Below are 85,903 nucleotides of genomic sequence, written 5' to 3' on the forward strand. Positions count from 1 at the left end.
CCCAGTGCGTTCTCCGGCTCCGCGCTGACCGCCTCCGGGGAATGGAACTTCGTCAGCTCGAGCCGGCCGTGGCCGTCCGGGGTCCGCATCATCGCGATGTCGACCCGGACGCCGTCGAGCCCGTTGACGCGGTCCACCCAACGTCCCTCGATCGGCGCCTCGCCCTCCAGCTCCATGCCGAGCTCCAGGAAGAACGCCTTGGCGGCCGCGAGGTCGTCGACGACGACGCTGACGTGGTCCATCCGCTGAATCGTCATGGTGGCTCTCCTTCTTACTCGCGCGACCCGTCGTGGCCACTCATATCCAGAGCGGAGCCGGCGCCGCACTTTCGACATCCCGTACCCCTCGACCGCGCTTCCGCGGAAGCGTTGCGGACGTCGTTGGGCGCGCCGGCGCGCTGCGGACCCTCGAGCCGTCGTCAGGCGCGGATCTCCAGCGTGCAGCACTTGACACTGCCGCCGGCCTTGAGCAGCTCGCTGAGGTCGACGCCGATGGGTTCGTAGCCGCGCTCGCGCAGCTGCTCCATCAGCCCGACCGCGGCCGACGGCAGCACGACGTGCCGGCCGTCGGACACCGCGTTCAGACCGAGCACGACGGCGTCCGCCTCGCTGGCCAGGACGGCGTCAGGGAAGAGGCGCTGCAGGACCCCGCGGCTGCCCGGGCTGAAGGCCTCCGGGTAGTAGGCGACGGTCCGGTCGTCGAGCACCGCGAGCGCGGTGTCGAGGTGGTAGAACCGCGGGTCGACGAGCTGCAGCGAGATCACCGGGATCCCGAACAGCTCCTGCACCTCGGTGTGGGCGCCGGGGTCGGTGCGGAATCCCGTGCCGGCGAGGACCAGCTCCCCGACGACGAGGAAGTCGCCCTCGCCCTCGTTGACGTGGACCGGCTCGGTCACGTCCTCGAGCCCGGCCGCGGCGAGCTAGGCGAGGTACGCCGGGCCCTCAGCGCGCCGCTCTGCGTGGGTGAACCGGGCGCCCAGGGCGCGGCCCTCGACCACGAGGCCGCCGTTGGCAGCGAAGACCATGTCCGGCAGGCCCGGCACCGCAGGGATGACCTCCACCTCGTGCCCCAGGTCGAGGTAGGTCTGGCGGAGGGTGTCCCACTGCCGCAGCGCGAGGTCCCGGTCCACGCCGAGGGCGACGTCCATCCACGGGTTGATCGCGTAGCTGACCTCGAAGTGCTCCGGCCGGCACATCAGGTAGCGGCGCGGGCTGGGGACGCGCTCAAGCGGGGAGGCCGTGCGCGGCCGGGGAAGGACTGCGGTCACCGGGAACTCCTGGGGAAGAGGGCGCCGACGGCGCCGGTCGGCTGAACGCTATGGCCCGGGTGATTCACAAACAATCGCGTTCCTTTGCGTCTTCTGAGCCCGTATGTTGCATGTACGCCGGGTGAACGTCGATTTGTTGCGCGGGGGGCCCATGGACGGCGTCGACAGCAAGGTGATCGGGTGTCTGCTGCGCAACGCCCGGGCGACACTCGCCGAGATCGGCGCCGAGGTGGGCCTGTCCGCACCGGCGGTCAAGCGCCGCATCGACCGGCTGGTGACCAGCGGCGCGATCCGCGGCTTCACCGCCCAGATCGACCCCGACGTCCTCGGCTGGCAGACCGAGGCGTACGTGGAGCTCTACTGCAAGGGCACCGTGGCCCCGGAGGACCTCCGGCGCAATCTCGAGCAGGTGCCCGAGGTCGTCGGCGCCGCGACGGTGTCCGGGCAGGCCGACGCCCTGGTCCACATGCTGGCCTCGGACGTGAAGCAGCTGGAGCGGGCGCTCGAGCGGATCCGCGACGAACCGAACGTCGACCACACGCGCAGCGTCATCGTGCTCTCCCGGCTGATCGACCGTCCGCGCGCCTGACCCGGCAGGATGCGGCCTGTGGCCGAGACGTTCTTCCAGGGGTTCGTGGAGGCACGGATCGACGTCGGAAACGGCGTCGAGCTGCGGGTCCGCACCGGTGGCGACGGCCCACCCGTGGTGCTGCTGCACGGGCACCCGCGCACCCACACCACCTGGCACCGCGTCGCGCCGCAGCTGGTCGCCGCGGGCCACACCGTCGTCTGCCCCGACCTGCGCGGGTACGGCCGCTCCTCCAAGCCGGAGACCACCGACGACCACGCCCCGTACTCGAAACGGGCGATGGCGGCGGACGTCGTCCGTCTGATGGCGGGGCTGGGGCACGAGCGGTTCGCCGTCGTCGGGCACGACCGGGGCAGCTACGTGGCGATGCGGACGGCGATGGATGCACCTGACGCCGTCACGCACCTCGCCGTCCTCGACTGCCTCCCGATCGTCGAGCACCTCGAGCGGGCCGATGCCCGGTTCGCCGCCGCCTGGTGGCACTGGTTCTTCTTCGCCCAGCCCGACAAGCCGGAGCGAGCCATCAACGCCGACCCCGCGGCCTGGTACGGGGCGCACACGCCGGGGAAGGTCGAGGCGCTCGGCGCGGAGAACCACGCCGACCACCTGGCGGCGATCTCCGACCCCGCGACCGTGCGGGCGATGCTGGAGGACTACCGGGCGGGTCTCACCGTCGACCGGGGGATCGAGGAGGCCGACCGCGCCGCGGGTCGGAAGGTGACCTGCCCGACCCTGGTGCTGTGGTCCAGCCGCGACGACCTCGAGGAGCTGCACGGCGACCCGAGGGCGGTCTGGGCCGACTGGACGACGGACCTCCGCGGTGGCGGCCCCATCGACAGCGGCCACCACATGGCCGAGGAGGCGCCCGACGAGCTGGTCGCGGCGCTCCTGCCGTTCCTGCGGATGTGATCATCGCGTCCCTGTCGGGTAAGGGCTGGTCCAGGACCCGAGAGGAGAGGTCATGCCGAAGACCACGAAGAGCGGCAGCGCGAAGCTGTCGGAACTGCCCAGCACGCTGAAGCGCTCGCCCAAGAAGGCGCAGCGGACCTTCGCGAAGGCCCACGACTCCGCGGCCTCCGAGTACGGCGACGAGAGGCGCGCCAACCAGGTGGCGTGGGCGGCGGTCAAGCACAGCTTCGAGAAGGTCGGCGACCACTGGGAGAAGAAGGCCGGCGGCAGGAAGGGCCCCTCCGACGCCCAGGCCGCGGGTGGGAAGAACACGAACCGCACGACCAAGGGCGGCGTGGACGCCAACGCGACCAAGGACCACCTGCTCACGCTGGCGAAGAAGCTCGGCGTGAAGGGACGGTCGAAGATGAAGAAGAAGGAACTCGTCGACGCCGTCCAGAAGGCGAACGACAAGAAGACGGCCGACGCCCGCAAGAAGTGATCCGACCGGGCGAGATCGTCAGCCGGGGATGAGGATCAGCTCGGTCTGGCGGCCGTCGAGGTACTCGACGCCGTCCTGGGTCAGGGCGATGCCCTGCTCGAGCGCCATCCGTACGCACTGCCCGTCCCACTCCGGCACCGGCCGGCGCACCGCGAGCTCCAGCGCGTAGGCGGTGTCGGGGTGGACGGGGTAGTCGCCTGCCCCGCGGACGCCGTCCTGCTGGTCCCACTGGCCGATCGCCGGACCGGCTCCGTGCCCGTGGACGCCCACGGGGTGGGAGTAGACGTCGGCGTCGATGCCCTCCTCCGCCGCGGCGGCCCGGGCGGCGGCGAGCACCTCGTTCCCGGTCCGTCCGGCGGTGAGCTCCGCGGTCGTCAGGTCCTGCATGCGGTTACCTGTGCGCAGCGCCGCGCGGAGGCCCTCCGGCGGTCCCTTCTCCTCGGGACGCAGCACGTAGCCGTTGCGCTGGGTGTCGGTCTTCAGCCCGAGGCTGGCCAGCCCGACGTCGCAGTGGACGAGGTCGCCGGGCTCGATCACCGCGTCGTAGGGGACGGCGGGCAGCAGCGTGCCCCGCTCCTCGACCAGCGGCACCCCGGCGCGCTGCAGGCCCACCGTCGGCTGGAACCACGGTTCGACGCCGAGGTCGTGCAGGCGCTGCCGGATCCACCAGGCGACGTCCAGCGCCGTCGTCGTACCCACCTGGATCACCGCGGGGGAGTAGGCCTCGTCGATGACCTCGTGGACGAGCCGGTTGAGGGCGTGCAGCGCCCGGATCTCCTCCGGCAGGCGGGTCTCCAGCCAGCCGACCGCCAGCTCCTCGGCCGACACCAGTCGCTCGGCGTACGGGCCGAGCGCCTCGACGAGCAGGCCGTGCTCGGTGTGCGACAGCCCGTCGGCCAGCGCGAAGGTCCCGGAGACGTCGATGCCGATGCGCCGAGGGTCGGCCTGCTCGACGAAGCGGCGGACGGCCGCCCACTGCGACTCCTCCGCCGGCAGGGTCGGCGCCTCGTCGGGCGACCAGGCAGGCAGGAACTGGCCGACCGGGTAGCGGGAGACGGCCACGGCCGTGACGCCGTCGTCACTGCGGTGCAGGGCCAGCATCGTGCGGCGGCGGGCCGACAGCCAGGTGGCGGGAAGCAGCGTGGCCAGGACCGGGTCCTCGTTGTACTCGCGGCCAACGACCAGCCAGAGCTCGATGCCGGTCCGGTCCATCAGGCCGGGCAGCAGGTCGAGGAGGCGCTGGGTGAGCCAGCGGTCCCGGACGTCGGCCTGCTCTCGCAGCGGCAGGGGAACCGCCCGCGTCGGGTCGGGCGCGCCCAGCGTCATGTGCCCTAGGGAAGCAGAAGACCGGACGGTCCACCGCTCGAGCGGACAAGCGCTAGGCCACGTCGCTGGCCGGAGCCTCGGGCACGGCCCGGTTCTCCCCGGGCAACGGCGACCGGGCCCGCGGCACCCACATCGACGCCACCCGGTCGCGCCCCTGCTGCTTCGCCTCGTACATGGCCGCGTCGGCGCGGTCGACCAGCCGCCACAGGGCGTCGGTCGCGTCCTCGCCGTCCACGGGCCGGGTCAGGGCGATCCCGATCGAGGCCGTGACGGCGTGCCCGTCGTCGGTGCGGCTGGCGGACACGGCGCTCCGGAGGCGCTCGGCGAGCCGTGCCGCCTCGTCCGGGTCGCCGACCAGGCCGAGGACGACGAGCTCCTCACCGCCGGTGCGGGCCAGCACGTCGGCGGGGCGCACGGTCGCGGTCAGCGACCCGGCGACAGCGCGGAGGACGGCGTCGCCGGCGGCGTGCCCATGGGCGTCGTTGAGCCGCTTGAAGTGGTCGAGGTCGAGCACCATCGCGGCCACCCGCGTCCCGTCGCGGCGCGCCTGCCGCCACAGCCGGGGCGCCTGCTCGACGAGGTACCGGCGGTTGTGGAGCCCGGTCAGCGGATCGAGGTGGGACAGCGTCTGCGTCGCCATGAGCAGCCGCTGGATGCGCACGCGGAGGATGAAGATCCCCAGCGCGCCGGCGTTCAGCATGCCCGCGCTCACCCCGACCTGGACCCCGAGGGCGACGGCGCTGTCGTAGCTCGGCCACAGGGCGACGAGGCAGACCACCGTCGTGACGACCATGTTGACGAGGAGCTCCCAGACGCCCAGGAACCAGGCGGCCACGAAGGCCGGGAACAGCAGCATCAGGGGTGTCGCGTACCGGACCGGGTCCTCGATGCAGAAGACGATGACGAGGTAGATCAGGTCGCCGAGCAGGACCAGCCCGAAGGTGTGCCACCGGCTGGCGCGCCTGCGCACGGCCAGGGGGACGGCGGCGACGATGCAGAGACCCATCGTGGCGGCGTAGAGCCACCGGGGTGCGCCGTCACGCAGCACCCCGTTCACGAAGAGGTTGATCGTGCCCATCGCGGCGCCGACGACGAGCAGCGCGGCCAGGGTGAGCGCCGCGACGCGGTGCTCGGGTCCGCGGCTCTTGGACGCATCGGGCACGTCGATGCCACCGAAGGGGCCGGGCTGCCACCGTCCGATCACCGGAGAAGGATGCCGCACAACCGGTCTGAAATGGGAACTTCGTCCCATCGTTACCGAGCCGGTACGCGCACCAGTGACGAGTCTCTCGCCCGCGCGCGGCAGGGTGCCGGTGGATCGGGCCGGCTGCCAGGGTGGCCCGCATGTCGCATGTGGACCCCGCGCTGGTCGACGTCCGGACCGCGGCCGACCACCCGCTCGTCTCCAACGGGCGGACCAGCAAGCTGCGCATGGTCGCCCCCGGCTCGGTGACCGCGGGGCGCTACGGCCTCCTCGAGTACCACGTCGCTCCGAACAGCCCCGGTGCGGCGCCGCACTTCCACCAGACCTTCTCGGAGTCCTTCTACGTGCTGACCGGGCAGCTCACCGTCTACCACGCAGGGTCGTGGGACCCGTTCGGACCGGGGGACTACGCGCTCGTGCACGAAGGGGGCGCCCACGGTTTCCGCAACGACGGCGACGAGTGGACGTCCTTCCTCATCCTCTTCGCCCCCGGGATCGCCCGCGAGAACTTCTTCCTGGAGATGGCCGAGCTCCGCCGGAGCGGCCGCACACCCACGCCCGAGGAGATGACGGCGTTCTACGCGCGCCACGACCAGGTGATGGTCGACCCCTGAGCATCAGTCCCGCGTCGGTGACAGGCTGGGCCTCGACCGCTCCGACTCCCCGAGGAGGCTGCTCATGGCCGGAGGGCCCTGGTTCTTCTGTCTCAAGCACCACACCGTCGAACCGCGCGACGGCTGCGCCGAGCGCCACCGGCTGGGCCCGTACGAGACCCGGGAAGAGGCGGAGCGCGCCCTGCAATCGGTGCGGGAGCGCGAGGAGCAGCTCACCGCGGAGGACCGCAAGTGGGAGGACGACTGACCGACGTCGTCCCCTCGTCACCGTCCCGTCGGCCGGTCCGTGCATGATCGGTCGGAGGGCTCCGGGCGTTCCGGGGCCGGCGGAGGGGGCGGGATGACCGACGGACGTGCGGTGGAGGACCTGGTCGTCGGGGTGCTGGGCGGCACCGGGCCACAGGGACGCGGGCTGGCCGTGCGACTGGCCGCCGCCGGCCAGCGGATCCTCCTCGGCTCCCGCGACGCGGACCGTGCCGCCGAGGTCGCCGCCGAGGTCGCCTCCCGGGCCGCCACCGCCGCCGGGGGGGTCGAGGTGTCGGTGCAGGGCGGCTCGAACGTCGACGTGGCCGGCGCCGCCGACCTGGTGATCGTCGCCGTCCCGTTCGCCGGGCATGCCGCCACGCTGGCGGAGCTGGCGACCCCGCTGGCCGGGAAGATCGTCGTCGACTGCGTCGTCCCCATGGGCTTCGACGAACTCGGCGCCTACGTCCTGGACGTCGAGGAGGGCAGCGTCGCCCAGCAGGCCGCGGCGCTGCTGCCCGACAGCCACGTCGTGGGCGCGTTCCACCACCTGTCCGCCGTCCTCCTCGAGGACCTCTCCCGGCCCACGATGGACGGCGACGTGATGGTCGTCGGCGACGACCGGGCGTCGATGGACACCGTGCAGGCGCTCGCCGGCCGGCTTCCCGGCATGCGGGGGATCTACGCCGGGCGGCTGCGCAACGCCCGGCAGGTCGAGGCGCTGACGGTCAACCTCGTCTCGGTGAACCGGCGGTACAAGGTGCACGCCGGGGTCCGTGTCACCGACGTCTGAAACAGGCCCCGTCCTCCCCAGCCTTCGCACGCTCAGGCCGGGACCCGGGACGGGGCCGAGAGGACCGAACCGGTGACTTCGTCCGATGACCAGGGCCAGGCGTTCGCCGGGGCTCCACCGCGGCGGGTCGTCTCCCTCGTCCCCTCGCTGACGGAGGCGATCGCCGCGACGGCCCCGGAGTTGCTCGTCGGCGCGACCGACTGGTGCACGCACCCCGCCGGGCTGGACGTCGCCCGGGTCGGCGGCACGAAGTGGCCGGACGTCGAGAAGGTGCTCACCCTCCGGCCGGACCTCGTAGTCGGGAACGCCGAGGAGAACCGGGACGAGGACGTCGCCGCGCTGCGGGCGGCGGGCGTCCCGGTGTGGATGACCGCTCCGGCGACGGTCGACCAGGCGCTGGACTCCCTGGACCGCCTCTGCGCGGTGCTCGGGACGCCCGGCCCGGCGTGGCTGTGCGAGGCCCGGGCGGTCTGGACGGACCCGCCGCAGGTGGCACCGGCGACCGCCGTCGTCCCCATCTGGCGGCGGCCCTGGATGGTGCTCGGGCGGGACACCTTCGCCGGCGACGTCCTCGCCCGGCTCGGCGTCCACAACGTCTTCGCGGGATCGCCGGACCGGTACCCACGGCTGGCGAAGGACGACCCGGCGGCCGTGCAGGCCAAACTGGTCGTCTTCCCCGACGAGCCCTACGCGTTCACCGCGGACGACGGCCCGGAGGCGTGGCCGCAGGCACGGCCGGTGTTCGTCAGCGGCCGGCACCTCACCTGGTACGGCCCGTCGCTGGTCGAGGCGCCCGGGGTGCTGATCGCCCGGCTCGGCGGCTGAGCGGGCCAGACTGGAACCGTGCTGCTCGCTGCCGGGGTCGCCGTCCTGCACGCGGCTGCGGTCCTGTTCATGCTCACCGGGTCGCTGCTCGCGCTGCGGTGGCCCCGGGTGCTGTGGCTGCACGTGCCGGTCAGCCTGGCGATCCTCGCGCTGTACCTGACCGACTCGGACTGCCCGCTCACCACCTGGGAGCTGCAGCTGCGGGAACGCTCGGGGGAGCCCGGCTACGACGGCGGGTTCATCGGGCACTACATCACCGCGCCGATGGGGTTCCCGATCGAGGCGACGTCCACCCAGGTCGGCATCTACGTCGTGGCGTTCCTGCCGAACCTCATCGGCTACGGCCTGCTGCTGGCCCGGGCCCTCCGCGCGAGGGACGCCGTCCGCTCGCCGGTGTGATCAGCGGGCCAGCGCGGCGAGCGGCTCGACCAGCTCGGCCGGCGCAGGCATGCCGGCGATCTCGTCGGCCACGTCGCGGGACGCCTGCTTCAGTGCTGGATCGCCGACCAGACGACGGAGATCGGCGGGGGTGATCTGCTCGGTGGGGATCGCCAGGCCGACGCCGCGGGCAGCGACGAGCTCGGCGTTCACCGCCCGGTCGCCGGCCCCCGGGGTGACCAGTTGCGGGATGCCGGCGGCCAGCGCCGTCAGGATCGTGCCGGCACCGCCGTGGTGCACGGTGGCTGCGGCCGCCGGGAAGACCGCCGGGAACGGGAGCCACTCGGTGGTCCGGACGTTGGCCGGCAGCGGTCCGCGGCTGACGTGCTTGTCCGGCCGGGCGAGGACGATCTCGACGTCCATCCCGGCTGCCGCCTCTACCACCCGGCTCATCAGCCGATCGGGACGCGGATCGGCCACCGTGCTGCGGCTGACGATGATCCGCGGCCGGGCGCCGGGGCGGGTGAGGTCCGCCGGCGCCGCACCGTCCCCGGGAACGGGGACGAACCGCATCGGCCGGCCACGCCGGGAGCCGACGAGGCTGGGCGGTGCCGTGCCCAGCACCTCGGCGGGTTCGGGCAGGTGCACGAGGCCGTGCCGGCGGGCCACCCCGCCCAGCCGTGCGGCCGTGACCGCGAACAGCCGCTCCGCGTCGAAGAACGTCATGTTGACGACGACCAACGGCACCCCACGACGGACGGCGGCGAGGGCTCCGACCGCGGCCAGCGCCTCCTGGACGACGATGTCCGGCCGCCATTCGTCGGCGAGCCGGACGACTCCATCGGCCATCCGGGCACCGAGCGCCGAGAACAGGACGCCGACGAAGGAGGGTTCCCGCTCCTCACCCGCGGCGGCGCGGCGTGCCTGCAGGGGGTGCGCCAGCGCCTGGCCCATGAACACCGGCATGACCCGGAGCCCGGGCGCGACGTCCCGGACGTCCAGCCCGCTCGATCTCCCCGCCGCCAGTCCCTCGGGCCCGGTCGCGAGGACGACGTCGTGTCCGGCGTCGCGCAGCGCGATGGCGAGGGGGAGCAGCGGCTGGACGTGGCCGACCATCGGTGAGGCGACGAAGAGCGCCCGCATGCGGTCAGACTGGCCGCACGCCCGTTGCGGCACAAGGGAGTTCGGACCGCTGTGCGGGCGGCGGACGGGCTACTCGAACGAATGCTCGGGGCCGGGGAAGGTCCCGCCACGGACGTCGTCGGCGTACTCCTTGGCCGCGCGCAGCAGTTGGGCCCGCAGGTCGGCGTACTTCTTCACGAACTTCGGGACCCGCCCGCCCGTGTAGCCGGCCATGTCCGGCCAGACCAGCACCTGGGCGTCGCAGTCCACACCGGCACCGATGCCGATCGTCGGGATGGCCAGCTCCTTGGTGACCTGCCCGGCGATCTCGGCGGGCACCATCTCCATCACGACGGCGAACGCCCCGGCCTCCTGGACCGCGAGCGCGTCCTCCATCAGCTTCTCGGCGCCGGCCCCGCGGCCCTGCACGCGGAACCCCCCGAGGGCGTGCTCGCTCTGCGGCGTGAAGCCGATGTGGGCCATGACCGGGATGCCGGACTCCACGATCTTCCTGATCTGCGGCGCGACCCGGACGCCGCCCTCGAGCTTGACCGCCTGCGCACCGCCCTCCTTCAGGAACCGGAAGGCAGTGGCCAGCGCCTGGTCGGGGCCGGCCTCGTAGCTGCCGAACGGCATGTCCGCGACGACCATGGTCCGCTGCGTCGAGCGGGTCACCGCCTTGGTCAGCAGCAGGATGTCGTCGACGGTCACCGGCACCGTGCTGGTCAGCCCGAGGACGACGTTGCCCGCGGAGTCGCCCACGAGCAGGACGGGGATGCCGGCCTCCTCGAACACCGAGGCGCTCACGGTGTCGTAGGCGGTGAGCATCGCCCACTTCTCGCCGCGCTCCTTCGCCTGCTGGAGGTGGTGCACACGCACCCGCGCGGCGGTGCCCCCGCCGTAGACCACGGACTCGCTCATGAGTGGGCTGCTCCTTCGCGCACGCTCGGCAGGGACTCGCGCCAGCGGTTGGTGATGGGCAGGCGCCGGTCCCGGCCGAACGCCTTCAAGCTGATCTTCGTTCCCGGCGCCGACTGGCGGCGCTTGAACTCGGCCGCGTCCACCAGCCGCAGCACGCGGGCCACCGTCTCGGCGTCGTGCCCTCGCTCGAGGAGCTGGGCCATGCCGAGGTCGCCGTCGACGTAGTCGGCGATGATCGCGTCGAGCTCGTCGTAGGCGGGGAGGGAGTCGCTGTCGACCTGGCCCGGGGCCAGCTCCGCCGACGGCGGCTTGTCGATGCAGTGCTGGGGGATGGGCTCCACCTCGCCGCGCGTGCGGGCCTGGCGGTTGCGCCAGCGGGCCAGCTCCCACACCAGGGTCTTGGGCACGTCCTTGATCGGGCCGAAACCGCCCGCCGAGTCGCCGTACAGCGTCGAGTACCCGACGGCGACCTCGCTCTTGTTGCCGGTCGTCAGCAGCAGGTGCCCGTGCTGGTTGGACAGCCCCATGAGGAGGGTGCCGCGCACCCGCGCCTGCAGGTTCTCGGCCGCGACCCCGGTGAGCTCCACCGAGCCGTGGTACGCGTCGACCATCGGCGCGATCGGCACGACCGAGTAGTGCAGTCCCACGCGGTCGGCCAGCTCCTGGGCGTCGCTGAGCGAGTGCGCGCTGGAGTGGACCGACGGCATTCCGACGCCGTGCACCCGGTCCGCGCCGAGCGCGTCGGCCGCGACCACGGCCACGACCGCGGAGTCGATCCCGCCGGAGAGGCCGAGCACGACCGAGGGCATGCCGTTCTTCTCGATGAAGTCGCGCAGGCCCAGCACCAGGGCGCGCCAGACCTCCTCGCAGTCGGTCAGCGGCTCGGCGACCGAGCCCGGCCGCGCCTCGAACGCCTGCACCGGCTCCTCCGAGAGGACGTGCCGGGTGACCGTCATCGGCCCGATCCGGCCGTCACGGCGTTCGGGGACGGCCGACGGATCGATCGCGAGGTCGACGGTCAGCAGGTGCTCGACGAACTGCGGCGCGCGGGCCAGCAGGTCACCGGTGGGGGAGACGGCCAGCGAGTCGCCGTCGAAGACGAGCTCGTCCTGGCCGCCGACCTGGTTGCAGTAGACGACCGTCGCCCGCGCCTCTGCCGCCCGGCGGCGGACCAGCGGCAGCCGCAGGTCGTCCTTGGCGCGCTCGTACGGCGACGCGTTGGGGGAGACGACGAGGTCGACCCCGGCCTGGCCGGCGACGCCGCACGGTCCGCCCTCCACCCAGAGGTCCTCGCAGATGGTGAGCGCCACGTCGATCCCGCGGAAGCGCACGACCGGCAGCTCGGTGCCCGGCACGAAGTAGCGCGCCTCGTCGAAGACGCCGTAGTTGGGCAGGTGCCGTTTGTAGTAGCGGACGACGACCTCGCCGCCGTGCAGCAGCGCGGCGGCGTTGCGCGGGGCACCGCGGCGCGGGTTGGCGTCGCCGGGGGAGTCGAGGTCGTCGGTCGGTGTGTGGTCGACCGGGGCCGGCCCCGCGCCTTCGGTGTGCGCCAGGTATCCCACGACCACGGCGACCTCCCCGAACCCGTCCTCGGCGAGGCGGGTCGCGAGGTCGACGAGGGCGTGCTCGCTGGCGGAGGCGAAGGACTCACGCAGCACCAGGTCCTCGGCGGGGTAGCCGGTCAGGGTCATCTCGGGGAAGACGACGAGGTGCGCGCCCTCCCCGGCGGCCTTCGCCGTCCACGTGCGGACCAGGTCGGAGTTGCCCGCCAGGTCGCCGACGCGGGTGTCGATCTGGGCCAGCCCCACCCGCAACTGCACCTGCTGCCGATCGCTCACGGGCACATCCTCGTCTCGCCGCCCGGTGGGGGGCCAGACGAGGGGGGGGGGGACCGGCGTCACGCCGACGGCTCAGCGCCCGTTGGCCCCGCGCGCCGCCGGGCCGGGCACGGCCGCCCGTGGCTCCGGAACCTCGGCGGTGGACGGCGTCGTCCCGGCGTCGGGGGTGGCCCGCTCCAGGAAGCGGAGCAGCTCGACCGGGAACGGCAGGACCAGCGTCGAGTTCTTCTCGGCCGCGACCTCGACGACGGTCTGGAGCAGGCGGAGCTGCAGCGCCGCCGGGTGCGCGGCCATCACCTCGGCGGCCTGCGCCAGCTTCTCCGACGCCTGCAGCTCGCCCTCCGCGGTGATGACCCGCGACCGCCGTTCCCGCTCGGCCTCCGCCTGGCGGGACATCGACCGCTTCATGGACTCCGGCAGTGCGACGTCCTTGATGTCGACCCGGTCGATGTGGATGCCCCAGTCGACGGCGGGACTGTCCAGCATCAGCTCGAGGCCCTGGTTGAGCCGCTCGCGGTTGGACAGCAGGTCGTCGAGCTCGCTCTTGCCGATGATCGACCGCAGCGACGCCTGGGCGACCTGGGCGATCGCCGCCTCGTAGCTCTGCACGCCCACGACGACCCGCACCGGGTCGAACACCTTGAAGTAGACGACGGCGTCGACCTTCACGGTGACGTTGTCGCGCGTGATGCCCTCCTGTGCGGGCACCGGCATGGTGATGACCTGCATGTTCACCTTGTGCAGCCGGTCGGCGACCGGGGCGATGAAGGTCAGGCCCGGTTCGCGGACCTCGCCCCGCAACCGGCCGAAGCGGAGCAGCACACCCTTCTCGAACTGGGTGACGACCCGGACGCTGGCGCCCAGCAGCACCAGCACCACGAGGGCCAGGATCGCGAGAACTGCGAGAACGACGTCCATGTCGGCCTCCATCGGCGCCGACGTCCGACGGGTCTGGAGGTGGCCGGCGGCCTCGACGTCCTGAGTGCGCCCAGCGTAGATCCGTTCCGCGTCCTCCGGTGCCCTGTACGGCCTGCTGTGGGAGGACGCTCGTCCCCGTCAGGAGTTCTTCGCCCTCACCGGCTCGGGAGGCTGACCGCCATGCCTGTTCAGGAACCGTTCGTCATCGTCGGCGGGGGGCTGGCCGGCGCCAAGGCCGCCGAGACCCTCCGGTCCGAGGGTTTCGACGGCCCACTGGTCCTCGTGGCGGAGGAGCCCGAGCTGCCCTACGAGCGGCCGCCGTTGTCCAAGGGCTACCTGCTCGGGAAGTCCCCGCGCGCCAGCGCGCAGGTCCACGACGCCGGGTGGTACGGGACGCACGACGTCGACCTGCGGGCCGGAGTCGGCGCGACGTCCCTGGACCCGGGCGCGCACCGCCTGACGCTCGACACGGGGGAGGAGCTCGGCTACGCGAAGCTGCTGCTGGCCACCGGCTCGTCCGCACGGCGGTTGCCCGTCCCGGGCGCCGACCTGGACGGCGTCCGGTACCTGCGCACCCTCGCCGACTCCGACCGCCTCGTCGCCGACCTCTCCGGTGGCGGCCGCACCGTCCTGGTCGTGGGCGCCGGATGGATCGGCCTCGAGGTCGCCGCGGCCGCACGCCAGCACGGCAACGCGGTGACGGTCGTCGAGCCGCAGCCCACCCCGCTGCACGCCGTCCTCGGCCCGGAGATGGGGAAGGTGTTCGCCCGACTGCACCGCGGCCACGGCGTCGACCTGTTCACCGACACCACCGTCCGCGAGTTCCGCGGAACCGGTGGGCGGGTGGAGGCCGTCGTCACCGACGGCCACGCCGGGCTGCCCGCCGACGTCGTCGTCGTCGGGATCGGTGCGGTGCCGAACACCGGCCTCGCCGCGGCGGCCGGGTTGGACGTCGACAACGGCATCGTCACCGACCACTCCCTCCGCACGTCGGCGCCCGACGTCTTCGCGGCAGGGGACGTCGCGTCGGCGTTCTCACCGCTCTACGGCCGGTACGTGCGCGTGGAGCACTGGGCGAACGCGCTGAACCAGGGTCCGGCAGCGGCCCGGTCGATGCTCGGTCAGGAGGTCACCTACGACCGGGTGCCGTACTTCTACACCGACCAGTACGACCTGGGCATGGAGTACTCGGGGCTGGCCGGCCCCGGGGCCACGGTGGTCTGCCGGGGCGCCCCGGAGAGCGGGGAGTTCATCGCGTTCTGGATGGAGGAGGGGCGGGTCACCGCCGGCATGAACGTCAACGTCTGGGACGTCACCGGCCCCATCCAGCAGCTGATCCGGATGCGCCGGCAGGTGCCCGTCGCCTCGCTCACCGACCCGGGGACGCCGCTGGAGCGGCTGGCCTCCTGACCGCGACACGCACCTCGTCGGCCGCCCGCCCGTGTGCGGAACGCCGCGACGAGGCAGGCTGGGGCCGAATCAAGACGCCGTCACACCCCGGAAACGAGCGGACGCGATCATGGCGAGCATGGACCGACAGCAGGAGTTCGTCCTGCGCACCCTGGAAGAGCGTGACATCCGGTTCGTCCGGCTGTGGTTCACCGACGTCTCCGGCTACCTGAAGGCCGTCGCCGTGGCACCGGCCGAGATCGAGGCGGCCTTCGCCGAGGGCATCGGCTTCGACGGCTCGGCGATCGAGGGCTTCGCCCGCGTCTACGAGTCGGACATGCTCGCCAAGCCCGACCCCGGCACGTTCCAGGTCATGCCCTCGGCCAAGGGGCAGCCCAGCGACACCGCGCGGATGTTCTGCGACATCACGCTGCCCGACGGGTCACCCGCCTGGGCCGACCCGCGGCACGTGCTGCGCCGGGCGCTGGCCAAGGCCGCCGACATGGGTTTCACCTTCTACACCCACCCCGAGATCGAGTTCTTCCTCCTGAAGGACCTGCCGACCGACGGCAGCCCGCCGCAGCCGGCCGACACCGGGGGCTACTTCGACCTGTCCACGCACAACGTGGCGCACGACTTCCGCCGGGAGGCGGTCTTCGCGCTGGAGGCCATGGGCATCTCGGTGGAGTTCAGCCACCACGAGGTCGCGCCCGGCCAGCAGGAGATCGACCTGCGCTACGCCGATGCGCTGTCCATGGCCGACAACATCATGACGCTGCGGCACGTCGTCCGTGAGGTCGCGCTGGCGCAGGGCGTGCACGCCACCTTCATGCCCAAGCCGTTCACCGACCTGGCCGGCTCGGCGATGCACACCCACCTCTCGCTCTTCGAGGGCGACCGCAATGCCTTCCACGACGCCGCCGACCCGATGCGGCTGTCGGCGACCGGCAAGCAGTTCATCGCCGGCCTGCTCACCCACGCCCGCGAGTACACGGCCGTCACGAACCAGACGGTCAACTCCTACCGGCGCCTGCTCGCCGGCACCGAGGCGCCGACCGCCGCCACCTGGGGCCGCGCGAACCGGTCGGCGCTCGTCCGGCTGCCCTCGTACAAGCCGAGCAAGGCGCAGTCCGCCCGCGTCGAGGTGCGCTCGCCGGACTCCGCCTGCAACCCGTACCTGACCTTCGCCGTCCTCCTCGCCGCGGGACTGCGCGGGATCGAGAAGGGCTACGAGCTCCCGCCGGAGGCCGAGGACGACGTCTGGTCGCTCACCGACACCGAGCGGCGCGCGGCCGGCTACGAGGACCTGCCCGTCTCCCTGGGCGAGGCCCTCACCGCCATGCAGGGCAGCGAGCTGGTCGCCGAGACCCTCGGGGAGCACGTCTTCGAGTTCTTCCTCCGCAACAAGTGGGAGGAGTTCAACTCCTACCGGCAGAACGTCACGCCGTTCGAGCTGCGCCGCTACCTGCCCGGCCTGTAACCGGGGTCAGGACGACGGCGCGACGTCACCGACCACCCCGGAGTCGATGCAGACGCCGAGACCCACGGTGTCGGAGCGCACCGTCAGCTGACCACCGCCCCCGGACAGGCGGAGGAACACGGTGTGCAGGCCCTTCTCCACGGGCACCCGGACGGGGTCGCCGGAGTCCAGCGCGACGGTCATGACGCCGTCGCGACCTGCGAGGTAGTTCAGCTGCACGGTCCAGGGCAGGGGGATGAGCGGTCCGCTCAGTCCGACGGCAGTCGTCTCTCCCGACTGCACTCCCCACCCACAGCCGGTGAGCGGGCCGGGCTCGACGGTCCTCAGGGGGGTCACGGCGGCCGGCCGGAGGTTCCCGGCCTCGTCGAACACCTGCAGACGGTCCGTCACCTGGCCGAACTGCGGTCGGTCGGTGTACGGGCGGAAGAGCACGGCGGTGGTGTTGTAGGGCACCCCGAGGCCCCACATGATGTCCTGCGGAACGGCCTGGTCCAGCAGTGGCGAGTCGCCCGCGGCGGCGAGCTCGGACCGGGCGGTCGTGAAGTAGTCCCGGGCGGGGTCGACCTCCCATGCCTCGACGTGACCGACGGTGGAGATCGTCGCGCCCGCGAGGTAGACGACGGTGAGCGCGGGAACGAGCAGTCGGCCGACCCAGCGGCCCGGCATGCTGCTGCGCACGCGTGCGCCCGCCTCGGCCGCCGCCTCCTGGAGCAGCGCCCGGATCCGGCCCGCGGCCGGCGCCGGGGCACGGGCCGGCAGAGCGAACAGCAGCGCGACGACGATCGCCAGGAGCACCGGCTCGGCCGGGTAGTAGCGGTAGGAGAGGGGCAGGAACTCGGCGAACCCGAACGCCGAGCGCCCGAGGCCGACCAGCACCACGTTGATCGTCACGTAGCCGGTGGCGATCAACCACAGCACCGGAGCGCCGCGGCGTCGACACGAGGTCCACACCACCAGCGCCAGCAGCGCCACGACGCTCACGGTGAACAGCCCAGGAGGTACCGCGGCCATCGGGGTACCGCCCGGCTGCTCCGTCCAGGCCCAGGGACCACCGACGAGGCCGGGGACGAGGTTCGAGCCGAAGTGGCGGACCGTGTCGACCAGCTGGGCGACGGTCACCGCGCTGTACTCCTCGTTCGGCACCGCGGCGAGGAAGGCAGCGGTCCAGCCGGCCAGGACCAGCAGGATGCCCAGCCACAGCGCGCGGGTACGGCGCCAGACCTCGCGCAGCGGCGTGGCCACACCCTCGACGTGCAGCAGGAGAGCGAGCACCGCGAGCGCAAGGAGCGGGATGGTCACCGCGCGCTCGGAGAACAACAGGGTGACGGCGAGGCCCAGTGGCGCGGTCACCGCGTAGCGGGTGCGCCCCGTGCGGAGGTAGAGAACGGAGTCGGCCACCACCCACGCGACCCCTGCCTGGAGCGGGACCGTCTGCATGGTCGCCGACCACCAGGTGAAGCCGCCGAGGTTGAGGGCGGAGAAGAGGTACGCGGCGAGGGGGACGAGCATCGCGGGGCGGTCGCCCATGAACACCCGGATCAGTCGCCAGACGGCCAGGGAGGCCAGGGCGCTCAGGACGACGGACGCAGCGAGAAGAGGCCACCACTCCATCGGGTCCAGACGGATGAGCGCGCCGCTGAGGACCAGCGCACCCGGTACGAGGTGGCCTCCGCGCCCCTCGAACAGGAACTCCGAGGAGAACAGGCTCATCGCCATCGACTGGCTGGCGAGCGAGAGGTCGTCACCGAAGAGCCACCGGTCGTCGAGGACCCAGGCCCGCGAGGCGACCTGGACGAGCACGAGCACACCGGCGCAGAGCAGCACCACCCGCTGGGATGTCCACCCCTGCCGGAAGCCGGCCCGCCGGGGACCGGCGGTCTCGTTTCCGGATCCCTCGGCGGGGTCGGAGAGCGACAGCTCTGTCGCTGTGATCAATGCGCCTCCTCGATCGGCCCGGCGAGTTTAGAGGCTGATCGGGCTCGTTCCACGCCCGCAGCCGGAATCCCACCCGTTGTGTGGGGCCGGGGAACGCCTGGCCGGACGCGACTAACCTCGCGGCGTGGCCCGCTTGCTCGTCGTCGTCGTCCATGAGACGGATCCGCCCGCCCGCCTGGGCGACTGGCTTCGCGCGGCGGGCGCCGAGCTCGACGAACGCCGGGTGCACGAGGGTGACCCGCTCCCGCAGACGCTCGAGGAGCACGACGGCCTGGTCGTCCTGGGCGGCCCGCAGTCGGCCCTGGACGACGAGCAGACCAGTCCCGAACTCGTCGGTGTCCGCGAACTGCTCCGGCAGGCGCTGGCGGCGGACTTCCCGACCCTGGCCGTCTGCCTGGGTGCCCAGCTGCTCGCGCAGGTGGGCGGGGGGAACGTGCGCGCGGGCATCGACGGCCCCGAGGTGGGTGCCCTGCTTGTCGCCAAGCGCGACGCCGCCGACGCCGATCCGGTGTTCGGCCCGCTGCCGCTGTCGCCCGACGTCATGCAGTTCCACCACGACGAGATCTCCGAGCTGCCGTCCGGGGCCACGCTGCTGGCCAGCAGCCCGATGTACGTCAACCAGGCCTTCCGGGTCGGCCGGCACGTGTACGGCCTGCAGTTCCACATCGAGACGACGCCGGAGATCATCCACGAGTGGGCCGAGCGGGACGTCGTCGGCGTGGCCGCCAGCCCGTACGACCGCGAGACCATCTGCCTCCTCTCCGACGAGGCGCACCCGCACATCGAAGAGGTGTGGGCCCCGTTCGCCGCCCGCTTCGCCGATCTGGTGCGGGCCTGCGCGCGCCAGGCCGCCTGACCGGCTCGACGGGATCGCCGTGACGCTGGCAGACGAGGAGATCCCGCGCCCCGCCGTGGTGCGCCTGGTCCGGTTCGGGTTCGAGGACGGCGCCCGGGCCGCCCGGCTGCTGTCCGACCCCGCGCTCGGCCTCTGGGACCTCGAGCGGAACGAGCCGGCCGATCCGGAGGCGGGTCCGGTGATCGCGGCGCTGGCGCGGGCCGGCGACCCCGATCTCGCCGTCCGCTCCCTGCACCGGCTGGTCGAGGCCCTCGACGGCTCCGACACCTCGGGTGCGGCCGCCGCGGCGCTGCTCGCGGGCCTGCGTGGCTCGGGTCTGCTGCGCAGCCGGCTGCTGTCGGTGCTGGGAGCGAGCTCCGGGCTGGCCGACCACCTCGCCGCGCACCCGGACGACTGGACGGTCCTGGACGACGACGCCGACGGCATCCCCCGTGGCTCCGACCGGCCCGGGGCGGAGGACCTGCGACGGGACATGCTGGCCGCCGTCGGCGCCGACCCCGACGACCCGCCGTGGGGCGTGAAGCTGGGGAAGGGCGCCCCGGACGCCTCGCCCCCGCGGGTCGCGGCGCTGCGGTCGGCCTACCGGCGGGCGATCCTCTCCCTCGCCGGGCGCGATCTCGGTGACGGGCTGCCCGCCGAGGAGGCGGCCGCCGAGCTGGCCGACATCGCCGGTGCGGTCCTCACCGCGGGGCTGGCGCTCGCCGTCGCCGAGCAGCCGGCGTCCGCCGCGCCGTGCCGGCTGGCCGTCATCGCCCTCGGCAAGACCGGCGGGCGCGAGCTCAACTACGTCAGCGACGTCGACGTCGTGTTCGTGGCCGAGCCCGTCGACCCGTCGGACTCCGAGAGCGCGGCCCTGAGCAGCGCCACCAAGGTCGCGGCGGCCCTGATGCGGATCTGCCACCAGGCGGCCTGGGAGGTCGACGCCGCCCTCCGTCCCGAGGGCAAGGCCGGCGCGCTGGTCCGCACCGTTGCCGGCTTCGAGTCCTACTACCGGCAGTGGGCCAGCACCTGGGAGTTCCAGGCCCTGCTGAAGATGCGCCCCGTGGCCGGCGATCCGGATCTCGGCCGGGCCTGGGTCGACACCCTCTGGCCGCTGGTCTGGACTGCCGGCGACCGCCCGGGGTTCGTGGCCGAGGTGCAGGCGATGCGCCGCCGGGTGGAGGCCAACATCCCGCCCGCGCAGGCCGAACGGGAGCTCAAGCTCGGCCGCGGCGGTCTGCGCGACGTCGAGTTCGCCGTCCAGCTGCTGCAGATGGTGCACGGGCGGGCTGATCCGACGCTGCGGCTGGGCGGCACGCTGCCGGCGCTGCAGGCGCTGTCCGCGGGCGGGTACGTCGGGCGGGACGACGCGGCGACGCTCATCGCGTCCTACCGGTTCCTCCGCACCGTCGAGCACCGCCTGCAGCTGCTGCGGCTGCGGCGCACCCACCTGCTGCCGACCGACGAGCAGCAGCTGCGCTGGCTGGCCCGGTCCCTGGGCTACAAGCCCGACGCCCGCGGCAGCGCCGTCGCCGTCCTCGAGGCGGAGCTGGCCCTGCACACCCGCGAGGTCCGGCGGCTGCACGAGAAGCTCTTCTACCGGCCGCTGCTGTCGGCGGTGGCCCGCGTCCCTGGCGAGCACCTGCAGCTCGGCTCGAAGGCGGCGGGGGACTGGCTCCGGGCGCTGGGCTTCGCCGACCCCGAGGGAGCCCTTCGGCACCTCGGGGCGCTCACCAGCGGCGTCTCCCGGTCGGCGTCCATGCAGAAGTACCTGTTGCCGGTGCTGCTGCAGACGTTCGCGTCCTGCCCGAACCCGGACGCCGGCGTCCTGGCCTACCGCCAGGTGAGCGAGGCGCTCGGGGGCAACCAGTGGTTCCTCCGGCTGCTCCGCGACGAGGGGCAGGTGGCCGAGCGGCTGGCCCAGCTCCTCGGCTCCAGCCAGTACATCGCCTCGCTGCTGACCAGGACCCCGGAGGCGCTGCGCCTGCTGGCCGCCGACGCCGAACTGGAGCCGCGGAGCGCGAGCACGCTGGCCGGCGCCTGGCGGCAGGCCGCCGGCCGGGCCGTCGACCCGAAGTCCGGCATCCAGGTGCTCCGCGGCCTGCGCCGCCAGGAGCTGCTGCGGATCGCCTCGGCCGACCTGCTCGGGCGGCTCGACGTCGTGCGGCTGGGGCACGCGCTCACCGACGTCGCCGTCGCCACCCTGCAGGTGGGGCTGGACGTCGCCGAGCGCGCCTACGCGCTCGAGGCGGGCATCGACGTGGCCGACATGCCGATGGATCTCGCGGTCATCGGCATGGGCCGGCTCGGGGGCGCGGAGATGGGGTTCGGCTCCGATGCCGACGTCCTGTTCGTGCACCGGGCGCGCCCGGGCGCCGACGAGGGCAGGGCCTCCGCCGCGGCCAACGCGGTCGCCCACGCGCTGCGGCGGCTGCTGAGCGAGCCGGCGCCCGACCCGGCGTTCGAGGTCGACGCCGACCTGCGGCCGGAGGGTCGCCAGGGGGCGCTGGTCCGCAGCATCGACGCGTTCCGCGAGTACTACGAGCGCTGGGTCTCCGTCTGGGAGGTGCAGGCGCTGCTGCGCGCCGTGCCGGTCGCCGGGGACGAGGAGCTGGGCGCGGCCTTCGTCGCCCTGATCGACCCGATCCGGTACCCCGCCGGCGGGCTCACCGACGAGCAGGTCGCCGAGATCCGCCGCATCAAGGCACGGGTGGAGCGCGAGCGGCTGCCGCGGGGTGCCGATCCGGCGACGCACACCAAGCTCGGCCGCGGTGGGCTGTCCGACGTCGAGTGGACCGTCCAGCTGCTCCAGCTGCAGCACGGAGCCGAGAGGCCGGCGCTGCGCGCGCCGTCCACCGTCGACGGGCTGCATGCGCTGGGGGACGCGCACCTGCTCGATGCCGCCCAGCTGGACGCCCTGCGCTCGGCCTGGGAGCTGGCGACGCGTGCCCGGAACGCGATTTTCCTGGTGCGCGGTCGGCCGAGCGACCAGCTGCCGCGGCCCGGCCTCGAGCTGGTCGGCGTCGCGCGGGCCTGCGGCTACGGGCCCGACCTGGATCCCGGCCAGTTCCTCGACGACTACCGGCGGGTCACCCGGCACGCGCGGTCGGTCGTCGACGACGTCTTCTACGGCCGGCCGGCGACGGGGTAGCTGCCGTCGGCACGGCCTCCGGCGGCGTCGGACACGCGCGAGCACCGGCCCGGCCCGACCCGAGCGGGTCACCCGGGCGGGGGCCCGTCCGGCGGGATGCGTGTGCGGGCAGGAGGAGCGGGGCAGAGTGGACGTGTGTCACGACCGCTGCCCACCGAGCCGGACCGCCCCGACGAGGGGCAGGACCCGGACATCGAGGCCCTGCTGGCGTCGCCGGCGGCCGCCCAGGGGGACGGCGCGACTATCACTCCCTACCGTGACGGCCCGCTGATCGTGCGAGGGGACTTCCGGCTCGTCGACCCCGACGGCGCCGTGATCGATCCGGGCCGCAAGACCATCGCACTGTGCCGGTGCGGCAAGTCGGGCATCAAGCCGTTCTGCGACGGCGCGCACAAGCGGTCGGGCTTCTCCGCCCCTAGCGCCCCCAGCCGGCCGCGGCCCGCGGCCCGGATCGTGCGCGAGGCCGGCGAGGACTGAGACCGTTCACCCTCGCGTGTGCCGCACCTGCGGGATCGCTGTGGCATGGGCCACGATGCACGGGACGTCCCGCCGGGCGGCCACCCCGGCCCCCGGCGCCTGATCGGAGGGCCGCATGGGTTCCGCGCTCACCACCGTCCTGCTCCCGCTGGCCCTCGCCCTGGTCATGTTCGGGCTGGGGCTGTCCCTGACGGTCGGCGACTTCGCCCGCGTCGGGCGTCAGCCCAGGGCCGTGGTCATCGCGTTGGTCCTGCAACTCCTCGTCCTGCCGGCGATCTGCTTCGGCCTGGTCCTGGCGTTCGACCTGCCGCCGCTGCTCGCCGTGGGCCTCCTGCTGCTCGCGGCCTCCCCGGGCGGCACGACCGCGAACCTGTTCAGCCACCTCTACCGCGGTGACGTGGCCCTCAACATCACGCTGACCGCGGTCAACTCGCTGATCGCCGTGGTCACCCTGCCGGTCGTCACCAACCTGGCGATCGCGTACTTCGACCCCGCGGACGGCGGCAGCCTCGGGTTGCAGTTCGGCAAGACGCTCCAGGTCTTCGCGGTCGTCCTCGTCCCGGTCCTCCTGGGCATGCTGGTCCGGCAGCGGGCAACGGCGTTCGCCGAGCGGATGGACAAGCCCGTGCGCATCGCCTCGGCGGTGGTCCTGGCGCTGGTGATCCTGGGCACGATCATCGCCGAACGGGAGAACGTCACCGGCTACATCGCCGACGTCGGCCTGCCCGCGCTGTTGTTCTGCCTCATCAGCCTCACGCTCGGGTTCGTCGTCCCGCGGGCCCTGGGCGTCGTCCGGCGGCGGGCGATCGCCAGCGCCTTCGAGATCGGGGTGCACAACGGCACGCTGGCCATCGCGATCGCGATCAGCGTGCTGGACAGCGTCGAGCTCGCCGTCCCCGCTGCGGTCTACAGCTTGATCATGTTCCCGGCGGCCGCGGTGTTCGGCTGGGCGATCACCCGCTCGACCGGCCGCACGGCCGACGAGGAGACGACCGTCGCGGCCTGACCCCCGTCAGGCGGCGAGCGGGCGCTCCCGCCGGAGCCCGGAGCGGCCGGACTCCCATGCACCGAGCAGGTGGTGGGCGGCGACGGCGTCCATGGCGAGGGAGCAGGCGGCGCCGAACAGGACGTCGGCGGCCAGCTCCGGCTCCTCGGCGACCAGCGACCCGCACATGTCGACCGAGGCGATCTGCTCGTGCACGGCGTCGGCCTCCACGTGCTCGTCGTAGAAGACGGTGACCCGCTCGTCGAAGCCGAGACGGCGGAGGCCGGCCGAGTAGCGCCGGCTCGGCTCCGACGACGTCATCTCGACCGCGGCCAGGTGTCCGAGCGCGGCGCCCCGCCAGCGGCGGTGCAGCCCGAAGAGGCTCATCGTGTTGACCGAGGCGAAGGCCGCGGCGGGCGCCTCGTCCCACAGCGCGCCGTAGGTGGCGTCGAGGTCCAGCGAGCGCATCATCCCGGCGAACAGCGTGCTGTGCATGCGCTCGGCGGTGCCGCCGCCGTACTCGTCGGCCTGGATCTCCACCATCGACGACTTGGTCCGGCCGGAGAGCCGCGGGATCGCGAAGCTGTGCGGGTCGCCCTCCTTGAGGTGGTACACCGAGCGGAGCGCCAGGTACTCGCGCCACTGCTCGAGCGTGCCGTTCTTGGCCATGAAGGACGACAGGGACGGCCCGTCGTCGGCGGCGATGAGCGCGGTGAGCTGGCGGTCGATGGGCTCGTCGGTCACCGCGAGGGGGCCGACGAGGTCGCGCAGCGCCGCGAGGTGCCGCTTCTCAAGGGCCGCGCGCAGCCGCAGCAGTGCCGGATCCCACTCCCAGGCGTCGGAGACCTCGTCGAACCCGCGGTAGTGCAGCTCGTAGCAGACCGCCAGGCTGAGCTGCAGGTCCTCGTCGGTCAGCGCCGGTGCCCGGTCGGCCGCCAGCCGGTCGCCGCGCACGATGCTCGTGGCGGACAACGAGGTGCCGGAGGCCAGATCGGAGAACAGGGCCTCGGTCAGGGGGCCGCGCGGTTCGGGCAGGTGCATGCCCCGATTCTGCCCAGCGCAGGCAGTTCGATGCGTCCAGGCATGTGATGTCCCCCGTGGGTAGGACACCCGCATGCCCGATCTGAGCAACCGCGTCGTCCTCGTCACCGGCGGCAGCGCCGGCATCGGCCGGGCGACGGTCGCCGCGCTCGCCGCCGCCGGCGCCCGGGTCGTCACCTGTGCGCGGGACGGGGAGCGCCTCGAGGAGGCGGTGGCGGAACTCCCCCGCGTGGCCGCGGTGGTCGCCGACGTGGCCGGCGCGGGGGACCGGGCGGTGCTCATCGACCGGGTGCTGGCCGAGCACGGTCGCCTGGACGCCGTCGTCCTCAACGCGGGCCTCGGCTGGGCCGGCCTCGTGGAGGACATGCCCGGGGAGGCCGTGGAGGGGATCGTCGCCCTCAACCTCACCGGCGCCGTCGAGCTGACCCGGCTGGCACTGCCGCACCTGCTGGCCTCGGCGGGGGAGCGGGGCCGGGCGGACGTGGTCGCGGTGTCGTCGATCGCCGCCTGGGCGCAGGTCCCGCCGCTCACCGTCTACTCCGCGACCAAGGCGGGGCTCGACGGGTTCGTGAAGGGACTGCGCCGGGAGGTCACGGCCCGGCGCGTGCAGGTGCACTCGGTCAACCCGTTCTTCGTCCGGACCGAGTGGTTGGCCCGGGGGCACGGCGCGCCGCCGCGCTCCGACGCCGACGCGCGAGGGCGCCTCTCCCGCGGCATCGCGCCCGAGCGGGTGGCGGCGCAGATCAGCGGGTGCCTGACGGCTCCCCGTTCGCGCACGGTCGCCGTCCCCCGGTGGGCCGGGCTGGCCCGGCTCGGCGAGGTCACCCCGGTCAACCGGCTCCTGGACGCCGTCCTCTCGCGGCAGACCGAGCGGATCCGGACCCTCGCCGCCCGATCGGTGCAGCGGCGGGTGAGCTGACCGGGCTTGATCACCGGTCCGGTAACAGAGGTCGTGGCGCCCTTGCCACACCAGGCCCGGGACGGTTGTCTCCCAGGAAGACTTCCGGCGAGCCAGCGAGGGACACCGATGGACTTCCTGCAACCGACGTCGTGGGCCGACGCCCTCGCCGTCCGTGCCGAGCGCCTCGACGCCGTCCCGATCGCCGGCGGCACCGACGTGATGGTCGACGTCAACTTCGACCGGAGCCGTCCGGGGGCGCTGCTCGACCTCGGCCGGGTGCCCGAGCTGCGGGAGTGGACCCCCGAGGACGGCTGGATCCGGCTCGGCGCGGGAGTGCCCTACTCGCGGATCATCGACGACCTCCGTGCGCAGCTGCCGGGCCTGGCCATGGCGTCGCGGACCGTGGGCTCCCCGCAGATCCGCATCCGCGGCACCGTCGGGGGGAACCTCGGCTCGGCGTCCCCGGCCGGCGACGCTCACCCGCCGCTGCTGGCGGCCGGCGCGGTCGTCGAGGTGGCGTCGGCGGCGCGCGGCGCGCGGCGGATCCCCGCGGCGGACTTCTACCTCGGCGTGAAGCGCAACGCTCTCGAGCCGGACGAGCTGATCTCCGCCGTCCTGGTCCCGCCGGCGGCGGGGCCGCAGCAGTTCTGCAAGGTCGGCACCCGGAACGCCATGGTCATCGCCGTCTCGGCGTTCGCGTGCGCGCTGCACCCCGACCGCAAGGGGGTCGGCACCGGCATCGGTTCGGCGGCCCCGACGCCGCGCCGTGCGGTGGACGCGGAGATCTTCCTCGCGGGAGAGCTCGAGGACGCCGGCCTGTGGGAGTCCCGCGGTCAGCTGCCCGAGGCGCTGGCCCGCGCCTTCGGGGAGCGGGTCGCCGAGGCGGCGTCCCCCATCGACGACGTCCGGGGGAGCGCGGCCTACCGCCGCCACTCGCTGTCGGTGATGGCGCGGCGGGCCGCCACCTGGGCATGGGCCGAATACCAGCGCGATCTGCGGAAGGCGGCCTGACATGCGCATCACCACCACCGTCAACGGCACCGAGCACGAGGTGGACGACGTCTGGGCCGGTGAGAGCCTGCTCTACATGCTGCGCGAGCGCATGGGCCTGCCCGGCTCGAAGAACGCCTGCGAACAGGGCGAGTGCGGCTCCTGCACCGTCTACCTCGACGGCGAACCGGTCTGCTCGTGCCTCGTCGCGGCGGGACAGGCCGCCGGGCGGCAGGTGATCACGGTCGAGGGTCTCGCCACCGACGACGGGCTCCATCCGGTGCAGGAGGCGTTCGTCGAGTGCGGGGCCGTGCAGTGCGGCTTCTGCACGCCGGGCCTGCTGGTCGCCGCCCACGACCTGCTGGCCCGGGTGCCGGACCCCTCCGACCTGGAGATCCGCGAGGCGCTGGCCGGCAACCTCTGCCGGTGCACCGGGTACGAGAAGATCCTGGACGCGGTCCGGCTCGCCGCGGAGCGGCAGGCGCAGGCATGAGCACCGACGCCGGCACGCGGACGACGACGACCACCACGACGCCCGGCCGCATCGGCGACAGCCCGCTCCGGCCCGACGGCACCCTCAAGGTCACCGGTGAGTTCGCCTACGCCAGCGACCTCTGGCACGACGACATGGTGTGGGGCGTGACTCTGCGCAGCCCGCACCCGCACGCGCGGATCCGGCGGATCGACATCACCGAGGCGCTCACGGTGCCGGGCGTGACCGCGGTGCTCACAGCCGACGACGTCCCGGGAGAGAACGCCTTCGGCCTCGAGCACGCCGACCAGCCGGTTCTCGCCTCCGAGTTCGTGCGCTACGAGGGAGAGCCGGTCGCGCTGGTCGCGGCCGACCACCCGGAGACCGCCCGCCGGGCGGCCGCCCGCATCCGGGTCGAGTACGAGGTCCTGCCCGCGGTCACCGACCCGCGGCGGGCCATGGACGACGACGCCCCGGCGGTGCACCGTCCCGGCAACCTGGTGCGCCACCTGAAGCTGCGGCGGGGTGACGCCGAGGCGACCGCGCCGGTCGTGGTGTCGCTCGACTTCGAGGTCGGCATGCAGGACCAGGCATTCCTCGGCCCGGAGTCCGGGCTCGCCGTCCCGGCGGAGGACGGCGGGGTCGACCTGTACGTGGCGACGCAGTGGCTGCACGTCGACCAGAGGCAGATCTGCCTGGCGCTGGGCATGTCGAGCGACAAGGTGCGCCTGCACCTGGCCGGCGTCGGCGGCGCGTTCGGCGGTCGCGAGGACCTGTCCGTGCACGTGCACGCCTGCCTCCTGGCGCTGCGCACCAACCGTCCGGTCAAGATGTCCTACAGCCGGGAGGAGTCCTTCTTCGGCCACGTGCACCGGCACCCGGCGACGCTGTCGTACGAGTTCGGCGCCCAGCGCGACGGCACCCTGGTCTACGCCCGGGCTCGCGTCCTCCTCGACGGCGGCGCCTACGCCTCCTCGACCGCCGCGGTCGTCGGCAACGCGGGCACGCTCGGGCTGGGCCCCTACCGGATCCCCAACGTGTCGGTCGACGCCTACGGCGTCTTCACCAACAACCCGCCGTGCGGGGCCATGCGCGGGTTCGGCTGCGTGCAGGCGGCGTTCGCCCACGAGGCGCTGATGGACGAGCTCGCCGACGCCGTCGGGCTGGACCGGGTGGAGATCCGCCAGCTCAACGGCATGCGCGAGGGCGATCTCAACATCACCGGCCAGGTCATCGACTCCGCCGCTCCGGTGGCCGAGCTGCTGCAGATCGTGCGGGACATGCCGCTGCCGCCCGAGCTCGGCGAGGACCCCGACCTCCGCTCGCTGCCCGGTTCGGTGGGCAACGCCACCCACGGCGAGGGAGTCGTGCGTGGCGTCGGCTACGCGGTCACGTACAAGAACGTCGGCTTCTCCGAGGGGTTCGACGACTACTCGACCGCCCGGGTGCGGCTGGAGATGACCGGCGGCGAGGCCGTGGCCACGGTGCACACGGCGGCTGCCGAGGTCGGCCAGGGGCTGATCACCGTCGAGCAGCAGATCTGCCGGACCGAGCTCGGCGTCGAACGCGTCGTCGTCCATCCGAAGAACACCGCCGTCGGGTCCGGCGGCTCGACGTCGGCGTCCCGGCAGACCTACGTGACCGGTGGTGCGGTGCAGGCGGCCTGCGAGGCGGTGCGGACGGCGGTCCTCGAGCGGGCCGCCCTCGCGCTCGGCCGCCCGGCCGGCGACCTGCGGCTGGACGGCGAGAAGATCGTCGGCACCGCCGGCGACGTCCTCATCAGCCTCGGCGACGTGCTCGGTGAGGACGCCGTCGAGGAGACCGTCGAGTGGCGGCACCGCCCGACCCACGCCATCGACCCGGAGACCGGGCAGGGCGACGCGCACGTGCAGTTCGCGTTCTCCGCGCACCGGGCGGTCGTCGACGTGGACGTGGAGCTCGGGCTGGTGAAGGTCATCGCCCTCGACACCGCGCAGGACGTGGGCAAGGCGATCAACCCCGACGCCGTCCTGGGCCAGATCCACGGCGGGTCGGCGCAGGGGATGGGCCTGGCCCTGATGGAGGAGATCGTGGTGACCGACGGCCACGTGCGGAACCCGTCGTTCACCGACTACCTCATCCCGACGATCCTCGACATGCCGCCGATGAAGGTCGAGGTGCTCGAGTACGCCGACCCGCACGCGCCGTACGGCGTCCGTGGGGTGGGGGAGCCGCCGACGATCTCCTCGGGGCCGGCCGTCGCAGCCGCCGTCCGCGCCGCTACCGGGAAGCCGCTGCGCCGGGTGCCGATCCGCCCGGAGCACATCACGGGCACCTGACACGCCTGAGTTGATCATCGTCAGGTGGCTGCCACCGTCGGCGTGGCGGACAGCCACCTGGCGATGATCGACTGCGGATCCCTCCCTCAGGTGAGGGCGTCGCAGATGGCCGTGTCGATCGCAGTGGGGTCGGAGTAGGCGTCGTGCACGCCTCCGCTCGAGGCGACCACCTCGAAGTCGGCGCCGGGAGCGAAGGTCACCCGCCCGGTGTCCTGCAGCACCAGCCGGCCGCCACCCGGAGCGTGCGCCAGGTAGATGGCCCCGACCTCGGTGAGGGTGCGTGAGATCGGGTCGCCGGGGACGGCATACACGTAGTGGCGGTTGAAGTGACCGGAGATCGTCAGGCTCGGGCCGTCGCCGGTGGGCGACAGCGAGAACACGTCGCCGGGGTAGTCGAGGTGGACGACGGTCTTCGTCGCGCGACCGTCGGCGGTGTGCCACCTGGTCATCCGCTCGCGGGCGGTACCGAGAGGTAGACCTCCTGCCCGTCGCACTCCAGTCCGATGGGCACTCCTGAGTAGGAATCGGCGTAGCTGCCCTGGCAGGTGATGCCGCTGCCGGCTTCCCAGCAGCTCCAGGGCGCGAAGTCGGGGTTCAGCGTCGGCACCATGAGCGCCGGGTCCACCTGCGTCGGAGGCTTCGCCTCGGCGACGGTGGCCGGCAGGAGTGCGGCGACGGCCAGCACGCCGAGGGCCAGTCGGCGGGTCCGGCGCAGGCGGGACGAGCGGGTTGCGGGCACGGGAACTCCTCAGGGATGTCCGGTCGGGTGCCGAGAGTCCGGGGGCGGTGTCACGTCCTCGGATCGATGTCCTCGGTATGGGGACGACGCTAGGAATCCCGTGGCCGGCGGTCGTCCGGGGCAGCTCGGCCATCCCCGCGACGAGCACTGCGGCTGGCCCCAGTGTGCTGGACGTCGCGACCTGCCAGCATCGGGCGATGAGCCCGACGGTGCTGGTCGTCGACGACCACGCATCCTTCCGTGCCGCGGCCTCTGCGCTGCTGGAGGCCGAGGGCTTCACGGTCGTCGGCGGGGCCGGTGACGGGGAGGAGGCGCTCGCCCAGGTCGGGATGCTGCGCCCCGACGTGGTGCTCCTCGACGTCCAGCTCCCGGGGATCGACGGCTTCGAGGTCGCCCGTCGGCTGGCGGCCCTGGCCTTCCCCCCGGCGGTGCTGCTCATCTCCAGCCGGGCGGAGGCGGAGTACGGCGACCAGGTGGCCCGGTCCCCGGCGCGCGGCTTCCTCGACAAGTGGGCGCTGTCCGGCGCGGAGCTCGCCCGGCTGCTGCCGTGAGGCGGCTCGAGGTCCTCGGCTGGTGCACCGCCATGGGAGCCGGCCTCGCCATCGACCTGGTCGTCTACGGGCCGGGGAACCCGGTCGGCTGGCTCCCTGACGTCGCGGTGGGGTGGGGCCTTCCTGGGCGGGGCCCTGCTGCTGCGCACGCGCGCCCCCGCGGAGCCGATGGGGGTGCTCATCGGCGGGGTGGGTCTCACCTGGTTCCTCGGCACGCTGGTACCGGCCCTGGTGTTCGTGCACCGGGGCGTCCTGGTCCACGTGCTGTTCGCCTTTCCGACAGGGCGGCTGTCCGGGATCGGGCGGGTGGCAGTCCCGGTCGCGTACGGAGTGGCCGTCAGCCAGGGGACCTGGGGCAACGAATGGACGACGATCGGGCTCACCGTGGCGCTGCTGGCGGTTGTCGCGGTCCACCGAGGGAGGGCCGTCGGGCCCGTCCGCCGGGCTCGCCACCAGGCCACCGTGGCCGCAGCCGCCCTCGGGTTGCTGTTGATCGCTTCCGCGCTGGCGCGGCTGGCGTTCCCGCTGGGCGACGCCGACGGGGTCACCCTCCTCGGCTACATGGTGGCGCTGCTCGGGGTGGCCGTCGCCGTCACATCGGGCGCTGACCGGGCGCGCTGGCGCACGGCTCCGGTCACCGATCTGGTGGTGCAGCTGGGCGGCGAACGATCGGGTGCCGTGCGCGACGCGCTCGCCCGGGCGCTGGGTGACCCCAGCCTCGAGGTCGGGTACCGGGACGGCGGAGGTTTCGTCGACGCGGCCGGGCGACCGGTGGTGGTGCCCGCCGGCGACGCCGGACGGGCGTCCACCTTGGTGCAGCAACTCGGCGAGCCGGTCGCGGTGCTGGTGCACGACCCCGTGGTCCTCGCCGATGCCCAGTTGCTCGACGCGGTCGCCGCCGCCGCGCGACTGGTGGCGCGCAACGACCAGCTGCGAGCCGACGTGGAGGCGCGGGTGGCCGACCTCGAGGATTCCCGGCGGCGGCTGGTCGCCGCTGCGGACGGGGAGCGCGGTCGACTCGCGGATCGGCTCGCCGAGGGCGCGGAGCACAAGCTGGCCGCCCTGGCCGAAGGTCTGGCAGGGGTGACGTCGGACGACGACGGCGTCGACCGGGTGCGGGCGGAGCTCGATCGCACCCGCGCCGACCTGCGCCGCTTGGCCGCCGGGTTGGACCCGGTCGGTGCCGGGGGTATCGAGACGGCGCTGCGCGACCTGGCCGCACGCTGCCCGGTCCCGGTGGACGTGGACGTGGACGCGATGGCGCGACCGCTCGCGGCGCAGGTGGCCCAGGCGATGTGGTTCGTCGGTGCCGAGGCCGTGGCGAACGCGGTGAAGCACGCCGGTGCCACACGGATCGGCATCGTGCTGGCGGCGGACGACGACGCGGTCGTGCTGACCGTCACCGACGACGGCGCCGGCGGTGCGGACCCGGGGACCGGTTCCGGACTCCGTGCCCTCGTCGATCGTGTCGACGCGCTGGGCGGATGGCTCGGGGTGCAGAGCCGCCGGGGCGGGGGGACGACGGTGCTGGCCGCCGTCCCCGCGTTTCCCGTCAGCTGATCCGCCGCCACGGCAGGCCCCAGTAGGTCTCGTTGAAGAGGATGGACGGCTGGATGGCGGTGAACCTGATGCCGTCGGCCGTCGGCTCCCACCTGCCCATGAAGACGAGCTCCTCGACGGGGCACAGAGGCGGACCGGTGATGAAGGCGATCCGCGACCCTCGCACCTCGTACGTGCCGCCGCAGTCGGTCGGGTCGGCCCGGCCGTCCACGTGGTGCACCCAGGTGCCGTCCTCCACGGTGAAGGTCGACAGCCCTCCGTTGTAGAAGGCGTCCCTGGGGTCGACGCCCGCGGCGATCAGCTGGTCCTCGGTCATCTCCCAGCGGTACACACCCTCCGGGAGCGGCCGCGCCGCCTGGATCTCCTCGATCTTGCGCCACGGCACACTGTGCAGCAGTTCGCGGACCAGTTGGTCGGCCGGATCGTTCGTGACGCGACTCCGGACATCGGTCCAGCTGATCTCCGCTCCGTCGAGAGCCGGACGGGCCTCCCACCTTCCGCCGCACTGCGGCTCCTCGACGAACTGCAGCACGCCGTCGTCGAGACTGTAGGTGCCCTCGCACACCTGTTCTCCACGTCGGGACCGCCACTCCCACCGGGACGACCCGCCGTCCAGGGTGACCGTCTGGACGCCGAGCTCCTCGGCTGCCTCCGTCTCCGACAGGCCGGCGTCCAGGCCGTCCTGGTAGGTGACCTCGTAACGCCACACCCCGTCGTACCTGCCGAGGTCATCCGGCGAGCTGGCCACCGGGGTCGCGTCCGCGCAGGTGGTGCCCGCAGAGGGCGGTTCCGAGGACGCGACGATCTCGGTGATCCGGGCCAGGAGCGGGCCGGTCGACTCGTCGGCGGCCAGGCGATCCCGCACCGGCTGGGTGGCCGCCGCCATCGCGGCCTGCTGCTCCGCCGTGGCGACCACCACCTCGAGGCCTTCGGCGCACACCGCAGCCAGCTCGTCGGCATCGGAGGGACGGGTCTCGATGCTGTGTTCCAGCGTGTCGTCGGCCGCCGTGAGGAGCAGCTCCCGCTGCTCGTCGGTCAGCGCCTCGAGCGCCTCGGTGTTCGCGACCAGCACGTTGGCCTTGGCGTAGGGGGTGAGGTTGCCCGTCAGCACGCCGCGCCACGGCAGGGACGACACGTAGGCCGCGCTCGTCTCCGCGCCACCCAGGCGTCCCTCCCGGAACAGCGTCTGCATCTCCTCGCCGCCGATGTCCAGTGGCGTCGCGCCGAGAGCCTGCAGGGTCTCCCACGACAGGTCCGACAACGGCGTCCGGATGCCGACACCGGCGAAGTCGGCGGGTTCCAGCAGCGGCTCCGCGAAGCTCGCCGGGTGACGTAGGCCCTCGGGGAACAGGCCGAGCCCGCTCACTCCCAACTCGTCCAGGCCGGACAACATCTCCTCGGCGACCGGATCGCTCACGACGGCGTCCAGCGCCGAGTCGCTGGTCACCAGGAACGGCGCCTGCAGAGCCTGCAACGTCGTGACGCCGAGGGTGTCCCACGACCGGGCCGGGATGAACCCGAGGTCGGAGGTCCCCTCGATGACCTGCTGAGCGGCGACCTGGTCCCAGGACGCTCCCCCGTCGCCGACGCCCCATTCGACGTCGACCCGCACCCGGCCCTCGGAGCCCGACGACACCTGTTCGGCGAAGTACTCGACGTCCCGGCTGCCAGGACGGCCGGGTTGCTCGGGCGAGGCGAGGCTCAGCGTGAGCACGCCCCCCGAGCCACCGCCCTTGTCCACCTCCCCGGCGGAGCAGCCGGCCACCACCACGCCGACCAGGAGAACCGACGCGGACGTCCTCGGGACCTTCATGGGCGTGCCCTTCTGGGAGTTGGAGCTTCCGAGGCTCGTCGCCCACGCCCGTGCTTCCATCGGAGCCACCCGGGGATCCGGGGATCCGCGACCTGTGGCTGACCACAGTCGAAACGGCACGGTTCGGTGCCACACTCGCCAGCATGGCAGCGGCGGCACCGGTTGCGGGGGGCTCGCGACCTCTGCCCGACGTGGCCGGGGTCCTCGCCCTGGCCGTCGCGCTCGGGGCGGGCGTCCTGGCGTCCACCGGTCTCCCGTCGAGCGAATCCCTCGTCACGAGCTATGCCATGGCGTCCGCGACCGGCCGCACGCTGGGTCTGCTCGCCGGTGGTTGCCTGCTGACCGCAGGGGCGCTCGCCGTCTGGTTCGGCCGGTCATCCCCCGTGGGCGTGCTGCTCGTCGCTTCCGGGGTCCTCTGGTTCGCACCGGACTGGGCCGGTTGGGAGGGCGGTCCGGGAGTGGTGCGCGGGTTGGCCACGCTGGTCACCCCGCTGCTGCCGGTGGCGCTGCTCGGCCTGCTGGCAACGCTGTCCGGCGCCCGCCGCCGCGGACCGGTAGCGGCTGCGGCCGTGGTCGGCGCGCTGAGCGTCGGGTTCGCGGTCGTCGACGACCCGTTCCTGGATCCGGTGTGCTGGCCGACCTGCTCGGACAACACGCTCCTGATCTCCAGCCAGCCAGCCCTCGCGGATCTGCTGGGCGTGGCCTTGTCGCTGGCCTCGATCGGGGTCGCCGGTCTGGCCGGGTTCGGTGCAGGGAGAGGTCTGCTCGCAGCGTCGTCGGTGGCCCGTCGCTGGAACGGTGCGCTCCTCGGTGCGCTCGTGGCGGTCGCAGCCGTCGAGGTGGCGTACGGCCTCGCCGCGCTCCTCGGGACGGAGACTGCCGATGACCCTCTCTTCGTGAGGATCCACGTCGCGCGGGCGGTCGCCTGGTCGTTGCTGGCGCTCGCGGCGGCGTGGACGACGCATCGGCACCTCGCCCGCCGCCGATCGCTGGCCGGCCTGGCCGCCGAGCTGGAGACGACCGGCGGCCCGCTCCCGCTGGCGAGCACGCTGCGGTCGGTCACCGGCGATCTCGACCTGGACGTGCGGTACCCGGTCGGCCACGACGAGCGGCAGGTCGGTGCCGACGGCCGGACCGCGCCGACGCAGCCGGGACCGGGGCGGACAGCGACGCCCCTCCGACGGGGGGAGCGGACCGTCGCCGTCCTCGTGCACGACCCGGTCGTGCTGCCGGTCGACGCGCTCGACGCGGTGCTCGGCCCGGCCGCGCGGCTGGCGCTGGACAACGAGCGGCTCTCGGCGGAACGGCTGGCCCGGGCCTACGACGTCCAGGAGTCCCAGCGCCGCATCGTGCGTACCGGCGACGAGGCGCGCCGGAGGCTGGAGCGCGACCTCCACGACGGCGCCCAGCAGAGTCTGCTGGCGCTGTCCTACCTGCTGCGACTGACGCGCACCACGGCCGAGCGGGCGGGGGAGTGGAGGGCGGTCGCCGAGCTGGACCGCGGGCTGTCGCTGGCGCAGGGAGCGCTGGACGACCTGCGCCGGCTCGCGCACGGCATCCACCCGGCGGTGCTCTCCCAGTCCGGCCTGGCCGTCGCCCTGCGTGCGCTCGCGGAGGAGACCCTGGTGCCGCTCGAGCTCGAGAAAGTTCCGGACGAGAGGTTCGACGCGAGCATCGAGCTGGCCGCCTGGGTCGTGGTGCGCGACGCCGCCGACCGCGCAGGACGGGACCCGTCGGCCGCGCTCGTGGTCCGCGCGGGCAGGGACGGCGACCGGCTGGTCGTCGAGGTGGACGGCGCCGGTGACCGGCTGCCGACGGTGACCGCCGACCGGGTCGGCGCGCTCGGGGGGCACCTCCTGGAAACGGCGACCGGGTTACGGGTGGAGCTGCCGTGCGCGTCGTGATCGCCGACGACACGATGCTCACCCGGCAGGGCATCGCCGGTGTCCTCGCCGACTGCGGGATCGACGTGGTGGCGGCCGTTGGCGACCCGGAGTCGCTGATCCGGGAGGTCGACCGGACGAGGCCGGACGCCGCCGTCGTCGACATCAGGATGCCCCCGATGCACACCGACGAGGGCATCCGGGCGACCGCGCGGCTGCGGGGAGCCCACCCCGCCCTCGGGGTGCTTCTCCTGTCGGCCTACGTCGAACCCGAGTACGCCGTCCGGCTCCTCGAGGACCACCCCGGCGGCATCGGGTACCTCCTCAAGGACCGGGTGTCGGACGGCGTGCTGCTGGTCGACGCGCTGCGCCGGTTGTGTGACGGGGAGACCGTGGTCGACCCCACGATCGTGTCGCGGGTGTTCGAGCGGCGGCGGCGGGTCGATCCGCTCGCCCAGCTCTCCGACCGCGAACGCGAGGTGCTCGGGCTGCTCACCGAAGGTCTCTCCAATCGCGCCCTCGCCGCCCGGCTGTACGTGACCGAGCGGACCGTGGAAGCGCACATCACCTCGATCTTCGGCAAGCTCGGCCTGGTCGACGGGCCGGGGGTGCACCGTCGCGTGCTCGCCGTCCTCACCTACCTGCGGGCCTGAGACCGGCGTGACGATCGGGCGACCTCATCGCCGGACCGATGAGTTCCCGGGACGCTGCCGGTTCCACTCCTCATCAACCGACAGCGAGCGAAGGAGCAGGTCATGGACTGGAAGCTGGAAGTCGTCATCGTCCCGGTGACGGACGTGGACCGCGCCAAGGAGTTCTACGGCGAGAAGCTGGGTTTCCCGGTGGATGTGGATCACCGGGCCGATGAACACTTCCGCGTCGTGCAGGTCACCCCGCCCGGGTCGGCCTGCTCGATCGTCTTCGGCAAGGGCATGGGCAGCGACGTGAAGCCCGGGTCGCTCAAGGGCAACCAGCTGGTGGTCAGCGACATCGAGGCGGCGCACTCCCACCTGGAGGCCAACGGCATCGCAAACGGCGGCATCGTCCACTTCGAGGCCGGTCGCATGGCGCCCGGCCCGGACCCGGCGCGCCAGAAGTTCGGTTCGTTCATCTACTTCGACGACCCCGACGGCAACACGTGGGCGGTGCAGGAGGGTGAGCGGGATGGCAGCTGAGGCGGCGACGCTGTCCGAGGCCGACCTCGATGCCGCCGCCACGAGCCACCGGCGCGAGCTGCACGTGCACTGCTACCGGATGCTCGCCTCCTTCGACGACGCCGAGGACGCCGTCCAGGAGACGTTCCTGCGGGCGTGGCGGAGCCGGGCGACGTTCGACGGGCTGCACCTGCGGGCCTGGCTGTACCGCATCGCCACGAACGTCTGCATCGATCTCATCCAGGCGCGCAAGCGGCACGTGCCGGAGCTGACCTCCTACGCCGAGATCGGGTGGCTGACGCCCTATCCCGACCGGCTGCTCGACCAGATCCCGTCCACCGACGACCAGCCGGACGCCGTGGCGGTGGCGAGGGAGACGATCGAGCTGGCGTTCCTGGCGGCGCTGCAGGTGTTGCCGCCGCGCCAGCGGGCGGCCCTCCTCGCGCGGGAGGTGCTCGGCCTTCCGGCGGCCGAGACGGCGGCGCTCCTGGACACCAGCGTCGCCGCGGCGAACAGCGCCCTGCAGCGGGCGCGGGCCACGATGCAGGAGCACCTGCCCTCGCACCGTTCCGACTGGACGGCCGCTGCGCCCAACGCGGCCGAGCGGGAACTGCTCGACCGGTTCATCGACGCCCACCAGCGCTGCGACGCGGCCGCCGCCGTCTCGATCGCGGCGACCGACCTGCGGGTGACCATGCCGCCGGCGCCGATGGTCTTCGACGGGCTGGCGGGGTTCCAGCCACTGCTGGAACGGGCATTCGGCCCGGGCCGCGACGGCGACTGGCGGCTCCTGCCCACGTCGGCGAACCGGATGCCGGCAGCGGCCAGCTACCTGCGCCGGCCCGGGGACACCGAGTTCCGTGCCTTCAAGCTCGACGTGCTGCGCGTGGAGGGCTCGGAGATCGCCGAGATCACGACCTTCGGCTACTCGATGTTCGAGCTCTTCGGCCTCCCGTCGGTCCTGCCGCGCTCCTGAGCTCGTCGGCTGGTCAGGCTCGTGTGCTGCGCGAAGGCCTCGCGCACGGTTCTCGCGTCGCGGTGCATGCCAGGAGCCCGGCGAGCAGCACGCACCCCTGGCACGGACGCAGCAGCCTGCTCGGGACGGCGCAGGCGGCCAGGTCGGCCCCGGCGTCCTGGGCGGTCGCGCCGCCGCGCGGTTGGCGATCGTGCCACCGGTCGCCAGCACGCTCACCACCGGCACCGGTCCACCTGGTCCTCCGTCAGGTGGCGGGCCCGTACCTCCGCGTGTCGGGAAGCCGCCCCCGCGCAGGTCGACGCAGAGTGAGCGGGTGCCGTTCGAACCCGGAACTCTCGTCGTCCGCAGGGTCGGCCCCAACACGTGGGCGCTCGTGGAGGAGCTCGTCTACCGGGGGCGCCGGCAGCGGTTCGTCGTCCCGGCCGGCTTCCGCACCGACTTCGCCTCCGTGCCCCGGGTCGTCACCTGGCTCGTGCCGCGGTTCGGGGCGTACACCCTGGCGGCGATCCTGCACGACTGGCTGTGCGGCGAGGGCATCCGCTCGGGTGCGGTCAGCCCTCCCGAGGCCGACGGCATCTTCCGGCGGGTCATGCGCGAGAGCGGGGTGCCGGTGCTGCTCCGCTGGATGATGTGGGCCGGCGTGCGCTGGGGTGCGTTGACCGATGAGGAGCGGCGGCCGGGCTGGCTCGTCAGCGCGCCGGCGGTGCTGACCATCTCGGTGCTGGCGGCCCCGCTGGTCGTGCCGCCGGTGGTCGCCATCGCGCCAGGGCTGGTGGTGTACGCCGTCGCGGAGTGGCTCGTGTCGCTCGTGGCGCCGACCCGCAGGGCCGAGCTGGTTCTCACCACGTGAGCGAAGGCTGCGGGCCCGGCGCGTCTGCACCAAGCTCAGGGTCATGACAGACAGCTCCGGACCGCCGTTCCGCGCCGACCACGTCGGCAGCCTCCTGCGCCCGAAGAACCTGCTCGACGCCCGTGCCCGGCACGCCGCGGGGGAGATCGACGACGCCGAACTGCGGGGCATCGAGGACGAGGCGATCGCCGACGTCGTGCGCGTGCAGGCAGACGTCGGCCTGCGGACGGCGACGGACGGGGAATTCCGCCGCGCCTCGTGGCACATGGACTTCATCTACGCGATCGACGGCATCACGAAGGTGACCGACCAGAACATCGTCGTCCACTTCAAGAACAGCGACGGGTCGCTCGACTACACGCCGGCGGGCCTCCACGTGGACGCGCCGCTCCGCATCGACGAGCCGATCTTCGCCGCCGACTTCGCCTACCTGCAGTCGGTCGCGGGGGAGGGGCAGACGCCGAAGCTGACGATCCCGTCGCCGTCGATGGTCCACTACCGCGGCGGGGCGGCGGCGATCGATCCGGCGGTCTATCCCGACGAGGACGCCTTCTGGCACGACCTGTCGGCCGCCTACAACCAGCAGGTCCAGGGCATCGCCGCGCAGGGCTGCACCTACCTGCAGTTCGACGACACGAGTCTGGCCTACCTCAACGACCCCCAGCAGCGCGCCGAGCTGGCCGCCCAGGGCCGCGACGCCGAGCACCTGCACGAGCGGTACATCCGCCAGATCAACGCCGCCCTCGCCGGGCGGCCCGAGTCGCTCACGGTCACGACCCACCTGTGCCGCGGCAACTTCCGCTCCTCGTGGGTCGCCGAGGGAGGGTATGACTTCGTCGCCGAGGCGCTGTTCGGCGGGCTCGAGGTCGACGGCTTCTTCCTGGAGTACGACGACGACCGGTCCGGCGGCTTCGAGCCGCTGCGGTTCGTCCCGCCGGGCAAGCGGGTCGTGCTCGGCCTGGTCACGACGAAGCGTCCCGAGCTCGAGCGCAAGGACGACCTCAAGCGCCGCATCGAGGAGGCATCGGCCTTCGTGCCCCTGGAGCAGCTCGCGCTGTCGGGGCAGTGCGGCTTCTCCTCGACCGTCGAGGGCAACTCGCTCACCCGTGACGAGCAGATCGCCAAGCTGGCGCTGATCGTGGAGACCGCCGAGGAGGTGTGGGGCTGACGATCAGCCGGCCGAGGTCTCCTGGTCGACGCACAGGATGTTGCCCTCGCTGTCCTTGAACCAGGCGGCGCGGCCCATGCCCTGCATCGACGCGATCTCGCCGTCCCACTGCACGCCCGGCATGTCGTAGACCTCGAACGTGACGCCCTTCGCCTTCAGGTCGTGGACCTCCGCCTCGATGTCGTCGACGTGCCACTGGGCGATGGTGTGCCCGGCCTGTCCCGCGTAGTCGGTCCGGTAGACCTGGAACGCGGTGCCGCCGGCGGTCCGGTACATCAGGACCTCGCCGCCGAGTTCCCGGGTCGGGGTGAGGCCCAGCTTCTCCGCGTAGAAGGTGCGGGCGCGCTGGAGGTCGCTCGCCGGAATGTTGGCCTCGACCCTGCTGGCACTCAGCATCGGTGTGCTCCTGACTGGCGATCGGAGTCCCCCGCGATGACGAGGCCGGAAGCTAGTCCTGTCCGGAGCTCGCGCCAACAGAGACCACCGCGTCCGGCGAGCGGAGGGTGCCCGGTGGGCGGGCGGCCTAGGATCGGCGCCCGTGCGGCCCTTCCTCCTGCTCTCCTCGCGTGCCGAGGACGTGGCCGCCGACGGCGAGTACGAGGCGTTCCTCCGGTTCACCGGTCTGGCCCCGCACGAGCTGCGGCGCGTCCGGATGGAGGCGGCCCCGCTGCCCGAGCTGGACCTCGACGACTACTCGGGCGTGCTCGTCGGCGGAGGACCGTTCAACTCCAGCGATCCGCCGGCGGAGAAGTCCGCCGTCCAGCACCGCGTGGAGCGTGAGCTCGCGGTGCTGCTGGACGAGATCGTCGCGCGTGATTTCCCGTTCTTCGGTGCCTGCTACGGGGTCGGCACGCTCGGCGTGCACCAGGGCGGCGTCATCGACCGCACCTACGCCGAGCCGATCTCAGCGGTCCGGATCCAGCTCAGCGAGGCCGGCATCGCCGACCCCGTGCTGGCCGGCATGGCGCCGGAGTTCGACGCGTTCGTGGGGCACAAGGAGGCGTGCAGCGTCCTGCCGCCGAACGCCGTGCTGCTGGCGTCCTCGGCCGCCTGCCCGGTGCAGATGTTCCGGGTGAAGCAGAACCTGTACGCGACGCAGTTCCACCCCGAGCTGGACGTGCCGGGGATCGTCACGCGGGTCCACGTCTACCAGCACGCCGGCTACTTCCCGCCCGACGAGATGGACGACCTGATCGCCCGGATCACGCCGTCGGTGGTCACCGAGCCCGGGCGGATGCTGACGAACTTCGTCGCACAGTACGCCTGACAGCGGTGCTCAGACCGTCGGGTCGGCGTCCGGGCGGAACGGCGGCACCGGGTTGAACACGTCCAGCGTGTAGCGGTCGAACCGCTCCAGCGAGCTCCTGGTGAACTGGCCGACCCGGCCCAGACGCGTGGTCGCCTGCCCCGGACGGCGGTTGCTCTGGTCGCGGGTCGGGGCGCGCCGTCCGGTCGGTCGCGGGGCCGCGGGCATCCGCACGTGGCGGCTCTCCGTTCCGTGCGGGAACGTGCGGGAGGTGTCAGCGGGGACGGCGCCGGGGAACTGGTCCCCGTGGTCGTCATAGGTCCTGATCGATGACGTCATGGTCGGTTCTCCGTCTCGGGTCCGGCGACCGGGTCGCCGCGGGTGGGGCGAGACAGCTGTGTCTGCGCAGATCCAGGGAAGCCGCATCGCTGCGGGCCGGCGTCACTGCCGGGAATCGGGCCTCGCGCGCCTCCCGCTCTGCGGTGCGCCTCGATGGGCCGGTCGGCTCCAGTCTAGGAGCCCGGCGTTGCCGCCCGGTGTCCTCGGCGGGAAGCCGCGGTGACGTCCATCGCGCCGGTCGGCCGCCGACGGCGCCCATCCCTGCGACGATGAACCGGTGACCTCACCGGCGGGCCGACCGCCCCGGTGGGCCACCGTCGCGCTGCCGATCGCGCTCGCCGGGCTCGTCGTCGTCGTGGTCGGCGCCTACCTGGTCGTCGGCGGACGGCGGGATGCCGGCCCTCGGCCGGGCACCTCGTTCCCGGCCGGCACGCAAGCGCCGTCGTCCGAGCTGGAGGGGGAGTGGTCCGGCGAGGGGGCGCTGACCCGCTGCGCCGGGTACGAGGACGACGGCTGCCCCCGCACGCTCTCGATCACGCTCGCGATCGACTGCTCCGGCGACCCCTGCACGGTGACGCCCTTCGAGCCCGCCTACGGCGAGCCGCCGCTGCGGTTCGAGGACGGCCGGTACCGCGCGGCCGGCCCCGTTCCACCGGAGCTCGCGCCGACCTGCGGTGGGGTGCCCACCCGCAGCGCGCTGTGGCGACTCGAGCTCACCGTCGTCGGTGGACGCCTGGGCGGGACCTACGAGGAGTCCACGCTGCAGGGCTTCAACTGCGGTGCCACCGGGGTGGAATGGGACGTCGCCCTCGACCGCACCTGACCGGACGTCGTCACGATTGGGCATCGACGCTGGTCGGCGGCCAGATCACCGGCCTACCGTCCGGACCATGAGGTCCTCCCTCAGCACGGTGGTCGCGGCGCTGGGCCTGGCGCTGCTCGTCGGCTGTTCCGGCCCGGGCACGGTCTCCGGCGGCGCGGACAGCGGCTCCGCCGGGGGTGCGAGCGTCCCCGAGCCTGCCGGTCCGGGGAAGCCCGAGAGCGCACCGGAGGGACCGGCTGCCAGTGATGCCGACCGGCAGGTGGTCACGACCGCCTCGGTCTCCCTCGCCGTCGAGGACCCGGCCGATGGCGCGCAGCGGGTCAGCGAGCTGGTGGAGGCCGCCGGGGGCCGGGTCGACGAGCGCAGCGAGCAGGCCGCGTCCGGGGAGGACGGGGTCGAGGGCGCCGTCGCCGACCTCGTGGTGCGGGTGCCGGCGGACGCACTGACCGACGTCCTCGCCGATCTGAAGGACCTCGGCGACGTGGAGAGCGTGTCGGTGTCCCGCTCCGACGTGACCACCACGGCGGTCGACCTGGACGCACGGATCTCGGCGCTGCAGAGCTCGGTGACGCGACTGCAGACCTTGATGGACGCCGCGACCTCCACCGAGGCCCTGCTGGCGGCCGAGTCGGCGCTCTCCGAACGGCAGGAGCAGCTGGAGTCGCTGCAGTCCCAGCGCGCGCTCCTGGCCGACCAGGTGGAGCTCTCGACGCTCCGGGTGCACCTGAGGCCGTTCGGCGTGGCGCCGGCCGGGGGGCCGGACGGCTTCACCGACGGGCTCGGCACCGGCTGGCGGGCCCTGACCGCCGCCCTGGGCGCCACCGTCGTCGTCCTCGGCATCCTGCTGCCCTGGCTGGGGGTGGCCGTCGTGATCGCCGCGGTGGTGCTGGTGCCGCTCCGCCTCGCGCGGCGGCGGGCCGCGGTCGAGCCGCCGGCGCCGGTGCCGCCCCCGGCGTAGGCCGACCGCGCTCTGCCCGGACAGCACCGCGGCCCCCGACCTGGCGAGGAGGTCGGGGGCCGCGGCGTCGGTACGACGACTCAGATGTCGTAGTACATGGCGAACTCGTGCGGGTGCGGGCGGAGGCGGATCGGGTCGATCTCGAACTCCCGCTTGTACTCGATCCACGTCTCGATGAGGTCGGGGGTGAAGACGCCACCCTCGATCAGGTAGTCGTGGTCGACCTCGAGCCGGTCGAGGACGGCGTCCAGCGACGCGGGCACCTTGTCGATACCCAGAGCCTCCTCGGGCGGCAGCTCGTAGAGGTCCTTGTCCACCGGGGCCGGCGGCTCGATCTTGTTCTTCACGCCGTCGAGGCCGGCCATCAGCATCGCCGAGAAGGCGAGGTACGGGTTGGCCGACGGGTCGGGCACGCGGAACTCGATGCGCTTGGCCTTCGGGCTGTCGCCGGAGATCGGGATGCGGCAGCAGGCCGAGCGGTTGCGCGCGGAGTAGACGAGGTTGATCGGCGCCTCGTAGCCCGGCACCAGGCGGTGGTAGCTGTTGACCGTCGGGTTGGTGAAGGCCAGCAGGGACGGCGCGTGCGCCAGCAGGCCGCCGATGTAGTGGCGGGCGGTGTCGGACAGGCCCGCGTAGCCGGTCTCGGCGTGGAAGAGCGGCTCGCCGTCCTTCCAGAGGCTCTGGTGGCAGTGCATGCCGGAGCCGTTGTCGCCGAACAGCGGCTTGGGCATGAACGTCGCCGTCTTGCCGTAGGCCCAGGCGGTGTTCTTGATGATGTACTTGAACAGCATCAGGCTGTCGGCCGAACGCAGCAGCGTGTCGAACTTGTAGTTGATCTCCGCCTGGCCGCCGGTGCCGACCTCGTGGTGACCGCGCTCGAGCTCGAGGCCCGCGTTGGTCAGGTTGGTCATCATCGTCGACCGCAGGTCGCTGTAGTGGTCGTAGGGCTCGACCGGGAAGTAGCCGCCCTTGGCCCGGGTCTTGTAACCCAGGTTGGGGCCGCCGTTCTCGCCGGTCAGGGCGCCGGAGTTCCACGAGCCCTCGACCGAGTCGATGTGGTAGTAGCCCTCGTTGATGCCGGTCGAGTGCCGGATCGAGTCGAAGATGTAGAACTCGGCCTCGGGACCGAAGTACGCGGTGTCGGCGATGCCGCTGCTGGACAGGTAGGCCTCGGCCTTCTTCGCCACGTTGCGCGGGTCGCGGCTGTAGGCCTCCCGCGTGATCGGGTCGTGGATGAAGAAGTTGACGTTCAGCGTCTTGTGCCGGCGGAACGGGTCGAGGAAGGCGCTGTTCGCGTCGGGCAGCAGGAGCATGTCCGACTCGTTGATCGCCTGGAACCCGCGGATCGAGGAGCCGTCGAAGCCCAGCCCCTCGGAGAACGTGTCCTCGCCGAACGTCGACGCCGGGATGGTGAAGTGCTGCATGACGCCGGGAAGGTCGCAGAAGCGGACGTCGACGTATTCGACGTCGTTGTCGCGGATGTAGGCGGCGACCTCGTCGGGACTGTTGAACATCGATCCTCCGGGATTGGGCGGACTGCCGACCCGCAAGTTACGAGCGCGGAGTTGCCCCTGGGTGTCCCGAGTGTTTCGGAGCGGTAACACCGCCCCCGGCGTGTCGCCGGGTGGGCAATCTCCTGGTCGCACAGGAGCCGTTCGAGCAGGTCCTACGCTGGCGGACATGGTCAGGGACGTGGAACCACCTTCTCAGGAGCGCGTCCGCGGCGCCTCTCTGGGCCTGCCGGCCGACGGGCCGGGGTCACTGGCGAGCTTCGGCACGCGCGTCACGGCCTTCCTGATCGACGCGCTGGCCTCGGCCCTCGTCGCCGGGCTGTTCACCGCGCCCCGCCTGCCGGGCAACTGGGCGCTGGTCGCCTTCGCCGCGGTCACGGTCGTCACCCTCGTCGCGGTGGGCCAGACGCCGGGCATGCACCTGATGGGGCTGCGGCTGGCGCACCCGCGGGCGGGCGAGCGGCTGGCGCTGTGGCGGGCCGTCGTCCGTACGGGGCTGCTCTGCCTGCTCGTCCCGGCGCTGATCGTCGACGCCGACGGGCGCGGCATGCACGACCGGCTCACCGACACCGCCGTCGTCCGCGAGCGATGAAGGACCACCGTGCCCCCCGCCCTGCACGATGGCCGTGAGGCCGGAGCGGGCGGCCGACCACGCCGCGGTCCGGGCCCTGCAGACGCCGCCTTCGGCGGGCCGACGGAGGGCCGGTTGACCGACGGGCTCCGCGCGGACGCCGGCTTCCTGCCGCACCTCTCGACCAGCCGCTCCCCGCCCGCCTCCGCGACGGCGACCAGCGAGTGCACCAGCGCCGTCCCTCGTCGCCGAGGACGGCGGCCGCATCGTGGGCCACGTCATCGCCACGCGGGGCCGCGCTGCTGGGCGATCCGGCGTACTACGGGCGCTTCGGCTTCGTGCGCGCCACCGAGCTGGGCGTCGAGCCACCCGATCCCGCCTGGGGAGCGCACTTCCGGGCGCGCCTCTGGCGGGGCCGCCCGTCAGGGGCACGTTCCGCTACGTCGCCCCGTTCGACCGCCTCTTTCTCAGCGGCGGCGGACCTGCCGCTGGCTCACCGACATCTGCTTGCCGCCGGGCAGCGGGCCACCGGGCACCGGCATGCGCGCACCGCCGAGGGCGCTGATCCGTCGGCCGAGGGAGTTGACCTCCGCGCCCGTCAGGTTCCGGGGCAGCTTCATCACGTGCGAGCTGAGCTTGCGCAACGGGACCTGGCCCTCGTCGTCGCCGACGATGATGTCGTAGATCGGCGTCTCGCCGACGACGCGCGCGACCTTCTTCTTCTCCTGGGCCAGCAGCCCCCGGACCCGGCTCGGCACGCCCTCGGCGACCAGGATGATCCCCGGCCGGCCGAGCACCCGGTGGACGGCGTCGAGCTGCTGCGTACCGGCCACGCCGGAGGTCACCCGCCAGTCGCCGCGCATGCCCTCGAGCACCCAGGCAGCGGCTCCGGGCTGGCCCTCGACCTGCCGGTAGGCCGATCCCTGGGCCCGGCGGCCGAAGATGACCATCGCGGCGAGGACACCGGTGATGATGGCCAGCGGCAGGACGATGAACGGCGCGCCGAACAGGATGCCGGCCAGCTCGACCAGTCCCGCGACCACCACGAAGGCGATCAGCATCAGCCACGGGAGCTTCGGGTCGTTCCTGGCGGTCAGCGAGTAGGCCTGCTTGATCATCCGGAGCTGGCCGCCGACCTTCTTCAGGCGGCCCACCTTCGGCTGGCCCTTCTTGTCCAGCTTGGGCGCCTTGCCGGAGGCGGCGGACGAGCCGGAGGAACGGCCGCGCCCACCGTCCGTCGGACCGCGTCCCGCCTTGCCGCTGGGACCGGTCGCGTCTGTGGGCTTGCTGCGTGCCATGCCCCCAGGATAGGGCGCGGTCACCGGTGGACCCGGCGACCTGCCGCCGGTCAGGCGGGGCGGGAGATCTCGCGCGCCTCGATCGCCTGCTGGTAGAGGCGCCCGGCGCGGTAGGAGCTGCGCACGAGCGGGCCGGCCAGCACCCCGGGGAACCCGATGCGCTCGGCCTCGGCCTGGAAGCCGACGAACTCGTCGGGCTTCACCCAGCGGACGACGGGGTGGTGCCGCGGGGAGGGCCGCAGGTACTGGGTGATCGTGAGCAGGTCGCAGCCGGCGTCGTGCAGCGCCTGCATGGTCTCGACGACCTCGTCCGGCTCCTCGCCCATGCCGAGGATGAGGTTGGACTTGGTGACCAGACCCGCCTCGCGGGCGGCGGTGATGACCGCGAGCGAGCGGTCGAAGCGGAAGCCGGGGCGGATGCGCTTGAAGATCCGCGGCACCGTCTCGACGTTGTGCGCCAGGACCTCCGGGCGGGACGAGAACACCTCGGCCAGCTGGTCGGGGTCGGCGTTGAAGTCGGGGATGAGCAGCTCGACGCCGCAGCCCGGCAGCTGCGCGTGGATCTGACGCACCGTCTCGGCGTACAGCCAGGCCCCGCCGTCGGGGAGGTCGTCGCGGGCGACACCGGTGACGGTGGCGTACTTCAGTCCCATCGTCGCGACGCTCTCGGCGACCCGGCGGGGCTCGTCCGCGTCGAAGTCCGCGGGCTTGCCGGTGTCGATCTGGCAGAAGTCGCAGCGCCGGGTGCACTGGTCGCCGCCGATGAGGAAGGTGGCCTCGCGGTCCTCCCAGCACTCGTAGATGTTGGGGCAGCCGGCCTCTTCGCAGACCGTGTGCAGCCCCTCGCGGCGGACCAGCGACTTCAGCTCGGTGTACTCCGGGCCCGTCTTCAGGCGGGTCTTGATCCACTCGGGCTTGCGCTCGATCGGGACCTGGCTGTTGCGGACCTCGAGGCGGAGGAGTCTGCGGCCGGCCGGCTCGAGCGGGGAACCCGTCGCGGGCGTCGGGACGACCGGCTCACTCATGATCTCCACGGTACCCGCAGACGCGCCGTGCCCCTGACGAACGCCGCCCCCGTCGCGACGAGGCGACGGGGGCGGCGGTGGTGCAGGGGTGCGGTCAGACCTGCTTGTCGTCCGGGCCTGCGGTCGGGCCGGCGCCCTGTGCCCCGCCGCCGGAGCTGAAGGGCTCCGGCCTGGTCTCCTCGGGCGGCGTCACGTCGTCGGGGCCGTCGCCCTTGACGAGCTGGGCATCCCGCATGCCCATGTCGGACTCCGGCGGCGCAGAGTCGCTGGGGGTCTCCATGGCGGTGGAGACGGTCTTGCCGGACTCGCTCGGGGAACTGGGCACGGGGTCCTCTCGGTAGCTGGGCACCGGTCCGTCGCCGGCCGGTGCGGGCGTCCACGCGTCGTCCTTCTTGCGGCGCAGGAGGACGAACACCGCCGTACCCACCGCGAAGAAGACGAACACCCACGGCCAGCGCCGGGGCTCCTTCTCCACGCCGACCGTGCGCTTGACGGTCTTCGCCGTCGCGAGCGCGGCCTTCTCGAAGTCCTTGTGCTTCCTGCCGGCCTTCTTGCGGGCCTTCTTCGCGGCCTTGCGGGCCTTGCGGGTGGACTTCTCAGCCGCGGCGACGAACTCGGCGCGGCGGGCGTCGAGCTCGCTGCGTGCGCTGTCCACGCCGGCGGCCAGCGTCTCCCGGGCGCTCTCCAGCGCCGGCGTCACGGCCTCGCGGGCGGCGGTCACGCGAGGCGTCGCGTAGGCCAGCGCTGCGGTCTCGGCCGCCACGAGACGCGGGACCACGTCGTCCTTGATCGCCTTCTGCGCCGCCTTCTGGGCCGCCTCGACCCGGGGGGCGAGGTCGGCGGCGGCCTTGGCCGCGGCGGCCTGGGCCGCCTCGACCCGGGGCGCCAGGGCGTCGCGAGCAGCGTCCACCCGAGGGACGACGGCATCCCGCGCCGAGGCGACAGCCGGTGCGGCTACCGCCACAGCGGCAGCGACCTTGGGCGCGACGGCCTTCTGCGCCGCGTCGAGCGCCGGGCCGGCCGCCTCTCGGGCGGCGGCGACCCGGGGGCCGAGTTGCTCGGCCGCGAGGCGCCCGGCCTCGGTGGCCGCCGCCCCGATGTGGGCGAAACCCTCCTGGAGCTCGGTGCCGATGACCTGACCACGCGTCTTCTTGCGGAACACGAGCTGCACCTCCGAGTTGATCGTCTCGGCGGCCATCCTGCCCGGTCCGGGCGGCGAGCACACCCCGGGGCCTCGCGCCGGGCGGCGGGTCACCGTTCGGGTGGCTAGCGTCGGGGCGTGCTGTTGCGGATCTTCACCGAGCCCCAGATGGGCGCCACCTACGACGACCTGCTCGCCGTGGCGCGCCGCACGGAGGAGACCGGCTTCGACGCGTTCTTCCGGTCCGACCACTACCTGACGATGGGTGGGAACGGCCTGCCCGGTCCGACCGACGCGTGGGTCACCCTCGCCGGACTGGCCCGCGAGACCAGCCGCATCCGCCTCGGCACGCTCGTCACGGCGGGCACCTTCCGGCTGCCCGGACCGCTGGCCATCTCCGTCGCCCAGGTCGACCAGATGAGCGGCGGCCGCGTGGAGCTGGGCCTCGGTGCCGGCTGGTTCGAGGCCGAGCACACCGCGTACGGCATCCCGTTCCCGCCGCTGGGGGAGCGGTTCGACCGGTACGAGGAGCAGCTCGCCGTCCTCACCGGGCTGTGGAGCACCCCCGTCGGGGAGACGTTCGACCACGACGGGCGGTACTACCAGCTTTCCGGGTCGCCGGCGCTGCCGAAGCCCCTGCAGGACGGGGGGGTACCCATCATCGTCGGCGGACGGGGCAAGCGGCGGACCCCGCGGCTGGCGGCCCGCTACGCCGGTGAGTTCAACGTGCCGTTCGCCCCGGCCGAGGAGAACGCCGCTCAGTTCGCCGCCGTGCGGTCGGCCTGCGCGGAGGCCGGCCGCGACCCGGCGTCCATGGTCTACAGCTCGGCGCTCGTGCTGTGCGTGGGCCGGGACGAGGCCGAGTTCGTGCGACGGGCCGAGGCGATCGGCCGCGAGCCCGGCGAGCTGCGGGCGCACGGCGTCGCCGGAACGCCGTCGGAGGCGGTCGACGTCATCGGCCGGTACGCCGAGGCCGGCGCGGAGCGGGTCTACCTGCAGGTGCTCGACCTCGCCGACCTCGATCACCTGGACCTCGTCGCGAGCGAGGTGGCGCCCCAGCTCGGCTGAGGCGCCACCGACACCTACGGACGACGTCCGTACGTGACGGCGTGCATCGGCGTGAGCTGGACCGAGCCGATGTCGGTGAACCCGTGCCGCGCCAGCAGGTCGTCGTAGGCGGCCCGAGGGAGCAGCTGGTCGTCGATCTGCGCCTCGAAGAACTGGATGCCGGTCATGATCCGGCCGGGCACGGTGCGCAGCCCCTCGTCGGTGTCCGGGAACGGGAAGTCGGAGATCACGAACCAGCCGCCCGGCTCGAGCGCCGCCTTCACGTTCTCGGTCACCCGGTCGATGTCGCGGCACTCGTGCATCGAGATGTTGTTGATGACGACGCGGGCAGGGACGTCGAGCTCCATGTCCTCCAGTGCGCTGCAGACGAGCTCCACGTGGTCGGCCAGGCCGGCCTCGGTGAGGCGGGTCCGCGCCCGGTCGATCGAGTGCTGGTCGCCGTCGACGCCGACGACGGTGCATCCGGGGTAGGTCGTGGCCAGTCGGACCAGGCCGATGCCGGCGCCGCAGGCGGTGTCGACGACGCGACAGCACGCCGCGAGCGCCTCGGCGACGCCGGGCACGCGGTCCAGCCCGCCGGGCACCAGCCGGGTGTAGAACGGCGTGCCGGTGCCGGACACCGCCTGGATCCACTCGGGGCTGGTGTCGTCCCACCACATCCGCTCGCCGGACGCGAAGGCCTCCTCGAACCGGCCGAAGATCTCCGGTGCCTCCAGGACGCCGAAGACGCCGCCGACGAAGGCCGGCGAGGTGCTGTCGAGCAGCAGCGTGGCCACATGGTCGGCGAGCCGGTGACCGTCGCCGTCGCGGTCGACCACGCCGGCCGCGACCGCTGCGCGGCACCAGACCGAGACGTAGAAGGCGTCCAGGCCGCACGCCTCGGCGAGGTCGTCTGCGGTGCTGCCCGGGCGGTCGGCGAGCGTGCGGAGCAGCCCCGTGCGCAGGCCGAGGGAGACCGTGCGGTGGCCGACGTACCCGGCGAGGAGGGACAGCACCTTCGGTGCGGTGTCGGCGAGGGTCGGGGCGGCCCCGGTCTGGGCGGGGATGCTGGTGGTCGCGGTCATCGGGAACTCCGGTTCGCAGGTGTCGGTCGGGACGCCGTCCACGGTCCTGCCGACGCGACCCCCGGCTCCAGTACGCCGTCTGTACCTGACCGGTACAACATCTGTACTTCCCCTTCCGCTCCGTCGCCCCTACCGTCCGGGTCGGATGCACGCCGGCGGAAGAGGTCGCGATGCCCTCGCACTACGGACAGTTCTGCCCGGTCGCCAAGGCCATGGAGCTCCTGGACGAGCGGTGGACGCTGCTGGTGGTCCGCGAGCTCATGATGGGCAGCCGGCACTTCAACGCGCTGCGCCGCGGGGTGCCGAAGATGTCGCCCGCGCTGCTGTCGAAGCGGCTGCAGACCCTGGTGCGGGCCGGCGTGGTCGAGCGGTGGGAGGACGGCAACCGGGTCAGCTACCGGCTGACGGAGTCCGGGCGCGAACTCGAGCCGATCGTCGAAGCCCTGGGTCGGTGGGGCATGAGATGGATCTCGGAGCTCGGTGACGAGGACCTCGACCCGCACCTGCTGCTCTGGGACATGCACCGGGGCATCGACATGGAGGCGGTGCCCGACGGCCGGACCGTCATCGGGTTCGTCTTCCCGGAGATGCCCTCCACCTGCCGGCGCTGGTGGATCGTCATCACGGCGGACGGCGTGGACGCCTGCGACTTCGATCCCGGTCACCCCGTGCGGGTGACCGTGGAGACGAGCCTGCGCACGATGACCCGCATCTGGCGGGGCGACCTGCCGTGGTCCGCGGCGCTCCGCTCCGGGGACCTGGTCCTGCACGGGGAGCCCCAGGCCCGGCGGGCGCTGCCGCGCTGGCTCAAGCTGTCGAGCCTGGCGCCCACACCGCGGCCGCCGCTGGCCGACGCCGTCCTGACCCGCTGACCGGCGTCAGTGCCGGCGGGCGCTCTCCGACACACCCATGTGGCGGACCGGCCGCTCCAGCCAGTCCAGGAAGTCCTCCACCGGCATCGGGCGCGCGATCGCGTAGCCCTGGGCGATGTCGCAGCCGAGGTCGCGCAGGACGAGCCCGGTGGCGTCGTCCTCGACCCCCTCGGCGACGAGGGAGATCCCCAGGTCGTGCGCCAGCGCGACCGTGTGCTTGACGATGACGGCCGCCCGCGGGTCCACGCCCACGTCGTGGGTGAGGCTGCGGTCGAGCTTGAGCTCGTCCGCCGGCAGGTTCCGCAGGTAGGCCAGGGAGCTGTAGCCGGTGCCGTAGTCGTCGATGGACGTGCGGACCCCGAGCCGGCGGAGCTCCCCGAGCACCGTCCGGCCACGCTCCGGGTCGCTCATGAGGGTGTCCTCGACCAGCTCGAGGGTGAGCGCCCGGGCCGGCAGGCCGTGGCGCACCAGCGCCTGCGCGACCTTGCCCGGCAGGTCGAGGTCGGTGACGTTGGCGGCGGAGAGGTTGACCGACACCGGCACCGGCCGCTCCTCCCACCAGCGCGCCACCGCGGCGAGGGACAGCTCGAGCACCGCATCGGCCAGCGGGCGCAGCAGCCCGGCCTGCTCGGCAGCGGGGAGCAGCTCAGCCGGTGAGAGCAGCCCCCGGGTGGGGTGCCGCCAGCGCACGAGCGCCTCCGTGCCCACCACCCGGCCGTCCGCGAGGTCGACCTGCGGCTGGAGGAACACCTCGAGCTGGTCGTCGCACTCCAGCGCCGTCCGCAGCTCCTCCATGGTGCGCAGCCGGTCGCCGGTCCCGCTGCGGGGGTCGGGGACGTAGACGTGCACGCCGGTGCGGCCGGCCTTCGCCGCGTACATCGCGACGTCCGCGCAGCGGAGCAGCTCCTCGACGGTGGCCGCCGGCACCGGCGCGCTGGCGACGCCGATGCTCACGCCCACGTGCAGGCGGATGCCCTCGACGGTGATCGGCTTGAGGATCAGCTCGCGCAGCCGGGCCGCGAGCAGTTCCGCCTCGTCGAGGCCGGCGTCGGGCAGCAGGACGGCGAACTCGTCGCCCCCGAGCCGGGCGAGCAGGTCGCGGCTGCGCAGCGCGGGCCGCAGCCGCGGGCCCACCTGGCGCAGGAGATGGTCGCCGGCGTGGTGACCGAGGCTGTCGTTGACCTCCTTGAAGCCGTCGAGGTCGAGCAGCAGGAAGGCGGCCGGTCGCTGGGCCGACGCCGTGGCGAGGACGGCGCGCACCTCCTCGAACAGGGCCCTGCGGTTGGGGAGCCCGGTCAGCTCGTCGGTGCGGGCCTGCTCCTTGACCTCGTTGAAGGCCCGCACCTCGCGGAAGGTGATGGCGGTGCGGCACAGCGCGGTGAGCACGCAGCCGACGGCGAGCCAGGCGGCGGCCGGGTTGAGCTCGTCGCCGTATCCCGCGCCGAGCACGAGGAGGCTGGCGATGTTGCAGGCCAGGGGGAGCGCGATGACCCGCCAGCCGACCCGGGCCGACGGGAGGGGCACCGGTCCGGAGGGGCCGGGCCTGCCCATGTGCGCGGCGAGCGCCATCAGCGCCACCCCGCCCAGCCAGGTGAGGTCGAGCGCCCCGCCCTCGACGTAGACGTCCTGCGTCGCGAGGTCGAGGAAGACGATGTCGCCGACGAGGTTGGCGACGATGCCCGCGGCCAGGAGGAGCAGGGTGCGGTCGCGTCGCACACCCAGGATCGCGCCGACGGCGACGAGCAGCGCGAGCAGGACGACGTCCGCAATCGGGTAGGCCAGGCTGGTCGCGACGACGGCCGGCTCGCCCTCGGTCATCTCCAGTGCGGGCCCCAGCAGGACGGCCACCGAGACGGCTCCGGCGCCCAGCGCACCGACGACGCCGTCCAGCCACATGCTGGCGTGGAAGCGGGTGACCCGCGTCCTGATCAGCGAGATGAGCGCGACGTAGAGCGGCAGGTAGTAGGCCAGGTAGAAGACGTCGGCGACCGACGGGAACGGCTCGTCCGGCATCCGGGCGACGACCAGCGTGTAGATCACGTTGCCGATCACGTTCAGCGTCATCGCGAGGGCGAGCGACCACCACGCCAGCCGGTCGGCCCGGGCGCCGAGCGCTGAGGCGACGCACACGATCGCCCCGAACGCGTAGACGGCGTTGTAGAGAACGAGGTCGTAGCCGGTGGCCCACAGGTCGCCGTCCGGACGCGGACCGATCCCGGTGGCGAACAGCACCAGGCTGCCCAGGGTCAGCAGCAGCGGCAGGCGGGACGCCGGCGCGCGTTCACGCGGCGCCGCGGACCGTCCGTCGTGTTGCACACAATCTGCATCGGCCGCGACGGCCGGGACTGCAGCCGGCGGGGGGATGACTTGTCCCATGGCACGGTCCCCGCCCGGCGACCGCCGCCGCGCCCGGGGTCGGGCGCGGTAGGCTCGGGCCCGTGACCAGGCGGCTCCTCCTTGCGCGGCCGTGCTGACCTGACCCGATCAGACAGCACGGCGACCCCTCCTGCGTGAGGGGTTTTTTGATGTCCGCCGCCGGTTCGAAACCTTGGGAGCACCCGTCATGAGCCAGACCGCCGACCAGGCCAGCGTGGAGCAGGCGTCGGGGGACGTCCCGCCGCACCGGTACACCCCTGCGCTCGCCCAGAAGATCGAGCTGGCCTGGCAGGACCGGTGGGAGGCCGAGGGCACGTTCCACACGCCGAACCCGACCGGACGGCTCAGCGACGGGTTCGAGCGGGTCGCCGACCGGCCCAAGTACTTCCTGATGGACATGTTCCCGTACCCGTCGGGCGCCGGCCTGCACGTCGGCCACCCGCTGGGCTACCTGGGCACCGACGTCACCAGCAGGTTCCGGCGCATGGACGGCTTCAACGTCCTGCACCCGATGGGCTACGACGCCTTCGGCCTGCCCGCCGAACAGTTCGCGGTCCAGACCGGCCAGCACCCGCGCGTGACGACCGAGGCCAACATCGAGGCCATCCGCGCGCAGCTGCGCCGCCTGGGCGTCGACCACGACGAGCGCCGGTCGTTCGCGACGATCGACCCCGGCTACTACAAGTGGACCCAGTGGATCTTCCTGCAGATCTTCGGCTCCTGGTTCGACGAGAGCGCCGGCAAGGCCCGCCCGATCGAGGAGCTGGTGGCCGAGCTGGACGCCGGCACCCGGCAGCCCGCTCCCGGCACCAACCCGTCGGGCCGCCCGTGGGCCGAGCTGGACGACGTCACCCGGCGGAAGGTCGTCGACGCCCACCGGCTGGCGTACCTCCACCAGGCGCCGGTGAACTGGTGTCCCGGCCTGGGGACGGTCCTCTCCAACGAGGAGGTCACCGCCGACGGCCGCTCGGAGCGCGGCAACTTCCCGGTGTTCCGCCGTCCGCTGACCCAGTGGATGATGCGCATCACCGCCTACGCCGACCGCCTGCTGGCCGACCTCGACCGGATGGACTGGCCCGAGTCGCTCAAGCTGATGCAGCGCAACTGGATCGGCCGCTCGACGGGTGCCCGCATCGGGTTCAGCTGCGGGAACGAGACGATCGAGGTCTTCACGACGCGGCCGGACACGCTGTTCGGCGCGACCTACATGGTGCTGGCGCCCGAGCACCCGCTGGTCCCGTCGCTGACCGCCGACGCCTGGCCCGACGGCGCGGACCCGCGCTGGACCGGGGGAGCGGCGACGCCCCGTGAGGCCGTCGAGGCCTACCAGAAGCAGGCGTCGCGGCGCTCCGAGCTGGACCGTCAGGACGCCGGCCGCGAGAAGACCGGGGTCTGGCTGGGCGTCACGGCCACCAACCCGGTCAACGGCCAGCAGCTGCCGGTCTTCATCGCCGACTACGTGCTCACCGGCTACGGCACCGGCGCGATCATGGCGGTACCCGGTGAGGACACCCGCGACTGGGAGTTCGCCGACAGCTTCGGGCTGCCCGTCGTCCGGACCGTCCAGCCGCCGGAGGGGTGGGACGGCGGCGCGTACACCGGCGCCGGCCCCATGATCAACTCGTCGAACGACGAGATCTCGCTGGACGGCCTGGACAAGGCCGAGGCGATCGCCGCGATCACCGGCTGGCTGGTCGAGCACGGCCACGGCGAGGCGACCACCACGTACAAGCTGCGCGACTGGCTGTTCAGCCGGCAGCGCTACTGGGGTGAGCCGTTCCCGATCCTGTACGACGAGGACGACCTGCCGGTGGCCGTGCCGCAGTCGATGCTGCCCGTGCTCCTGCCCGAGGTCGACGACTACTCGCCGAAGACCTTCGCCGACGACGACGCCGACTCCGCCCCCGAGCCGCCGCTGTCCCGGGCGACGGAGTGGACGACGGTCGAGCTGGACCTGGGCGACGGCCCCCGCCGGTACCGTCGCGAGACCAACACGATGCCCAACTGGGCGGGATCGTGCTGGTACTACCTGCGCTACCTGGACCCCGACGACGACGAGCGCATGGTCGACCCGGAGCTGGAGCGGTACTGGCTGGGGCCGCGGGAGCCCGGCGACGTCGGGGGCGTGGACCTGTACGTGGGCGGGGTCGAGCACGCCGTCCTGCACCTGCTGTACGCGCGCTTCTGGCACAAGGTGCTGCACGACCTGGGCCACGTCTCCAGCGAGGAGCCGTTCCGCCGGCTGGTCAACCAGGGCTACATCTCCGCCTACGCCTACACCGACGAGCGCGGCTTCTACGTGCCCGCCGCCGACGTCGTGGAGCAGGACGGCCAGTTCCTGTACGAGGGCAAGCCGGTCAACCGTGAGTACGGGAAGATCGGCAAGAGCCTGAAGAACATGGTCACCCCGGACGAGATGATCCGCGCCTACGGCGCCGACACCTTCCGGGTGTACGAGATGTCGACCGGGCCGCTGGACCAGTCGCGACCGTGGGAGACGAAGGCGGTCGTCGGCTCCCAGCGGCTGCTGCAGCGGATCTGGCGGGTCGTCGTCGACGAGCAGACGGGTGCGGTGCGGGCCGCCGACGACGTCCAGCCGGACGAGGACACGCTGCGGGTCCTGCACCGCACGATCGCCGGCGTGCGCGACGGCGTGACCACGCTGCGGTTCAACATCGCGATCGCGCGCATCACCGAGCTCACCAACCACCTGACGGCCGCGTTCGGCGCCTCCTCGCCGGTGCCGCGGTCGGTCGTCGAGCCGCTGGTGCTCATGGTTGCCCCGCTGGCGCCGCACCTGGCCGACGAGCTGTGGACCCGCCTGGGCCACGACGGCTCGTGCGCGTGGGTGCCGTTCCCGGTGGCCGACGAGACGTGGCTGGTCGACGACACGGTGCAGGTCGCCGTCCAGGTGAACGGCAAGGTGCGGTCGCAGGTCAGCGTGCCCGCCGACGCCGACGCGGCCGCCCTGGAGGCGGCGGCGCGGGCGGACGACAAGGTCGCCGGCTACCTGGACGGCGCGACCGTGCGCCGGGTCGTCGCGGTGCCCGGCCGGCTGGTCAACTTCGTCCTCGGCTGAGGTGCCAGAACCGCGATTCCGGCACCACCCGACGGGTGCCGAAATGGCGGTTTCGGCACCTCAGAGGGTGAGGACGGCGCGGATGGCCTTCTCGACGGGGTCGATCGCCTCGGCGACGGGGACGTCGCGGCCGAGTTCGGCCGACAGCGACGTGACACCGGCGTCGGGGATCCCGCAGGGGATCATGTTGGCGAACGCCGTCATGTCGGGGTCGCAGTTGAGCGCGAAGCCGTGCATCGTCACGCCGCGGGCGACCCGCACGCCGATCGCGGCGACCTTGCGCTCGGGACGGGTGCCCTCGGCGGCGACCCAGACACCGCTGCGGCCCTCGACCCGGCCGGTGGCCAGGCCGAAGCCGGCGCAGACCTCGATCAGCGCCTCCTCGAGCCGGCGCACGTAGGCGACGACGTCGATGGGGTCCGGCAGCGCGACGATGGGGTAGCCGACGAGCTGGCCCGGGCCGTGCCAGGTGATCTTGCCGCCGCGGTCGACGTCGATGACGGGGGTCCCGTCGAAGGGCCGCTCGTGCAGCTCGGTCCGCTTGCCCGCCGTGTAGACCGAGGGGTGCTCGAGCAGCAGCAGGGTGTCGGGCCCCTCGCCCGCGACCCGTTGCGCGTGCAGCTCGCGCTGGCGCGCCCACGCCTGCTCGTAGGGGACCAGCCCCGCCCGCACGATCCGCAGCTCGGTCACGAGCATCAGCGTAGGCGGCGCGGCTCCATGCGGGTCTCGACGGCCGTGCCGTCCGGGCCGCGCTCCACGCGGTAGGCCGCAGCGTCCGGGCGGTCGGCCACGGCCTCGACGAGGTCGGTGCCGCGGTAGACCAGGCCGACGCCGTCGTCGGTGGCGTGGCCGCCCGGCAGCGTGCCGTCGGCGACGAGCCGGTGGTACAGCGGGCGGCGCTGCTCCTCGGAGTCGTAGTGCACCCCGTTGGACGTCGGGATGAACCCGAGGCCGTTCGTGACCGGGCGCAGGTCGGGACCGAAGGAGTCGGTGGTCCCCCCGACGTGCCAGCACAGCGAACCGGCGGACACCCCGCCCAGGACGACGCCGGCCTCCCACACCTCGCGGAAGATCTCGTCGAGCCCGTGCACCCGCCAGAGCGCCAGCAGGTTGGCCACGCTGCCGCCCCCCACCCAGATCAGGTCCTGCTCGAGCAGGTGGGTCCGCATGTCCGGCACCGTGGGCATGGTGAAGAGGCTGAGATGGCTCACCTCGACGCGGCTGCCCGCGAATGCGGCGTACACGCCGCCCACCCGGACCGGGTCGTCGCCGGTGGCGGTGCCCAGATAGCAGAGTTTGGGCCGCTCGGGCGACCCCGCGAGTTCGACCATGAGGTCGAACACCGGGGCGGGTTGCCAGTCGTACGGGCCGCGACCCCGGCTGGCGAAGCTGCCCATGCTCGTGGCGACGATCGTCGGTGCGGATGCGGGCATCAGGCGGCTCCGGTGTGTCGGGCGGTGGGGCGCAGGGCGCGGAGCACGGACCGCGCGGTGCGCGCTCCGCTGGCCATCGCCCCCTGGATGGAGGGGGTGTCGCGGTGGTCGCCGCACACGTACACGCCGTCGCCGAGGTCGACCGGCCGGCGCAGCTCGAGGGGCGGGAGCGCGGCGGGCTGGGCACCGGTGACGGTGACGGTGGCAAGGTGCTCCAGGTCGGACGGCGACACCCCGTGCGCGTGCGCGATATCCTCGCGCACGTCCTCCTCCCGGGTGGGGGCGAGCGTGGAGCTGGCGACGAGGGCCCGACCGTCCGGGCTGTAGTGGCGCTGGGCGTCCGACACCACCACGCTGTTCGTCAGCCGGCCGCCCGGTTCGCCGAGCACGATCAGCGGTTGCGCCCAGGGGGAGACCGGCAGCACGTGGTGATGCGTGGTGACCTGCCGCGGCGCGGCCGCATCGATGCCGGGGAGCAGCGTGGCGGCCGTGCCGGGATCGGTGGCCACGACGACCGCGTCGGCGCGCCACCGCCCGGCCTCGGTGACGACCGAGCCCGCGGCCACGGCCTGGACCGCCGTGCGCAGGTGCACGCGGCCGGGCTCCAGCCGGGCGCCGAGCTGCTCCCCGACGGCCTGCATCCCCCCGGCGGGAAGTCCGATCGCGCCCCGGACGAACGACCGCCAGAGCAGGTCGAGGTACCGGCTCGACGTGGCCAGCTCGTCCTCCAGGAGGACTCCGGCCAGGAACGGACGCAGGAACCGCTCGAGAGCGGCCTCGCCCACGCCCGCGTGCCGCAGCGCCTCCTCGGCGGTGCGTTCGGGCGACCGGAGCAGCCTGGCGACAGGCAGGTATGCGGCGCGCACGGAGAACGCGGCCAGCGCGGCCTTCTGCAGCGGACCGCCGATCGGGGCGCGCAGGGCGTCCAGCGCCGTACCGGGCAACTGCCGAGGGTCGGCGACACGGTGTGCGCGGCCGCCGTGCCGCACGACCGCACCGCGGGCGAACCAGCCGAGGTCGAGGGCGGGGACGTCGAGGTCGGCGGCCCGCGGGTAGCCGGTGTTGAGCACCTGGAAGCCGCGGTCGACGACGAAGCCGTCGATGCGGTCGGTCCTCAGCCGTCCCCCGACGTGTCGGCCCGCTTCCAGCACCTGCACATCGCAGCCGGCCGCCTGCAGCCGCGTGGCAGCGGAGAGACCGGCGAGCCCGGCGCCGACGACCACGACCTCGGCGCGGGCGGCTGATGACATGCCGCGACCGTAGCGACCACGGCCGGGCGCCAACCCGACGGCGTCCGATCCGTGGACGCCCCGGCCGCCTGTGGACAACGGCCGCACGGGATCGCCGGATCGTCCTACGGTGCCCTGCATGTCCTTCGCCGTCCCGCCCGGAGAGCCGCGTGCCGTCGCGCCGCCCGTCGTGCCCGGCTACACGCTCGAGGGGCTGCTCGGCCGGGGCGCTTCCGGTGAGGTGTGGCGCGCGGTGCCGCGGCGGGGTGGCGCGCCGGTCGCGGTGAAGGTGCTGGTGGCCGGCGATCCCGAGCGGCAGGCCCGCGAAGCCGCGCTGCTCGGCGAGCTGGACCATCCGCACCTCGTACGGCTGATCGAGGTCGTGCACCAGCCCCGCCGCGGCGGAGCGGCCCGCGTCGCCCTGGTCCTCGAGCTGCTGGGAGGAGGCAGCCTGACCGCGCTGCTCGGGCGTCGGGGCAGGTTGCGCCCCGGTGAGGTGGTGACGGCGATCGCGCCGGTCGCCGCGGCACTGGCCCACGCCCACGGCAACGGGGTCGTGCACGGCGACCTCTCGCCCGGCAACATCGTCTTCACTGCCGAGGGACGCCCCGTCCTGACCGACCTCGGCGTCGCCCGCGTGCTCGGTGAGACCGCCGTCGGCGAGGTCACGCCCGCCTACGTCGACCCGACAGTGGCCCGCGGAGGAGCGCCGGGACCGGCGTCGGACGTGTTCGGCGTCGCCGCTGCGGCCTTCCACGCCCTCACCGGCATCCCGCCGTGGAACGCCGCCGGTCCGGCCGACACGCTCGGTGTCGCCGCCGACGGGTTCATCCCCGACCTCGCCGAGCTGGCGCCGGAGGCCCCGCCGGAGCTGGTCACCGTGATCCGGCGCGGCCTGGCTCCCGATCCCCACGACCGGGGCTCCGCCGCGGCGTTCGCCCTCGACCTCCGCCACGCCTGCCGGCCCGAGCCGGTGCAGCTGCTCCCGGCCGGGGCAGACCTCGGAGTGCGCGCGCCGGATCTTCGGACCGAGCTGACCCACCAGGTCCCCGGCCGCCGGCCGCGCCCGGCGCCGGCCATCGTGGAGCCGGCCGGCCGCCGCGAGGTGTTCCAGGAGTGGTTCGGCTCGTCGGTGCGGCCCGTGTTGCCGCGGCTGGCCGTCGGCGCGCTGGTGGTCGGGGGACTGGTCTTCGCGACGTGGGTGGGGGTGCGCTCCACCGGTGCCGGCGAGCGGGCGGCCGAACCGCAGGCCTCGGAGGTCGCGGCCTCCGCAGAGCTGCCCGAGGCGCCCGCGGTGCTCCCGGACGTCGTCGCGCCCGCCGAACCGGCCCTCGCCGACCGGCCGGAGGACCCGGCGACCGTGCAGGAGTGGGGCACGCTGGTGGGCGAGCTGTACGAGCGCCGCGCGCGGGTGTTCGGCACTGCGTCCGCACCGGAGCTGGACGACGTCTACACCGCGGGAAGCGCCGTCCGCGCCGCCGACGAGCGGCATGCCCGGGAGCTCGCCGAGACCGGGGAACTGCTCCTGGGCTTCGCGCCGACGGTGGTGGCGGTGACCGGAGTAACCGTCAGCGGGGACGTCGCCGAGCTCGACCTCGTGGACCGCTGGCCCGCCTACGAGGTGGTTGCCGCCGGCGGTCCGGACGGTGCACCGCTCCGCACCGTGCCCGGCCGCCCGGACGCCGGCGTCCGGATGGTGCTGGCCCGGACGGCCGACGGCTGGCGGATCGAGAGCGCTGAGCGGCGCTGACCGTCAGTCGCCGGTCCGCGCCGCGTGGAGGGCGTCGTCCAGCGTCTGGTGACGGAAGGTGAAGCCGGCCTTCTGCAGCACGTCCGGGATCGCCCGCTGGCCGGCCAGCACGCTCGACCGCCCGAACTCGCCCAGGGCCAGCGAGATCGCGAACCGGGGGACGGTCAGGAAGGTCGGCCGGGAGACTGCGGCACCCAGGCGTCGGGTGAACTCGGCGTTGGTCACCGGTGCGGGGCCGGTCAGGTTCACCGGGCCGGAGACGTCATCGGCCGAGAGCAGGAAGCGCATCGCGCCGATCTCGTCGTGCAGGCTGATCCACGGCCAGTACTGCCGGCCCGACCCGAGGCGGCCACCGAGTCCGAGGCGGAAGACGAGGCCCAGCACCTGCATGAGCAGTGCCGACCGGTCGATCACCAGGCCGGTCCGCAGCAACGCCACCCGGACGCCCGCCTCCCGCGCCGGCGCGGTTGCGGCCTCCCACTGCACGCAGACCTGCGCCAGGTAGTCGCTGCCGGCGGGGTGGTTCTCGATGACCGTCTCGTCACCCGTGTCGCCGTAGTAGCCGACCGCGGACGCCGAGAGCAGCACCCGCCGGCGAGCCGGATCGGCCGCTGCCGCTGCGGCCAGCGCCTCACTGATGGTGGCCGTGCTGTCCACCCGGCTGCGGAGCAGGCTCTGCTTGTAGGCGCGGGTCCACGGCCGGGGCCGGATCGGCGTCCCGGCGAGGTTGATCACCGCGTCGACGTCGGCCAGCACGGACGGGTCGATCCGGTGGTGCTGCGGATCCCACCGGTGCTCGTCCGCGGTGCGGGGGGTCCGGCGGACCAGCCGGATCACGGCGTGGCCGTCGGCCCGGAGTGCGGGCACGAGCGCGCCGCCGATCAGACCCGAGGCGCCGGTGACGGCGATCTTCATGGACGTGCTCCTTCGTCGATGCCCCCGGGGAACGGAAGGAGGGCCCCGGCTCACACCGGGGCCCTCCTCCGCAGAGCTCAGGCGAGGCCGAGCTCGCCCTCGAACTGGCCGGCTTCCAGGCGCTCCCGCACGGTGGTGAGGAAGCGGGCGGCGTCGGCGCCGTCGACGATCCGGTGGTCGTACGTGAGGGCCAGGTAGACCATCGAGCGGATGGCGATGACCTCGCCGAGGTCCGGGTCCTGGACCACCACGGGGCGCTTCACCACCGAGCCGACGCCGAGGATCGCGACCTGCGGCTGGTTGATGATGGGGGTGTCGAACAGCGCGCCCCGGCTGCCGGTGTTGGTCAGCGTGAAGGTGCCGCCACCGAGCTCGTCCGGCGTGATCTTGTTGGTCCGGGTCCGCTCCGCCAGGTCGGCGATCTTGCGGGCGATCCCGCCCAGGCTGAGGTCACCGGCGTCGTGGATGACCGGCACGAGGAGCCCGCGCTCGGTGTCCACCGCGATCCCGAGGTTCTCGGTGTCGTGGTAGGTGACGGTGCCGGCTTCCTGGTCGATCGAGGAGTTCACCGACGGGTGCGCCTTGAGCGCCTCGATGGCGGCCTTCGCGAAGAACGGCAGGAACGAGAGCTTGACGCCCTCGCGGCTCTCGAAGTCGCCCTTCGCCCTCTGCCGCAGGCGTGCGATCTTCGTGACGTCGGCCTCGACCACCGTGGTCAGCTGCGCACTGACCTGCAGCGACTCCACCATGCGCCGCGCGATGACCGCGCGCAGACGGGAGAGCTTCTCGGTGCGACCGCGGACCGACGTGTCGGGCATGGCCGCCGGCGAGGGCGTGCGGGGCGCGGGCGCGGCGGAGGCGGCCGCAGGGGCCGGGGCCGACTTCTGCTCGGCCGCAGCGAGGACGTCCTGCTTCCGGATGCGACCGCCGACACCGCTGCCGGAGACCGACGTGAGATCGACGCCCCGGTCGGCGGCGAGCCGGCGCACCAACGGGGTCACGTAGCTGCCGCTGCCGTCGCCGTCGGATGCGGAGGCCTGCTGCGCCGGGGCCTGAGGGGCGACGGCAGCTGCGGGGGAGGGTGCGGAGGTGGGGGACTGGGCCGGCTGTGCGCCGCTGGACCCGTAGTCGCCGCCGGGCTGCTCGGAGGCCGGCTGGGCCTTCTCCGGCGTCGGCTGCTGCGGGGCCGGGGCCTCCTCGGCGGGCGGCGCGGGCGACTCCTCCTTCGGCTGGGCCGGTGCCGCCGCGGCACCGCCACCACCGGTGCCGATGACCGCGAGCTCGGCGCCCACGTCGACGGTCTCGTCCTCGTTGACGGTGATCGACAGCAGGGTGCCGCTCACAGGCGCGGGGATCTCGGTGTCGACCTTGTCCGTGGACACCTCCAGCAGCGGCTCGTCCGCCGTCACCTCGTCACCGACGGACTTGAGCCAGCGGGTGACGGTGCCCTCGGTGACGCTCTCGCCCAGCGCCGGCATCGTCACCGAGGTGCCCTCGCCGCCACCACCGGCGGAGCCGCCGTCGGACGACGCGGTCGCGGGCTCCGGCTCGGGCTGTTCCTGCTCCTGGGGCTCGGGCTCGGCGGCCTGGGCGGGCTCCGGCTCGGCGGCCTGGGCGGGCTCCGGCTCAGGGGCCTCCTCCTCGGCCTGAGCCGGCTCGGCGGCCGGGGCGTCGCCGCCGTCGCCACCGCCGATCACGGCCAGCTCCGCGCCGACCTCCACGGTCTCGTCCTCGGCGACGAGGATCTTCGTCAGCACGCCGGCGGCGGGCGACGGGATCTCGGTGTCGACCTTGTCGGTCGAGACCTCCAGGAGGGGCTCGTCGACCTCGACCTGCTCACCCTCCTGCTTGAGCCAGCGAGTGACCGTGCCCTCGGTGACGCTCTCGCCCAGGGCGGGCATGGTGACGGACGTCGGCATCGGGGCAGTGCTCCTTCTCGGCGCTGAGGAAATGGGGGTGGAGCAGGATCAGCCGTGCACGTGCAGGGGCTTGCCGGCGAGGGCCAGGTGGGCCTCGCCGAGCGCCTCGCTCTGCGTCGGGTGCGGGTGGATGAGGCTGGCGACGTCGTCGGCCTCGGCCTCCCAGTTGTAGATCAGCTGCGCCTCGGCGATGAGCTCGCCGACCCGGCTGCCGACCATGTGGATGCCGACGACCGGGCCGTCGGGCGCCTGGATGAGCTTCACCGCACCGGTCGTCTTGAGGATCTGGCTGCGGCCGTTCCCGGCGAGGTCGTAGGTGAGGGTCTTCACATCGCCGTACTTCTCCCTGGCCTGCGGCTCGGTGAGCCCGACGGAGGCGACCTCGGGGTCGGAGTAGGTGATGCGCGGGACGCCGGCGTAGTCGATCGGCGCGGGGTTGAGCCCGGCCACCCGCTCGGCGACGAGGATGCCCTCGGCGAAGCCCACGTGCGCCAGTTGCAGGGTCGGGATGAGGTCGCCCACGGCGGAGATCGTCGGCACGTTGGTGCGGCACAGCTCGTCGGCGAGGACGAAGCCGCGCTCCATGGCGACGCCGGCCTCCTCGTAGCCGAGGCCCTCGCTGACCGGACCACGGCCGACGGCGACGAGCAGCAGCTCGGCCTCGATCTCCTTGCCGTTCTCGAGGGAGACCTTCACACCGTTCTCGGTGTTCTGGACGCCGGAGAAGCGGCTGCCGAGCTCGAAGCCGATCTTCCGGCGGCGGAAGGCGCGCTCGAGGAGCTTGGAGGAGGCCTCGTCCTCGAGCGGGACCAGGTGGGGGAGCGCCTCGACGATGGTGACGTCGACGCCGAAGGACTTCCAGGCGCTGGCGAACTCGCAGCCGATGACGCCGCCGCCGAGGATGATGGCCGACGCCGGAACCCGGTCGAGGTTGAGCGCGTGGTCGCTGGTGATGACCTTCGTGCCGTCGATCTCGAGGCCCGGCAGGGAACGGGCGTAGGACCCGGTCGCCAGGAGGATGTGCTTGCCCTCGTAGCTCTGCCCGTTCACCTCGACGGTGGTCGGGGTGGTCAGCCGCCCCGCGCCCTCGACGTAGGTGATCTTGCGGGCCTTCACCAGGCCCTGCAGCCCCTTGTAGAGCTTGGAGATCACGCCGTCCTTGTAGGAGTTGACGCCGTCCATGTCGATGCCGGCCAGCGACGTCTTCACGCCGAACTGCTCACCCTCGCGGGCCAGGTCGGCGACCTCACCGGCGTGCAACAGCGCCTTGGTCGGGATGCAGCCGCGGTGCAGGCAGGTGCCGCCGACCTTGTCCTTCTCGATGAGGACGACGTTGAGCCCGAGCTCGGACGCGCGGAACGCCGCGGCGTAGCCACCCGAGCCACCACCGAGGATGACCAGGTCGGCGGGGGAGGTGGATTCGCTCACGGAGGCTCCTCGATGCAGTGGTCCTGACCCGCTCGAGCGGGTGGTGCTCGTGCTCATCCTGCCACTCCGGGAACGGCCCGGCCCGGAGCACCGTTGCCTACCCGAGCGTCGCGATGATCACCGGGGCGCCACCGTGCCGGACGGGACGACAGGAGAGGCGCCATGGGGCTGTTCGACCGGCTGCGCGGCCGGGGCCGGCGGCGTGCGGACGACGGGCGTCGCGGCACCCTCGACCGCGGTTCGCACCGCCTCGACCTGACCCACCTCGAGCAGTTCGTGGCCAGTCGCCGCGGGGTCGAGGGATACGTCGAGCCCCGCACGGCGGTGACCGAGACGACGATCGTGCTGGTCGCCGCCGACGGTGAGTGGACCCGGCGGCGGATCGACGGGCCCGACGTCGCCCGCAAGCTGTCGCGCGACCTGTCGATACCGGTCTACGACGCCCAGGTCACCGGCTATCCGCAGCGCATGCGCGACTGGAGCGCCCAGCAGAAGCAGAACCGTCCCGAGTAGCAGGCAGCCATCCTGGCTCACGTCAGGGGGCCCGAGCTCAGTCGGCGATGAGGTCCTCGATGGTCGCGAGCAGGGTCCGCACCGGCACGCCGGTCCCGCCCTTGGGCGTGTAGCCCCACGCCGCCCCGGTGTTGTAGCTCGGCCCGGCGATGTCGATGTGCGCCCAGGGCAGCCCCTCGGGCACGAACTCCGCGAGGAAGTGGCCACCGACCAGCATGCCGCCCATGCGGTCGGCGTTGGAGTTCACGAAGTCCGCGATCGGCGAGTCCAGCCCGCGGCGCAGCTCGGCCGGCAGCGGCATGGGCCACATGCCCTCGCCGGACCGCTTCGAGGCGGCGACGACGGCGTCCCGCAGGTCGTCGGAGCCCATGACCCCGGCGGTGCGCATGCCCAGGGCTACCAGCTGCGCCCCGGTGAGGGTCGAGGTCTCCAGGAGCACGTCGGGCCGGTCCTCGGCGGCGCGGGCGATGGCGTCGGCCAGGACCACGCGGCCCTCGGCGTCGGTGTTGGTGATCTCGGCCTTCTTGCCGTTGCGGAAGGTGACCACGTCGGCGGGGCGGTAGGCGGTGCCGCTGGGCAGGTTCTCGGCGATGGGCACCGTTGCGGTCACCTCGACCGGCAGGCCCAGCTGGGCGACGAGGCACACGGTGGCGATCACGGCGGCGGCGCCGGCCATGTCGCTCTTCATGTCCTCCATCTTCAGCGCGGGCTTGATGGAGAGGCCGCCGCTGTCGAAGGTGATGCCCTTGCCGACGAGGGCGATCTTCTTGCGCGCGCCCGACCCGGCGTAGGTCAGGCGGAGCAGCCGCGGCTTGCGGGTCGAGCCGCTGCCGACGGCGAGTATGCCGCCGTACCCCCCGGCGGCCAGGGCGTCCTCGTCGAGGATCTCCGTGGACAGGCCCAGCTTCTCACCGGCGGCGGCACCCCGGGCGGCCAGCTCGGCGGGGAAGAGGTCGTTCGGCGGGGTGTTCACCAGGTCGCGGACGAGCGCGACGGCGTCCACGACTGCCCGCACCCGGCGCAGCGCCGTCTCGGCCGCGGCGGCACCGGGGACGACGATCGTGAACTCGCTCGGCGGGGCCTTGCGGTCACCGCCGAGGTCGGACTTGTAGGCGGTGAACTCGTAGGCGCCGAGCAGCGACCCCTCGCCGACGGCGTAGAGGCGGTCGGCGTCCGGCGTCCCGCCCACGGCGGCCAGCAGGCTGACGACCGAGCGACGTCCGGCCAGCGCGCGGCTGGCGGCGCCGGCGGCGCGACGGACCGCCTCCGAGCGGTAGGCCCCGGCGGCGTCCGGGGCGCCGAGACCCACGACGGCCACGACGGGGAAGGGGCCCTGCCCGAAGGAGGGCAGGCGGGTGACCTCGTCCTCCGCGCCGCGGGCGCCGAGGTCGGTCAGGGCCGGGAGCAGACGCCCACCGAGGAGGCGGTCGACCGCCTCGGCCCCCGGGGTGGGCAGCGGCCCGTCGGGGCCCTTGCCGACGGCGACGACGACGGCGTCCCCGGTCAACTTCTCGAGCGGATGGTCGGTGGCGGTGATCGTCGGCGGCACCGCTCGATCCTAGTCAGAGGACCCCGCTGCCCCCCGCGCCTCGCAGGCTCGCCGCGGGCCCCTGCAGCAGGGCCGTTAGCGTGCCCACCGTGAGCCCGCGGACCTCTCCTCTCCACGACCGGCACGTGGCGGCCGGCGCCAAGCTCGCCGACTTCAGCGGTTGGTCGATGCCGATCGAGTACGCGGGCGGTGGCGTCCTCGCCGAGCACGCGGCAGTGCGCGACGGCGTGGGGCTCTTCGACGTCTCCCACCTGGGAACCGGCACCGTGCGCGGTCCCGGCGCGGCGGCGTTCGTGGACGAGTGCCTCACCAACGACCTCGGCCGGATCGGTCCCGGCCAGGCCCAGTACACGCTCTGCTGCGACCGCGACGGCGGGGTCGTCGACGACCTGATCGTCTACCTGCACGGCCCGGACGACGTCCTGCTGGTGCCCAATGCCGCCAACGCCGCCGACGTGCTCGGGCGGCTGGCCGACGCAGCGCCGTCCGGCATCACCGTCAACGACCGGCACACCGAGGTCGCCGTCCTCGCCGTCCAGGGGCCGAGGGCGCTGCAGGTCCTCGAGCTGCTCGGCCTCCCCGGCGAGCTGGACTACATGTCGTTCGTGACCGGGACCGGCGGTGGCGGGGCCGAGGTGACGGTCTGCCGGACCGGCTACACCGGCGAGCACGGCTACGAGCTGCTCGTCGACGCCGACCGGGCGGTCGAGACCTGGGACGCGGTGCTGGAGGCCGGCGAGGCGGAGGGCATCCGGCTCTGCGGCCTCGGCGCGCGCGACACCCTCCGCACCGAGATGGGCTATCCGCTGCACGGGCACGAGCTCTCGCGGGAGATCACCCCTGTCCAGGCGCGCGCCGGCTGGGCGGTCGGCTGGAAGAAGCCCGCCTTCTGGGGCCGGGAAGCGCTCCTGGCCGAGAGGGAGGCCGGTCCGGCCCGCCTGCTGTGGGGCCTGCGCGCCTCCGGGCGGGGCATCCCGCGGCCCGGCATGGCCGTGCTCGACGCCGCCGGCACCCGCGTCGGCGAGGTCACCAGCGGCACGTTCTCCCCGACGCTCCGCACCGGCATCGCGCTCGCGCTGATCGACACCGCGGCCGGTGCTGCCGAGGGCACCGAGCTGGCCGTCGACGTCCGTGGCCGCGCGCAGGACGTGACGGTGGTCAAGCCGCCGTTCGTCGCGTCACACGTGCGTTAGGCGTTCTTCCGGGTCGGGTCGCTGTCGTCCTTCTTCGGCTCGGGCGACTCCGGCAGGGTGTCGGCCATCTTCGCGTCACGGGCTCCCATGGGCTGCGGCTCGCCGGTCGTGGTGTCGTGCGCGGTCTGGTGCTCGGCCTCGGAGTTGATCTCCGCGCCCAGCAACACCAGGTAGCAGGTCAGGTAGAGCCACAGCATCAGCACGATGACGCCGGCGATCGCGCCGTAGGTCTTGTCGTAGGACCCGAAGTTGTCGACGTAGATCGCGAACCCGACACTCACCGCGGCCCAGATCACGGTCACGATGACCGCACCCAGGCTGACCCAGCTGAATCGCGGGGCGTCACGGTCGGGCGCCGCCCGGTAGAGGACGGCGAGGGACCCGGCGAACACCGCGAGCAGGAGGACCCACCGCGCCACCTGGGCGAGGATCGTCCCCACGATCCCCAGGGGCAGCTGCTCGATGACCGCGGGCACGATGGCGACCAGACCGAAGGTCACCAGCACGAAGACGATCGCACCGAGGGTCAGCCCGAGGGAGAGCAGCTTCAGCTTGACGAAGTTGCGCGCCTCGACCTCGTCGTAGGCGAGGTTGATGGCGGTGACCAGGTTGCCCACGCCGCCGGACGCGCTCCACAGCGCGGCCAGGATGGACACGACGAGGCTGATGCTGAGCGCACTCCCGCTGTTGGCGACGATCGCCCGCAGCTGGTCGCCGATGAGGTCCGCGGCGCTGTCGGGCAACTGGGCCGACAGGTCCTCGATCTGGCGGGCCACCGTCTCCGGTGTGGCGACCAGCCCGTAGAGCGAGACGAGCGCGATCAGCGCCGGGAAGATCGACAGGAATCCGAAGAACGCGACACCGCCGGCGATGATCGGCATGTTGTCGGCCTTGTTCTCGGCCCACGCGCGCTTGAGGATCTGCTTCCACCCGCGCCACGGGATCTCGGTGGGCTTCTCCGCGTGGATGCCGGGCAGCTCCCTCTCGCTCGGGGCACCGGCGGGTGGCCGGTCCGGGTCGGGGTGGGGCGGCGCCGACGCCGCCTTGGCCGCCGCCGCCCGGCGGGCGGCCTTCTCCTCGACGCGCTCGCGGATCCGGTCGACGGCGCTCTCGCGGTGCCTGGTGCCGGTCATGGCGTTCCCCCTGCGTGCTGGGCCGTCTCGCGGCCGGTGGTCGTACCTGGAGCCGGCCTGCGGTCTCCCGGGCCGCCTCGAGTGGCTTCAGTCGCCCGGCCACGCGCCCGTGAGCTGCTTGAAGCCGCGGGCACCCGCCCGGTCGATGGCGGCCTTGGTGGCGGCGAAGATCGCGCCCTGGATGGCCGCGGCGAGCACGACCTCCTTCATCGAGTACTCGCTCTGGAGGGCGCTCGGGGCGTCGTCCTCGTTCGCGACGGCCTTCCAGACCTGCTTGAAGACGATCCCGGACAGGGTTCCGGCCAGGATGCCGGCGATCAGGCCGATCGGCCGATAGGCCAGCTTGGCTCCCTTGGCCTTCTTCGCTGCCTTGCTCAACGCTTCCTCCTCGTGTGGGCGCGCCGTTCAGCGCGCTTCCGTCGCAAGATCACCACTCCGGCCACCAGTCCCACCAGTGCAACCGCCGCGCCGATCACCGCCGGCGGGCTCTCCCGGTAGGTCTCGACCGCGGTGTCCCGGACCCGGTAGGCCCGCTCCCTGGCCCGGGAGGGGACGTCCAGCCGTGCGCTGAGCTCGTCGACGGTGCGGCTCAGCTTGGCGCGGGTGGCCTCGATCTCTGCCTGGATCTCCTCCGGGTCCCTCGCACCCGTCACCGGGACGCCCCGGGGCGCTCAGGAGCGGACGGGGGAGTGGCTGCGGTCATCGGTCCTCCGGGTGGGCGGGTCGATGGAGGACCATGCCCGCCGGTGATCAGGGGTAATCCGCTCCTCCCCGTTCCATCCCGGGAGGCGTCGGTCACTAGCCTGCTGCCATGAGCTGGCACTGGCGCCTCGAGGACCCGACCGGTTCGGCCGTCGACCCCGCCTCGCTGGGGGTGGAGGTGCCGGAGACGGACAACCAGGGCGACGCCGAGTCGTGGCTGGGGGAGAACTGGCGGGAGCTCCTCGACCAGGGCGTCGCCACGGTCACGCTGTTCGACGGCGACGACGAGGTCTACGGCCCCATGGGGCTGGCCGCCCCCTGAAGGCCGCCGTCCGGGCCCGGCGCCGGGCCCGGACGGCAGAATTCATCCCCGGGCGGTCTTCGTCGGGTCACGCTCGACGACGTCGCCGAGGGCGGCGTCGATCCGCTCCAGGACGGCGGGGTCGAGCCGCACCCCGGCGGCCTTCACGTTGTCGTGGACCTGCTCGGGCCGGGACGCCCCGATGATCGCCGCCGCGACGTTCTGGTTCTGCAGCACCCACGCGATCGCCAGCTGCGCCATCGACAGACCGAGGTCGTCGGCGATCGGCCGCAGCTGCTGCACCCGGCCGAGGATCTCCTCGGTGAGGAAGCCGCGCATCGACTGACCCGCCTCGGCGTGGCCTGCGCGGCTGTCGGCGGGAGGCTGCTCGCCGGGCCGGTACTTGCCGGTGAGGATGCCCTGGGCCAGCGGCGACCAGACGATCTGGGAGATCCCCTCCTTCTCCGAGGTCGGTACGACCTCGGCCTCGATGACCCGCCACAGCATCGAGTACTGCGGCTGGTTGCTGATCAGCTGGATGTCCAGCTCCCGCGCCAGTGCGGCGCCGGCGGCGATCTGCTCGGCGTTCCACTCGCTGACGCCGATGTACAGGGCCTTGCCGGCGCGCACGAGGTCGGCGAAGGCGGTCATCGTCTCCTCGAGCGGCACCGTCGTGTCGTAGCGGTGGGCCTGGTAGAGGTCGACGTAGTCGGTCTGCAGCCGTTCCAGCGAGGCGTGGCAGCTCTCGATGATGTGCTTCCGGCCGAGTCCCCGGTCGTTCCGGCCGCGGCCGGTCGGCCAGTAGACCTTGGTGAAGAGCTCGTAGGACGAGCGGCGCCGGCCGGCCAGCGCGCGGCCGAGCACGGACTCGGCCTTGGTGCCGGCGTAGACGTCGGCGGTGTCGAAGGTGGTGATGCCGGCGTCGAGGGCGGCGCTCACGCAGGCCAGCGCGGCGTCCTCCTCGACCTGGCTCCCGTGGGTGAGCCAGTTGCCGTAGGCGATCGCGGAGATGGTCAGGCCGGAGCGGCCGAGGCGTCTGAATTCCACGAGGCGCGACGTTAGTAGAAGGACCTCCTGCCCCCACCGCTCGCAAGCTCGCGGCGGGCCCCTGCAGGAGAGCCGGTTCAGACCTGGGCGCCCAGGGGGACGTCGGGCTTCGGGAAGCGCCAGCGGCGGATCATCGTGGCGCGGCTGATGCCGTACCAGACGAGGCCGCGGGTCTTCGTCGTCGCCGGGTGGCGCTCGGCGATCGCGCGCTTGATCTTCCGGCTGAGGACGACCGAGTCGACGATCAGCAGCAGGAAGAAGCCGAAGAGCAGGAAGCTCGCGTAGTTGCGGACCACCAGGCTGGGCACGATCGTGCCGATCAGCGCGACGCCGGCGATGGCCAGGAAGAAGCTGCCGATGTTGCGGCGCGAGTCGACCAGGTCCCGCACGAGCTTGCGCTCGGGGCCGCGGTCGCGCGCCGGCAGGTAGGCGTCGTCGCCACGCGCGGCGCCCTGCCGGGTCTCCGCACGCCGGGCGGCCTGCGTCTGGCGCATGCGCTTGTATGCCTCCTTCCGGGTGGTGGGAGGGGGCGGCGGCGGGCCGGCACGGCGTCCCTGGGCCTCGCTGCGCTTGGGTGTGGGACGGCCCTTGCCCGATGCCCGCACGAGCTGCTCGGTCAGGTCCGCGGAGGCGCCCGAGGCGGTGTCGACGGTCGTCTCGGCGCGGTCACGGCGGCCGGGCAGGCGGAGCTTCACGAGCTCGAAGTCTACGTGTGTGGGGAAGGAGACCCGGGAACTTCCCTCTGGCGCCGTACAGTGGGTGCAGCAGGGAAGAGCATGCGCCGCTGCGGTGTTGCTGCCTGCAGTACGTGCCGTAGCGGGCACTCTCGGATTGGGAGGACACACATGTCGGTGCAGGACACCACGACCCTCGACGGCGGGGCCCCCAGCGTCACCGGCGTCGTGCTCAGCGACCCGGCGGCCTCGAAGGTCAAGGCCCTGCTGGACCAGGAGGGCCGTGACGACCTCCGACTGCGCATCGCGGTCCAGCCGGGCGGCTGTTCCGGGCTGCGGTACCAGCTCTTCTTCGACGAGCGGTTCCTCGACGGCGACCAGACCTACGAGTTCGGCGGCGTCGAGGTCATCGTCGACCGGATGAGCGGCCCGTACCTGGGCGGCGCGGTCATCGACTTCGTCGACACGATCGAGAAGCAGGGCTTCACGATCGACAACCCCAACGCCGGCAGCTCCTGCGCCTGCGGGGACTCGTTCAGCTGAGCCGCCGCTCGCTCGTCGAGCGTTGAACCGCTGAGGCCCGGAATCGCTGCGATTCCGGGCCTCACTGGTACTGCGGTCAGAGCCGCACCGGATAGACGGTCTCCGGCACCTCGGGCGTGATGCGCTCCTCCACGAAGATGCCGTGCCAGACCATGAACACCAGCAGCGTCCACAGCTTGCGCGAGTAGTCGACCGGCGAGCCGCTGCGCTGGTTGTCCCGGTGGGCGATGAGCATCGCCAGGACCTGCTGCTTGTCCAGCCACTCGTCGGTCAGGCTCTCCTCGATGATCTGCCGCGCCCAGTCGTGCAGCGGCTCGGCCAGCCAGTAGCGGGTCGGCACCGGGAAGCCCAGCTTGCGGCGGTTGAGCACGTGCGGCGGCACGATCTGCTCCAGGGCCCGCCGCAGCGCGTACTTCGTCGTCTCCTTGGTCACCCGCTGGTCGACCGGCAGCGTGCTGGCGACCGTGAAGACCTCGGGGTCGAGGAACGGCACCCGCAGCTCCAGCGAGTTGGCCATCGTCATCTTGTCGGCCTTGACCAGGATGTCGCCGCGCAGCCAGGTGAACAGGTCCACGTACTGCATGGCGGTGACGTCGTCGTAGCCGGCCGCCCGGGTGCGCTCGTACAGCTCGCGGGTGACCGTCACGTGCGACTGGTCGGCGTCGTGGGTGCGGAGGAAGCCCAGTTCGTCGTCCCGGAACAGCCGGGCGTTGCCGTAGTAGCGCTCCTCCAGCGGGATGGCGCCCCGGCGCAGGAGGTCCTTGCCGCGCATGCCGTCGGGCAGCCTCGTCGAGATCCGGCCGAGCGCGCGGCGGATGCCCGTGGGCAGCTTCTCGAAGGCAGCCAGCGACAGCGGCTCGCGGTAGATGTTGTAGCCGCCGAACAGCTCGTCGGCGCCCTCGCCGGAGAGCACGACCTTGACGTGCTTGCGGGCCTCGCGGGCGATGAAGTACAGCGGCACGAGGGCCGGGTCGGCGACCGGGTCGTCGAGGTACCAGACGACCAGCGGGATCGAGTCGGCGAACTCCTGGGGAGTCACCACCTTGGTGATGTGCTCGACGCCGATGGCGGCCGCGGACTCCGCGGCCACGTCGATCTCGGAGAAGCCCTCGCGCTCGAAGCCGGTCGTGAAGGTGAGCAGGTTCGGGTTGTACCGCTTGGCCAGGGCGGCGATGGCCGTGGAGTCGATACCGCCGGACAGGAACGACCCCACCGTGACGTCGGCCCGCATGTGCATCCGCACCGAGTCGTCGAGGACGTCTGCGATGCGGTCGTAGAGGGCCTGCTCCTCGTTCTTCGCGACCGGCCGGATCGGGAACGAGGGGTGGAAGTAGCGCTTCGTCGACAACTCGCCGCCGACGACGGTGAAGCTCGTGCCGCTCTCGATCCGGCGGATGCCGCGGTGCAGGGTCGCCGGCTCCGGGACGTACTGCAGCGTCAGGTAGTGCTGCAGGGACGCCGGGTCGACGCCGCCGGCGGCCTTGCTGCCGCCCAGCATCTCCAGCACGGCCTTCTTCTCCGAGCTGAAGACCAGCCCGCCGTCGGCGAGGCGGGCGGTGAACAGCGGCTTGATCCCGAACGGGTCGCGGGCGCCGAACACCGTGTGCTGCTGCGTGTCCCAGATCAGGAAGGCGAACATGCCCCGCAGCCGCTGGACGACGTCCTCACCCCAGTGGTGGTACCCGGCGACGATCGCCTCGGTGTCGCCCTCCGTGGCGAAGGTCGCCCCCTCGGCGGCGAGCTCGGCCCGCAGCTCCAGGTAGTTGTAGATCTCGCCGTTGAAGACGATCCGGTAGCGGCCGTCGGCGTAGGGCATCGGCTGGTGGCTGTGCTCGATGTCGATGAAGGACAGCCGGTTGAAGCCGAACACCGCCCGGTCGTCCCACCAGGCCTCGTTCTCGTCGGGGCCCCGGTGGCGCATGCAGTGCTGCGCCTCCTTGACCCCGGTCACCGTGGCGTCGTCCACCCGGTCGGCGTCGGTCGAGAAGTAGGCGAGCAGGCCACACATCAGGCGCAGGTCCTCGGGAGTGGGGAGGGGTTCAGGAGGGGGGAGGGCAGCGCGTCACACGCGCTCGCCGGCACGCATCTTGCGGGTGACCGTGTGCTCGGCGAGGAAGGACAGGAAGGGGACGGTGCCGGCCAGCACGGTGAGCACCGTGCCCTTGAGGCTCCACCGGGCGCGCAGCGCGAGGTCGACGGCCGACAGGAAGAAGAGCGCGTACAGCCAGCCGTGCGCGGTGCCGAGCACCGTCACCGCGGTGGGCATGTCCGCGAAGTACTTCAAGGGGACGGCGACCACCACCAGCAGGATCAGCAGGACGCCGACGACGTTGGCCATGACGCGGTAGCGGCCCAGTGCCGCGGTGATCGCCTGCTCGGAGTCGCGGGCCGGAGCGGTGCGGTCAGCCATTGCGGGCGCCCCGCTGGCCGAGGGCCTTCTCGTTGAGCTCGGCGAGGTAGGCGTTGTAGGCGGCCAGCTCGGGGTCTCCTGACGTGTCGATGCGCGGGCGCTGGTAGAGGACGACGTCCTTGCCCGGCGCGCCGTCGTCCGGGTCGCGGTGCAGCTCGATGCGGACCATGCGGAGGTAGAACCACAGGCCCATGAAGCCGTAGAGCGGCCACTGCAGCGCGTAGCTCCAGTTCACCGCCCCACCGCCGGCCTCGGCCTTGGACAGCTGCCAGTAGCCGAGGAAGAAGGTGGCCACGAACAGGGCCGCGACGAGGAGGTGCAGGAGCAGCCACTTGGGGGTCAGCAGCCGGGAGAACACGCTCCTGACTGTAACCGCCGGGCGTCGGGCACCGGTCGGGCTCGGTGCGTGCGCGCGCCCGTCGGGGCGTCCGGGAAGGGTGGCGGCGGCGACCCGCCGGTCCGGTGTCTCCGGTGGTCAGCCGCCGTGCGGAGTCGGCTAGTCTCGCCCCACACTGTGATCGGCGTGGATGCCGTCTGCCGGAAGCGGTCGGACGATCCCGCTGGGGAACCGCCCGGGGCACCGCGGCGGAGGACGAGGAGGCAGCGAGCAGTGGCTCGAGGCAGCAGGCTCGCGCGGCTGGCCGCGCTCGGTGTCCTGGGGGCGCTGACCCTCAGCGGGTGCAGCATGCCCAACAACGAGTTCTGGCGGTTCGGGTGGCCGGACGGCATCACCGACGAGGCCGCCGACATGCGGGAGCTGTGGACCGGCTCGGTCATCGCGGCCCTGCTCGTCGGGTTCGGCGTCTGGGGCCTGATCCTCTGGTCGGTCGTCCGGCACCGGAAGCGTGGCGACGAGCTGCCGAAGCAGACGGCCTACAACCTGCCGCTGGAGATCGTCTACACGATCGTCCCGTTCCTCATCATCGCCGGCCTGTTCTTCTTCACCGTGGTCGTGCAGAACCGGGTGCAGGAGCGCAGCGACACCCCCGACGAGACGATCGCCGTCAACGCGTTCAAGTGGAACTGGCAGTTCGTCTACCCGGAGACCGAGGGTGAGGACGGCCTGCCCGTCAGCACGGTGGGCACCAGTTCCGAGATCCCGATCCTGGTTCTGCCCACCGACCGGACCATCCGCTTCGAAGTCGCCTCGGCCGACGTCATCCACTCGTTCTGGGTGCCGGAGTTCCTCTTCAAGCTCGACGTCATCCCCGGCAACGAGAACGGCCGCGACAACGTCTTCGAAGTGACCGTCCGCGAGGAGGGCGCCTACGTCGGCCGCTGCGCCGAGCTGTGCGGCACGTACCACGCGTACATGAACTTCGAGGTCCGTGCGGTGTCCGGCGACGACTACGACGCCTACCTCGAGGCCCGCGAGTCCGGCATGGGCACGTTCGAGGCGCTCGAGGAGATCGGCCAGCCCGGACTCTCCTCGGCCACGACGCCGTTCGAGGACCTGCAGAATAAGCAGCTCAACCAGCAGTCCGCCGGTGGCTGAGTCCCTCGCCGCGTCGTCCGCCGTCGCGCCCCTGAACGCTCCGAGGAACGAGGAGGACCGGCCGTGAAGGTCGAGTCGATCATCTTCAACATCATCGCGGTCTTCTGCGTCGTCGCCGCGGTCGTCTACGGTTTCTGGGCCAAGGAGCCCATCGGCACCACGGCGCTCGTGCTGTCGGCCGGCCTCACCGGGCTGATCGGCGGGTTCTTCTGGTTCGTGTCCCGCCGCATCGACGCCCGCCCCGAGGACCGCAAGGACGCCGACATCGCCGACGGTGCCGGCGAGCTCGGGTTCTTCAGCCCCGGCAGCTACTGGCCGTTCGGTCTGGCGCTGTCCGCGGCGCTCATGGGCCTGGCGCTGGCCTTCTTCTACTCCTGGCTGATCCTCATCGCGGGCGCCGCGCTGCTGATCACGATCGGCGGCCTGCTGTTCGAGTACTACACGGGGCAGAACGCCACGCAGAGCTGATCTGAGCGCCTCCGAAGGGCCCCTCCCGCCGTCGGCGGGAGGGGCCCTTTCGCCGTGCGGGGGACCGCTCTCGGGGAGTTCCTCCTGCTCTCGGAGTCCTGCAGGACCCCTGGACCACGACCAGCACTCCAGACGCGCCGTGGCGGCGAGTGCCAGGCGACAGTGTGCGCCGGTGAGCAGCTCGGGACCCTCGAGCTGCCTCTCCGCGCACACCGTCGTCCGGACGACGGGGCACGGCCGGCGCGAGCGACACGTGCCGGCACAACGGGGCTCGATGGGCCACCACGTGCAGCAGGGCCCCGGTGGAGTCCACCGGGGCCCTGCTGGTTGGTGCTGCCGGATGCGCTCTAGTCGCGCGGCTCCTGCGGCCGGCCACCTTCGGACGGTCGGCCGCCCTCGGTCGGACGCCCGGACGACGTGAGCTCGCGGCTCTCCTCGCCGGCGGCCAGGCCCCGGCCCTCGGCCTGCTGCTCCAGCTCGACCTGCGACGGCTCCTCGATGGGCGTGAAGAACCCGCGGATGGCCCGGCGCGCGCCACCCACCTGGTTCATCTTCTTCGGCACCGGCGCACCGCCGTAGGCGAGGGAACCGTGCCCGTGCTCGTCGACCGGGCCCAGCGGCTGGTGGACCTCGATGAACTCACCGCTCGGCAGCCGACGGATGACCCCGGTCTCGATGCCGTGCTCGAGTACCTCGCGGTCGTGCTGCTGCAGACCCAGGCAGATGCGGTACGTGATCACGTAGGCGATCGGCGGCAGGACGATGACGCCGATGCGACCGACCCAGGTCATCGCGTTGAGGCTGATGTCGAACTTGTCGGCGATGACGTCGTTGCCGCCGGCCACCATGAGCCAGAGGTAGAAGGTCAGCGCCATGGCGCCGAGCGAGGTCCGCACCGGCACGTCGCGCGGCCGCTGGAGCAGGTGGTGCGAGGCCGTGTCCTTCGTGAGCTTCCGCTCGATGAAGGGGTACAGCGCCAGGACCGTGAACATCGCACCGGCGATGACGACCGTCGGCCAGAACAGCGCCGGGACGTTGTAGTCGCCGGGCAGGTTGATGTCCCAGGCCGGGAAGATGCGGGTCGATCCGTCGAGGAACCCGATGTACCAGTCGGGCTGGGACGCGGCGGACACCTGCGCCGGGTTGTACGGGCCCCAGAGCCAGACCGGGTTGATCTGGACCAGGCCACCGAGCGCCGCACAGACCCCGAACACCACGAAGATGAGTCCGGTCGCCTTCGCGGCGAAGGTCGGGAAGAGCCGGTTGCCGACGACGTTGTGCTCGGTGCGGCCCGCGCCGGGGAACTGGGTGTGCTTCTGCTTGACCAGGATCAGCAGGTGCAACCCGATGAGGGCCAGCAGGATCGCCGGGATGAGCAGGACGTGGACGATGTAGAAGCGCCCGATGATCTGCTCGCCCACGAAGTCACCGTTGAAGACGGCGAAGTGCGCCCAGGTGCCGATGACCGGGACCGACAAGAGGATCGCGCTGATGATGCGGAGCCCTGTACCCGACAGCAGGTCGTCGGGGAGCGAGTAGCCGGTGACACCTTCGAGCAGGGCGAGCACCAGCAGGACGACGCCGATCAGCCAGTTCGTCTCGCGCGGCTTGCGGAAGGCGCCGGTGAAGAAGATGCGCAGCAGGTGCACGACGATCGAGGCGACGAACAGCAGGGCCGCCCAGTGGTGCAGCTGGCGCATGAACAGCCCGCCGCGGACGTCGAACGACAGGTTGAGCGTCGAGTCGTAGGCGGCCGACATCTCCACGCCGCGCAGCGGCGCGTACGAGCCCTCGTAGACGACCTCGCGCATGGAGGCGTCGAAGAAGAAGGTCAGGTAGGTGCCGGACAGCAGCAGGATCAGGAAGGAGTAGAGCGCGATCTCGCCGAGGAGGAACGACCAGTGGTCCGGGTAGACCTTGTTCATGGTGCGGCGGAGCCACGGCGAGACGAGCATCCGCTCGTCGATCTCGTAGCCCGCCTTGCCCAGCTTGGTCGTCGGGACACCCGGCGCGGTGGCGGTGCGTGCCATCAGATGCGCTCCCGGTTCCAGTAGGTGGGGCCTACGGCCTCAATGTAGTCGCTGCGTGCGATGAAGAAGCCCTCGTCGTCGACACCGATCGGCAGCTGCGGGAGCGCCCGGGTGGCCGGTCCGAACACCGGCTTCGCGCCCTGCGTGACGTCGAACTGCGACTGGTGGCAGGGGCAGAGGATCCGGCTGGTCTCCTGCTCGTAGAGCGAGACGGGGCAGCCCGCGTGGGTGCAGATCTTGGAGTACGCGACGTACTCGCCGTAGGCGAAGTCCGCGTGGCCCTCGCGCGGCTGGAGGGACTCGAGCTGCTCGGGGCGGAGCCGGATGAGCATCGTCGCGGCGTCGGCCTGGCGGTTGCCACCGGGCACGGCCGGGAAGACGGTCTCCAGCGAGCCGGGCTGCTGGTCGCCGGGGCGGATGGGCGTGCCGTCGTTGCGCACCAGGCGCACGCCGTCGGCCCAGGCGGTGGTGCCGAGCGGGTTGCCCTTGCTGGGGTTCTTGATCAGCCCACCCAGCGGCATGATCAGCATCAGGCCGACCCCGCCGCCCATCAGCAGCAGCGACCGGGTGATCAGCTTGCGCCGGGCGAGCCCGCTGTTGTGGTAGCCGCCGACGAGCGTGGCGCCGGCCGTCACGCGGTCGAAGTGCGACCCGTCGTGCTTGTCCTGCACCGCGGTCTCGTGCGGCAGGAGCTTCTTGGTGAAGAGCACCAGTCCGAAGCCGACGCAGAGCAGGGACAGCCCCATGAAGAGCCCGAGCATCGGCGTGAAGAGCGCGCTCCAGCCGCCCTCGGTGATGTCCCAGTGCCAGTCCGGCAGGAACCATCCGGAACCGACGTAGACGACCACGAAGAGGAAGGCGAAGAGCCCGGCGAGGGCGAAGACCAGGCCGACCTGGCGGATCGCCCGCTTCTCCAGCACCGAGCCGGGCTCGGGACCCGGGTCCACGTGCATGATCTCGACGCCGTCGTACCGCGCGCCCAGCCGGTCCAGCTCGATGCGGCTCATCGCCGCGAGCTGCTCCGGCGTGTAGTCGTCGTCCGGACCCCCGTACAGCGGGCCGGGAACGTCCGCGCCGCCGGTCGAGCCGGGCCGCATGTCCCGCGTGGTCACGCCGTCTCCTCGCTGGCGCTCGTCGTCAGCGCGCCCAGTAGTGCTCCATCGATTCGTGAGCTCGCGAGCTCGCTCACGCCTTGCTCCCCATCCAGAAGATTCCGAACATGAGGGCGCCGATGCCGACGACCCAGATGACCAGACCCTCACCCACGGGGCCGATGCGGCCGATGCCGGCGCCGCCCGGGTCGGCCTGGCCCTGGATGGTCTGGACGTAGTTGATGATCGAGCGCTTCTCCTCGGGGGTCAGCTGGTTGTCCCCGAAGACCGGCATGTTCTCCGGCCCGGTCAGCATCGCGGTGTAGATCTCCATGTCGTTGGAGTCGGCCAGCGACGGGGCGGCCTTGCCCGAGCTGAGCGCGCCGCCCTCACCGACGAAGTTGTGGCACGAGGCGCAGTTGAGCCGGAAGAGCTCGCCGCCCTCGGCGAGGTCCCCGTCGCGCAGGTCGCCGGAGGGGAGCGTCGGGCCGCCGCCGTTGGCCTGGACGTAGGCCATCAGCTGATCGATCTCCTCGTCGGAGAACACCGGGGGCTTGTCCGGTGCGTCCGCCTCCTGGCGCACCAGCGGCATGCGACCGGTGTGCACCTGGAAGTAGACGGCCGCCTCGCCGACGCCGATCAGCGACGGACCGCGGTTGGGCACGCCCTCGAGGTTCTCGCCGTGGCAGGTGATGCAGCTCCGCTCGTACAGCTCGCGGCCGGCCGCCTCCGCCGCGGACTCGGACGGCTCGTCGGCGGCCTGGGCGGGGGAGAACACCGAGTACAGCGCGCCGGTGAGGACGAGGGCGGTCATCAGGCCGGCGACGTTGGCCAGCCGACGGCGCTGCTTCGAGCGACGGCGGGCGCGGGCCCGCACGGCGGGGTTGCCGGCCATCGGGTCTCCGTCGGCGAGCGGGGCGTCGGAGTGCGCGTTCGTGGTGGACACCGGTTCCCTAGCGGATCAGGTAGATCGTGGCGAACAGCCCGATCCACACGACGTCGACGAAGTGCCAGTAGTAGGAGACCACGATCGCCGAGGTCGCCTGCGCCGGCGTGAAACGGCCCATGGTGGACCGGATGAGCAGGTAGATGAACGCGACGAGCCCGCCGATGACGTGCAGGGCGTGGAACCCCGTCGTGAGGTAGAAGACCGAGCCGTAGGTCGACGACGAGATGGTCGTGTCGTGGTCGGTGACCAGGACGCGGTACTCGTTCGCCTGGGCGAGCACGAAGATCAGGCCCATCACGAAGGTGATCGTGAACCAGCGCCGGAGGCCGTAGACGTTGCCCTGCTCCGCCGCGAAGACACCGAACTGGCAGGTGACCGACGACAGCACCAGGACGATGGTGAAGACCAGGGCGTACGGCAGGTTCAGCTCGGTCGGCTCCGGCGGCCACCCGTCGGTGGCCCGGGCTCGCGCGGTGAAGTACATGGCGAACAGCCCGGCGAAGAACATCAGCTCGCTGGAGAGCCAGATGATCGTGCCGACGCTGACCATGTTCGGTCTGGTCAGGGAGTGCACCCGTGAGGTGTCGAAGGTGCTGCTCGCGACGGGGGCCGTTGTCACGTTGGTCATCATGGCATCGGCAGGGGGCCGCGACGACTGCGGGTGCGACGGGCGTGGCGGCAAAGTGATCAGCTCTTTATCGCCCCACCCGGCTGCGCGGGAATCGGCGGGGCCGGCACTAGGCTCGCCGGCGTGAGTTTCGCCGCCGACAACGCCGCCTCCCCGGCCACCGTGCTGGTCTACAGCCACCGGGCCGCCACCCGCGACGCCGTGCGGACGGCGGTCGGCCGTCGCCCCGCGGCCGACGTCGGTCCGCTGACCTGGCTGGAGTGCGTGACGGGCGACGAGGTCATCGCGGCCGTCGACCGCGGCGGCGTCGACCTCTGCATCCTCGACGGCGAGGCGCAGCCCATGGGCGGGCTGGCCCTGGCGCGGCAGATGGACCAGGAGGTCGCCGACCGGCCCGCCGTCTGCGTGCTCATCGCGCGGCAGGCCGACCGGTGGCTCGCGCACTGGTCCCGCGCCGAGGCGACCCTGCCGATGCCGGTCGACCCGCTCACCGCTCCGGAAGTCGTCGCGGACCTGCTGCGGCAGCACGCGCAGCGTCCCGTCTTCCGCCGGTGAGCGCGGCGCCGCCGGCGCGTCCGACCTGGCCGGCTCTCTTCACCCGGCTGCTGGGCCGCCAGGACCTCTCCGCGGCTGAGGCCTCGTGGGCCATGCGCGAGGTCATGACGGGCGAGGCGACGCCCGTGCAGGTCGCGGCCTTCGCGATCGCGCTGCGGGCCAAGGGGGAGTCGGCCGAGGAGGTCGCCGGTCTCGCCGCGGAGATGCTCGCCCGGGCGACGCCCGTGGACCTGGCGCTCGACTGCGTCGACATCGTCGGCACCGGCGGCGACGGCGCCCACACCGTGAACATCTCGACCATGGCCGCTGTGGTCACCGCCGCCGCCGGCGTCCCGGTCGCCAAGCACGGTGGCCGCGCCGCGTCGTCATCCTCCGGGGCGGCGGACGTGCTCGAGGCGCTCGGCGTGACCATCGACCTGCCGGCCGCGGGTGTGGCCCGCTGCGTGCACGAGGCAGGGATCGGGTTCTTCTTCGCTCCGGTGTTCCACCCCGGCATGCGACACGCCGGCGGGCCGCGCCGGGAGATGGGCATCCCCACCGTCTTCAACTTCCTCGGCCCGCTGACCAACCCCGCCCGCCCGGTCGCTGCTGCCGTCGGTTGCGCCGACAGCCGGATGGCGCCGGTGATGGCCGCGGTGCTCGCTGCACGCGGGGCCCGGGCACTGGTCTTCCGGGGGGACGACGGCCTCGACGAGCTGACCACGGCGACGACGTCCTCGGTCTGGGTGGTCCGCGACGGCGAGGTCACCCCCGACCGGCTGGACCCCGGTGCCCTCGGCATCCCGGTCTCCGCGCCCGACGCGCTGCGGGGTGGCACCCCCGATGTCAACGCCGACGCGTTCCGGCGGCTGCTCGCGGGTGAGAAGGGTGCGGTTCGCGACGCCGTCGTGCTGAACGCGGGCGCCGCGCTGGCGGCCTTCGACGAACGTGCGGCCCGGCTGCACGACGCCGTCGGCGCGGGCATGGACCGCGCCGCCGCCGCGATCGACGACGGCCGCGCGGCTGCGCTGCTCGACCGCTGGATCGCGGTCAGCCGAGCCGCGTCGGGCTAGTCGGCGCTCTCGAAGCCGATCGCGAACGCCGCCTCGAGGTCGTGCCGGGAGTAGGCGCGGAAGGCGATGTGGGTCTCGGTCTCGAGCACGCCCGGCACCTTGTTGATGCGGCCGGCGATCACCTCGGCGACCTGCTCGAACTCCCGCACCCGGACGATGGCGATCAGGTCCACCTCGCCGGCGGTCGAGTAGACCTCGCTGACCCCGTCGAGGTCGGCGATCGCCCCGGCGACCTCGGGGATCGCGTCGGTGGCCGCGTCGATCATGACGATGGCGGTGATCACGCGGGCGATGCTAGCCGGGCCTGGGGGCGCCCGCCCGCACCCCCGGACACCCGCTCGGGGCGGGCGCGCGTGCCGAGGGATCGGCCGTCGGCGAACGGGTCCCGCCCGGCCCGCCCGCTCTCGACGCGGGCCAGGAAGGCGTTGAACGCGCCAGTGCCGGGAGCCGGGCAGGCGAGGGTCCCGGTCAGTTCGACCAGGCGCGTCCCGGGCTTCTCCATCCAGCGGAGCACCAGCTCCGTCTCGTCGACGGACGTGGCGTGCTCCCCGTCGGCGTCCGGCAGCGTCTCGGCCGTGGCGCGCAGGCCGGGCAGCATCCCGCGCACCGACGTACCGACCGGCGCGCAGCCGGCCGCCACGAGGCGGCCGCGACGGATCACCGACAGGTGCCAACCGTCGGCGCCGTCCGGCCGGGCGATGACCAGCTCCGGGACGGCGGCCAGCGACTCCAGCCGCTGCCGCCGCCGCACCGCCCGCACCAGGACGGCGACCCGGTCGCGCAGCACGGCCGCGTCCTCGTACCGCTCGCCGGCCGCGAGCCGGTCGACGCGGGCCAGGAGCGGTGCCACGAGGGCGCGCGGGTCGTGGTGGACGGCGGCGCGGAAGACCGCGGCGATCGCGGCGTACTCGTCCGCCGACTGGGCGCCGGTGCACGGGGCGCCGCACCGGCCCATCCCGGCCAGCGCGCAGGCCGCGCCCGAGGGTGCCCGGGCGGAGATCCGCATCGTGCACTGGCGCAGTGGCAGCGACTCGTGGACCGCGGCGGCGGCGGCGTCGGCGGCGCGCCGGTCGGGGAACGGCCCGAGGAAGACGCCGGCGCCCGGCCGGACCCGCCGCACGACCGACAGCCGGGGGAAGGGCTCCTCGGTCAGCCGGATCCACAGCGCGCGCTCGGGGAAGCGCGACCGGCGGTTGTAGCGCGGCTTGTGCTCGGCGATGAGCCGCAGCTCCCGGACGGCGGCCTCGAGGTCGTGCGCGCACGGGATCGCGTCCACCCGCTGGGACAGCGCCACCATCTCGGTGATCCGGCTCCGCTGCTCCCCGGCGGAGAAGTAGCTGCGCACGCGGCTGCGCAGGTCGTTGGACGTGCCGACGTACAGCGGCTCGTCGCGGGGCCCGCGGAAGAGGTAGACGCCCGGCCCGCGAGG

General features: G+C 72.8%; 85 protein-coding genes. 42 read left to right on the plus strand and 43 right to left on the minus strand.

Features of this window, described 5'->3' with window-relative positions:
• From E4P40_RS03600 to E4P40_RS28770, 3 genes are all read right to left on the minus strand, one after another.
• A partial coding sequence (locus E4P40_RS03600) for a VOC family protein (protein ID WP_209305177.1) occupies positions 1-257 on the minus strand: 257 nt, incomplete at its 3' end.
• Between the two features lie 161 nt (positions 258-418).
• Positions 419-895, minus strand: coding sequence for a hypothetical protein (locus E4P40_RS28765; RefSeq protein WP_245160120.1), 477 nt, complete (start codon positions 893-895; stop codon positions 419-421).
• A 24-nt stretch (positions 896-919) separates the two neighbouring features.
• Entirely contained in the window at positions 920-1,267 is a 348-nt protein-coding gene (locus tag E4P40_RS28770) for a hypothetical protein (protein WP_245160121.1), read from the minus strand.
• Between the two features lie 151 nt (positions 1,268-1,418).
• On the opposite strand from E4P40_RS28770, the gene E4P40_RS03610 reads away from it, so the two are divergent.
• From E4P40_RS03610 to E4P40_RS03620, 3 genes are read left to right on the plus strand one after another with little or no spacing between them, the layout of a single operon-like run.
• Positions 1,419-1,856 carry an Lrp/AsnC family transcriptional regulator gene (locus tag E4P40_RS03610; protein WP_135157378.1) on the plus strand — a complete coding sequence of 146 codons (438 nt, stop codon included), beginning with the start codon at positions 1,419-1,421 and terminating at the stop codon, positions 1,854-1,856.
• Between the two features lie 18 nt (positions 1,857-1,874).
• Positions 1,875-2,765, plus strand: a complete 891-nt coding sequence (locus E4P40_RS03615; protein WP_245160122.1) for an alpha/beta hydrolase — start codon at positions 1,875-1,877, stop codon at positions 2,763-2,765.
• A gap of 52 nt (positions 2,766-2,817) precedes the next feature.
• The gene (locus E4P40_RS03620) at positions 2,818-3,246 is read left to right on the plus strand and encodes a ChaB family protein (RefSeq protein ID WP_135157382.1); all 429 of its coding nucleotides are present in this window, start codon (positions 2,818-2,820) and stop codon (positions 3,244-3,246) included.
• 18 nt (positions 3,247-3,264) lie between these two features.
• On the opposite strand, the gene E4P40_RS03625 is transcribed toward E4P40_RS03620, so the two are convergent.
• Both E4P40_RS03625 and E4P40_RS03630 read right to left on the minus strand, forming a co-directional pair.
• On the minus strand, positions 3,265-4,572 hold the full coding sequence (locus tag E4P40_RS03625) for a M24 family metallopeptidase (RefSeq protein WP_135157390.1): 1,308 nt from the start codon (positions 4,570-4,572) through the stop codon (positions 3,265-3,267).
• A 52-nt stretch (positions 4,573-4,624) separates the two neighbouring features.
• Entirely contained in the window at positions 4,625-5,776 is a 1,152-nt protein-coding gene (locus tag E4P40_RS03630; RefSeq protein WP_245160123.1) for a GGDEF domain-containing protein, read from the minus strand.
• Between the two features lie 140 nt (positions 5,777-5,916).
• Between E4P40_RS03630 and E4P40_RS03635 the strand changes: the two genes are divergently transcribed.
• The 5 genes from E4P40_RS03635 to E4P40_RS03655 all read left to right on the plus strand — a co-directional run bounded on the left by E4P40_RS03635 (position 5,917) and on the right by E4P40_RS03655 (position 8,650).
• The gene (locus tag E4P40_RS03635) at positions 5,917-6,390 is read left to right on the plus strand and encodes a cupin domain-containing protein (protein WP_135157394.1); all 474 of its coding nucleotides are present in this window, start codon (positions 5,917-5,919) and stop codon (positions 6,388-6,390) included.
• Positions 6,391-6,454: 64 nt separating this feature from the next.
• A complete protein-coding gene (locus E4P40_RS03640; protein WP_135157396.1) occupies positions 6,455-6,637 on the plus strand; it encodes a hypothetical protein in 183 nt (60 codons plus the stop codon).
• Between the two features lie 93 nt (positions 6,638-6,730).
• Entirely contained in the window at positions 6,731-7,426 is a 696-nt protein-coding gene (npdG, locus tag E4P40_RS03645) for an NADPH-dependent F420 reductase (protein WP_135157398.1), read from the plus strand.
• A 72-nt stretch (positions 7,427-7,498) separates the two neighbouring features.
• A complete protein-coding gene (locus tag E4P40_RS03650) occupies positions 7,499-8,251 on the plus strand; it encodes a helical backbone metal receptor (RefSeq protein ID WP_135157400.1) in 753 nt (250 codons plus the stop codon).
• Between the two features lie 18 nt (positions 8,252-8,269).
• Positions 8,270-8,650, plus strand: coding sequence for a DUF2784 domain-containing protein (locus E4P40_RS03655; RefSeq protein WP_135157402.1), 381 nt, complete (start codon positions 8,270-8,272; stop codon positions 8,648-8,650).
• Here E4P40_RS03655 and E4P40_RS03660 read toward each other — a convergent pair whose 3' ends face one another.
• The 4 genes from E4P40_RS03660 to E4P40_RS03675 all read right to left on the minus strand — a co-directional run bounded on the left by E4P40_RS03660 (position 8,651) and on the right by E4P40_RS03675 (position 13,428).
• Positions 8,651-9,772 carry a nucleotide disphospho-sugar-binding domain-containing protein gene (locus E4P40_RS03660; RefSeq protein ID WP_135157404.1) on the minus strand — a complete coding sequence of 374 codons (1,122 nt, stop codon included), beginning with the start codon at positions 9,770-9,772 and terminating at the stop codon, positions 8,651-8,653.
• Between the two features lie 69 nt (positions 9,773-9,841).
• Positions 9,842-10,672 carry a 3-methyl-2-oxobutanoate hydroxymethyltransferase gene (gene panB / locus E4P40_RS03665; RefSeq protein ID WP_135157406.1) on the minus strand — a complete coding sequence of 277 codons (831 nt, stop codon included), beginning with the start codon at positions 10,670-10,672 and terminating at the stop codon, positions 9,842-9,844.
• The gene (locus E4P40_RS03670) at positions 10,669-12,510 is read right to left on the minus strand and encodes an NAD+ synthase (protein WP_209305178.1); all 1,842 of its coding nucleotides are present in this window, start codon (positions 12,508-12,510) and stop codon (positions 10,669-10,671) included. Before E4P40_RS03670 ends, panB begins: the two co-directional genes overlap by 4 nt.
• A gap of 72 nt (positions 12,511-12,582) precedes the next feature.
• On the minus strand, positions 12,583-13,428 hold the full coding sequence (locus E4P40_RS03675) for a slipin family protein (protein ID WP_135157414.1): 846 nt from the start codon (positions 13,426-13,428) through the stop codon (positions 12,583-12,585).
• 180 nt (positions 13,429-13,608) lie between these two features.
• Between E4P40_RS03675 and E4P40_RS03680 the strand changes: the two genes are divergently transcribed.
• Positions 13,609-14,838, plus strand: a complete 1,230-nt coding sequence (locus E4P40_RS03680; protein WP_135157421.1) for an FAD-dependent oxidoreductase — start codon at positions 13,609-13,611, stop codon at positions 14,836-14,838.
• A gap of 118 nt (positions 14,839-14,956) precedes the next feature.
• Positions 14,957-16,297, plus strand: a complete 1,341-nt coding sequence (locus E4P40_RS03685; protein WP_135157423.1) for a glutamine synthetase family protein — start codon at positions 14,957-14,959, stop codon at positions 16,295-16,297.
• Positions 16,298-16,303: 6 nt separating this feature from the next.
• Here E4P40_RS03685 and E4P40_RS03690 read toward each other — a convergent pair whose 3' ends face one another.
• Positions 16,304-18,232 (minus strand): hypothetical protein, encoded by a 1,929-nt coding sequence (locus E4P40_RS03690; protein ID WP_135157425.1) that lies wholly within the window; start codon positions 18,230-18,232, stop codon positions 16,304-16,306.
• Between the two features lie 124 nt (positions 18,233-18,356).
• Between E4P40_RS03690 and E4P40_RS03695 the strand changes: the two genes are divergently transcribed.
• From E4P40_RS03695 to E4P40_RS03710, 4 genes are all read left to right on the plus strand, one after another.
• The gene (locus tag E4P40_RS03695) at positions 18,357-19,088 is read left to right on the plus strand and encodes a type 1 glutamine amidotransferase (RefSeq protein ID WP_135157427.1); all 732 of its coding nucleotides are present in this window, start codon (positions 18,357-18,359) and stop codon (positions 19,086-19,088) included.
• Positions 19,089-19,107: 19 nt separating this feature from the next.
• Positions 19,108-22,218: a bifunctional [glutamine synthetase] adenylyltransferase/[glutamine synthetase]-adenylyl-L-tyrosine phosphorylase gene (locus tag E4P40_RS03700; protein WP_209305179.1), complete on the plus strand. Its 3,111-nt coding sequence runs from the start codon at positions 19,108-19,110 to the stop codon at positions 22,216-22,218.
• Positions 22,219-22,353: 135 nt separating this feature from the next.
• A complete protein-coding gene (locus E4P40_RS03705; protein WP_245160124.1) occupies positions 22,354-22,695 on the plus strand; it encodes a CDGSH iron-sulfur domain-containing protein in 342 nt (113 codons plus the stop codon).
• A gap of 115 nt (positions 22,696-22,810) precedes the next feature.
• Positions 22,811-23,701, plus strand: coding sequence for a bile acid:sodium symporter family protein (locus E4P40_RS03710; RefSeq protein WP_135157430.1), 891 nt, complete (start codon positions 22,811-22,813; stop codon positions 23,699-23,701).
• A 6-nt stretch (positions 23,702-23,707) separates the two neighbouring features.
• Here the strand turns inward: E4P40_RS03710 and E4P40_RS03715 are convergent, their stop codons facing one another.
• The gene (locus E4P40_RS03715; protein WP_135157432.1) at positions 23,708-24,721 is read right to left on the minus strand and encodes an iron-containing redox enzyme family protein; all 1,014 of its coding nucleotides are present in this window, start codon (positions 24,719-24,721) and stop codon (positions 23,708-23,710) included.
• A 73-nt stretch (positions 24,722-24,794) separates the two neighbouring features.
• Between E4P40_RS03715 and E4P40_RS03720 the strand changes: the two genes are divergently transcribed.
• The 4 genes from E4P40_RS03720 (at position 24,795) to pucD (ending at position 29,402) form a co-directional block, all read left to right on the plus strand.
• The gene (locus E4P40_RS03720; RefSeq protein ID WP_135157434.1) at positions 24,795-25,640 is read left to right on the plus strand and encodes an SDR family oxidoreductase; all 846 of its coding nucleotides are present in this window, start codon (positions 24,795-24,797) and stop codon (positions 25,638-25,640) included.
• A 108-nt stretch (positions 25,641-25,748) separates the two neighbouring features.
• On the plus strand, positions 25,749-26,633 hold the full coding sequence (locus E4P40_RS03725) for an FAD binding domain-containing protein (RefSeq protein WP_135157436.1): 885 nt from the start codon (positions 25,749-25,751) through the stop codon (positions 26,631-26,633).
• Position 26,634: 1 nt separating this feature from the next.
• Positions 26,635-27,105 carry a (2Fe-2S)-binding protein gene (locus E4P40_RS03730; RefSeq protein ID WP_135157438.1) on the plus strand — a complete coding sequence of 157 codons (471 nt, stop codon included), beginning with the start codon at positions 26,635-26,637 and terminating at the stop codon, positions 27,103-27,105.
• Positions 27,102-29,402 carry a xanthine dehydrogenase subunit D gene (gene pucD, locus E4P40_RS03735; protein ID WP_135157440.1) on the plus strand — a complete coding sequence of 767 codons (2,301 nt, stop codon included), beginning with the start codon at positions 27,102-27,104 and terminating at the stop codon, positions 29,400-29,402. Before E4P40_RS03730 ends, pucD begins: the two co-directional genes overlap by 4 nt.
• 86 nt (positions 29,403-29,488) lie before the next feature.
• Here pucD and E4P40_RS03740 read toward each other — a convergent pair whose 3' ends face one another.
• Both E4P40_RS03740 and E4P40_RS03745 read right to left on the minus strand, forming a co-directional pair.
• Entirely contained in the window at positions 29,489-29,851 is a 363-nt protein-coding gene (locus tag E4P40_RS03740) for a hypothetical protein (protein WP_135157442.1), read from the minus strand.
• The gene (locus E4P40_RS03745) at positions 29,848-30,141 is read right to left on the minus strand and encodes a hypothetical protein (RefSeq protein WP_135157444.1); all 294 of its coding nucleotides are present in this window, start codon (positions 30,139-30,141) and stop codon (positions 29,848-29,850) included. Before E4P40_RS03745 ends, E4P40_RS03740 begins: the two co-directional genes overlap by 4 nt.
• Before the next feature lie 197 nt (positions 30,142-30,338).
• Here E4P40_RS03745 and E4P40_RS03750 point away from each other — a divergent pair, with 197 nt between their 5' ends.
• Together E4P40_RS03750 and E4P40_RS03755 are read left to right on the plus strand one after the other, a co-directional pair.
• Positions 30,339-30,692, plus strand: a complete 354-nt coding sequence (locus E4P40_RS03750; protein ID WP_135157446.1) for a response regulator transcription factor — start codon at positions 30,339-30,341, stop codon at positions 30,690-30,692.
• Between the two features lie 168 nt (positions 30,693-30,860).
• On the plus strand, positions 30,861-32,252 hold the full coding sequence (locus E4P40_RS03755) for an ATP-binding protein (RefSeq protein WP_135157448.1): 1,392 nt from the start codon (positions 30,861-30,863) through the stop codon (positions 32,250-32,252).
• Here E4P40_RS03755 and dctP read toward each other — a convergent pair.
• Positions 32,245-34,065, minus strand: a complete 1,821-nt coding sequence (gene dctP / locus E4P40_RS03760) for a TRAP transporter substrate-binding protein DctP (protein ID WP_167762095.1) — start codon at positions 34,063-34,065, stop codon at positions 32,245-32,247. The genes E4P40_RS03755 and dctP overlap by 8 nt on opposite strands.
• A 143-nt stretch (positions 34,066-34,208) precedes the next feature.
• Between dctP and E4P40_RS03765 the strand changes: the two genes are divergently transcribed.
• The 6 genes from E4P40_RS03765 (at position 34,209) to E4P40_RS03790 (ending at position 40,096) form a co-directional block, all read left to right on the plus strand.
• A complete protein-coding gene (locus E4P40_RS03765) occupies positions 34,209-35,969 on the plus strand; it encodes a histidine kinase (RefSeq protein WP_135157452.1) in 1,761 nt (586 codons plus the stop codon).
• A complete protein-coding gene (locus tag E4P40_RS03770; RefSeq protein WP_135157454.1) occupies positions 35,957-36,601 on the plus strand; it encodes a response regulator transcription factor in 645 nt (214 codons plus the stop codon). Before E4P40_RS03765 ends, E4P40_RS03770 begins: the two co-directional genes overlap by 13 nt.
• A 102-nt stretch (positions 36,602-36,703) precedes the next feature.
• Positions 36,704-37,123 (plus strand): glyoxalase superfamily protein, encoded by a 420-nt coding sequence (locus E4P40_RS03775; protein WP_135157456.1) that lies wholly within the window; start codon positions 36,704-36,706, stop codon positions 37,121-37,123.
• Positions 37,113-38,078, plus strand: coding sequence for an RNA polymerase subunit sigma-70 (locus E4P40_RS03780; protein ID WP_135157458.1), 966 nt, complete (start codon positions 37,113-37,115; stop codon positions 38,076-38,078). Before E4P40_RS03775 ends, E4P40_RS03780 begins: the two co-directional genes overlap by 11 nt.
• Before the next feature lie 313 nt (positions 38,079-38,391).
• Positions 38,392-38,928 (plus strand): DUF1353 domain-containing protein, encoded by a 537-nt coding sequence (locus E4P40_RS03785; protein ID WP_135157459.1) that lies wholly within the window; start codon positions 38,392-38,394, stop codon positions 38,926-38,928.
• A 43-nt stretch (positions 38,929-38,971) separates the two neighbouring features.
• The gene (locus tag E4P40_RS03790; protein WP_135157461.1) at positions 38,972-40,096 is read left to right on the plus strand and encodes a 5-methyltetrahydropteroyltriglutamate--homocysteine S-methyltransferase; all 1,125 of its coding nucleotides are present in this window, start codon (positions 38,972-38,974) and stop codon (positions 40,094-40,096) included.
• Between the two features lie 3 nt (positions 40,097-40,099).
• Here the strand turns inward: E4P40_RS03790 and E4P40_RS03795 are convergent, their stop codons facing one another.
• The gene (locus tag E4P40_RS03795) at positions 40,100-40,492 is read right to left on the minus strand and encodes a VOC family protein (protein WP_135157463.1); all 393 of its coding nucleotides are present in this window, start codon (positions 40,490-40,492) and stop codon (positions 40,100-40,102) included.
• A 142-nt stretch (positions 40,493-40,634) separates the two neighbouring features.
• Here E4P40_RS03795 and E4P40_RS03800 point away from each other — a divergent pair, with 142 nt between their 5' ends.
• Positions 40,635-41,363, plus strand: coding sequence for a glutamine amidotransferase (locus tag E4P40_RS03800; RefSeq protein WP_135157465.1), 729 nt, complete (start codon positions 40,635-40,637; stop codon positions 41,361-41,363).
• Positions 41,364-41,372: 9 nt separating this feature from the next.
• On the opposite strand, the gene E4P40_RS03805 is transcribed toward E4P40_RS03800, so the two are convergent.
• Positions 41,373-41,681, minus strand: coding sequence for a hypothetical protein (locus tag E4P40_RS03805; protein ID WP_135157467.1), 309 nt, complete (start codon positions 41,679-41,681; stop codon positions 41,373-41,375).
• Between the two features lie 277 nt (positions 41,682-41,958).
• Here E4P40_RS03805 and E4P40_RS27900 point away from each other — a divergent pair, with 277 nt between their 5' ends.
• Both E4P40_RS27900 and E4P40_RS03815 read left to right on the plus strand, forming a co-directional pair.
• Positions 41,959-42,504: a hypothetical protein gene (locus E4P40_RS27900; protein WP_167762096.1), complete on the plus strand. Its 546-nt coding sequence runs from the start codon at positions 41,959-41,961 to the stop codon at positions 42,502-42,504.
• Positions 42,505-42,571: 67 nt separating this feature from the next.
• Positions 42,572-43,462, plus strand: coding sequence for a DUF4349 domain-containing protein (locus tag E4P40_RS03815; protein ID WP_135157469.1), 891 nt, complete (start codon positions 42,572-42,574; stop codon positions 43,460-43,462).
• 80 nt (positions 43,463-43,542) lie between these two features.
• Here E4P40_RS03815 and glnA read toward each other — a convergent pair whose 3' ends face one another.
• A complete protein-coding gene (glnA, locus tag E4P40_RS03820) occupies positions 43,543-44,976 on the minus strand; it encodes a type I glutamate--ammonia ligase (RefSeq protein ID WP_135157471.1) in 1,434 nt (477 codons plus the stop codon).
• Positions 44,977-45,142: 166 nt separating this feature from the next.
• Here glnA and E4P40_RS03825 point away from each other — a divergent pair, with 166 nt between their 5' ends.
• Positions 45,143-45,565 carry an RDD family protein gene (locus E4P40_RS03825; protein ID WP_135157473.1) on the plus strand — a complete coding sequence of 141 codons (423 nt, stop codon included), beginning with the start codon at positions 45,143-45,145 and terminating at the stop codon, positions 45,563-45,565.
• A 446-nt stretch (positions 45,566-46,011) separates the two neighbouring features.
• Here E4P40_RS03825 and E4P40_RS03835 read toward each other — a convergent pair whose 3' ends face one another.
• The 3 genes from E4P40_RS03835 to E4P40_RS03845 all read right to left on the minus strand — a co-directional run bounded on the left by E4P40_RS03835 (position 46,012) and on the right by E4P40_RS03845 (position 49,065).
• Entirely contained in the window at positions 46,012-46,842 is an 831-nt protein-coding gene (locus E4P40_RS03835) for a DUF4191 domain-containing protein (RefSeq protein ID WP_135157475.1), read from the minus strand.
• A 50-nt stretch (positions 46,843-46,892) separates the two neighbouring features.
• Positions 46,893-47,867 (minus strand): lipoyl synthase, encoded by a 975-nt coding sequence (gene lipA / locus E4P40_RS03840; protein WP_135157477.1) that lies wholly within the window; start codon positions 47,865-47,867, stop codon positions 46,893-46,895.
• A 94-nt stretch (positions 47,868-47,961) separates the two neighbouring features.
• Positions 47,962-49,065 carry a hypothetical protein gene (locus E4P40_RS03845; RefSeq protein ID WP_135157479.1) on the minus strand — a complete coding sequence of 368 codons (1,104 nt, stop codon included), beginning with the start codon at positions 49,063-49,065 and terminating at the stop codon, positions 47,962-47,964.
• 81 nt (positions 49,066-49,146) lie between these two features.
• Here E4P40_RS03845 and E4P40_RS03850 point away from each other — a divergent pair, with 81 nt between their 5' ends.
• The gene (locus tag E4P40_RS03850) at positions 49,147-50,076 is read left to right on the plus strand and encodes an LLM class F420-dependent oxidoreductase (protein ID WP_135157481.1); all 930 of its coding nucleotides are present in this window, start codon (positions 49,147-49,149) and stop codon (positions 50,074-50,076) included.
• 14 nt (positions 50,077-50,090) lie between these two features.
• On the opposite strand, the gene E4P40_RS03855 is transcribed toward E4P40_RS03850, so the two are convergent.
• Entirely contained in the window at positions 50,091-51,140 is a 1,050-nt protein-coding gene (locus E4P40_RS03855) for a class I SAM-dependent methyltransferase (protein ID WP_135157483.1), read from the minus strand.
• 170 nt (positions 51,141-51,310) lie between these two features.
• Here E4P40_RS03855 and E4P40_RS03860 point away from each other — a divergent pair, with 170 nt between their 5' ends.
• On the plus strand, positions 51,311-52,012 hold the full coding sequence (locus E4P40_RS03860; RefSeq protein ID WP_135157485.1) for a helix-turn-helix domain-containing protein: 702 nt from the start codon (positions 51,311-51,313) through the stop codon (positions 52,010-52,012).
• 6 nt (positions 52,013-52,018) lie between these two features.
• On the opposite strand, the gene E4P40_RS03865 is transcribed toward E4P40_RS03860, so the two are convergent.
• Positions 52,019-54,328 (minus strand): EAL domain-containing protein, encoded by a 2,310-nt coding sequence (locus tag E4P40_RS03865; protein WP_245160125.1) that lies wholly within the window; start codon positions 54,326-54,328, stop codon positions 52,019-52,021.
• Positions 54,329-54,575: 247 nt separating this feature from the next.
• Here E4P40_RS03865 and leuS point away from each other — a divergent pair, with 247 nt between their 5' ends.
• Positions 54,576-57,467 carry a leucine--tRNA ligase gene (gene leuS, locus E4P40_RS03870; RefSeq protein WP_135157489.1) on the plus strand — a complete coding sequence of 964 codons (2,892 nt, stop codon included), beginning with the start codon at positions 54,576-54,578 and terminating at the stop codon, positions 57,465-57,467.
• Between the two features lie 60 nt (positions 57,468-57,527).
• Here the strand turns inward: leuS and lipB are convergent, their stop codons facing one another.
• From lipB to E4P40_RS03885, 3 genes are read right to left on the minus strand one after another with little or no spacing between them, the layout of a single operon-like run.
• The gene (lipB, locus tag E4P40_RS03875) at positions 57,528-58,157 is read right to left on the minus strand and encodes a lipoyl(octanoyl) transferase LipB (RefSeq protein WP_245160126.1); all 630 of its coding nucleotides are present in this window, start codon (positions 58,155-58,157) and stop codon (positions 57,528-57,530) included.
• 5 nt (positions 58,158-58,162) lie between these two features.
• Positions 58,163-58,900 (minus strand): peptidase E, encoded by a 738-nt coding sequence (locus E4P40_RS03880; protein WP_135157493.1) that lies wholly within the window; start codon positions 58,898-58,900, stop codon positions 58,163-58,165.
• On the minus strand, positions 58,900-60,150 hold the full coding sequence (locus E4P40_RS03885) for an NAD(P)/FAD-dependent oxidoreductase (protein WP_135157495.1): 1,251 nt from the start codon (positions 60,148-60,150) through the stop codon (positions 58,900-58,902). Before E4P40_RS03885 ends, E4P40_RS03880 begins: the two co-directional genes overlap by 1 nt.
• Positions 60,151-60,268: 118 nt before the next feature.
• On the opposite strand from E4P40_RS03885, the gene E4P40_RS03890 reads away from it, so the two are divergent.
• Complete coding sequence (locus E4P40_RS03890) at positions 60,269-61,879, plus strand: serine/threonine-protein kinase (protein ID WP_135157497.1); 1,611 nt, start codon at positions 60,269-60,271, stop codon at positions 61,877-61,879.
• 3 nt (positions 61,880-61,882) lie between these two features.
• On the opposite strand, the gene E4P40_RS03895 is transcribed toward E4P40_RS03890, so the two are convergent.
• The 3 genes from E4P40_RS03895 to lpdA all read right to left on the minus strand — a co-directional run bounded on the left by E4P40_RS03895 (position 61,883) and on the right by lpdA (position 66,141).
• Positions 61,883-62,794, minus strand: a complete 912-nt coding sequence (locus E4P40_RS03895) for a TIGR01777 family oxidoreductase (protein WP_135157499.1) — start codon at positions 62,792-62,794, stop codon at positions 61,883-61,885.
• 77 nt (positions 62,795-62,871) lie between these two features.
• Positions 62,872-64,713, minus strand: coding sequence for a 2-oxoglutarate dehydrogenase, E2 component, dihydrolipoamide succinyltransferase (gene sucB / locus E4P40_RS03900; RefSeq protein ID WP_135157501.1), 1,842 nt, complete (start codon positions 64,711-64,713; stop codon positions 62,872-62,874).
• Positions 64,714-64,761: 48 nt separating this feature from the next.
• The gene (lpdA, locus tag E4P40_RS03905; RefSeq protein ID WP_135157503.1) at positions 64,762-66,141 is read right to left on the minus strand and encodes a dihydrolipoyl dehydrogenase; all 1,380 of its coding nucleotides are present in this window, start codon (positions 66,139-66,141) and stop codon (positions 64,762-64,764) included.
• A gap of 162 nt (positions 66,142-66,303) precedes the next feature.
• Here lpdA and E4P40_RS03910 point away from each other — a divergent pair, with 162 nt between their 5' ends.
• Complete coding sequence (locus E4P40_RS03910) at positions 66,304-66,654, plus strand: oxidoreductase (protein WP_209305180.1); 351 nt, start codon at positions 66,304-66,306, stop codon at positions 66,652-66,654.
• 37 nt (positions 66,655-66,691) lie between these two features.
• On the opposite strand, the gene E4P40_RS03915 is transcribed toward E4P40_RS03910, so the two are convergent.
• The gene (locus E4P40_RS03915; RefSeq protein ID WP_135157505.1) at positions 66,692-68,203 is read right to left on the minus strand and encodes a leucyl aminopeptidase; all 1,512 of its coding nucleotides are present in this window, start codon (positions 68,201-68,203) and stop codon (positions 66,692-66,694) included.
• An 89-nt stretch (positions 68,204-68,292) separates the two neighbouring features.
• Between E4P40_RS03915 and gcvT the strand changes: the two genes are divergently transcribed.
• Entirely contained in the window at positions 68,293-69,396 is a 1,104-nt protein-coding gene (gene gcvT / locus E4P40_RS03920) for a glycine cleavage system aminomethyltransferase GcvT (RefSeq protein ID WP_135157507.1), read from the plus strand.
• Here the strand turns inward: gcvT and E4P40_RS03925 are convergent.
• The 3 genes from E4P40_RS03925 to E4P40_RS03935 form a co-directional block, all read right to left on the minus strand.
• Entirely contained in the window at positions 69,393-70,529 is a 1,137-nt protein-coding gene (locus tag E4P40_RS03925) for a YihY/virulence factor BrkB family protein (protein WP_135157509.1), read from the minus strand. The two genes, gcvT and E4P40_RS03925, sit on opposite strands and share 4 nt — an antisense overlap.
• A gap of 87 nt (positions 70,530-70,616) precedes the next feature.
• On the minus strand, positions 70,617-70,907 hold the full coding sequence (locus tag E4P40_RS03930; protein ID WP_135157511.1) for a DUF4235 domain-containing protein: 291 nt from the start codon (positions 70,905-70,907) through the stop codon (positions 70,617-70,619).
• Positions 70,904-71,182, minus strand: coding sequence for a DUF3618 domain-containing protein (locus E4P40_RS03935; RefSeq protein ID WP_135157513.1), 279 nt, complete (start codon positions 71,180-71,182; stop codon positions 70,904-70,906). Before E4P40_RS03935 ends, E4P40_RS03930 begins: the two co-directional genes overlap by 4 nt.
• Positions 71,183-71,340: 158 nt before the next feature.
• Here E4P40_RS03935 and E4P40_RS03940 point away from each other — a divergent pair, with 158 nt between their 5' ends.
• Positions 71,341-71,553, plus strand: coding sequence for a hypothetical protein (locus E4P40_RS03940; protein WP_135157515.1), 213 nt, complete (start codon positions 71,341-71,343; stop codon positions 71,551-71,553).
• Positions 71,554-71,595: 42 nt separating this feature from the next.
• Here E4P40_RS03940 and E4P40_RS03945 read toward each other — a convergent pair whose 3' ends face one another.
• Positions 71,596-72,579, minus strand: a complete 984-nt coding sequence (locus tag E4P40_RS03945; RefSeq protein ID WP_135157517.1) for an aldo/keto reductase family protein — start codon at positions 72,577-72,579, stop codon at positions 71,596-71,598.
• A gap of 77 nt (positions 72,580-72,656) precedes the next feature.
• Positions 72,657-73,274, minus strand: coding sequence for a DUF3043 domain-containing protein (locus E4P40_RS03950; RefSeq protein WP_135157519.1), 618 nt, complete (start codon positions 73,272-73,274; stop codon positions 72,657-72,659).
• A 150-nt stretch (positions 73,275-73,424) separates the two neighbouring features.
• Here E4P40_RS03950 and E4P40_RS03955 point away from each other — a divergent pair, with 150 nt between their 5' ends.
• Positions 73,425-73,796 (plus strand): iron-sulfur cluster assembly accessory protein, encoded by a 372-nt coding sequence (locus E4P40_RS03955; RefSeq protein ID WP_135157521.1) that lies wholly within the window; start codon positions 73,425-73,427, stop codon positions 73,794-73,796.
• A 76-nt stretch (positions 73,797-73,872) separates the two neighbouring features.
• On the opposite strand, the gene asnB is transcribed toward E4P40_RS03955, so the two are convergent.
• From asnB to E4P40_RS03970, 3 genes are read right to left on the minus strand one after another with little or no spacing between them, the layout of a single operon-like run.
• Entirely contained in the window at positions 73,873-75,804 is a 1,932-nt protein-coding gene (asnB, locus tag E4P40_RS03960; protein ID WP_135157523.1) for an asparagine synthase (glutamine-hydrolyzing), read from the minus strand.
• A gap of 54 nt (positions 75,805-75,858) precedes the next feature.
• Positions 75,859-76,206 carry a DUF3817 domain-containing protein gene (locus E4P40_RS03965; RefSeq protein ID WP_135157525.1) on the minus strand — a complete coding sequence of 116 codons (348 nt, stop codon included), beginning with the start codon at positions 76,204-76,206 and terminating at the stop codon, positions 75,859-75,861.
• Positions 76,199-76,564, minus strand: a complete 366-nt coding sequence (locus E4P40_RS03970) for a metalloprotease (RefSeq protein WP_135157527.1) — start codon at positions 76,562-76,564, stop codon at positions 76,199-76,201. The genes E4P40_RS03965 and E4P40_RS03970 overlap by 8 nt, the downstream gene beginning before the upstream one ends.
• 252 nt (positions 76,565-76,816) lie before the next feature.
• Here E4P40_RS03970 and coxB point away from each other — a divergent pair, with 252 nt between their 5' ends.
• Both coxB and E4P40_RS03980 read left to right on the plus strand, forming a co-directional pair.
• Entirely contained in the window at positions 76,817-77,701 is an 885-nt protein-coding gene (gene coxB, locus E4P40_RS03975; RefSeq protein ID WP_135157529.1) for a cytochrome c oxidase subunit II, read from the plus strand.
• A 63-nt stretch (positions 77,702-77,764) separates the two neighbouring features.
• Positions 77,765-78,169 carry a cytochrome c oxidase subunit 4 gene (locus tag E4P40_RS03980; protein ID WP_135157531.1) on the plus strand — a complete coding sequence of 135 codons (405 nt, stop codon included), beginning with the start codon at positions 77,765-77,767 and terminating at the stop codon, positions 78,167-78,169.
• A 347-nt stretch (positions 78,170-78,516) separates the two neighbouring features.
• Here the strand turns inward: E4P40_RS03980 and E4P40_RS03985 are convergent, their stop codons facing one another.
• The 4 genes from E4P40_RS03985 to E4P40_RS04000 form a co-directional block, all read right to left on the minus strand.
• Complete coding sequence (locus E4P40_RS03985) at positions 78,517-80,199, minus strand: cytochrome bc complex cytochrome b subunit (protein WP_135157533.1); 1,683 nt, start codon at positions 80,197-80,199, stop codon at positions 78,517-78,519.
• A complete protein-coding gene (locus E4P40_RS03990; RefSeq protein WP_209305181.1) occupies positions 80,199-81,311 on the minus strand; it encodes a Rieske 2Fe-2S domain-containing protein in 1,113 nt (370 codons plus the stop codon). Before E4P40_RS03990 ends, E4P40_RS03985 begins: the two co-directional genes overlap by 1 nt.
• Before the next feature lie 73 nt (positions 81,312-81,384).
• Positions 81,385-82,236, minus strand: a complete 852-nt coding sequence (locus tag E4P40_RS29285; RefSeq protein WP_280790572.1) for a cytochrome c — start codon at positions 82,234-82,236, stop codon at positions 81,385-81,387.
• A gap of 7 nt (positions 82,237-82,243) precedes the next feature.
• A complete protein-coding gene (locus E4P40_RS04000; RefSeq protein WP_209305182.1) occupies positions 82,244-82,867 on the minus strand; it encodes a heme-copper oxidase subunit III in 624 nt (207 codons plus the stop codon).
• A gap of 123 nt (positions 82,868-82,990) precedes the next feature.
• Here E4P40_RS04000 and E4P40_RS04005 point away from each other — a divergent pair, with 123 nt between their 5' ends.
• Positions 82,991-83,422, plus strand: coding sequence for a hypothetical protein (locus E4P40_RS04005; protein WP_135157535.1), 432 nt, complete (start codon positions 82,991-82,993; stop codon positions 83,420-83,422).
• Positions 83,419-84,474 carry an anthranilate phosphoribosyltransferase gene (trpD, locus tag E4P40_RS04010; RefSeq protein WP_135157537.1) on the plus strand — a complete coding sequence of 352 codons (1,056 nt, stop codon included), beginning with the start codon at positions 83,419-83,421 and terminating at the stop codon, positions 84,472-84,474. Before E4P40_RS04005 ends, trpD begins: the two co-directional genes overlap by 4 nt.
• On the opposite strand, the gene E4P40_RS04015 is transcribed toward trpD, so the two are convergent.
• On the minus strand, positions 84,471-84,758 hold the full coding sequence (locus E4P40_RS04015) for an Lrp/AsnC ligand binding domain-containing protein (RefSeq protein WP_135157539.1): 288 nt from the start codon (positions 84,756-84,758) through the stop codon (positions 84,471-84,473). The genes trpD and E4P40_RS04015 overlap by 4 nt on opposite strands.
• Positions 84,755-85,903: DEDD exonuclease domain-containing protein (locus E4P40_RS04020; RefSeq protein WP_135157541.1), on the minus strand; the 1,149-nt coding region annotated here is incomplete at its 5' end. The genes E4P40_RS04020 and E4P40_RS04015, both read right to left, overlap by 4 nt.

This window comes from Blastococcus sp. CT_GayMR20, assembly GCF_004570345.1.

What these genes read in the sequence shown, in the direction of transcription:
- E4P40_RS03780 (WP_135157458.1), top strand. Translation starts at nt 37,113, where the DNA reads ATGGCAGCTGAGGCGGCGACGCTGTCCGAGGCCGACCTCGATGCCGCC.
- E4P40_RS03635 (WP_135157394.1), top strand. Translation starts at nt 5,917, where the DNA reads ATGTCGCATGTGGACCCCGCGCTGGTCGACGTCCGGACCGCGGCCGAC.
- E4P40_RS03740 (WP_135157442.1), bottom strand. Translation starts at nt 29,851, where the DNA reads ATGACCAGGTGGCACACCGCCGACGGTCGCGCGACGAAGACCGTCGTC.
- panB (WP_135157406.1), bottom strand. Translation starts at nt 10,672, where the DNA reads ATGAGCGAGTCCGTGGTCTACGGCGGGGGCACCGCCGCGCGGGTGCGT.
- E4P40_RS03710 (WP_135157430.1), top strand. Translation starts at nt 22,811, where the DNA reads ATGGGTTCCGCGCTCACCACCGTCCTGCTCCCGCTGGCCCTCGCCCTG.
- glnA (WP_135157471.1), bottom strand. Translation starts at nt 44,976, where the DNA reads ATGTTCAACAGTCCCGACGAGGTCGCCGCCTACATCCGCGACAACGAC.
- E4P40_RS03750 (WP_135157446.1), top strand. Translation starts at nt 30,339, where the DNA reads ATGAGCCCGACGGTGCTGGTCGTCGACGACCACGCATCCTTCCGTGCC.
- dctP (WP_167762095.1), bottom strand. Translation starts at nt 34,065, where the DNA reads ATGAAGGTCCCGAGGACGTCCGCGTCGGTTCTCCTGGTCGGCGTGGTG.
- E4P40_RS03730 (WP_135157438.1), top strand. Translation starts at nt 26,635, where the DNA reads ATGCGCATCACCACCACCGTCAACGGCACCGAGCACGAGGTGGACGAC.
- E4P40_RS03815 (WP_135157469.1), top strand. Translation starts at nt 42,572, where the DNA reads ATGAGGTCCTCCCTCAGCACGGTGGTCGCGGCGCTGGGCCTGGCGCTG.
- E4P40_RS03755 (WP_135157448.1), top strand. Translation starts at nt 30,861, where the DNA reads ATGGGGGTGCTCATCGGCGGGGTGGGTCTCACCTGGTTCCTCGGCACG.
- E4P40_RS03795 (WP_135157463.1), bottom strand. Translation starts at nt 40,492, where the DNA reads ATGCTGAGTGCCAGCAGGGTCGAGGCCAACATTCCGGCGAGCGACCTC.
- E4P40_RS03720 (WP_135157434.1), top strand. Translation starts at nt 24,795, where the DNA reads ATGCCCGATCTGAGCAACCGCGTCGTCCTCGTCACCGGCGGCAGCGCC.
- E4P40_RS03885 (WP_135157495.1), bottom strand. Translation starts at nt 60,150, where the DNA reads ATGTCATCAGCCGCCCGCGCCGAGGTCGTGGTCGTCGGCGCCGGGCTC.
- lipA (WP_135157477.1), bottom strand. Translation starts at nt 47,867, where the DNA reads ATGAGTGAGCCGGTCGTCCCGACGCCCGCGACGGGTTCCCCGCTCGAG.
- E4P40_RS03765 (WP_135157452.1), top strand. Translation starts at nt 34,209, where the DNA reads ATGGCAGCGGCGGCACCGGTTGCGGGGGGCTCGCGACCTCTGCCCGAC.
- E4P40_RS03910 (WP_209305180.1), top strand. Translation starts at nt 66,304, where the DNA reads ATGGGGCTGTTCGACCGGCTGCGCGGCCGGGGCCGGCGGCGTGCGGAC.
- E4P40_RS03620 (WP_135157382.1), top strand. Translation starts at nt 2,818, where the DNA reads ATGCCGAAGACCACGAAGAGCGGCAGCGCGAAGCTGTCGGAACTGCCC.
- E4P40_RS03845 (WP_135157479.1), bottom strand. Translation starts at nt 49,065, where the DNA reads ATGGCCGCCGAGACGATCAACTCGGAGGTGCAGCTCGTGTTCCGCAAG.
- leuS (WP_135157489.1), top strand. Translation starts at nt 54,576, where the DNA reads ATGAGCCAGACCGCCGACCAGGCCAGCGTGGAGCAGGCGTCGGGGGAC.
- pucD (WP_135157440.1), top strand. Translation starts at nt 27,102, where the DNA reads ATGAGCACCGACGCCGGCACGCGGACGACGACGACCACCACGACGCCC.
- E4P40_RS03640 (WP_135157396.1), top strand. Translation starts at nt 6,455, where the DNA reads ATGGCCGGAGGGCCCTGGTTCTTCTGTCTCAAGCACCACACCGTCGAA.
- E4P40_RS03965 (WP_135157525.1), bottom strand. Translation starts at nt 76,206, where the DNA reads ATGGCTGACCGCACCGCTCCGGCCCGCGACTCCGAGCAGGCGATCACC.
- E4P40_RS03880 (WP_135157493.1), bottom strand. Translation starts at nt 58,900, where the DNA reads ATGCCCGCATCCGCACCGACGATCGTCGCCACGAGCATGGGCAGCTTC.
- E4P40_RS03625 (WP_135157390.1), bottom strand. Translation starts at nt 4,572, where the DNA reads ATGACGCTGGGCGCGCCCGACCCGACGCGGGCGGTTCCCCTGCCGCTG.
- E4P40_RS04000 (WP_209305182.1), bottom strand. Translation starts at nt 82,867, where the DNA reads ATGACCAACGTGACAACGGCCCCCGTCGCGAGCAGCACCTTCGACACC.
- E4P40_RS03660 (WP_135157404.1), bottom strand. Translation starts at nt 9,772, where the DNA reads ATGCGGGCGCTCTTCGTCGCCTCACCGATGGTCGGCCACGTCCAGCCG.
- E4P40_RS03805 (WP_135157467.1), bottom strand. Translation starts at nt 41,681, where the DNA reads ATGACGTCATCGATCAGGACCTATGACGACCACGGGGACCAGTTCCCC.
- E4P40_RS03685 (WP_135157423.1), top strand. Translation starts at nt 14,957, where the DNA reads ATGGACCGACAGCAGGAGTTCGTCCTGCGCACCCTGGAAGAGCGTGAC.
- E4P40_RS03955 (WP_135157521.1), top strand. Translation starts at nt 73,425, where the DNA reads ATGTCGGTGCAGGACACCACGACCCTCGACGGCGGGGCCCCCAGCGTC.
- E4P40_RS03985 (WP_135157533.1), bottom strand. Translation starts at nt 80,199, where the DNA reads ATGGCACGCACCGCCACCGCGCCGGGTGTCCCGACGACCAAGCTGGGC.
- E4P40_RS03825 (WP_135157473.1), top strand. Translation starts at nt 45,143, where the DNA reads ATGGTCAGGGACGTGGAACCACCTTCTCAGGAGCGCGTCCGCGGCGCC.
- E4P40_RS03855 (WP_135157483.1), bottom strand. Translation starts at nt 51,140, where the DNA reads ATGACCGCGACCACCAGCATCCCCGCCCAGACCGGGGCCGCCCCGACC.
- E4P40_RS03860 (WP_135157485.1), top strand. Translation starts at nt 51,311, where the DNA reads ATGCCCTCGCACTACGGACAGTTCTGCCCGGTCGCCAAGGCCATGGAG.
- E4P40_RS03680 (WP_135157421.1), top strand. Translation starts at nt 13,609, where the DNA reads ATGCCTGTTCAGGAACCGTTCGTCATCGTCGGCGGGGGGCTGGCCGGC.
- E4P40_RS03725 (WP_135157436.1), top strand. Translation starts at nt 25,749, where the DNA reads ATGGACTTCCTGCAACCGACGTCGTGGGCCGACGCCCTCGCCGTCCGT.
- npdG (WP_135157398.1), top strand. Translation starts at nt 6,731, where the DNA reads ATGACCGACGGACGTGCGGTGGAGGACCTGGTCGTCGGGGTGCTGGGC.
- E4P40_RS03610 (WP_135157378.1), top strand. Translation starts at nt 1,419, where the DNA reads ATGGACGGCGTCGACAGCAAGGTGATCGGGTGTCTGCTGCGCAACGCC.
- E4P40_RS03890 (WP_135157497.1), top strand. Translation starts at nt 60,269, where the DNA reads ATGTCCTTCGCCGTCCCGCCCGGAGAGCCGCGTGCCGTCGCGCCGCCC.
- E4P40_RS03835 (WP_135157475.1), bottom strand. Translation starts at nt 46,842, where the DNA reads ATGGCACGCAGCAAGCCCACAGACGCGACCGGTCCCAGCGGCAAGGCG.
- E4P40_RS03775 (WP_135157456.1), top strand. Translation starts at nt 36,704, where the DNA reads ATGGACTGGAAGCTGGAAGTCGTCATCGTCCCGGTGACGGACGTGGAC.
- sucB (WP_135157501.1), bottom strand. Translation starts at nt 64,713, where the DNA reads ATGCCGACGTCCGTCACCATGCCCGCCCTGGGCGAGAGCGTCACCGAG.
- E4P40_RS03790 (WP_135157461.1), top strand. Translation starts at nt 38,972, where the DNA reads ATGACAGACAGCTCCGGACCGCCGTTCCGCGCCGACCACGTCGGCAGC.
- E4P40_RS03895 (WP_135157499.1), bottom strand. Translation starts at nt 62,794, where the DNA reads ATGAAGATCGCCGTCACCGGCGCCTCGGGTCTGATCGGCGGCGCGCTC.
- E4P40_RS03675 (WP_135157414.1), bottom strand. Translation starts at nt 13,428, where the DNA reads ATGGACGTCGTTCTCGCAGTTCTCGCGATCCTGGCCCTCGTGGTGCTG.
- E4P40_RS03925 (WP_135157509.1), bottom strand. Translation starts at nt 70,529, where the DNA reads ATGACCGGCACCAGGCACCGCGAGAGCGCCGTCGACCGGATCCGCGAG.
- E4P40_RS03940 (WP_135157515.1), top strand. Translation starts at nt 71,341, where the DNA reads ATGAGCTGGCACTGGCGCCTCGAGGACCCGACCGGTTCGGCCGTCGAC.
- asnB (WP_135157523.1), bottom strand. Translation starts at nt 75,804, where the DNA reads ATGTGTGGCCTGCTCGCCTACTTCTCGACCGACGCCGACCGGGTGGAC.
- E4P40_RS03715 (WP_135157432.1), bottom strand. Translation starts at nt 24,721, where the DNA reads ATGCACCTGCCCGAACCGCGCGGCCCCCTGACCGAGGCCCTGTTCTCC.